We start from the raw sequence: 104,098 nt of genomic DNA on the forward strand, positions 1-104,098 counted from the left end.
ACCGGCGAGAACACCGACGGCCTGATGCAGCGCTATCCGAAGGCGGTTGCCCGCAACTTCGATGGCGATGGCCAGATCACCGAGATGGACGCAGTCATCGCCTATCTCCAGGTGCTCGGCACGCTGGTCGACTTCTCCACCTTCAAGGCTGACATGTCGAGGTGATGGCAATGGAACACTATACTTTCCTGCGCCAATTGGCGGATAGCTGGGGCCTCGTCGTGATGTTCCTGTTCTTCGTCGGCGCCATCCTCTTCGTCTTCCGGCCGGGTTCGAAAGAACAATATGCCGAACTGGCGAAGATCCCCCTGCAGAACGGTTCCGAGGACTGAGAAATGGCACATCACATCGAAAAGGACGAAGTCTCGGGAACCCAGACGACCGGCCACACCTGGGACGGCATCAAGGAACTGAACACGCCGCTGCCCAAGTGGTGGCTCTACACCTTCTACGGCTGCGTGATCTGGGCCATCGGCTACACCGTGCTCTACCCCGCATGGCCGCTGCCGGGTGGCGCCACGCCGGGCATTCTCGGCTGGTCGTCGCGCGGCCAGCTTGCCCAGCAGATGGAAGTGGCCGCCGCGGCGCAGAAGGACACGGTCGACAAGATCGCGGCCATGAGCGTCGATGACATCCTGAAGGATCCCAAGCTCCTCGCCTATGCCCAGGCGGGCGGTGCGGCGGCCTTCAAGGTCAACTGCGTGCAGTGCCACGGCGCGGGCGCTGCGGGTGGTGCGGGCTACCCGAACCTCAACGACGACGACTGGCTGTGGGGTGGCACGCCCGACGCCATCTACACCACGCTCAAGCACGGCATCCGCTACACGGACGATCCCGAAACCCGTGATTCGCAGATGCCCAACTTCGGCATCGACGGCATCCTGACGCCGGAACAGATCGACCAGGTCGCCAACTACGTCGTCTCGCTCTCGGGCGAGCAGGCGGATGCGGGCAAGGCCGAGGCCGGCAAGCAGATCTTCGCCGAGAACTGCGCCTCCTGCCACGGTGACGACGGCAAGGGCAACCGCGACTTCGGTGCGCCGAACCTCACCGACAAGCTGTGGCTCTATGGCGGCTCGATCGAGCAGGTGAAGGCACAGATCAACAAGCCCCGCATGGGCGTCATGCCGGCCTGGACCAAGCGTCTCGACGACGCCGAAATCAAGGAACTGGCGATCTACGTGCACTCCCTGGGCGGCGGCGAAGCGCCGGTCACCCAGTAACGACTTGCCGGGGCCGCGCGCTGTGACAACATGGCACGCGGCCTCTGGCCACTTTGCGGACGGCGGATCTCGGCTCTATTAGTATCTCCTAATGGAGTGCCCGGTTTCCGAGGGGAATGATGGTTCAGATTATCAATACGGTCGACCCGCAAGAGGTCGACAGGGAAAATGCGACGGCCGTCAACAAGGCCGAGAATCGCTCGCTCTACGCCTCGCGCGAGGCGATCCACCCGAAGGCGGCGCATGGCCGCTTCCGCACCTTCAAGTGGACGATGGTGATCGTCCTCCTCGGCATCTATTACATCGCCCCCTGGCTGCGCTGGACCAGGCCCGGCGATGCGCCGGACCAGGCCATCCTCATCGACATGGCCAACCGCCGCTTCTATTTCTTCTTCATCGAGATCTGGCCGCAGGAATTCTATTACATCGCGGGCCTGCTCATCATGGCGGGCGTCGGCCTGTTCCTCGTCACCTCGCTCTTCGGCCGCGCCTGGTGCGGCTATGCCTGCCCGCAGACGGTGTGGACCGACCTCTACATCTGGGTCGAAAGCAAGATCGAGGGCGACCGCAACGCCCGCATCAAGCTCGATGCGGCACCCTGGTCGGTGTCCAAGCTCTCGAAGCGCGCCTTCAAGATGCTGGTCTGGCTGCTGATCGCCATCGCCACCGGTGGCTTCTGGGTCTTCTACTTCGCCGATGCGCCAACCCTGCTGCATGACCTCGTGACGGGCCAGGCGCCGTCGGTCGCCTATTTCACAATCGCCATCCTGACGGCCACCACCTTCACCTTCGCCGGCTTCATGCGCGAGCAGGTCTGCACCTACATGTGCCCCTGGCCGCGCATCCAGGGGGCCATGCTCGACGAGGAGTCGCTCATCGTCACCTACAATGCCTGGCGCGGCGAGCCGCGCATGGCCGGCCGCAAGAAGGCCGAGGCGCAGGGGCTCAAGGTCGGCGACTGCATCGACTGCAACAACTGCGTCGCGGTCTGCCCCATGGGCATCGACATCCGCGACGGCAACCAGCTCGAGTGCATCAACTGCGCGCTCTGCATCGATGCCTGCGATGCGGTGATGGACAAGATCGGCAAGCCGCGCGGCCTCATCAACTACACCACGGCCGACCTCTATGCCGCCAACGTCGCCGGCAAGAACGAGCACTGGAACTGGCGCCATCTCATCCGCCCGCGCACCATCATCTACTTCACGGCATGGGCTGGCGTCGGCCTCGCCATGCTCTTCACCCTCACCCACCGTACCCAGCTCGACGTGAACGTGGTGCCGGACCGGAACCCGCTCTTCGTCACCCTTTCGGACGGCGCCATCCGCAACGGCTACACGGTGAAGATCCTCAACAAGCGCCAGGAGCCGCGCACCTTCCGGCTCACGCTGGACGACCTGCCGGGCGCCACCATGGAAATGGTGGGCGAGTCTGGCGCCAAGGGCACCAGCTTCGACATCGCCGTCGAGCCGGACAAGCTGAAGGCGGTCAAGATCTACGTTTCGACCAACGACCCCGAGATCATCGAGCACGAGCGCACCCGCTTCGAGTTCAAGGTCGAGGAGCTGAACCCCAAGGGCGACGCCCCGGCCGAATCCAGGACCTATGACGCCCTCTTCCACGGGCCTGACGGCAAGGAGTAAGTGATGTCCATGGCAAGCACCCAGAAAGAGATCAAGGGCGGCCACGTGCTGGCCATGCTCCTCGCCTTCTTCGGCGTGATCATCGCCGTCAACCTGGTGATGGCCTGGTTCGCCAACTCCACCTGGTCGGGCCTCGTGGTCGAGAACGGCTATGTGGCCAGCCAGGAGTTCGACAAGAACCTCGCCCGCGCCAGGGCCCAGGAGGCGCTGGGATGGGACGTGGGCTTCTCCTTCGACAGGAGCAGCGTCAAGATCACCTTCACCGATGCCGCCGGCAAGCGCATCGACAGCCTGGACCTCACCGGCAGGCTGCAGCGCACCGTCACCGACAAGGAAGACCAGCAGCTCACCTTCGGCTGGATGGGCTCGGGCACCTATTCCGCCCCCGCCCGCCTGGCACCCGGCCTGTGGGAGGTCGAGGTCGACGGCAAGGGCGACGGCGTTGCCGACTATCACAAGATCTTCCGCTTCGTGGTGAAGGCCGAATGACCCTTCCCTGCTGCACCCTCGACGGCGAGTATTTCCAGCCCTTCAAGCTGGAGGGCGAGGATGCGGCACGCTGGATTTCCTCCGCCGGCCCCGGCCTGAAGCGCATCGAGTTCCTGGTGCCGCAGGCCAACCGGCCGGAAGCCATGGCCCACATCGAGACCGATCTCGGCGCCCTCGGCGGTGTGAAGTCCGCCCGCGTCAACCTCACCGGACGCCGCGTCGCGGTGGTCTATGAGGATGGTGTCATCGCGCCACAGGCGCTGATCGACCGCCTCGGCTTCCTCGGCTACATGGCCCGCCCCTTCGACCCGCGCGAAACGGGCCTCACCAAGGACGACAGGGAGAATGCCCGCCTGCTGCGCGCCCTTGCCGTGGCGGGCTTCGCAGCGGGCAATGTCATGCTGCTCTCGGTCTCGGTCTGGTCCGGGGCGGAGGGCGCGACACGCGACCTGTTCCACTGGCTCTCGGCCATGATCGCGCTTCCCGCCGTGGCCTATGCCGGGCGGCCATTCTTCTATTCGGCGGTGAATGCGCTGCGCCTGGGCCGCGTCAACATGGACGTGCCGATCTCATTGGGCGTTCTGCTCGCCAGCTTCATGAGCCTGTTCGAAACCATCAACGGGGCCGAGCACGCCTATTTCGATGCGTCCGTCACGCTGCTCTTCTTCCTGCTTGCCGGGCGCTACCTCGACCACCTGATGCGCGCCCGCGCCCGCTCGGCCATTGCCCAGCTCATCTCGCTCTCGGCCGAAGGCGCCTCCGTCATCGAGGCCGACGGCACCCGCCGTTACGTTCCGGCGCGCGAGCTGAAGGCCGGCATGCTGGTCGCCGTCGCGGCGGGCGACCGGCTCCCCGCCGATGGCCTGATCCGCGAAGGCACCTCCGACATGGACCGCTCGCTGCTGACGGGCGAGACCGCACCCGAGACGGTGAAGCCCGGTTCCCTCGTCCATGCGGGCGAGATGAACGTCACCGCGCCGATCACGGTGGAGATCACCGCGGCGGGCAACGACACCTTCCTCAGCGAGCTGGTACGGCTCATGGCCTCCGCCGAACAGGGCCAGTCGCGCTACATCCGCATCGCCGACCGGCTGGCGCGCTTCTATTCCCCCGCCGTCCACACGCTGGCCGCCATCACGCTTCTCGGCTGGCTGCTGCTCGGCCATGGCTGGCATGACTCGATCATGGCGGCGATCGCCGTGCTCATCATCACCTGCCCCTGCGCGCTGGGCCTTGCCGTTCCGGCGGTGCAGGTGGTGGCGAGTGGCAGGCTGTTCCGTTCGGGCGTGATGATCAAGGATGGTGCGGCGCTGGAAAAGCTCGCGGGCATCGACACCGTGATCTTCGACAAGACCGGCACGCTCACCAAGGGCGAGCCTGCGCTGGTCTCGCCGCTGATGGTCTCGACCGAGACCCTCGCCCTCGCGGCGGGCCTCGCGCAGGCCTCGAAGCACCCGCTCTCCCGCGCCCTGGTGCGCGAGGTGGCGAAACGCGGCCTCCAGCCCGTCAGCGTCTCCGACATCGCCGAACACCCGGGCCTCGGGCTCTCCGGCCAGTACATGGGTGAGGCCATCAAGCTCGGCAACCGCGCCTGGTGCGGCATGGAGGAGAGCGCCGATGACCACGGCCTCCTCGAATTCGCCTTCCGCCGTGGCGCCAAGGTCCCCGTGCTGTTCCAGTTCGAGGACAGGCTGCGCCCGGACGCCGCCGAAACCGTCGCCGCGCTGAGGCAGATGGGTCTCGCCGTCCACCTGCTCTCGGGCGACCGCGAGGCCGCCGTGGCCCGCGTGGCGCAAGCGGTTGGCATCGATACCGCCGTGTCCCGCGCCAGCCCGCAGGCCAAGCTCGCCTATGTCGATGCCCTGTCCAAGGCTGGCCGGAAAGTCCTGATGGTCGGCGACGGCATCAACGACGCGCCTGCCCTCGCGGCGGGCTACACCTCCATGGCGCCGTCCTCCGCCTCCGACATCGGCCGCACCGCGGCGGAAACCGTGTGGATGGGCGAGTCGGCTGCGGCCGTGGCGCGCGCCGTCAGGGTCGGCCGCCGCAGCCAGCGCATCGCCAAGGAAAACTTCGCGCTTGCGGTGGGCTACAATGTCTTCGCCGTGCCGCTGGCCATGATCGGCTTCGTCTCGCCGCTGGTCGCTGCGGTTGCAATGTCCACCTCTTCCATCATCGTCATTGCCAACGCGCTGCGCGTGGGGCTGGGCCGGACGGCGGATGCCGGTTCTGCCAAGCGTGATGCCGACACCGCACCGGGCACACGCGCCCTGAGGGATGCCGCATGAATGTCCTGATCTATCTGATCCCCATCGCCCTGTTCATGGGCGGCATCGGTCTGGCGGCCTTCATCTGGTCGCTGAAGTCCGGCCAGTACGACGACCTCGAAGGGGCCGCCTGGCGCATCCTGCAGGACGACGACCAGCCGAAGCCGTGACGCGCATCACTGCATTTCCGCCGCAAAGCACATGAAACTGTCACCCGCCTGATTGACAAGCAGGCGGCGGCGGACGGACACTTCCTCCACGCTTCACACGACGCTTGCGGAGGGCACCCATGACGGCGCACGGCGATTTCACCTCCTGTCATTCACCCTCGCGGGGCTCCCTCCCGCGGTCATCATCGCCGGGCTTGTCCCGGCGATCCTTTGCGCTGGCATCGGAAAAGGATGCCCGGGTCAAGCCCGGGCATGATGAGAGGTGGGGGTCGTTGCCACTCCTCACTGCCCTCTTCGCCCTTCTCCTCACCGCCGTCTTCTCCCTCATCGCAGATGCCCCCGCGCACGCCGCCGCCAAGCCCTTCCCCGTCGACCAGTTCAGCTGGTACCTGAGCGACTACGACTTGGACCTCGCCAAGATCGCGAAGGACCTGAAGCGCACCGAGCCCGAGATCCAGGCGGACCTTGCCGCCGCGCGTACCGCCAACAATGCGCGCCTCGCCGCATCCTCGCTCGAGCAGCTGCTGACGAGGCAGCCGACCAACGGAGCGCTGTGGCTCGACCTCGCGCAGGAACTTTCCGTCGCCACCCCCGTCAACGACAGCGACGGCTACACGCTCCCCTCCAAGCTCATCGGCGCGGCGCTCAAGGCCTATACGCAGCTCTCTTCGCCCCAGCAGGAGGGCCAAGCCCTCAACCTCGCTGCCCAGGGCTTCGCCAAGCGCGAGATGTGGCGGCCGGCGCTGACCGCCTACAAGGAAAGCCTGAGGCTCCAGGAAGATCCGGCGATCCGCGAGGCCTTCGAGCAGATGCGCGTCGATCATGGCTTCCGTGTCTCCGACTACAAGGTCGACACCGAGACGGTGCCGCCGCGCGCCTGCTTCGAGATGTCGGAGCCGGTGTCGCGCACGGTGAGCGACTTCACCTCCTACTTCACGCAGGAACCCGGCCCCGTCGCCGCCGTCACGGCGGAAGGCAACCGCCTCTGCGTCGAGGGCCTCAAATACGGCGAGCGCTATTCCATCACCGCGCGCCAGGGCCTGCCCGCCGCCATCGACGACACGCTGGCCAGGGACGTGAGCTTCGATTTCTACGTCCGCGACCGCCAGCCCTCGGTGCGCTTCGCCGGCAATGCCTATGTGCTGCCGCGCACCGGCCAGAACGGCATTCCGCTGATCTCGGTGAACAGCAAGGAAGCGGCCATCGCGCTCTACCGCATCGGCGACCGCAACATGATCGGCAGCGTGCTGGGCTCCGATTTCCGCGGCCAGATCAGCGGCTATTCGGCCGAGGACATCGCCAACAGCAAGGGCCAGCTGGTCTGGGAGGGCACGCTCGAAACCCCCGCCCCGCAGAACCAGGACATCACCACGGCGATCCCCGTGGACGAGGCGATGGGCAAGCTCGCGCCCGGCCTCTATGTCATGACGGCCTCGCCCGCCACGCGCGAGAGCGAGTCCTACGACAATGTCGCCACCCAGTGGTTCGTCGTCTCCGACCTTGGCCTCGCCACCATGTCGGGCAAGGACGGCCTGCACGTGAGCCTGCGCTCCATCGCCACGGCCGAGCCCGTCGCCAACGCGAAGGTCCGCCTCATCGCCCGCAACAATGAGGTGCTGGGCGAGGCGGCGTCCGATGCCGCGGGCAACGTGGTGTTCGACCCCGGCCTGATGAAGGGCGACGGCGGCCAGGCCCCGGCCCTCGTCGTGGCGCAGGCCGAGGGCGGCGACTATTCCTTCCTCGACCTGCAGCAGCCCGCCTTCGACCTCACCGACCGCGGCGTCACCGGCCGCGCCCCCTCGGGCGCCGTCGATGCCTTCGTCTATGCCGAACGCGGCGTCTATCGCCGTGGCGAGACGGTACATGCCACCGTCCTGCTGCGCGACGACAAGGCCAACGCCATCACCAGCCTTCCCGTCACCCTCGTGGTCGAACGCCCTGACGGTGTTGCCTATCTCACCGCCACGCTGAGCGACCAGGGTGCGGGCGGCTTCTCGCGCGATATCCAGATCGCCCAGGGTGCCCAGGGTGGCACCTGGCGCATCCGCGCCTTCACCGACCCCGCGGGCGAGTCCGTTGGCGAAACCTCCTTCCTCGTCGAGGACTACATCCCCGACCGCATCGCGTTCGACCTCGTGTCGAAGACGCCGCGCGTGAGGGACACGCTGCAGATGAAGGTGGACGGCCGCTATCTCTTCGGCGCGCCGGGTGCGGGCCTCGACCTCGAGGCCACCGTCTCGATCACCGCCGACGCCACCCCCTTCCCGGAATGGAAGGACTACAGCTTCGGCCTGATGGACGAACGCCCCGACACGGTCCAGTTCGCCGCCGCCGACCTGCCGCAGACCGACATCAACGGCCATGCCGACATCGACATCGCGCTGCCGGAGCTTCCCGTCACCTCGCAGCCGCTGAAGGCCGATGTCTATGTCCGCATGCGCGAGCCCGGCGGCCGCGCGGTGGAGCGCACCGCCAGCCTGCCCATCGCCTCGCCCCAGCCGATGCTCGCCATCAAGGCGAATTTCGAGGATGGCTCGGCGCCGGAGGGCAAGCCCGCCGCCTTCTCCGTCATCGCGGTGGACCCGGAGGGCAAGCAGGTCGCCGTCACGGGCGCCAACTGGACGCTGAAGCGCATCGTGCGCGACTGGCAGTGGTTCAACTCCGATGGCCAGTGGCGCTGGGAGGCCGTCACGCGCGCCACCAAGCTCGCCAACGGCACGCTCGACATTGCGGGCGACACGCCCACGGCCTTCGCGCAGACGCTCTCCTGGGGCGAATACCGCCTCGAGATCGATGCGCCGGGCATCACCCCGGCCTCGGTCGACTTCTCGTCGGGCTATTACAGCTTCGATTCCGCCAAGGCCAACACGCCGGACACCCTGAAGGTCGCCCTCGACAAGACCGACGTGAAGACGGGTGACACCGTCAACGTCAAGATCGAGGCCCGCTATGCCGGCAAGGCCACGGTGCAGATCGTCGGCGAAGGACTGCTCGCATCGCAGGAGGTGGATGTTCCCGAGGGCGGCCTCACCATTCCCTTCACCGTGGGCGAAGGCTGGGGCACGGGCGCCTATGTGCTGGCCAGCCTCTACAAGCCGATGGACGTGAAGGCCAAGCGCATGCCGTCGCGCGCCATGGGCCTCGCCTGGTTCGGTATCGACCGCGCCCAGCGCACGCTGGAGGTTTCGCTCGCCACGCCGGAGCTGATGAAGCCACGCACCAGGCTCACCGTGCCGGTGAAGCTCGGCAACCTCGCCGCCGGCGAGGAGGCCTTCGTCACGGTCGCTGCCGTCGATGTCGGCATCCTCAACCTCACGCGCTACGACCCGCCGGCGCCCGAGAACTTCTACTATGACCAGAAACAGCTCACCGCGCAGCTGCGCGACATCTATGGCATGCTCATCGACGGCATGCAGGGCGAGCGCGGCAAGCTGCGCTCCGGCGGAGATGGCGGAGCCGCCTTCAACGCCCCGCCTCCCGCACAGAAGCCGCTGGCGCTTTATTCGGGCATCGTCAAGGTGGCGGATGACGGCACGGCTTCGGTCGACTTCGACATTCCCGCCTTCAACGGCACCATCCGTGTGATGGCGGTGGCATGGGGCAAGACCAAGGTCGGCCACGCATCGAAGGACGTGATCGCGCGTGACCCCGTCGTCGTCTCCGGAACGCTGCCGCGCTTCCTCGCCGTGGGCGACAGCTCGCAGCTGCGTTTCGACGTGGTCAATGCCGAGGGCCCGGCGGGCGACTACACGCTCGGCGTCTCGATCGATGGCCCCGTCACGGCGGAGCCCAACACCGCGATCCAGAAGCTCACGCTCGGCGCGGCCGGGGCGCGGTCGACCATCATCGTGCCGGTCAAGGGCACGGGCTACGGCACAGCCAGCATCGTGGCCACGCTGAAGGGCCCGGGTGACATCCTGCTCGACCAGGATTTCGTGCTCGGTGTCGAGCCGGCCAATCCGCTGGTCACGCGGCGCACCACCATGCCGCTGCAGGCCAGGGGCGGCTCGCTCACCATCGGCAAGGACCTGCTGTCCGACATGGTGCCGGGCACCGGCTCGGTGGCGCTCTCCATCAGCCCGTTGCCGCAGCTCGATGCAGCGGGCCTCGTCCGCGACCTCGACAAGTATCCCTATGGCTGCTCCGAGCAGACGGTCAGCCGCGCCCTGCCGCTGCTCTATCTCAGCGACCTCGGCGTCGACCCGAAGGACCTCGATGCCGCGATCCCGGACCGCATGCAAAAGGCGGTGACGCGTCTCATCAACCGCCAGTCCTCATCCGGGTCCTTCGGCCTGTGGTCGGCCTATGGCGATGACTCGAGCCTTTGGCTCACCGCCTATGTGACCGACTTCCTGCTGCGCGCCCGCGAGAAGGGCTTCGACGTGCCGGAGGACGTGCTGGTCGGCGGCCTCGACTACATCCGCAACATGGTGGGCAACGCACCCGACATCGAGGAGGGCGGCGGCCAGGACATGGCCTATGCGCTTTATGTGCTGGCGCGTGCCGGCCGCGCTCCGGTGGGCGACCTCAAGTACCTGGCCGACACCAAGATCAACCAGTTCGGCTCGCCGCTGGCCCGCGCGCAGGTGGCCGCCGCACTCGCCATCCTCGGCGACAAGGAGCGTTCAGACGCTGCCTTCGCCGCCGCCATCGAGGAGCTGGGCGACGAGGTCGATTCCTCCGATCGTGGCGCCTACCGTGCCGACTATGGCTCGGTGCTGCGCGATGCTTCGGCGATCCTGGCACTCGCCACCGACTCGAAGGCCAAGCCCCAGGTCATCAAGACCGCCATGGGCGCCATCGAGGTGGAGCGCGCGCGCACCACCTATGCCTCCACTCAGGACATGGCATGGATGGTGCTCGCCGCCCGTTCGGTGATCAACGAGGCCAAGTCCATCCGGCTCGACGTCAACGGCACGCGCCATGACGGCGGCTTCAACCGCGTCTACTCCGCGGCGGCGCTCGCCACCGACGTGAAGGTGCAGAACACCGGGCCGGACATCGTCAAGGCAGTGGTCGCCGTTTCCGGCTCGCCCACGGTGCCGGAACCCGAGGCCTTCAACGGCCTCGTCATCGAGCGCAAGTATTTCACGCCCGATGGCCAGCCGGCGGATCCGGCGACGGTCAGCCAGAACACCCGCCTCGTCGCGGTGCTGAGCGTGATGAAGCCGGTGGGCGATGCGGAGAATGGCCAGTTCCTGCTGGTCGACAGGCTGCCCGCGGGCTTCGAGATCGAGAACCCGACCCTCGTTTCGTCGGGATCGACTGCCGATCTCGCCTGGCTCTCGGACACCACCTATGCGCCCTACACCGAGTTCCGCGATGACCGTTTCGTGGCGAGCTTCACCAGCTCCACCGCCAAGCTTGCCTACATGGTGCGCGCCGTCTCGCCCGGGTCCTACGTGCATCCCGGCGCCACGGTGGAGGACATGTACCGCCCCGAGCTCAACGCCCGCACGGCGCCCGGCACGGTGACGGTCACGGCACCCTGATGACGACGAAGCCCCGCAGCAGATGGCCCCTACGCCTCTATGCGGGGCTGCTTCTTGGCGTGCTCGCGGTCAACGCCGCGGGCTTCACGCTGAGCGAGACGCTGCGCCGGCTGGGACCTGTGCCTCTCGGCAAGGACATTACCTATTCCACGCTGGTCACCGACCGTGACGGCAGGCTGCTCCGCCCATTCATCACCCGCGACGGCTACTGGCGCCTGCCGGTGACTTCGAAGGACGTGGACCCGCGCTTCCTGGCGATGCTCGTCGCTTATGAGGACAAGCGCTTCTATGAGCATGGCGGTGTCGACCCGAAGGCCCTGCTGCGTGCGGCCTGGCAGGCGGCCACCCATGGCCGCGTCGTCTCCGGCGGCTCGACGCTCACCATGCAGGTCGCCCGCCTGCTCGAGCCGCGCCCCGCCCGCAGCCTCACCGACAAGTTCGCCGAGATGGTCCGCGCCGTGCAGCTGGAGCGCCACCTCTCCAAGGCCGAGATCCTCGATCTCTATCTCGTGCTCGCCCCCTATGGCGGCAACATCGAGGGCACACGGGCCGCCGCACTGGCCTATTTCGGCAAGGAGCCGAAGCGGCTGTCGACCGCCGAAAGCGCCCTGCTCGTGGCGCTCCCGCAGGCGCCCGAAACGCGCCGCCCGGACCGCTTCCCGAAATCCGCTGCCGACGCGCGAAACCGCGTCATCGGCCGCCTCAGCGCCGACGGCATCGTCAATGCCGACCAGGCCGAAGCCGCCGCGTCCGAGGAAGCTCCCAAGGGTCGCCTCGCCTTCCCCATGCTCGCAGCACATGTGGCCGAACGGCTTGCCAGGGCCGTTCCCCCGGGCACCGTGGCCCCCACCACCCTGTCGCGTGACTTGCAGGCTGCCCTCGAGACGCTGGCGCGCGACCGGGCGCTGGCCATCGGCTCCGGTGTCGCCGCCGCCATTCTCGTGGCCGACAACCGCACCGGGGAGGTGCGCGCCCATGTCGGCGGCACCGGCTTCTTCGACACGCTGCGCGCCGGGCAGATGGACCTCGCGCAGGCGCTGCGCTCGCCGGGCTCCACCTTGAAGCCCTTCATCTACGGCCTCGCCTTCGAGGACGGCCTCGTTCACCCCGAAACCCTGATCGATGACCGCGCCGTGCGCTATGGCGCCTATGCGCCGGAGAATTTCGACGACTCGTTCCACGGTACCGTCTCCGTGCGAACCGCACTGCAGCAGTCGCTCAACGTGCCGGCGCTGCAGATCCTCAATGCCATCGGCGCCGACCGCCTCATGGCGCGCCTCACCAATGCGGGCGTGAAGCTCGTGCTGCCGCAGAATGCCGGGCCGGGCCTCGCCGTGGGCCTCGGCGGCGCGGGCGTGCGCCTCACCGACCTCGCCACGCTCTATGTGGCGCTGGCCCGCGGCGGCGAACCGATCCAGCTCAGCTGGCAATTGTCGGAGGAGCGCGGCGCCAAGCCGCTGCGCCGCCTCTTCGAGCCCACGGCAGCCTGGATGATCGGCGACGTGCTGAAGGGTGCTCCCACGCCGCAGAACGCAGTCGGCGGCCAGATCGCCTTCAAGACCGGCACGTCCTATGGCTACCGCGATGCCTGGGCCGTGGGCTATGACGGCGCCAATACCATCGCCGTCTGGGTGGGCCGTCCGGATGGCGCGGCGGTGCCCGGCGTGGTCGGCCGCCTGGCGGCCGCCCCCATCCTGTTCGAGGCCTTCCAGCGCATCGGCGCGGCCCGCGTGGCGCTGGGCCCGGCCCCTCCCGGCACGGTCATCGCGCGCACGGCGGAACTCCCCGCCAACCTCCAGCGCTTCCGCCCCAATGCCCTGCCGGAGGTCGCCACCTCGGTTGAAGGCGCAGCGCCGCCCGCCATCGCCTTCCCGCCCGATGGCGCGCGCATCGACCTCGACGGCGAGGCCGCCCCGGCGCTGAGCCTCAAGGTCTATGGCGGAACGCCGCCCTTCACCTGGCTTGCCGATGGCATTCCCATTGCCGAGCGCGAATTCCGCCGCGACGCCTTCTGGGACCAGCCTTCGCATGGCTTTGCCCGCTTGTCGGTGATCGATGCGAAGGGCAAAACAGCATCGGCGCGCATCCGCGTCGAATGAGTCTCAGGATTTTGCAATGCCCGATAGCAACTGGACTGCCCGCCCCTGGCACCGTGACTGGCTGAAGGACCGGGCCAATGCCCTGTTCGACCTGTTCCAGCATAACGCGGTGAACCCCAAAGGCGGCTTCCATGATCTCGATGCGGCCGGCCGCCCCTTCGGCACCATCCGCCACATCCACCAGACGGCCCGCATGGTGCATTGCTACGCCATCGCGGTGAAGCTTGGCCGGCCGGGGGCGGCGACGATCGTCGACCATGGCATGCGCTATCTCTGGGAGGGCCACCGCGACACGCGCTATGGCGGCTATTGCTGGTCGCTCGACGACGAGGGCTTCAAGGACGATTCGAAACAGGCCTATGGCCATGCCTTCGTGCTGCTGGCGGCGGCCGATGCGGCGATGATCGGCCATCCACTGGCGAAGAAGCTGCTGGCCGACGTGACGGACGTCATCAACATCCGGTTCTGGGACGCGAACTATGGCGCGGTGTCGGAGGAGTACGCCCGCAACTGGGCGAAGATCTCGGACTATCGCGGCCAGAACTCCAACATGCACCTGACCGAAGCCCTGATGGCCGCCTTCGAGGCGACGCATGACGCGGCCTATCTCGACATGGCGAAGAGCATCGCCCGCCTCATCATCGGCCGCCACGCCAAGGACCTCGGCTATGTCGTGGCCGAGCACTTCGACGAGCAATGGAAGATCGACCGGACCTACAAGGGCTCCGACATGTTCCGCCCCGCCGGCACCACGCCGGGCCACTGGCTGGAGTGGTCAAGGCTCATGGCGCAGCTCTGGGTGCTCGACGGCCGCAAGGAAGGCTGGATGATCGAGGCGGCGGAGAAGCTGTTCCGCAGTGCCGTCAGCCATGGCTGGGACAAGACGCAGGGCGGCTTCTACTACACGCTCGACTTTTCCAACCAGCCCGCCCTCACCCACAAGATCTGGTGGCCCGCCACCGAGGCCATCGGCGCTGCCGCCTTCCTCAACGCCCTGAAGCCCGACCGCTTCTACGAGGACTGGTACCGCAAGGTGTGGGACTTCTCGGCCCTCCATTTCATCGACCCCGCGACCGGCGGCTGGTTCCCCGAACTGGGCGAGGACCTGAAGCCCGTGGACCGCTTCTTCACCGGCAAGCCCGACATCTACCACGCGCTCCAGGCCTGCCTGATCCCGCTGTTCCCGGCCACCGGCAGCCTGATGAAGGCAGTGGGGTGAACTAGCCCCGCAGCGCCTCGCCTAAGAGCCGCGCCAGCCGCTCGCCCATCGGCACCTGCGCCGCAGCACAAAGGCCCGCGGCGGACATTTTCCGCGCCGTCTTGGCCAGGATGTCGCGCACCTTCTCGTCATCGTGCCTGGCGATGAAGGGCTCGGCCTCGTAGCGCAGGAAGACCAGGCAGATCACGTCCTCCAGGGTCTGCGCATCGGCATCCTGCTTCAGCCGCTCCTTCTTCAGCAGCGCGGCGGTGCGGGCGATCTCGTCGTCCGAGTAGCCGCATTGCGCCATGATCTCGCCGGCACGCCGCGCGTGCAGCTTCTGCAGGTCCTTGCGCCAGGTGAGATAGGCGATGCGGCCCTCCGGATAGGACGCGCGCGGAATGGTCCAGCGCTCGATGTGCTGGGCGCGCGCCGCGATCTTCAAGGCCTCCGGCGCATCGGGGCGGAACGCCGCGAGCGCCTCGCTCATCCGCCGCCCGTAGGGTTCTGCCTGTCCGGCCGGGTCCCGTGCATTGGCGGCATCGATCAGGGCAAGGGCCCGGGTGAGTCGGTCTGGCGCGGGGTCTGACATGGATCAAAACTGCCCGGGCCGGGCTGACAGCGCAACCGCCGCATTTGCCATGTGTCAGTTTCATGTTACACCTGTCATCATGACACTTCGCTATCCCTTCTCCGCCATCGCGGGCCAGGACGAGTTGCTGCAGGCCCTGCTCCTCACCGCCGTCGACCCGCTGATCGGGGGGCTTCTCGCCTTCGGCGACCGCGGCACGGGAAAATCCACCGCGGTGCGGGCCCTCGCGGCCTTGCTGCCCGAGATCCGCGCCACCTCCTGCGCCTATCACTGCGATCCGGACAGCCCTTCGGCCCAGTGCGACGCCTGCCGCAAATCGGCCACCCACAAGCTCCGCAAGCTGCCGATCCCGGTGGTCGACCTGCCGCTCGGCGCCACCGAGGACCGGGTGCTGGGCGCCCTCAACCTCGAGCGCGCGCTGTCGCATGGCGAGAAGAGCTTCGAGCCGGGCCTGCTCGCCCAGGCCAACCGTGGCTATCTCTATGTCGACGAGGTCAACCTGCTGGAGGACCACATCGTCGACCTGCTCCTCGACGTTGCCGCCTCGGGCGAGAACGTGGTGGAGCGTGATGGCCTTTCGGTGCGCCATCCGGCGCGCATCGTGCTCGTCGGCAGCGGCAACCCGGAAGAGGGCGAACTCCGCCCGCAGCTCCTGGACCGGTTCGGCCTCTCGGTCGAGGTCCGCACGCCCACCGAGGTCAAGACCTGGGTCGAGATCGTCAAGCGCCGCGATGCCTTCGAGCGCGACCCGGAAGGCTTCAGCGCGCAGTGGGCGAAGCAGGAAGACCAGACGCGCCGCCGCATCGTCAAGGCACGGAAGGCCCTGAACGACGTCGAGGTGCCGGACAGCGTGCTCGAACGCGCCGCGGCGCTGTGCATCAACCTCAAGACCGACGGGCTGCGCGGCCAGCTCACGCTGATGCGCGCCGCCCGCGCCCTCGCTGCCTATGAAGGTGCGAAACGCGTCACCGACGATCACCTGAAGCGCATGGCCGCAGCCTCGCTCCGCCACCGCCTGCGGCGCAATCCGCTGGACGAGACCGGCTCCACCACCCGCATCACCCGCGCGGTGGCCGAGGTCCTGGGCGCGTGAGCGAGGCCGCCCTCGCCTGTGCCCTGCTGGCCCTTGACCCCACCGGGCTCAAGGGCGCCGTGCTGAAGGGTGATGCTGCCGCCTTCCTCTCCGCCCTGAAACAGCTTTCGGGGCGGACCTGCCACCGCGTGCCGCCGCATATCGGCATCGACCGCCTCGCCGGCGCGATCGACGTCGCCGCCACTCTGAAGTCCGGCGCTCCCGTCCACGACCACGGCCTGCTCGCCGAAGCGAGGGGCCTGCTGCTCCTCACCTCCGCCGAGCGGCTGCCGCTCGACAGGGCGGCGCTGATCGCTGCCGCCATGGACCATGGCGCGCCCTTCACCGTCATCGCCCATGACGAAGGCATCGACGACGAGCATGCACCGATGATCCTCATCGAGCGCGTCGCCTTCCTGCTCGACGTCAGCACCTATGAACCCCTCGACATCGACATCGGCGCGGCGCGGGCGCTCCTCCCCTCCGTCGTCATTCCGGACCGCATCACCGAAGGCCTGTGCCAGACGGCGCTCGCGCTGGGCCTGTCGTCGATCCGCCCCGCCGTCATGGCGCTGCGCGCCGCCCGCGCCGCCGCCGCGCTCGATGGCCGCCTGGCAGTCGATGACGATGACGCGGGCCTCGCCGCCCGCCTCGTCCTCGCGCCGCGTGCGGTCACCTATCCCGCCGTTGAGGACGAACCCGAACAGCCCGCCCCGCAGGATCAGCCCGACCCGGGCGATACCGAGGATGGCGCCCCGACGCCGCAGGACCTCGCCGACCGCCTGCTCGATGCGGTGAAGGCGTCGCTGCCGGAAGGCCTGCTCGCCGCGCTCGAAAGGAACCTTCGCCAGCCCGCATCCAGATCCGGCGCGGGGGCCGTTTCGCAGAAGGCGGGCCTCAGGCGCGGCCGCCCCGCCGGCACGCGCCAGGGCGAGCCGAAGAACGGGGCGCGCCTCAGCCTCATCGACACGCTGCGCGCCGCAGCCCCGTGGCAGCCGCTCCGCCGCCGCTCGAACCCTGTCCGCAAAGGACTCCAGGTCGAGAAGCCGGACTTCCGCATCCGCCGCTTCAAGGAGAAGCGCGAGACCACCGCGATCTTCGCGGTGGATGCCTCGGGCTCTGCCGCACTGCACCGCATGGCGGAGGCCAAGGGTGCGGTCGAGCTGCTGCTGGCGGATTGCTACGTGCGGCGCGACCGCACGGCCCTGATCGCCTTCCGTGGCAAGCAGGCGGAACTCCTCCTGCCGCCCACCCGCTCGCTGCAGCGTGCCAAGAAGTCGCTGGCCGACCTTCCCGGCGGCGGCGGCACGCCGCTGGCAGCCGGAATCGAACAGTCGATGCTGGTGGCCGATCAGGTGCGCCGCGCCGGCGGCGTGCCGCTCATTGTCTTCCTCACCGACGGCAAGGCCAACATCGCGCGGGATGGAACCGCTGACCGCGCGGCGGCATTGCGCGATGCCGAGGCCGCGGCCAGGGCGCTCCGCATCGCCGGGGTGAGGACACTGATGATCGATCTTTCCGACACGCGCACGGGCCCCGCCCGCAGGCTGGCCGAGGCGATGGGGGCCGACTACCTGCCGCTTCCGCATGCCGATGCCACGAAGATCTCGGCGCGCGTCAACGCCGCCATGCAGGCCTGAGCATGGGTTACTACCTCGACTGGGCAAAGGACGGCCGCGACTGGCCGAACCATGCCGCCAGTCGTTTCGTCGATGCCGCCGGAATGCCGTGGCACGTCCAGATCATGGGCGAAGGCCCGGCGCTGCTGCTCCTCCACGGCACCGGATCCGCCACCCACACCTGGCGCGACGTGATGCCGAAGCTCGCCGCGCACTACACCGTCGTCGCCATGGACCTTCCCGGCCATGCCTTCACCCAGCCGCCGTCGAAGCACAGCCTGTCACTTCCCGGCATGGCCGCCGCCGTCGCGTCTTTGCTCCGCACACTGAAGGTCGAGCCGGTCCGCGCCGTCGGCCACTCGGCCGGGGCGGCGGTGCTGGTGCGCATGGCGGTGGAGCGGCTCTTCGCGCCCGCTGACATCATCAGCTTCAACGGCGCCTTCTTCCCGGTCTCGGGCGTCGCGGGCCAGTTCTTTTCGCCCCTCGCCAAGACCTTTGCCAACGCCACCATCGTGCAGAAGCTCTTCGCCCGCATGGCGGACCGCAAGGCGGTGGAGCGCCTGCTGCGCGACACGGGCTCCCACATCGATGCCGAAGGCATCACCCTCTACCAGAAGCTCTTCTCCAACGAGGGCCACATTGCGGGAACGCTGGGCATGATGGCCGCCTGGGACCTGCACTGGGTGCCGCAGGACCTGAAGAACCTGCCCCTTCCCATCACGCTGGTCTATGCCACAGGCGACCGCACCATTCCGCCCGCCCGCGCCGCGGAAGCCGCCAGGCTCGCGCAGCATGCCGGCCTGATCGAAATCAAGGGTCTCGGCCACCTCGCCCATGAGGAAGACCCGACGGGTGCGGCCGCCATCATCGCGGACCCCGCCGCTCACGCCCTCCGGTAGGACGATCTGACCCCTTGCCAAATCTGAATTGACAGTTTTTATTGTCAACTGATGTTTACAGACATCGACCATCCCCCGCCCAGGGCCGCCGTGGCCGACCGGCGCCCCCACGCCGCCGTCATCGGCAGCGGCCTCGGGGGGCTTGCGGCTGCCATCCGGCTGGGTGCACGCGGATACCGCGTCACCGTCTACGAGAAGCTGGAACAGCCGGGCGGCCGCGCCTCCGTCTTCCGCCAGGACGGCTTCACCTTCGATGCCGGCCCCACTATCATCACTGCGCCCTTCATCCTCGATGAGCTCTGGTCGCTGGCGGGAGAAACCTTCTCCGACGACGTCACACTCAAGGCGCTCGACCCCTTCTACGACATCCGCTTCGACGACGGCACTGTCATGTCCTGCTGCGCGGACCCCGCCCGCATGGCCGAGGAAATCCGCCGCATCTCGCCCTCCGACGTCGCGGGCTACGAGCGCTTCATGACCGAGAGCGAGGCGATCTACCGCATCGGCTTCGAGCAGCTGGGCCATGTGCCCTTCGGTTCCCCCCTCGACATGCTGAAGATCGCACCCGACCTCCTGCGCCTTGGCGCCTGGCGCACCGTGCACCAGCACGTGGCAGCACGCGTGAAGGACCCGAAGATCCGGATGGCGCTCAGCTTCCATCCGCTGTTCATTGGCGGCAACCCGTTCAAGGTCACGGCGATCTACAGCATGATCGCCTATCTCGAGCGGGCGTTCGGCGTGCACTTCGCCATGGGCGGCACGGGTGCCCTCGTGCAGGCCATGGCCAGGCTCGTCCAGCGCCAGGGCAACCGCATTGTCCTCAACACTGCCGTGGACGAAATCACCTGCGAGGGCTCACGCGTCACCGGTCTGCGCCTCGCCGACGGCACGGAGGTTCCCGCCGCCATCGTCGTCTCCAATGCGGAAACCGCCCACACCTATACGAAGCTGCTGCGCAATGCGCCCCGCAGGCGCTGGTCGGATGCAAAGCTCGCGAAGGCGCGCTATTCGATGAGCCTCTTCGTCTGGTACTTCGGCACCAACCGAAAATACGAGGATGTGAAGCACCATACCATCATGATGGGCCCGCGCTACCGCGAGCTGCTGCAGGACATTTTCGAAAGGAAGATCCTGGCGAAGGACTTCAGCCTCTATCTCCACCGCCCCACCGCCACCGATCCCTCGCTCGCGCCGGAAGGCTGCGACTCCTTCTATGTCCTCTCACCCGTGCCGCATCAGGACTCAGGCATCGACTGGGCAACGCAGGCGCAGACTTACAAGGCAGCCATCGCCGAACATCTCGACCACACGCTTCTCCCCGGCTTCCGCGACCACATCGTGACCGAGAAGCTCATGACCCCCATCGATTTTGCAACCCGCCTCTCCTCCGCCAAGGGCGCCGCATTCGGGCTGGAGCCGGTGCTGCTGCAAAGCGCGTGGTTCCGTCCCAACAACAAGGCGGAAGACATCGAGAACCTCTTCCTCGTCGGCGCAGGAACGCACCCCGGTGCGGGCGTTCCCGGCGTCGTCTCCTCCGCCCGCATCCTCGACACGGTGGTTCCCGATGCTGCGGCCTTCGCCTGAGCGCCCGCTCGTCTCGCCCGCCGATCTCGCCCAGTGCCGGCAGATGATCCGCGATGGCTCGAAGACCTTCTACACGGCCTCGCTGCTTCTCCCGCAGCGTGTCTGCGATGCCTCGCGCGCGCTCTATGGCTTCTGCCGCGTGGCGGATGACCTCGTTGACCAGTCCACCGACAGCCGTGCCGCCGTCGATACGTTGCTGGCCCGCCTCGACCGCATCTATCGCGGCGCCCCCGACAATCAGCCGGCCGACCGTGCCTTCGCCGACGTGGCGCTGCGCTTCGCCATCCCGCGCGAGATACCGGAGGCCCTCATCGAAGGCTTCGCCTGGGATGCGAGCGGGCGGCGCTACCACACGCTCGATGACCTCCACGCCTATGCCGTGCGCGTCGCCGGAACGGTGGGCGCCATGATGTCGCTTGTCATGCAGGTGCGAGACCCGTCCGCCATCGCCCGGGCCTGCGACCTCGGCGTTGCCATGCAGCTTACCAACATCGCGCGGGACGTAGGCGAGGATGCCCGCAGCGCGCGGCTCTACCTGCCGCTCGGCTGGCTTGCCCAGGAAGGCCTCGATGCCGAAGGCTTCCTCGCTGCTCCCCACACCTCCGTCCCGCTCTCCAACGTGCTGAGACGGCTGCTCGCCGAGGCTGATCGCCTCTATGCCCGCAGCCTGTCCGGCATCGCCATGTTGCCATCGGGCTGCCGCCCCTCGATCCACGCCGCCCGCCTGCTCTATGCCGAGATCGGCCGGGCGGTGGAAAGGAACGGCCATGACAGCGTCACACGCCGCGCCGTCGTGCCCACCCCGCGCAAGCTTGCCCTCCTGGCACAGGCCGTCATGGCCTCGCTGCAGTCCGCACCGCGCTCCACCGCGCCCGCCATCCCCGCCGCACAGTTCCTCATCGATGCGGTGGCCAGTGCCGGCCAGCCCATCCACCCCCCGCGCACGCTGGACGAACGCGCACAGTGGCTCACCGATCTCTTCACCAGGCTGGAGAAGCAGGGCCAATGAGCGGCAGCAGCCTCGCACTCGCCGAGGGCATCCTCGTCGCCGGCGTCGTCCTCGGCTGGGCCTTCTGGGAATTGTGGAAGCTGAAGCGAGACAAGCGGAAGTGACCGTGCGGCCACAAGCCTCCACACACCCATCATGCCGGGCTCGTCCCGGGCATCCTTTTGCTCAGGCCTTGAAGGATCGCCAGGACGAGCCCGGCGATGATGAAGTTTGGAATGGATGATGAAGTTGGGGGTGACTGTTGCGCCCTCACCCTCTCCGCGGCATCCGGAACGGCAGCATCAGCTGCACGACGGGGTTCCGGAAGCGCGCCAGCGACAAGCTCTCGTGGAAGGCATCCGCCGGCCCCTCCTCCGTGTCCAGCTTCAGCAGCGTGCGCGCATAGAAGGGCGAATCCTCCAGCAGCGAGGCAACTGAAAACCTGCGCGCCGCCCGCATGTGTCGCGCCATGCGCCAGAAGGTCGTCGGCATCTCGCGCCGCGGCGGTACGGCCATGTCCTCCACGTGTCCGTCGGCCCCGATGTGCAGCGCGAAGGCGGAGGTGCCGCCATCCTTCAGCACCGTGTCATAAACGATGGCCGCGCCATCCTTCATCGCCGCGCGAGACCACACCCAGCTCTCGAAACTGTCCTCCAGCGGCACGGCTCCCCAGTTCGAATCGTGATAGCCGATGCCGGACCAGCGCAGCGCAGGCTTCTCGAACACCGCGTCGATGCGGGAGAAGGGCGCGACGGGCCGCCACACATGCAGGCCCTCGTGGTCGAGCCTCACCTCATGCGCGCAGATCGCCGAGGGCGTGAGCCGCACCTGGCCGCGCAGGCGCGACGGGATCGGCACCGTCACCTCGTCGATGTCGACCACCAGCACGCCGTCCTCCCAGCGCATGGCGCTGGGTCCGATGGTGAACCGCGTCGCATCGCGGCTGATCCAGCGCCGTCCACGCTCGGTCATCGCCCAGCGGTGGCCGCCCGCGCCATAGAGCGCCACGTTCAGGGCGCAGAAATTCTCCGGGTCGGCAGCGCCCCTCCGGCGGGCGCGCGCATAATAGGGCGAGAACACGCTGCCCACGAAGCCGATGATGGTGAGGCCGTGGCGGCCATCATCGCTCAGGCCGTCGAGATACCACCAACGGTAGCCCCCCGCCGGGACCGCCGCGTCGAAACCCGTGACGCCAGAAGGCTTTGCGCTGCGAGCCTCCCCGAGAGCATGGCCATCGGCACGCCCGGCCCCGGATGCACGCTGCCCCCCGCGAGGTAGAGCCCCGGAATTTTCGTGCGCGCCGCGGGTCGCTGAAATGATGCCATCCATCCGTGCGAGGCCCTCCCGTAAAGCGCGCCGCCCGTCGCTGGAAACAGCGCATCGAAGCGGGCGGGGTCGGTGATGATTGTGGTGTCGGCGTTGAAGTCGACGCTGAGCCCGCACTGCGCGAGCTTCGCCCGCATGGCAACTTCCACTCGGGCCAAGGGCTGCGGCGCATGATCGCCATTGGCGGGAGAGTTGACGAGCAGCAGCAGCCGTTCCGGTCCGCCCCCGTGTCCCTCGCGGTCCTGCGCGCAGACATAGACGGTGGGCTCGCCAGGGTAACCGGTGCTCAGTGTACGGAACTCTTCTTCATAGTCGCGCGAAAAGAACACGTTGTGCCGCGCCAGCGGAAAGCCCGAGGTCTCCGCTACCGCCGCCCAGGTGATGGCGGAGAGAGAGCGCTGCTCGGCCTGGATCGGCGTCACGGCGGGCTTCACGTCACCGCCCAGCAGCCCCGTGGCCACCGCCTGCGCATCGGCATTGACGATCACGCTGGTGCAATCGAACCGCTCCGTCGCGGTGCTGACCCAGGCCACGCGCCCGCCCTCCGTGCCGATCCCCGTCACCGCCTCGCCATAGCGGAAGCTGACGCCCTTGTGCCGCGCCAGTGCGTCGAGCGCCAGCGCCAGCTCATGCATGCCGCCCCTGACGCTCCATACGCCCGCCTGTTCCACATGGGCGACGAGCATCAGCGTGGCGGGCGCGAGGAAGGGCGAGGAGCCGCAATAGGTGGCATAGCGCCCGAAGAGCTGCTGCAGGCGCGGGTCGCGGAAGTGCCGTGCCAGCCCCTTCCACATTGTCTCGAAGGGGTTGATGCGCGCCACGTCCATCATGCCGGACAAGCCATTCGACATGGCCAGCGACACCGGGTTCGGCCGTTGCGAGCGGAGGAAGGGCTTCTCAAGCGTCTGGTAGATGCGCTTCGCCTCGGCGCTGAAGTCGATGAAGCGCCTTGCCTCGCCTGCCCCGGCGAAGGTGCCGATGGCATCGGCGGAGGCCGCAAGGTCGGCATGGAGGTCCAGTCGCTCCGAAGGGCTCCAGGCATGCCGCGCCAGGACGGCGAGGGGTTCGAGCGTCACATGGTCGGACACGTCGGCCCCGGCTTCGGCGAAAACCTGCTCCAGCACCCAGCGCATGGTGAAAACGGTCGGGCCGCCATCGATTCCCTGTCCGCCGACCGCGAGTCGCCGCATCTTGCCACCGGGCGAGGCCTGGCGCTCGATCACCAGCACCTCCTCGCCCTGGCTTGCAAGGCTCAGCGCAGCGGCCAAACCGCCCATTCCGGCGCCGATGATGATGATGCGATCCCGTGGCATCCCCGTGTCGCGGCTTCCCTGTTGCGGAGCTGCGATTACTATGTCAATGTTCCTTTACAGTCGCAAGTGACGTTTCTTTCTGACGGCCTCGGGAGACACCCATGGATATCGGACTCCGCCTCGAACAGGAACTCGAACAGGCCGTGGGCCATGCCGCCGGCGGCGATTGCCCGCCTCTTCTGAGCCAGGCTCTCCGCCACGCCGTCTTCCCCGGAGGCGCCCGGATCCGTCCCCGCCTGGTGCTCGCGGTGAGCAACGCCTGTGCAACCGGAAACGCGACGGCGACAACGCAAAACGCATCCAGAATCGCGACCGCGACAACCACGCGGGATGCACGCCTGAACGCATCTGATGCACAACCAAATGCAACACAAAATGCAACGGCGACAACGCAAAATGCAACGTTTGCAACGCAAAATGCATCCGCTGCAATCGCGTTTGCGTCCGCCGTGGAGATCCTCCATTGCGCCTCGCTGGTGCATGACGACCTGCCGTGTTTTGACAACTCTGAGTTGCGACGCGGGAAGCCTTCGGTGCATGCGGCGTTTGGGGAGCGGATTGCGGTTCTGACCGGTGATGCGCTGATCGTGCTGGGGTTCGAATGGCTGGCGCTCCGGACGGAGCGGGTGGCGCAGCTTTCGGGGATTCTCGCCCGCTGCGTGGGCGGGCCGACGGGGATTTGCGCGGGCCAGGCCTGGGAATGTGAGCAAGCTATTGATATCGTGAGGTATCAGCGCGCCAAGACGGGGGCGCTGTTTGCGGCCTGCACGATGGGCGGCGCGGCCTCGCAGGGCTATGAGCCCTTTGCCTGGCAGAAACTGGGCTTTGCGATCGGCGAGGCCTTCCAGGTGGCGGATGACCTGCGCGACGTGGCCGGTTCGGCCGAGGCGCTGGGCAAGCCCGTGCACCAGGACGAGGCCAACCACGCGCCGAATTTCGTTGCAGAACTTGGGTTTGACGGCGCCATGGCGCATTTCGAGGAGCTGCTCGCGGCGGCCCGCGCGGCGATCCCCGACTGCCCGGGGCGCGAGGCGCTGGCCAAGCAGATCGAGGGTGTCTCCCGCAGCCTCGTCACCGGCCTCTCGGCGCGCACCGTCGCCGCGTGACATGAGCCTGCTGGGACGTGCCGCGGACCAGTGGCGGAGCTTTCGCAACGGGTTGCTGTCATCCCCCCGCTTCCAGAAATTTGCCGTGGATTTTCCGCCGTTTAGGCCGGTGAGCCGGGCGCGCTCGCGGCAGCTTTTCGACCTCCTCGCCGGCTTCACCTATACCCAGGTGCTCTATTGTACCGTGAAGCTCGGCCTCATCGAGATGCTGCAGGGCCAGCCGCTCTCCTCACAAGCCATCGCGGCGCGCATCGGCTGGCCCACCGACCGCACGGAGCGCCTGCTCAAGGCGGCGATATCGCTCGACATTCTGGAACGCACCAGCACCGGCGAGGTGACGCTGGGCATCCATGGCGCGGCGCTGGCCGGCAACCCCTGGATCGCCCGCTTCATCACCCACCACAGCCTGCTCTATGCCGACCTGACGGACCCGCTGGGCGTCCTGTCCGGCACGAAAAAGCAGAACCAGCTCAAGGATTTCTGGAGCTATTCCGACCAGCGCAACGCGGCCGACTACACCGCCCTCATGGCCGCCTCGCAACAGGCGGTGGCGGCCGAGATCCTCGCCGCCTACGACTTCAGCCGCCACCAGCACGTGATCGACATCGGCGGCTCCAACGGTACCTTTCTCAAGGCCGCGGCGGAGCGCTACCCGCGGCTGAAGCTTAGCCTCTTCGATCTTCCCAAAGTGACCGAGCTTGCCCGCGCAAACCTCGGGAATCGTTTCGAGATCCATGGCGGCAGCTTCCTCGACGGCGAGCTGCCCAAAGGCCCCGACTGCGCCACGCTCATCCGCATCGCCCATGACCATGACGACGCGGCAGTCGCCACGCTGCTCGCCGCCGTCGCCCGCATGCTGCCGCCCGGCGGCACGCTGATCCTGGCCGAGCCCCTCTCCGGCCTCAGGGCCACGGCCCCCGTGGCGGATGCCTATTTCGGCCTCTACTTCGCCGCCATGGGCCAGGGCAGGACCCGCACCCCGGACGAGATCGGCCGCATGGCGAAGGAGGCCGGATTCGCCCGCTGCGAGCTGGTGGCAACTCGCAATCCGGTTGTATCCGGGCTGCTGCGGATGACCATGCCCTAGCCTGCCGGACGGTGTTGCCGGTGGATGCTTTTGCGATGCCTTTCGGTTGCATTTTGCATGCTGTTTGGTTGTTTTTCGGATGCATTTCGGTTGTCGCGGGAGACAACCGGATGTCACCGGTTTTGGTTGCTGCCGGACGCGCCGGACGGGTTGAGCATGGCCGACCTGGGGCGGTTAAGAGGCGGTCTGGGGGCGGTCGCGGGGTGCCCGGGTCATGATGATTGCCTGAGGCGCCACGACCCGCGGCCCCCCACCCACCCCTGCCCCTCACCACGAGGGGGAGGGGATGAGGTTCGGGCGTGCCGGGCCTCCCTTTGCAAGGGTCAGCGAAGACAGCGGGAGAGGTCCGGTAACAGGCGGTTTCCCGGCACCGGAAGTGTCAATTCACCACGGCGGACAGACTGTATCTGTCTATTGACACAATAGAGTGTAAGAGTAAGCTGACAGTCAGGGAGTCTATGGGCTGGCTGCGGGGCTGGCCGGGCTTCCGGGGAGACCGAAGATGGAAACGGTCGCAGTCGTCCTCGAACGCCCAAGCAAACTGGCGCTCAGGACGGTGGCATTGCAGGAGCCGAAGGCGGACGACCTCGTCGTCGATGCCGTGTGGAGCGGAATCTCCTCGGGCACCGAGCGTCTCCTCTGGGCCGGCCGCATGCCGAGCTTCCCCGGCATGGGCTATCCGCTGGTGCCCGGCTACGAAACCGTGGCGCGCGTTTCCCAGGCCGCTGACGGATTTGCCGAGGGCGATCTCGTCTTCGTGCCCGGCGCCAATTGCTACAAGGACGTGAGAGGCCTGTTCGGCGGCGCCGCAAAGCGCATCGTGCTGCCGGCCGCGCGCGCCGTGAAGCTTGACGGTATCGCCGACGAGGAAGGCATTCTCATCGCACTGGCCGCCACCGCTCATCACGCGGTGGCACACGCCCTGCCCCAGCTCATCATCGGCCACGGCCTGCTCGGCCGCCTCATCGCGCGCATCACGCTGGCGCTGGGTGGTGAAGCGCCGACCGTCCTCGAAACGCAAGCCGCGCGCCGCGATGGCGCCGTGGGCTACACCGTCACCTCGCCCGACCAGGACACGCGCCGCGACTATGCGACGATCTGCGATGCCTCGGGTGCCGCGGGCCTGCTCGACCAGATCATCCCCAAGCTCAGGAAGCAGGGCGAGATCACGCTCGCGGGCTTCTACGAGGAGCCGCTCTCCTTCACCTTCCCGCCCGCCTTCATGCGCGAGGCCCGCATCCGCATCGCCGCCGAATTCACGATGGCCGACATGCAGGCCGTGAAGTCGCTCGTTTCCGATGGCCGGCTGAGCCTCAAGGGACTCATCAGCCACCACGCCTCGGCTGCCAGGGCGGCCGAGGCCTATGAACAGGCCTTCACCGACCCTTCCTGCATCAAGATGGCCCTCGACTGGAGCGCGCTCGCATGAACAGCATCGACCTGAACATGGACGTCGAAGCCACTCCGAAGAAGGAGACGCAGATCATCGCGATCTACGGCAAGGGCGGCATCGGCAAGAGCTTCACGCTCGCCAACCTCTCCTACATGATGGCCCAGCAGGGAAAGCGCGTGCTGCTGATCGGCTGCGACCCCAAGAGCGACACGACCTCGCTCCTCTTCGGCGGCAAGGCCTGCCCCACCATCATCGAGACCTCGGCCAAGAAGAAGCTGGCGGGCGAAGAGGTGAAGATCGGCGACGTGTGCTTCAAGCGCGACGGCGTCTTCGCCATGGAACTGGGCGGGCCTGAAGTGGGCCGTGGCTGCGGTGGGCGCGGCATCATCCACGGCTTCGAGCTGCTCGAGAAGCTGGGCTTCCATGAATGGGGCTTCGACTATGTGCTGCTCGACTTCCTGGGCGACGTGGTCTGCGGCGGCTTCGGCCTGCCGATCGCGCGTGACATGTGCCAGAAGGTGATCATCGTCGGCTCGAACGACCTCCAGTCGCTCTATGTCGCCAACAATGTCTGCTCGGCGGTCGAATATTTCCGCAAGCTCGGCGGCAATGTGGGTGTGGCCGGCATTGTCATCAACAAGGATGACGGCACGGGCGAGGCCGCGGCCTTCGCCGAGAAGGTGGGCATCCCCGTGCTCTCCGCCATTCCGGCCAACGAGGACATCCGCCGCAAGAGCGCCAATTACGAGATCATCGGCCGCCCCGGCGGCGAGTGGGCCTCGGTCTTCGAGAACCTCGCCACCAATGTTGCCGAAGCCCCGCCGCAGCGCCCGACGCCGCTGGACCAGGACGGCCTGCTGGGCCTGTTTTCCGGCGACACGGTGGGCCGCAACGTGGTGCTGGAGCCTGCCTCCTTCGAGGACATGTGCGGCGGCACCGTCATCACCAGGCCCTCGCTCGAAGTCATCTACGACGCGGTGTAACGGATCATGGCCACCCTCATCGACAGGACGAACCGACCGGAGGCTGCCAAGGCAGACGTCTCCGGCATGTCCTGCCATGCCGGCAAGGACGAGTTGGCCAAGGCCGCCGCAGCCGCCGGCAAGTCGGAGGTGCTGGAGCAATATGCGCGCGACTATGCGCTGGGCCCGCATGACCAGCCGCAGAGCATGTGCCCGGCCTTCGGCTCGCTGCGCGTAGGTCTTCGCATGCGGCGCACGGCGACGATCCTTTCTGGCTCCGCCTGCTGCGTCTATGGCCTGACCTTCACCTCGCACTTCTATGGCGCGCGGCGCAGCGTGGGCTATGTGCCGTTCAATTCCGAGACGCTGGTGACGGGCAAGCTGTTCGAGGACATCCGCGAGGCGGTGTTCAACCTCGCCAAGCCCGAAGACTACGACACCATCGTCATCACCAATCTCTGCGTTCCCACCGCCTCGGGCGTGCCGCTGCAGCTCCTCCCGAAGGAGATCAACGGCGTGCGCATCATCGGCATCGACGTGCCGGGCTTCGGCGTGCCGACGCACGCGGAAGCGAAGGACGTGCTGTCCGGCGCGATGCTGAAATATGCCGCGGAGGAAATCCGCCAGGGGCCCGTTGCAGCACCCCGCACGGCGCGAGGTGCGCTTCCGTCCGTCACGCTGCTCGGCGAAATGTTCCCGGTCGATCCGGTGAGCATCGGCCGCATGCTGGAGCCGATGGGCCTTTCGGCTGGCCCGGTGGTTCCGGTGCGCGAATGGCGCGAGCTGTTCTCGGCCTTCGACTGTGCCGCCGTCGCCGCAATCCATCCTTTCTACACGGCCTCGGTCCGCGAGTTCGAGCAGGCCGGACGCACGGTTGTGGGCTCCGCCCCCGTCGGCCACGACGGCACCGCCGCCTGGCTGCAGGCGATCGGCGATGCCTGCAATGTCTCGCCCGCCAGGATCGCGGCGGCGCAGAACGCCATCCTGCCCGCCATCAAGGCAGCGCTGGCGGCGAAGCCCATCAAGGGCCGCATCACGGTGTCGGGCTACGAAGGCTCGGAACTGCTGGTGGCGCGGCTCCTCATCGAGAGTGGTGCGGAAGTGCCTTACGTCGGCACCGCCTGCCCGCGCACCCGCTGGTCGGATGCCGACCGCGAGTGGCTGGAGGCGCGCGGTGTTGCCATCCAGTACCGCGCCTCGCTGGAGCAGGACATCGCGGCGATGATGGACGCGAGGCCCGACCTCGCCATCGGCACCACGCCGGTGGTGCAGAAGGCGAAGTCGCTGTCGATCCCGGCCCTCTATTTCACCAACCTGATCTCGGCGCGGCCCCTGATGGGGCCTGCCGGTGCGGGCTCGCTCGCCCAGGTGATCAACGCCGCACTCGGCAACAAGAGCCGCTTCGACGAGATGCGGGACTTCTTCGAGGGTGTGGGCGAAGGCCATGCCGCGGGCGTGTGGGAGGAGACTCCGGTCGACCGCCCGGAGTTCCGCAAGAAATATGCCGGCATGCTGGCGGCCAAGGCCAAGGCGGAAGAGGCGGTGGGGACATGATGATGCGCCGCGCCCTCCCCCACGTCCGTCATCCCGGCGAAAGCCGGAACCCCGCTTTGCCGGCCCCAAGGAAGCTGGGCCCCGGCTTCCGCCGGGGTGACGGCCTTATTAAGGTGATGGAGGCGCCCTCATGTTCGTGATCGATCATGACCGCGCCGGCGGCTATTGGGGCTCCGTCTATGCCTTCACGGCCATCAAGGGCCTGCAGGTGATCATCGACGGGCCGGTGGGCTGCGAGAACCTGCCGGTCACCTCCGTGCTGCATTACACCGACGCGCTGCCGCCGCATGAGCTGCCGATCGTCGTCACCGGCCTGTCGGAAGAGGAACTCGGCCAGCACGGCACCGAAGGCGCCATGCGGCGCGCCCACAGGACGCTCGATCCCTCGATGCCCAGCGTGGTCGTCACCGGCTCCATCGCAGAGATGATCGGCGGCGGCGTCACCCCGCAGGGCACAGGCATCCAGCGCTTCCTGCCGCGCACCATCGACGAGGACCAGTGGCAGTCGGCCGACCGCGCGCTCTACTGGCTGTGGACGGAATTCGGCTCGAAGAAACGCCAAGTTCCGACGCAGAAGCCGCGCAAGGAGGGTGAGAAACCCCGCGTCAACATCATCGGCACCATTTACGGCACCTTCAACTCGGCCTCGGACCTGGCCGAGATCCGCCGCCTCGTCGAGGGGATCGGCGCCGAAGTGAACATGTGCTTCCCGCTCGGCAGCCACCTGGCCGACGTGCCGAAGCTGGTGAATGCCGAAGCCAATATCTGCATGTACCGCGAATTCGGCCGCAAGCTGTGCGAGGCGCTGGACCGGCCCTACCTGCAGGCGCCCATCGGGCTGCATTCGACGACGAAGTTCCTGAGGAAGCTCGGCGAGATCCTCGGCCTCGACCCCGAACCCTTCATCGAGCGCGAGAAGCACACCACCATCAAGCCGCTGTGGGACCTGTGGCGCTCGGTGACGCAGGACTTCTTCGGCACGGCGAGCTTCGGCGTGGTGGCATCGGAAACCTATGCCCGCGGGCTCGAGCATTTCCTGGGCGAGGAGATGGGGCTTCCCTGCAACTTCGCCGTCTCGCGCAAGTCGGGCGAGAAGACGGACAACGAGGCGATCCGCCGGCTGGTGAAGGAAAAGACGCCGCTGATCCTGTTCGGCAGCTACAACGAGCGCATGTATGCGGCGGAAGCAGGCGGCCGCGCCATGTATATCCCCGCCTCCTTCCCCGGCGCCATCATCCGCCGCCACACCGGGACACCCTTCATGGGCTATGCGGGTGCCACCTACCTGATCCAGGAAGTGTGCAACGCGCTGTTCGATGCGCTGTTCAACATCCTGCCGCTGGCCCCCGACATGGACAAGGTCGAGGCCACCCCGGCGCGGCGCGAGCAGGAGATCGCCTGGGACGCCGAGGCCAAGTCCTTCCTCGACGAATGGCTGGAGCGCCAGCCGGTGCTCGTCAGGATTTCCGCTGCCAAGCGGCTGCGCGACGGCGCGGAAGCACAGGCGCGCAAACATGGTTCCGCGTGCGTCGGCGAGGCCGACGTGCGCAATGCAACACGGGAGCTCGCATGATGGCCGGCCCCCGCCTCATTCCATCTGACATCAGGAGATAGCAGCATGTCGATGATCAATGCCCAGCGCCACGATGAAGGCAAGCTCGAGTTCAGCCTCCTGATGTGGCTGGCCTTCGCGGTGTTCCTGGTGGCGATTGCCGCCACCCGCCTCATGCCGCGCTCCATGCGCCCGCGCGTCGGCGGCCATGACGACGGCAAGTCGATCTTCGCCGCGGCCAAGGCCGCCACCTACAACTCCATTCCCTTCGCCTTCATGTGAAGGGTTTGCCATTCGCCTTGCCCCTCGGGGCAAGGCGGGTAACCGGGCCGCGCGGTCATTCAGCGGTGACGGTCCCCTTCGCGGGGGACTTCATGACGGAGGTCAGAAATGGCCGATAACAACGGGTCCACCTCGGGCCTGACCGAAGCCGAAGCCAAGGAATTCCATGGGATGTTCCTCACGAGCTTCATTGCCTTCACGTTGGTGGCGATCGTCGCCCACTTCCTGGCCTGGCAATGGCGCCCGTGGATCCCCGGACCCAATGGCTACGAAACCACCGACCTGAGCCCGGTGCTGCACCAGCTCACGTCGATGTTCACGTAAGGAGGATTGGATATGTGGCGCATCTGGCTGTTGTTCGATCCCCGCAGGACGCTCGTCGCGATGGCGACCTTCCTGTTCGTTCTCGCTCTCGTCATCCACTTCATCCTGCTGTCCACCGACCGGTTCAACTGGCTCGAGGGCGGCGTGGCGAAGAAGGCCGCGAGCCTGGACGTGACGATCAGCGAGATGGTCGGCTGAGGCCGTCCATCACCGCAACTCTTGTGGACGGAACGTGCCTTCATCGTCGCGTTCCGTCCACACACCACAGCTGAACGAAAGGCCGGCAACCGCCGGCAGGAGTGTCCATCATGGCCATGCTGAGCTTCGAGAAGAAATATCGCGTCCGCGGCGGAACGCTGATCGGCGGCGACCTGTTCGATTTCTGGGTCGGGCCCTTCTATGTCGGCTTCTTCGGCGTGCTCACGGCCTTCTTCGCCTCGATCGGAACCGCGCTCATCGTCTATGGCGCGGCGATCGGCGGAACCTGGAACCTCTGGCAGATCAACATCGCCCCGCCGGATCTTTCCTATGGCCTGGCGCTTGCCCCGCTGAAGCAGGGCGGCCTGTGGCAGATCATCACCATCTGCGCCACCGGCGCCTTCGTCTCCTGGGCGCTGCGCGAGGTCGAGATCTGCCGCAAGCTCGGCATCGGGCTTCACGTGCCGGTTGCCTTCTCCTTCGCCATCTTCGCCTATGTGACGCTGGAGGTCATCCGCCCCTTCCTGCTCGGCGCCTGGGGCCATGGCTTCCCCTATGGCATCATCAGCCACCTCGATTGGGTGTCGAACGTCGGCTACCAGTACCTCCACTTCCACTACAATCCGGCGCACATGATCGCCATCACCCTGTTCTTCACCTGCACGCTGGCGCTGGCGATGCATGGCGGCCTGGTGCTCTCGGCCACCAACCCGGCGAAGGGCGAGGCGGTGAAGACCGCGGAACACGAGAACAGCTTCTTCCGCGATCACATCGGCTACTCGATCGGAACCCTCGGCATCCATCGCCTAGGGCTTTTCCTGGCGCTCGGAGCGGTGTTCTTCAGCGCCGTGTGCATCGTGATCTCGGGCCCCTTCTGGACCCGCGGCTGGCCCGAATGGTGGAACTGGTGGCTCGACCTGCCGATCTGGTCTTGAGCGCTGAGGAGAGAGAATCATGATGATCGAATACCAGAACATCTTCACCCGCGTTCAGGTCCATGGCCCGGATGACCTCGGCGTTCCCCTGAAGCCCGGCAACTGGCCGCGCGAGAAGGGCATCACCACCAACTGGCTGCTCGGCATCATCGGCGATGCGCAGCTCGGCCCCATCTATCTCGGCGGCATCGGCATCATGTCGCTGCTCTGCGGCTTCATCGCCATCGAGATCATCGGCCTCAACATGCTGGCCTCGGTGAACTGGAACCCCATCCAGTTCGTGCGCCAGCTGTTCTGGCTCGGGCTTGAGCCGCCGCCGGCGAAATACGGCCTCGGCCTCGCACCCTTGCGCGAGGGCGGCTGGTGGCAGATGGCGGGCTTCTTCCTCACCGCGTCCATCCTGCTGTGGTGGCTCAGGACCTACCGGCGCGCCCGCGCGCTGGGCATGGGCACCCACATCGCCTGGGCCTTCGCCGCGGCGATCTGGCTCTACCTGGTGCTGGGCTTCATCCGCCCGCTGCTGCTCGGCAACTTCTCGGAAGCCGTGCCCTTCGGCATCTTCCCGCACCTCGACTGGACGGCGGCCTTCTCGATCCGCTACGGCAACCTCTTCTACAACCCCTTCCACATGCTCTCGATCGCCTTCCTCTATGGCTCGGCACTTCTTTTCGCGATGCATGGCGCGACCATCCTGGCGGTGTCGCGGCTGGGCGGCGAGCGCGAGATCGAGCAGATCATCGACCGCGGCACGGCCTCGGAGCGCGCGGCCCTGTTCTGGCGCTGGACCATGGGCTTCAACGCCACCATGGAGTCGATCCACCGCTGGGCCTGGTGGATGGCGGTGCTCTGCCCGCTGGTCGGCGGCATCGGCATCCTGCTCACGGGAACGGTCGTGGACAACTGGTACCTGTGGGCGGTGAAGCACCATGTGGCACCCATGTATCCCTTCGACTTGACGGCCCCCATCACCGACCCGGCGACGGCGCAATAGGAGTGCGGGACCCATGAAGAATATCTCGGCAACCACCCTCACCGCCTCGCTGCTCGTCACCGTCATCGGCATCCTGCTGGTCATTCCCATGATGCTGCAGTGGGAACGCCCGCCGATGGACTCGACCCAGCTCGGCTTCCGCGGCCTCGGCATGGAGCAGATCACCAATCCGCGCCTTGCCGAGAAGGTCAAGGCCGCCAACCCGCTGCCCACGCCCGACGATGCCGTTCCCAATGACGGCGTGCTCGTCAAGGACGACAAGGAGAACTACAAGAACGTCCAGGTGCTGGGCGACCTCGACACCGCGCAGTTCGTGCGGCTGATGAACGCCATCTCCACCTGGGTGGCGCCGCAGGAAGGCGACAATGCCGGCTGCGCCTATTGCCACAACCTCGAGAACATGGCTTCCGACGAGCTCTACACCAAGGTCGTCGCCCGCCGCATGATCCAGATGACGCGGGCCATCAACACCCAGCACAAGAGCCACGTCGCGCAGACCGGCGTCACCTGCTACACCTGCCACCGCGGCCAGCCGGTGCCGGCCAATATCTGGGCCACCAACCCGGGCCCCAAGCAGGCGGGCGGCTTTGCCGCCAGCCGCGACGGCCAGAACCTGGCACACCAGTCGGTGCCGGCCTATGCCTCGCTGCCCTATGACCCCTTCACCACGCTGCTGAACACGCCGGCAGAGAGCATCCGCGTGGTGGCAACGACGGCGCTGCCCGGCGGCACAGGTGCTGGCGTGAAGGCAACGGAAAAGACCTATGCGCTGATGATGCACATGTCGACCGGCCTCGGCGTCAACTGCACCTTCTGCCACAACTCGCGCCAGTTCGCGAACTGGGAGCAGAGCCGGCCGCAGCGCGTCACCGCCTGGCACGGCATCCAGATGGTGCGCGACGTCAACGCCACCTACATCGGCTCGCTCACCGACGTCTTCCCCGCCAACCGCAAGGGCCCCGAGGGCGACGTCTACAAGGCCAACTGCGCCACCTGCCACAACGGCGTGAACAAGCCGCTCTACGGCTTCTCGATGGCGAAGGACTATCCCGAACTCTCGGTCCCCAATCCATGAGGACCGCGAGCAACCCGAATCTTGTCGTTGTTGAAATGACGGGAAACCTGCGTGCAGGTCCAGCACGAAACCAACCTCAGTCTGGAGGATAGCAGTATGGACGATCCCAACAGGGTGTGGCCCACCGGCCTCACCATCAAGGAATCAGAGGAGCTGCATAAGCACGTCATCGATGGCGCGCGGGTGTTCTTTGTGATCGCCCTCTTCGCTCATCTCTTGGCGTACATCTACTCGCCGTGGCTGCACTAGGAGGGACATGACATGAACCAAGGTAGAATCTGGTGCGTCGTGAACCCGACGGTCGGCCTGCCGCTGTTCATCGGCGGCGTGGCGGTGACGTCTCTCGTGGTGCATGCGTCAGTGATGTCGCACACCACCTGGATGTCGAACTACTGGCAGGGCGCTGCGGCCAAGACCGCCGCGGTCGACACCACCATCGCTCCGGTGGCGTCGAATGTCACGAAGACCGGCGATGGCTATGTCATCACCGTGAAGGTGACGCCCGATGCCGCACTCGACGGCTCGAAGCTGGCCGCCAAGTAGCATGGCTCGGCCGTTCCGCAACGGACGGCAACGACAGCGCGGGAGGTGCGCGGGGCGCAAAGGCACCGCTCTCCTCCCGCACGACACTCTTCTTCCCCTCAGCGTCAAGACGCCATGAACCGCTTCAGCCAACGCATGATGAGAGCCTGGGCCGGGCTCGGCGCCAAGTATCTGCCCTTCGCGGATGCGGCGTCGGATGACGTGCCCCTCGAGCGGCTGCTGCGGCTTTCCCTGTTCCAGGTCTCGGCCGGCATGACGCTGGTGCTGCTGGTCGGCACGCTGAACCGCGTGATGATCGTGGAACTCGGCGTGCCCGCCTCGCTGGTCGCCGTCATGCTCGCCATGCCGCTGGTGGCTGCGCCCTTCCGCGCCCTGATCGGCTTCAAGTCCGACACCCACCGCTCCGCGCTCGGCTGGAAGCGCGTGCCCTATTTCTACAAGGGCACCATGGTGCAGTTCGGCGGCCTCGCCATCATGCCCTTTGCCCTGCTCGTGCTGGCACGGCAGGGCCACGCAGCCGACATTCCGCCCATCGTCGGCCAGATCGCGGCGGCACTGGCCTTCCTGCTGGTGGGTGCCGGCCTCAATACCACCCAGACGGTCGGGCTGGCGCTCGCCACCGACCTCACGCCGCCGGAAAAGCAGCCCAATGTCGTCGGCCTCATGTATGTGGCGCTGCTTGCCGGCTCGATCGTCAGTGCGCTGATCTTCGGGGCCCTGCTCTATCACTTCACGCCCGGCCGCCTCGTTCAGGTGATCCAGGGTGCCGGTGTGGCCACCATCCTGCTCAACGGCATTGCCGTGTGGAAGCAGGAGGCGCGCGGCACCGCGCGCCCCCGCCACAACGCGACGCCGGACCCGACCTTCCAGCAGTCATGGGCCTCCTTCATGGCGGGCGACAAGGCGCTGGCCCGTCTCGTCGCCGTCGGCGTCGGCACCCTCGCCTTCTCCATGCAGGACGTGATGCTGGAGCCCTATGGCGGCCAGGTGCTGGGCCTCGCCGTGTCACGCACCACGCTGCTGACCGCCGCCATGGCCGCGGGCGGCCTCATCGGCTTCAGCCTCGCATCCTATGTGCTGAGCCGCGGCTTCGATGCCTTCCGCATGGCCTCGTTCGGGGCCATGGTCGGCGTTCCGGCCTTCCTGATGATCATTCTGGCCGCACCGCTGATGTCGCCCCTGCTCTTCGGGCTGGGCACCTTCCTCATCGGCTTCGGCGCCGGGCTGTTCGGCCATGGCACGCTCACCGCAACCATGAACAGCGCGCCGCCGGCGCAGCGCGGCCTGGCGCTGGGGGCCTGGGGCGCGGTTCAGGCCACGGCTGCCGGCCTCGGCGTGGCGCTGGGCGGCGTCATCCGCGACACGCTCTCGGCGCTGGACAGCGGAAGCCTGCTGACACCCTACCTCGCGGTCTATATCCTCGAGGTGATCCTGCTGATTGCCGCCATCGTTACCATGACTGCCCTCATCAAGAGCCCGCGCGGGGCTGCCTCCTCCCACCCGGCCCAGTTGCGATGAGCCGCCCGCCAACCCGAACCGAGACGCGAACCGACACGCGAACCAAGAAGGAGCCGACATGAGCCACGAAATCACCCGCATGTATGCCAATGCCGCCACCGCCGCCAAGGCCGCGGAGGAGCTGCGCGAGGAAGGCTTCGCCGATATCTTCGTGGTCAACCCGCCGGGCTCCGCCGATGTGCCGGTCTCCGCCATCGCCGCGCAGATCGCGCTGGGCCACGTCCACCTGCCGGAGGCGAGGATCTATGCCAAGGGTGTTGCCGCCGGACATGCGCTGGTGACGGTGCATGCGCCCTTCGGCTCCGGCCGGCTGGCGGAAACCATTCTCGCCTCCCACGGCCCCGTCGAGTCCGGCCTGCCCCAGGCGGAGCCGGACCGGATCTGGGATGATGCAGCGCCCCTCTCCAGCGCCATGATGATGCCGCTGCTGATCAATGATCCCGATCCGATGTCGAAGGTCCTCGGCATCCCGGCGGTCACCTCGGGTGAGTGCAGCTTCTCCGAGAAGCTCGGCATGCCGCTGCTGACCAATGGCGAACTGGGCGACAGGGGCCGCCTGGGCCTCCCCTTCCTGTCGAACAACCCCACCCCCCTCTCCTCCGCCCTCGGCCTGCCGGTGCTGAGCAAGCGGCAATAAGGCTGCGCGATCTGGCCAGTCAATGACCGCCGGGCCCTGGGCCCGGCGACCCTTTTTGGCACGAGCCAAAGGGTGCCCGGGACGAGCCCGGGCATGATGAACGGGGGTGGTGTCGCCGGGCATGCACTCCAATAGCTCATCATCGCCGGGCTTGTCCCGGCGACCCTTTTTGGCACCAGCCAAAGGGTGCCCGGGACGAGCCCGGGCATGATGAAAGGGGTAGTGTCGCCGGGCTTGTCTTCCAATAGCTCATCATCGCCGGGCTCATCCTCAAGGTAATGCTCATCATCGCCGGGCTTGTCCCCGCGACCCTTTTCAGCACCAGCCAAAGGTGTCCGGGACGAGCCCGGGCATGATGAAAGGGGGGAAGCGTTGCCGCGTTTGTTCCGGCGAACCTTTTCCCTGCTGCGTAGCCAATGCAAAGTCTTTCATGTTGACGGTTCTGCCGTTGCGACCCCCAAATGCCTCATGGCCAGCGGGTTCTGCTACATCCTCGCACATCGGCGGAATGGCGTGCTCTACGTCGGCGTGACGCGGAATCTGCCGCGGCGGATATACGAGCATCGCATGGGCTTGCTGGGCGGGTTCACCAGCCGGTACGGGGTGACACGGCTCGTGCTCTACGAGGAATACCCTCGCTTCATGGATGCCGTTCAGCGGGAGAAGAACATCAAGCATTGGCCACGGGCGTGGAAGATAAACCTCATCGAAGCCGGCAATCCGGAATGGATCGATCTCTACGATCAGCTGATGTGATGAAGTCTCACGAAGTCATCATCAAGGGGCTCAACTCTCTCAAACTCATCATCGCCGGGCTTGTCCCGGCGACCCTTTTGGCACCAGCCAAAGGGTGCCCGGGACGAGCCCGGGCATGATGAACGGGGGTGGTGTCGCCGCGCTTGCCCTCCAATGCTCATCATCGCCGGGCTTGTCCCGGCGACCCTTTTTGGCACCAGCCAAAGGGTGCCCGGGACGAGCCCGGGCATGATGAACAGGGGTGGTGTCGCGGGGCTCATCCTCAAGGTAATGCTCATCATCGCCGGGCTTGTCCCGGCGACCCTTTTCAGCACCGGCCAAAGGGTGCCCGGGACGAGCCCGGGCATGATGAATGGGGGGTTGGTGTCGCCGGGCTCATCCTCAAGGTAATTCTCATCATCGCCGGGCTTGTCCCGGCGACCCTTTTCAGCACCGGCCAAAGGGTGCCCGGGACGAGCCCGGGCATGATGAATGGGGGGTTGTGTCGCAGGGCTTGCCCTCCAATAGCTCATCATCGCCGGGCTTGTCCCGGCGACCCTTTTTGGCACCAGCCAAAGGGTGCCCGGGACGAGCCCGGGCATGATGAAACATCAGGGCATCAGGGCAGCAGGTCCGCCCCGCGCAGCGTGGCGAGGTCTTTCGAACCCGTGGCGAGGCAGGTGATCCTCAGGGCGTCGGCGAAAGCCTGCACGTGGGCGACCACGGCTTCCGTGCCCTGCATCGCGGCGGGCAGCAGGGAGGCGGCCTGGGCCGCGAGGTTTGCCCCCAGCCGGATGGCCTTGGCGGCATCGAGGCCATGGCGGATGCCGCCCGAGGCGATGAGCGGCACGTCCGGCAGGGCCGCGCGCACCTCGGCGAGGCACTGGGGGGTGGGAATGCCCCAGTCGCGGAAGATCTCGCCCAGGTTCCCGCCATCCGGCGCCCCGAGCCTGGCGCCCTCGACGGCGGCCCAGCTGGTGCCGCCGGCGCCGGCGACGTCGATCGCCGCCACGCCGCAGGACACGAGGCGGCGCGCCACCTCGCCGCTGATGCCGCTGCCAACTTCCTTGGCGATCACCGGAACGGGCAGCTTGCCGGTGAGCTGTTCGATCGCCCTCTGGACGCCAGACCAGTTGCGGTCACCCCCCGGCTGCACCGCCTCCTGCACCGGGTTCAGGTGCAGGATCAGCGCATCGGCCTGAAGCTGGTCGACGGCGCGCCGCGCCTCGTCGATCCCCATGCCGTTGACCAGCTGGATGGCGCCAAGATTGCCGTAGATCGGGATCGAGGGGGCGATGCGGCGCAGTTCCGGCCCGAGGCCGGAGTTGTCACGCGTGGTGAGCGAGATCCGCTGCGAGCCCACGCCCATGGCGAAACCCATTTGCTCCGCCGCTTCGGCAATGGCGCGGTTGATGCGGTCGGAGACATCCGGCCCGCCGGTCATGGAGGAGGCGAGGAAGGGCAGCCGAAGCGGCCGCCCGAGGAAGGAGGTGGAAAGGTTTATCTTGTCATAATCCACTTCCGGCAAGGCATCGTGGCGGAAGCGGACATGGTCGAAGCCGGCGGGCACGCTGTGGCGTGCCCCGCCGGCCAGGACGATGTCGATGTGGTCGCGCTTGCGGCGCTCGATCTCGCTCATCGGGCTAGCCCGCCGAGCCGATCAGGCTTGACGCGATCAGGGATTGGCCTTGAGGAAGGCGATGACGTTGGCCACGTCCTCGGGCTTCTTCAGGCCGCCGAAGGCCATCTTGGTGCCGGGCACGAAGGCCTTGGGGTTGGGCAGGTATTCGGTAAGGGTCGCCTCGTCCCAGACCACACCTTCCTCGCCCTTCTTGATCATGCCGGCGGAATACTTGTAGTCCGGCACCGAGGCGGCCTTGCGGCCGACCACGCCCTTCAGCGTCGGGCCGACCTTGTTCACGCCCTTTTCGTTCTCGTGGCAGGCCTTGCACTGGTTGAACACCTTCTGGCCGGCGGCGGCATCGCCATCGGCGTGGGCCGGCACGGTGAACAGCACGGCGGAAGCGAGCGCGGCGAAGACGGCTTTCTTGATCATCACTTGTTCCTTCACGGTTTGACGAATTCTCAGTCGGTGGAAGGCACGCCCTCGGCATGTCTTGTGGCGGCCAGTCTTAGAACCACATCGGCCAGATGCGCAAGAAGCCCCCCCAGCAGATAGATTGCGACAAAGAGCCATCCCGCCTGCTGCAGCGCGGCGCGCAGCGCCAGCACCAGCGCCGCGCCCGCAAGCCCGTTGGCCACGAAGGACAGGAGCAGGAAAGTCCTCTGTCTCCGCCAAAAGTAGTAGGAGGCGGCGGCGATCTCGATGGCGAGCACGACGAGGATCACCCCCGCGATCTGCCCTGAACTGACGAACTGCTCCATCCCCGGGTCACCGGAAGGGAGCGTTCATCTGCACAATGCGCAGGTTGAGGAATGAGGCGGTGGAGACCCAGGCGAGATAGGGCAGCAGCAGGATCCCCGCCCAGCCGGAAACCGAGCCCAGCGCCACGATCAGCCCGAGGATCGAGAACCACAGCAGCACCACTTCCGCCAGCGCCCAGTCGGGCCGGCGCAGCTTGAAGAAGATGCCGCTCCACGCGATGTTGAGGACGGCGTTGATGGTGAGTGCCCAGAAGATCAGCGGGCGCGCCTCGGTGCCTTCCGCCGCCACCCAGGCCAGCGCTGCGGCGATCACCGTCAGCACGAAGATCGTCGTCCACACCGGGCCGAAGGCCCAGTCCGGGGGCTTCCAGGAGGGCTTCTTCAGGGCGTCGTACCACGCGCCGGTCTCGGTCAGCACCGCGCCGGCAACGGCGACGACGATGGCCACCGCCGAGGCGATGCCGAGCGGCCAGAGGAATTCGGGCGTCCATGTCATGTCGGGCGGACGATACCAAGAAGATGCGCCATGTCCTTGAGGAAAATCCGCAGGTGAGCCATCGGCCCTTTGCGGACCAGCTTCTTCTCGGTGTAGGACTCCCAGGTCAGGCGCTGCACGTCCTTGTCCTCGCACATCTTGACGAAGCTCTCGCGCCGCTTGTCGCTCGAATACCAGAAATACTGCATGATGCCGAGAATGAAGAACACGCGCCCATGTTCCTTCATGAAGCGCTTGCGCGCCGTTGCCAGCTGGCGCGCGTCGCCGGTGCGCAGGAAGGCAATGGCGGCATCGGCCGCCAGCCGGCCGCCCAGCATGGCATAATAGATGCCCTCGCCCGAGGCCGGCGCCACGACGCCCGCGGCATCGCCCGCCAGCACCACGTCACGGCCATTGTCCCAGCGCTTGAGCGGCTTCAGCGGGATGGGGGCGCCCTCGCGGCGCAGCGTCTGGCCGTCGAAGCCCATCTGCTGCCGGAGGTCCGCCACGGCACCTTTGAGCGAGAAGCCCTTGTGGGCGCTGCCGGTGCCGACGCTCATCGTCCGGCCGTGCGGGAACACCCAGGCATAGAAATCCGGCGACAGGCTGCCGCGGTAATAGACGTCGCAGCGGTCTGCCTCATATTGCTCGGAACGGCCCGCGGGGGCCTCGATGATCTCGTGGTAGGCGAAGACGTAAGGCACCTTGTGGGCACCGCGCACCGTGTCCTTGCCGACCTTCGAGAGCGCCCCGTCGGCGCCGATCACGCAGCGCGCGCGCAGCGTGCCGGGGGTGCCGTCCCTGTCCTTGTAGTGCACGGTGGCGGTGCCATAGCCATCGCGCGAGAAGCCCTCGTAGGTGCCGGTGCGGCGCTCGGCCCCGGCCTCGGCGGCACGGTTGCGCAGCCATTCGTCGAAGGGGCCGCGGTCGACCATGCCGACGTAGGAATTGGTCACCGGCATGTCGACCTTGCGGTCCGACGGCGAAATGATGCGGGCGGAGAAGATGCGCGCCACCAGCATGTCGGCCGGGATCTCGAAATCGCGGATGCAGCGCGGCGGAATGGCGCCGCCGCAGGGCTTGATGCGCCCGGCGCGGTCGAGCAGCACCACGGCGAGGCCGGCGCGGGCCGCGTCATGCGCCGCGGTGGCGCCGCTCGGGCCGCCGCCCACCACCACGAGATCGAAGATCGTTTCTGCCAGCATGGTGCTAACTCCCGCTTGCCTGGTGGCGCGCCGCCAGCACCAGCGGGTTCGCCGCCGCGCCGAAGCCGTCCCGGTTGCCGATGGCGGCAGCGAGCAGCGCCGCCGCGATGAAGAAGCAGGCCTCGACCGCGAAGACCGTGGCATAGGCCATGACCGGCGAGCCGAAGGCCAGCCGCGAGACATCCGCCAGCACCGTTCCGGCAAAGCCGCCGATGCCGAAGGCAATGGCCTGCGCGGCGCCGAACAGCCCCATGCGCACGCCCTCGCGCGAGGTGCCGTTGCTGGCCATGTTGAACATCGAGCCGATGGCGGCCACCGCGAAGACGCCGTTGCAGAAGCCGAGCGCGAAGACCGATGGCTTCAGCGGCCAGCCCGGCCCCACCCTGGCCGCCATGACGAGGAGCGCCAGCGCCAGCGCCGAGCCGATGCAGCCCGCCACCGTCCAGCTCCTGAGGCTCATGAGCCGCGGCAGCAGCGTCGAGGCCGCCCCCACCAGCACCATGCCGAGCAGCACCCCGGAATTCTGCACGCCCGACAGCGCCGTGGACTGGCCCGGCGTCAGCCCGAAGACGAGGCCTGCGAAGGGCTCGAGGATCAGGTCCTGCGCCGAATAGGCCAGCATCGAGACGAAGATGAAGATGGCGAAGCGGCGCGCCGTGCGGTCGGCCCAGACCTCGGACAGGGCGGCGCGGAACGGCACCTTCGCCTCGTCCCTGCGCGGCGCGGGGCGCGCCGTCTCCAGCCCCCGCACGGCGAGCAGCGTCAGCGCGAAGGCGCCGGCACAGATGCAGGCCGCCACCGCAAGGAGCCTCCTGGTCGAGAACGGGTCGAGGAAGTGCCCGGCCAGCGCGGCGGTGACGATGAAGCCGGCGATCATCATGATCCACACGATGGTGGCCGCCGCGGGGCGCCGCGCCTCCGCCACCTGGCTGGCCAGCAGCACGAGCAGCGAGGTGCCCGCGGCCCCGACCCCTGCCCCGATCAGCGTGAAGGCGGCAACCGCCACCGCCATGCCCGCCAGCATGTTCAGCGCCATGACATGCACCGACAGCGCCGCGCCGAAGCCGCCGAGCGCCAGCGCCGCCATGCCGGCGATGATCCACGGCGTGCGCCGCCCGCCCTTGTCGGAGCCATGGCCCCAGGAGGGCCTCAGCACCTGCAGCGCGTAATGCCAGGTCACCAGGAGCCCCGGCACCATGGCCGGCAGCGCCAGTTCCACGATCATCACGCGGTTGATGGTCGAGGTGGTCAGCACCACGATGGCGCCCAGCGCCGCCTGCACCAGCCCGAAGCGCGCGATGCCCAGCCACGAGGTCATGCAAGCCCCCTGAGCGCGAAGGCGCTCACCATCATGCCGGAAACATAGAGCGGCACGCCGAAGCCCGAATACCACAGCGCCCGCTGCACCGGCTCGGCCAGGAAGCGCCGCATCATCACCAGCTGCACGAGCAGCAGCACCGACACCGCCGCGGCATGGAGCGGCCTGCCCCAGACGACGAGAAGCCCGATCACCGCCACCTGCGGCAGCGCCATCACCGCGCAGGCCACGCGCGCCGCACCCGCGACGCCGAGCTGCACCGGCAGCGAGCGCACGCCCATCCGCGTATCCCCGGCGATGGCCTTGAAGTCGTTGAGCGTCATGATGCCATGCGCGCCGGCCGAATAGAGCAGCGCCAGCACGAGGATCGCCCAGCCCGGCACCGCGGAGAGCAGCACGGCGGCCCCCGTGAACCACGGCAGCCCCTCGTAGCACAGGCCCACGGCGGCATTGCCCCACCAGCCATTGCCCTTGAGGCGGAACGGCGGCGCCGAATAGGCCCAGGCCATGGCCATGCCGAAACCGGCCGCCCAGAACACCACCGGCCCCAGCGCCAGCGCCACGGCGAGCGACAGCACGGTCCAGATGACGGCGATGAAGAGCCCCCAGCGCCCGGGAATCCGCCCCGAGGGAATCGGCCGCCCCGGCTCGTTGATGGCATCGACATGCCGGTCGAACCAGTCATTCACCGCCTGGCTGGTGCCGCACACCAGGGGCCCCGACAGCGCCATGCCCGCCAGCACCAAGCCCCAGTGATCACTCAGGGAAACCCCGGACGACACTGCCCCGCAGGCAAACGCCCACATGGGCGGAAACCACGTCACCGGCTTCAGCAACTGCACCACCGCCGCAGGCTGCGGCAGCGACGGTGCAGGCCGGGTGGAGGCGAGATTTGCCATGACCCGAAACGCTATAACTGACAGAACTGGTTGTCAATCTATGTTGACAGCCTGTTTCGTCTGTAACACTTTGAAGAATGTGGGCGGCGACATGGAAAGCGCTGAATGACTAGCATTCCGCGGACCGTCCGCAGCCCTCTCCCATCTCGCCTAATGCGTGGACTACTGGATCCGTATCACCTCCGGATCGTAAATTGCAGTCTACACATCCGCACTTTGCCGCGGTTTTCGAACGCCCCTCAACGCCGCTACCATGACCACCACCCTGCCGCGTCTCCGTCGACAGGAATGTCGCACACATTACTTTAGCGTGTTTTTTCCGCCATTATTGTAAAATCACGCTTAACGTGTGCACTTAGAGATGTTAAATTGAAGTGATATGGTACATTTTTGGTTGCGTCAAAACGCATGGAAATCGAATTTGATCTCAAGGACAAGATGTCGGCGGTAGAGTCTTGTCGCGTTTGTCGCTCAACAAACAGTTCACTGTATTTAATAGTCAGGCGCGCCGAAGGCGACCTCAATCTATTCTCGTGTCACGCTTGCGGATCGCTTTACTTTGATGGCCAATCACCCGCATCCGCATATGCCGATATAGCACCCAACAGCGCCTTTTGGCTGGATTACGTTCAGGCCGGGGCTGGCATCAGCAGCATGCTGGAACCTTTGCTGGCCGTAGCACCACATCTCCGTGGATCCCTGATCGACGTGGGATCAGGCTTCGGTTTCGTTGTCGACTTCTGGAGACGGTTAGGAAACACCGCGATCGGCCTCGAACCTTCGAGTTACGGCGAATTGGGTCGTCAGTTGCTGGGAGTAGACAATAGATCCATCGACCTCGAGACCTTCCGCACCGAAAACCCCAAAGAGACATTTGATGTGGTCTTCAGCAGCGAGGTTATCGAGCATACCGCTTCCCCCAAAAACTTTCTGGATGGCCTCGTCTCCCTGGTGGGTGAAAGCGGTACTCTGATCCTCACCACGCCCTCACCATCGGTGGTCTCTTCAACGGCGAACCCGTCGGAGTTGCTGAGCGCTCTCTCTCCCGGCTTTCACTACTGCATCATTTCGCCAACAGCTCTCAAGTCGATGCTTGAGGAACATGGTCTTGAAGTGACGGTTGCGACCCACGGTGTTCAAACATACGTGTGGGCGACTCGAACAAGGGGCCTCACCTTCTCTACCGATCGATTTGATTGGCCCATGTATCTTGCTTATCTCGAGCAGATATCGGACACCCCCGACAGGCATCTTTCCTCCGGCGTCCTCTGCCGACTTTTCAAGGATTCGCTGAATACCCGAGACTTCGAGAGGGCGACTTCGTCATACGCCAAGCTGTCGAAACTGGCCCGCTCTGCATACGGCATTTCACTTGAGAGCCCCGAAATCTCAAGCCTGTTAGAAAACAAGCAACCAATGACGCTGCTGGACCAGTACCCTTCATGGCTCGGCAACGCCCTGCTCTTCGGAGCTCTGCATGTAGGCTTCACCAGAGGCGATTATCGAACGAAAGTCCGAATGCTCGACGCTGCAATAAGGGTGCTGGAGAGACGTGTAGAAGTCGAAAGGCAGTTTGGCCAGGAAGCTGCTCACTTCCTTCCGTTTGCGAGAGAACAGTACATCATCTCACTTCGTGAAAGCTTGGAATCAGACGCCTCTCGACACCAGTAAGGAGCATCTAGCCTGTGGAAGACACATTCGTGCAGGTCAGTCTCTTCTGCGATCTGAACGAATTAGAAAGAATGGTCAATTGCCATGCCACGATCTGAGATCGCACAGCGAACACATTTCTTCATCACCGACCTAAGAAAGCGAGCAGTCTCGACGATTTCCGGAGAGGTACGCAAAAGTGTGGAGGGCATGGATCCCAACAAGGATTCAAACTCATTCTGCATCTACGTGCACTTTGACTCTCGCAACTCAATCCACAGATATGTCAGAGAGCAGTTGGCAACACTCAGCGCCCGTGGATACCGCATCATTTTTGTCTCTCATGCGGTAGGCTCTCCGCCACTGGAAACATTGTCACCGTTCTGTACGATTCAGTTCCATAGACAGAATATCGGGCATGACTTCGGTGCTTATCACTTTGGGCTTCGCTACTTGCAGTCCCGGGGCGCTCATCCAGCCGAAGTTATACTAACCAACGACTCATGTTACGGCTACTTCGGTGACTTGACCAATATCATTGAAGCTTCGAGAAGTTCAGATGCATTGATCTGGTGGCTGACTGATAGTTATGAAATTGCATACCACGTCCAGAGTTATTTTCTGAGACTTAGTGGGGAACTTCTTTCCTCATTACAGTTCTGGCGGTTCTGGGAGCATCTGCCCAACACAACCGACAGGTCTCGGATCATCCGAAAGGGCGAGGTCGGCTTCACCCAGCATATGATCAAGCGAGGCATTACGGTAGATTGCTTCGCGCCCTATGAGCAGCTTGCGCTTGGGTGGCTCAAACTGCACGCAGGCAGGGTGAATGCTAGACCAGGGGAAAAGGCGTTCTTGGACTATGTAGAAAGTCAACTCGTGACGAATGCTCCTGTGAATCCGAGTCACTGCTTTGTTGAGGCTCTGCTCGAACGTGGAGTACCTTTGGTGAAGAGAGATCTTCTGCGCCACAATCCGCTGAAAGTGCCCAATTTGTTGAATATTGCACAAATCATAACGGCCAAGGGAAGCGACTTTTCCGCAACATCTGAGCACCTTAAGATCGCAGTCTGAAGGTTCCACGGCGCGCTGACTACCGATCAGACAATGCGGGCATCGCAATCCCGAACTTCTGACACTCGCTCAGGTCAACGCATTGGCAGTGCACAATTGCTGGCATTTGCAAAGATCTGCGGAGTGGTACAGCGTGCCACAGGCACAGGGTGTTTTGTTTGCACCTCTACGTGCATTAGCATGCCAAAGGCGGCAACCTTTTTGCATCGAAAATGCATCCGCAGAGCAAGTTGGCAGAGCACGGATACATCACCGCGCCTCGCGTCGTCACGTCCAACCCAATAGTGGCCGGGCGTGAGCCGGCCATCCTCTGGGCTGGCGGGGAAAGGATGCGCGGGTCAAGCCCGCGCCTCAGGGAATAGAGAAGCAGGGGAAGTGCGAGTGCTGCGCGGTTCGGCGCCGGACTTGCGCTGGCCTACTCTTCCTCGGGGCCCGACTTGTCCTCGATGCCGTAGCGGTGGAGCTTCACGTAAAGGCTCTGGCGGGAGAGGCCGAGCATGTCGGCGGCGCTGGCGCGGTTGTTGTCGGAGAGCTGCAGGGCGGCCTCGATGCACAAGCGTTCGATGATGTCGGTGGTTTCGCGCACCAGGTCCTTCAGCGGCACCTTGCCGACGAGCTTGGTCATCTCGTCGACCGAGCGCAGCAGGGTGCGGCGGTTCGATTCGGGCTCGGCGGCGCGGCGGCTGGCGCGGCGGATGGAGAAGCCGTAGCAGGTGGGGGCAGCGGGCGGCGAGGCGACGGCCGAGACCTCCACGTCCTCCGTCGTGCCGAACTGGCCGCGCAGCACGGTCTGGAACTGGCGCACCGCGCCGTTCTCCGCGAGGCTGTTGAACAGCACCGAAACATCGACACCGGCACGGCCCATCCAGCGGTCGATCGGCTCGCCGCGCGCCTGCTCCTCGGAGCCCAGCTGGGCGGCGTCGAGGAAGGCGGCATTGGCCGAGATGATGCGGCGCTCGAGGTCGGTCACCACGAAGGCCTCGGGCAGGTCGCGCAGCGCGTTGACCACGGCGGCCTGGCCGCGCGACACCACGATGCCGCTGGCGCCCGCCGCCATGGGCTGCAGGCGCATGAGGTAGAAGCTGGCGTTTTCCTGCCGGAAGATGGTGGCGCCCAGCACCGCCTGCTGCTGGCGGCCCTCCAGCGTGAGGGCCACGTCATCGGCCCGGCCGGTGGCGCGCAGCGCCGTCATCAGCTCTTCCACCTTGGGCGCGTCGGGGCCGTCGAACATCGCGGCGAATTGCGATCCGGCCAGCCGCTTCAGAGGCTTGTTCATCAGGTTGGCGGCGGCGGAATTGGCCTCGACGATGCGGCCGGTGCGCGAATCGACCACCACGATCGCCTCGGAGGACACCTGCATCAGCAGGCGGTAGCGGGTTTCGGCGTGGCGGAGCCTGGCATATTCCTGCTCGATCGACTGCTCGGCGGCGAGCAGCTTCTGCTGCACGGCGGCGACCTGGCGAAGGTCACGCCCGATGGCCACGAACTGGCCGCCGTTGCCCGCCTTCATCACGCAGTAGCGCACCGGAATGTCGGCGCCGTCCGCCTGCTGGTGGTTGATCTGGCGCCAGCGCGGCGGCAGGCCCATGGCGGCCTCCTGCAGCATCTGCTCGATCTTGGGGCGGCTCTCGATGGTCGACACCTCGGCCCAGGCCTTGCCAGGCCAGGTGGCGAAGATCTCCGCCGGGAGCTCGGCGCCGGCGAAGATCCGCTCGCCCAGCGTGCCGTCGGGGTTGATGACCAGCGCAATGTCGGCGGCGGCCGAGAGGAGAAGGGCAGACTCCCCCGCCTCGAGCTGCTGCAGCAACCCGGCGAGGCTGGCCTCCCGATCACGCGGATGAGAGGGCACGCTCTTGAGCGTCACGTCCTTGTCCTTCCATGAGCTGCGGCGGTTTCCACCATACTCACTCCACACCCACCAGGCCGGACCATGCATCGGCCCGGGCCACGGCATCCTGCGCGTCCCTCACGATGGCGTCGGCGTCAACGTCACGCGCCGTGATCGTGCGTCCATCGAACAGGACACCTCCAACGGCGATTCGCACGCCTTGGTTCCGTGAAGACGTTCTCACGCAACGGATAGCCGACCTCAGCGCCGGAAGCAACCGTTCTGAGGTTACAGAAAACCCTACAAAATCATATGGCTCGGCGGCAACGAGGCGTGCAATCTCCGGTTCATCGACCTTCAGGACGCAGGTGACGTTCCAGCCGGCGCGCAGCAGGTGCTCCTCGACGATGCGCAGGCCGAAAGTGTGCTGTTCGGTTGGCACCGGCAACAGTAAGGCATGGCCGCGCAGCTCGCTGCGCGGCACGGCCGGCAACCGGAACTGGCGCACCAGCTGCTGCAGGCGGGCCATGCCCAGCGTCACCTCGACGAAATCGCGCCGGTCCTCGCACCAGCACTCGCCCATCAGCCGCGCGGCGGGCGCAAGCAGTTCCAGCATCAGCGTTTCCGCCGGGACACCAGCACCCAGCAGCTGTTCGATGACCTGGACCGCATCGCCCTCATCGCCATCGCAGATGAAGCCGGTGAAGCTTTCCACCAGTTCGCCGGAAATGCCCGGCACGCGGAATGGAGAGGCGTCGTTCACCCCGATCCTCCTGCAGCGGTGAGACCGTCAAGCGTGCAGCACATAGGTCGCAAAACGCTCCCGGTCCAGACCCTGAATTGGCCGGCCGGCAGTCCGGACGGCGGCACGCACGGCGTGCGGGGCACTACCCCAGCGAGAGATACTATGTACCATTTTTTGGACGTCAACAAGTATTGACACTTTTTTTTATGGGGACTAGCCTCCGCAACAGGGCTGCAATCCTTCACCCCGTCTCCGACGGTGAGTGCAGCGGGCCCGGGAGAAGCAAAGATGCAAGTGCTAGGCGGCCAGCACGAGATCCGGACGGGGCTTTACACCGATGCCCAGCGGAAGCGCCGCGATTCCTCTCCCTGGACGCTCGTGCAGGGCATTCTCGCCCCCCTCCAGTTCATCGTTTTCCTGATCAGCCTCGGCCTCGTCCTGCGGACGCTGCTGACGGGCGACGGCGCCGCGATTGCCAACGCCTCCGTCGTGCTCAAGACGCTGCTGCTCTACACCATCATGGTGACCGGCTCGCTGTGGGAGAAGGACGTCTTCGGCAAGTATCTCTTCGCCCCCGCCTTCTTCTGGGAGGACGTGGTGAGCTTCGGGGTGATCGCGCTGCACACCGCCTACCTCCTGAGCCTGCTGAACGGCTGGATGAGCGAAACCGGCCTGATGTGGCTCGCACTCGTGGCCTATGCGGCCTACGTCACCAACGCGGCACAGTTCGTGCTGAAGCTCAGGGCGGCCCGGCTGCAATCGGCGGGGGCGGCGTCATGAACCTTCCCTTCCGCGCACCGCCCGCCTCCTGCAACGACATTCCGGTGCTGCGCGAGCGCGGCCAGCGGGAAGTGTTCTGCGGGCTGACCGGCATCGTCTGGCTGCACCGCAAGATCCAGGATGCCTTCTTCCTCGTCGTCGGCTCGCGCACCTGTGCCCACCTCATCCAGTCGGCTGCCGGCGTGATGATCTTCGCCGAGCCGCGCTTTGCCACCGCCATCATCGACGAGCGCGACCTTGCCGGTCTGTCCGAAATCGACGCGGAGCTGGACCGCGTGGTGAACCGGCTTCTCGAGCGCCGCCCCGACATCAAGATGCTGTTCCTCGTCGGCTCCTGCCCGTCCGAGGTGATCAAGCTCGACCTGAAGCGCGCCGCTGCGCGCCTGTCGCAGATTCACTCCCCGAAGGTCCGTGTGCTGAATTATTCCGGCAGCGGGATCGAGACGACCTTCACCCAGGGAGAAGACGCCTGTTTAGCCGCGCTGGTACCCTTCTCCCCCCTTCCAGCCAACGGCTATGTGCCCCCGCTCCTTGTGGCGGGGGCACTCTCCGACGTCGCCGAAGACCAGTTCCGCCGGATCTTCGCCGAGATGGGCCTCACCGACGTGGGCTTCCTGCCGGCGCGCAGCGCCGCCGCCATGCCTGCCATAGCACCGGGCACGAAATACCTGCTCGCCCAGCCCTTCCTGAACGACACGGCCCGCGCCCTCGAGGAACGCGGCGCCGTGCATATCCCCGCGCCCTTCCCGCTGGGCGCCGAGGGCACCACCGCCTGGTTCAAGGCCGCGGCCGATGCCTTCGATATTCCCGAAGCGAAGCTGCGCGCCGCCACCGAGGCCGGCCATATCCGCGCCAGGCTGGCGATGGAGCCGCACCGCGCGATGCTCGAGGGCAAGCGCATCTTCTTCTTCCCCGACTCGCAGCTCGAAATTCCGCTTGCCCGCTTCGTGGCACAGGAGCTGGGCATGGAGCCGGTCGAGGTGGGAACACCCTACCTGCAGCGCGCGCATCTCGCCCAGGAGATCGGCCAGCTTCCCGCCGGCACCGTCGTCAGCGAGGGACAGGACGTCGAGAAGCAGCTCGACCGCTGCCGCGCCGCGAAGCCGGATCTCGTGGTCTGCGGACTGGGCCTCGCCAACCCGCTGGAGGCCGAGGGCTTCACCACCAAGTGGTCCATCGAACTCGTGTTCACCCCGATCCATGGCTATGAACAGGCCGGCGACCTTGCCCGCCTGTTCTCCCGCCCCATGGACCGCCGCACCCGGTTGGGGGGTTAGACATGCAGCTCACCCTCTGGACCTATGAAGGCCCGCCGCACATCGGCGCCATGCGCATCGCAACGGCGATGGACGGACTGCATTATGTGCTGCACGCGCCGCAGGGCGACACCTATGCCGACCTGCTCTTCACCATGATCGAGCGCCGCAATGCCCGCCCGCCCGTGACCTACACCACCTTCCAGGCCCGTGACCTTGGCGGGGATACGGCCGAACTGTTCAAGACCGCCGCTGCCGATGCCTATGAGCGCTTCAAGCCGCAGGCCATGATCGTGGGCGCCTCCTGCACGGCGGAACTGATCCAGGACGATCCGGGCGGGCTTGCCAAGGCGCTGGCGCTGCCGGTGCCGGTGATCCCGCTGGAGCTTCCCTCCTACCAGAAGAAGGAGAACTGGGGCGCTTCCGAGACCTTCTACCAGATCGTGCGCGCGCTGTGCGTGCCGCGCCGTGACGCCGCAGCGAACCCGCGCTCGTGCAACATACTCGGGCCGACGGCACTCGGTTTCCGCCACCGTGACGACCTCGCGGAGATTTCCCGGCTGCTTGAAAGGATGGGTGTGACCATCAATGTCGTGGCTCCGCTGGACGCGACACCCGACGACATCCGCCGCATTCCGGAGGCTTCGTTCAATGTCGTGCTCTATCCGGAAACGGCCGAGACGGCAGGCCGCTGGCTGGAACGCAACTGCAAGCAGCCGATGACCAGCATCGTCCCCATCGGGGTTTCCGCCACGCGTGACTTCATCGCCCAGGTGGCATCGCTGGCAGGCCTCGATGCCGATGCCGCGGACAAGGCCGGAGCCTCGCGCCTGCCGTGGTATTCGCGCTCGGTTGACTCGACCTACCTGACGGGCAAGCGCGTCTTCATCTTCGGCGACGCCACGCATGCGCTGGCGGCAGCACGAATCGCCCGGGAGGAACTGGGTTTCGAGGTGGTGGGGCTTGGCACCTACTCGCGCGAGTTCGCGCGCCCGGTTCGCGAGGCGGCCGCCAGGCTGGGCCTCGAGGCGCTGATCACCGACGACTATCTCGAGGTCGAGGCGAAGGTTGCGGAACTCCAGCCGGAACTGGTGCTCGGCACCCAGATGGAACGCCACATCGCCAAGAAGCTGGGCTTCCCCTGTGCCGTGATCTCCGCCCCCGTCCATGTGCAGGATTTCCCCGCCCGCTATTCGCCGCAGATGGGCTTCGAGGGGGCCAATGTCATTTTCGATAGCTGGGTCCATCCGCTGATGATGGGGCTGGAGGAGCATCTTCTCCACATGTTCCGCGGTGACTTCGAATTCAACGACAAGGCGGCCGCCTCGCACCTCGGCGCAGGCGCCACCAAGCCCGCAGAGCCTGCACCGCCCCCGCCCGGCCCGACGCAGGGCGGCTGGGCTGCGGAGGCCGAGAAGGAACTTCAGAAGATCCCGTTCTTCGTGCGTGGCAAGGCGCGCCGCAACACCGAGCGCTTCGCAGCCGAACGCGGGATTGCCCTCATCACCATCGAGACGCTGTATGATGCCAAAGCACACTACAGCCGATAGGGCGAAAGCCCATGTGGTGATCGTCACCCTGGACAACCACATCACGGGTGCGGTGGCGCGCGTGAACGCGCAGCTGGCACGCCAGGTGCCGGGGCTGACGCTCTCCGTCCATGCCGCATCGAACTGGGGCGCAAACCCCGAGATGCTTGCCGCCTGCATCGAGGACATCGGCAAGGGCGACATCGTCATTGCTACGATGCTGTTCATGGAGGATCACATCCAGGCGGTGATGCCGGCGCTTCAGGCGCGGCGCGACGCCTGTGACGCCATGGTGTGCTTCATGTCGGCCGGCGAGGTGATCAAGCTCACCCGCATGGGCCGCTTCAGCATGAACGGCAGCCAGGGCACCATCGTCAACCTTCTGAAGAAACTGCGCGGCGCCAAGACCAACAAGGATACCGAGAAGGCGACGGCCGGCGAGAAGCAACTCGCCATGCTGAAGCGCCTGCCGAAGATCCTGCGCTTCATCCCCGGCTCCGCCCAGGACGTGCGGGCCTATTTCCTCGCCATGCAGTATTGGCTGGCGGGGTCCGAGGAGAACATCGGCCAGCTGGTCCGCTTCCTCATCTCGAAGTTCGCCGACGGCCCGCGCAAGGGCCTGCGTGGCATCGCCTATCGCGAGCCACAGACCTATCCGGAAGTCGGCGTCTATCACCCCCGGCTCGCGCACCGCATGAGTGAGACGGCAGACGACCTGCCCTCGCCTCCCACCGTGCGCAAGGGCACCGTGGGCCTGCTGCTGATGCGCTCCTACGTGCTGTCGGGCGACACTGCGCATTACGACGGCGTGATCGCGGCCTTCGAGTCGCGTGGCCTCAAGGTCATTCCCGCCTTTGCCACGGGTCTCGACCAGCGCCCGGCGATCGAGCGCTTCTTCATGAGGAACGGCAGGCCGGCGATCGACGCGCTGGTCTCGCTCTCCGGCTTCTCGCTGGTGGGCGGCCCCGCCTACAATGATGCGCGGGCGGCGGAAGACATGCTGGTGAAGCTGGATGTGCCCTATCTTGCCGCCCAGCCGGTGGAGTTCCAGACACTCGAGGAGTGGGAGGAGTCCGAACGCGGGCTTCACCCCATCGAGACGACGATGATGATCGCCATTCCGGAGCTCGACGGCGCTGCCGGCGGCGTCGTCTTTGGCGGGCGCTCGGTCGTCGACCAGGGCGAGCGGGGCATGCGCGTTCAGGCCGAACGGGCCTCGATGCTGGCGGCCCGCGTGGCAAGGCAGGTGGCCTTGCGGCAGGCCGCCAAGGCCGAGCGCAAGATCGCCATCGTGCTGTTCAATTTTCCGCCGAATGCCGGCGCCGTTGGCACGGCGGCTTTCCTCTCTGTCTTCGAGTCACTGTTCAACACGCTGGCCGCCATGAAGGCAGACGGATACGACGTAGAGGTTCCCGCCTCCGTCGAGGAACTGCAGGCGCGCATTCTCAAGGGCAATGCCGAGCGTTTCGGATCGGATGCCAACGTCATTCACCGCATCGCCGCGGATGACCATGTGCGGCGCGAGACGCATCTGCGCGAGATCGAGGCGCAGTGGGGACCCGCCCCCGGCCGGCAGCAAGCCGATGGCTCCTCGATCCACGTCCTGGGCGAGCGCTTCGGCAACGTGCTGGTGGGCATCCAGCCTGCCTTCGGATACGAGGGCGACCCGATGCGGCTTCTGTTCGAGAAGAGCTTCACGCCCACCCATGCCTTCTCTGCCTTCTACCGCTATCTGCGCGAGGATTTCGGCGCCCATGCGGTGCTGCATTTCGGAACGCATGGTGCGCTGGAATTCATGCCCGGCAAGCAGTCCGGCCTGTCGGCCCAGTGCTGGCCCGACCGGCTGATCGGCGACCTGCCGAACCTCTACCTCTATGCCGCAAACAATCCCTCGGAAGGCACCATCGCCAAGCGCCGCGCGGGTGCGACGCTGGTGAGCTACCTCACCCCGCCACTGGCGCAGGCAGGCCTTTACCGCGGCCTCGCCGATCTCAAGGCATCGATCGGACGGTGGCGCAGCCTGGAACCGGCAGCGTCGGAACGGCACGATCTCGCCCTGCTGATCCAGGCGCAGGCTGCGACGGTGGACCTGGCGACCGCGGAGCCGGCGTGGAACGACCCCGAGACGCAGGTTCACGCGCTGCAGCAGCAGGTTCTCGAACTCGAATACACGCTGATCCCCCACGGGCTGCACGTCGTCGGCCAGGCCATGGACGCCGACGCCAGGCGCGAAACCCTGGCGAGCGTTGCCGAGGCCGGAACGGCCACCGACCTGGCGGAAATGGACCGGCTGCTGTCGGAGGACCACGAAATCGAAGGCTTGCTGAAGGCCCTCGATGCGCGCTTCATCCGCCCGGTGCCCGGCGGCGACCTGCTTCGCTCGCCCAACATCCTGCCCACCGGCCGCAACCTGCATGGCTTCGACCCGTTCCGCATTCCGTCCGCCTTCGCGGTGAAGGATGGTGCACGGCAGGCACAATTGCTGCTGGACACGCATGTTGCCAGCGGCAAGCCGCTGCCCGAGACGGTGGCGCTGGTGCTGTGGGGTACCGACAACCTCAAGAGCGAGGGCGGCCCGATCGCCCAGGCGCTGGCACTGCTGGGTGCGGCACCGCGCTTCGACAGCTTCGGCCGCCTTTGCGGCGCCAGCCTCCTGCCGCTGGAGGAACTGGGCCGGCCCCGCGTCGACGTGATGCTGACACTGTCCGGCATCTTCCGCGACCTGCTGCCGCTGCAAACCCGGATGCTGGCTGAGGCCTGCTGGCTCGCCGCTTCTGCCGACGAGCCGGAGAGCCGGAACTTCATCCGCAAACATGCGCTGGCACACATGGCGGCAACGGGCTGTGACCTGGAGACAGCGGCGCTGCGCGTCTTCTCCAATGCCGATGGCGCCTACGGATCGAACGTCAACATGCTGGTCGACAGCGGGCGCTGGGAAGACGAGGACGAACTGGGCGACCTCTTTGCCAAGCGCAAGAGCTTTGCCCATGGCCGCTCTGGCCAGGTCGCACAGCAATCGCAGCTCATGGCGGCGGTGCTGTCCGGCGTCGATCTTGCCTATCAGAACCTCGAGAGCGTCGAACTCGGCGTCACCACCATCGATCACTATTTCGACTCGCTGGGCGGCATCAGCCGGGCGGCGGAGAAGCAGCGCGGCAGTGCCGTGCCCGTCTATATCGGCGACCAGACGCGCGGCGCGGGGGTCGTCCGGACCCTCGCCGACCAGGTGGCCCTCGAAAGCCGCACGCGCGTGCTGAACCCCAAGTGGTACGAGGGCATGCTCAAGCACGGCCACGAGGGCGTTCGCCACATCGAATGCCACCTCACCAACACGGTGGGCTGGTCTGCCACCACGGGCCAGGTGGCGCCGTGGGTCTACCAGCAATTCACGCAGACCTATGTCCTCGACGAAAGGATGCGTGACCGGCTCGCCTCGCTGAACCCGAAGGCGGCGATGAAGGTGGTCAACAGATTGCTCGAAGCACAGCGGCGCGACTTCTGGTCGCCCGACGCGGAGACCCTCGCAGCGCTCGAACGCGCCGGGGAAGAACTTGAAGACAGGCTCGAAGGCATTGGGGTGGAGGTAGCGGCATGACATTGGTGATCGATCGCAAGCCGAAATCCCGAAACCCGCGCGAGGATGGCGACGGCAGCGTGCAGGTGCACCTCGACCCCACCGCCAGCATCGGCACGGCGAAGGTCTTCTCGGTCTATGGCAAGGGTGGCATCGGCAAGAGCACGACGTCCTCGAACCTCTCGGTTGCCTTCTCGAAGCTGGGCAAGCGCGTGCTGCAGATCGGCTGCGATCCGAAGCATGACTCGACCTTCACGCTCACCAAGAGCCTCGTCCCAACCGTGATCGACATCCTCGAACAGGTGGATTTCCATTCCGAGGAACTCCGCCCGGAGGATTTCGTATTCGAGGGCTACAATGGCGTGATGTGCGTCGAGGCCGGAGGCCCGCCGGCCGGAACAGGCTGCGGTGGCTATGTCGTCGGGCAGACGGTGAAGCTGCTGAAGGAGCATCACCTGCTGGAAGACACCGATGTCGTGATCTTCGACGTGCTGGGGGACGTCGTCTGCGGCGGCTTCGCTTCGCCCCTGCAGCATGCCGACCGGGCTCTGATCGTGACGGCCAACGACTTCGACTCGATCTTCGCCATGAACCGCATCGTTGCGGCGATCAATGCAAAGGCAAAGAATTACGGCGTCCGGGTGGGCGGCGTCATCGCCAACCGCTCGAAGGATACCGACCAGATCGACCGCTTCGCCGAGGCGACCGGCCTGCGCCGCATCGCGCACCTGCCGGATGTCGACGCCATCCGCCTGAGCCGTCTCAAGAAATCCACGCTGTTCGAGATGCCGTCGTCCCCGGAAGTGGACCACGTCCAGAATGAGTACATGCGCCTCGCCGCCCAGCTTTGGGCGGGATACGAGCCGTGCGACGCGAAGTCCATGAAGGACCGCGACATCTTCGATTTCCTGGGGTTCGACTGATGAGCGACAGCTACCTCGAGCGGCGCGGCGAGATCGAGACCTACTTCGACCGGACGGCCGCGCATGCCTGGCAGAAACTGACCTCGGATGCGCCGGTGTCAGGCATCCGCGCCACCGTGCGCGCGGGCCGCGACCGGATGCGCAGCACCCTCCTCTCCTTCCTGCCCGAAGACCTGCGTGGCGCCCGCATCCTCGATGCCGGCTGCGGCACGGGCGCGCTGGCGGTCGAGGCCGCGAAGCGGGGTGCCGACGTCACGGCCGTCGACATCTCGCCCACATTGATCGGCATCGCCAAGGAGCGCCTGCCGGAGAGGCTGGGGCACGGCCGGATTCACTTCATCGCCGGTGACATGCTGGACAAGAAGCATGGAACATTCGACCACGTGGTGGCGATGGACTCGCTCATTCACTACAGCCTGCCGGACATGGTGGGAATGCTTGCAAGGCTTGCCGAGATGAGCCGCAGCGGCGTGCACTTCACTTACGCACCGAGGACACCGGCACTGGCAGCCATGCACTTCGTCGGCAAGGCCTTCCCGCGCAGCGATCGGTCGCCGCGCATTGTTCCGCATGCGACGTCGTCGCTGTACCGTGGCATCAGCCGCTCGGAACATCTCGGCGACTGGCGGCCCGGCCGCAACGCACGGGTTTCCAGCGGCTTCTATATCTCCCATGCGCAGGAGCTGAAGCGCACATGAGGAGCATCAACCGCAAGATGATATCGGCGCTGCAGCAGATCGGTCCGCGATTCCTGCCCTTCGCCGATGCCGCGACCAGGGAGCTCCCCCTGTCCCGGCTCTTGCGGCTGTCGCTGTTCCAGGTCTCCGTCGGCATGGCCCTGGTGCTGCTGACCGGAACGCTGAACCGCGTGATGATCGTCGAACTCGGCGTGCCGGCCTGGCTCGTCGGGCTGATGGTGTCGATCCCCGTGCTGATCGCGCCCTTCCGCGCATTGATCGGCTTCAAGTCGGACACCCACAAGTCGGTGCTGGGCTGGCGGCGCGTGCCCTATATCTGGTTCGGCACGATGATGCAGTTCGGCGGCTTCGCCATCCTGCCTTTTGCGCTTCTGGTGCTGACGGGCAACGGCCACGGCCCGGCCGTGTGGGGCGAGATCGGCGCCGCACTGGCCTTCCTGCTGATCGGTGCGGGAATCAACACCACGCAGACGGCGGGGCTGGCGCTCGCAAACGACCTCGCCTCGGAGGAAACCCGGCCACGCGTCGTTGCCCTGCTCTATGTCATGCTGCTCGCCGGCATGGTGGTGAGCGCACTCGTGTTCGGCAGCCTGCTGCATGACTTCACCGCGAAGCAGCTGATCCAGATCATCCAGGGTGTTGCCGTGCTGACGGTGGTGCTGAACGGCGTTGCCATGTGGAAGCAGGAGGCACGCAACCCCGCCCTGACATCACGCGACGCAGCGCGCATCAGCTTCAGCGAGGCCTGGCGGCAATTCAGTGGCGCAGGACGTGCAAAGCGCCTGCTGATCGGGGTGGGTCTCGGTTCAGCCGCCTTTTCGATGCAGGATATCCTGCTCGAGCCGTTTGGCGGCCAGGTATTCGGCCTCAATGTCGGGCAGACCACGTGGCTCACGGCCACCATGGCGCTGGGAACCCTGGCAGGCTTCGCCATCTCGGCCCGCCGCCTCGGACATGGCGGCGACCCCTATCGCCTTGCCTCCCTCGGCATCCTGGCGGGGATCTTCGCCTTCGCCGCCGTCATCTTCTCTCCGGTGCTGTCGGTCGTCTCGTTGTTCCAGACGGGCGTCTTCTTCATCGGGCTGGGCGGCGGACTGTTTTCGGTCGGCATGCTGACGGCTGCGATGGATCTTGCCTCCAGTGGATCAGGCACGATGAGCGGCTTCGCACTCGGAGCCTGGGGCGGCGTGCAGGCAACGGCGGCAGGCCTCGGCGTCGGGCTCAGCGGCCTGCTGCGCGACGCCGTGTCAGGCATGGCCATGAACGGCGACCTCGGTTCCGCGACCACCGGCCCGGCCGCGGGCTATGTGGCGGTGTACCAGATCGAAATCGTGCTTTTGTTCGCAACCCTCGCCGTCATCGGACCTCTGGTGCGCGGCTCAAAGCTTTCAACAAGACAGCCGGGTTTCGGCCTGGCGCAATATCCGGGCTGACCGAAGGAGAACAACCATGTCTGCAGCCTTGACCCAGTATGTCGATGTCGCCCAGGTCGTGCTCTACGCCTTCTGGGCGTTCCTCGCCGGGATCATCATCTACCTCCACCGCGAGGACAAGCGCGAGGGCTATCCGCTGGAGTCGGAGCGCTCGGCCAACATCACGGTGCAGGGCTGGCCAGCGGTTCCCGCCCCCAAGACCTATCTTCTCGCCGATGGCACCACGGTGCAGGCGCCGCGCGCCGAGCCCCATGACAGCCGCCCCATCAAGGCGACGCCGATCGGGCCCTGGCCGGGTGCACCGCTGGAGCCGGACGGCGACGCGATGGTGGATGGCGTCGGTCCGGCTGCCTATGCCGAGCGGCAGGACATTCCGGATGCGCTGTTCACCGGCGAGCCGAAGCTGTCGCCCTTGCGCAACAATCCCGCCTGGCACGTCGAGGAGCGCGACCCCGATCCGCGCGGCATGCCGGTGATCGGCTGCGACGGCAAGCAGGGCGGCACGGTGAAGGACGTGTGGGTCGACCGCTCGGAATACATCATGCGCTACCTCGAAGTCGAAGTGAGCGACAAGGAAGGCCATACCCGCAACGTGCTGCTGCCCACGACGCTGGCCCGCATCTGGGGCGGCAAGCGGCGGATCGAGGTGAAGTCCATCACCTCGAAGCAGTTCATCAAGGTGCCGGGACTGCGGAACCCGGATGTCGTCACCCGCCTGGAGGAGGACAAGATCTGCGCCTTCTACGCCGGCGGACACCTTTATGCCATTCCCGATCGCGCCGAGCCGCTGGTATGACCGAGCATCACGACGATTTCGACTTCGAGCCGGTCCGCGGCCTGCCGCAGAACCTGCCAAAGGGCGAGCGCATGCTGTGGCAGGGCGCGCCCCGCTGGCAGGACCTGGCAGTGCATGCCTTTCATGTGCGCAAGGTGATCTGGTATTTTGCCGGTCTCACCCTGCTCGCGGGCGCGTTGAGATATGCCGAGGGCGAAGGCCTTGCCTATGCCGCCCGGCCCTTCCAGTGGCTGATGCCGATGGGGCTGGTGGCGGCAGCATTGCTCTCCGGCCTCGCATACCTGAGCGCCCGGACCACCGTCTACACCATCACGACACGGCGCGTGGTGATGCGGATCGGCATGGCGCTGCCCGTGACGCTGAACCTGCCGTTCAGCCAGGTCGATGGCGCGTCGCTCAGGATCCACGGCAACGGCTCCGGAGATATTCCGCTGAAGGTGACGAAGAAGGAGCGCATCGCCTACCTGCTGCTGTGGCCCCATGCGCGGCCCTTCAAGTTCGCGCATCCGGAGCCCTGCCTGCGCTGCGTGCCGGGCGCCGATGACGTAGCAAGCCTGCTCGCCGCAGCCTTGACGGGAACCGCCACCACGCCCCTTGCAAGGCAGGCGCGCGACCATCGCCCATCCAAGGCCAGCCAGCCGGTGGCCGCATGAGAAGCGTCATGGCCCAGCATCCTGCCCGCAGGCCGCACCCCGCCGCACTGGCGGCGGCCGGCATGGTGGTGGCGGCGCTGCTGGCCGCCTCGGTGGCCCGCGTCGGGGGCTATTCGCCGGTCCAAAGCCTCGGAACGGCGGAGGTCGCCCAGAGCCGCCTGCTGCGGTTTGAAAGCGATGCGCAGGGCGTCGCCGTGATCGATGCCACGACGGGCACCATCATCACGCATACCAGTGGCGAGGGCTTCATTCCCGGCGTGCTGCGCGGGCTCAACCGCATGCGGCAGACCGAGCAGGCCAGCACCGCCGATGCCTATCGTCTCGAGCATTTGAGCAATGGGCGGCTGCTGCTGGTCGATACGGCGTCCGGCGTATCGCTCGACCTCGCTGCCTATGGCCGCGACAACGCGGCCTCCTTCCTCCGCTTCCTTTCACCTTCAGGAGACCAGGGCTGATGCTGAACATCTTCACACCGGACCGGCAGGACGTGATGTGCACCGTGCGCGTGGTGAACACCTTCGAGAGCCTGGGCGCGCATGTGGAACTCGATGATGGCGTGACGGTGGAACCGGGCGACGAGGTGCTCGTCCACGGCAAGCCGATCATCGTGCCCTATGGCGAGAGCGCGACGGAGCGCCGCAAGGCGACGATCACGCGGGCCACCTGGCTGGAGCGCAAGTGGGTGAGGCTCACGGGCGATCTGGAATTCATGGAACTTCTGGAATTCAGCTTTTCGGGGGAGGAGCTTTAAATGACCATCGAGACACTGGGCATCAGGCCCGCCGACACGCTCGCCAAGGCACAGGAATCGACCGTGCTGAGCCCGCGCTTCTACACCACCGACTTCGCCGCCCTCGACAGGCTGGACGTGAGCCCCGTGCGCGAGGAGTGGGACAAGCTCATCGCCGAGATGCAGTCCGACCCCAACAAGGGCCACTTCAAGCGCAACGAGGAATGGGACCACGTCGACCTTGCCGCCCTGCCCGAAGGCCTGCGGCGCGAGCTGGTGGATTTCCTTGTCAGCTCGCTCACCGCGGAATTCTCAGGCTGCGTGCTCTATTCGGAGATGCGCAAGCGCGGCACCAACCCCGACCTCTGCGAGCTCTTCCGCCTGATGGCCCGCGACGAGGGCCGGCACGCGGGCTTCATCAACGACACGCTGAAGGATTTCGGCCTCGGCGTTGACTTAGGGTTCCTGACCAAGACGAAGAAATACACCTTCTTCCGGCCCAAGTTCATCTTCTATGCGACCTATCTCTCCGAGAAGATCGGCTATGCGCGTTACATCACCATCTTCCGTCACCTGCAGGCGCATCCCGGCAAGCGCATCCACCCGATCTTCAAGTGGTTCGAGCAGTGGTGCAATGACGAGTTCCGCCACGGGGAAGCCTTCGCACTGCTGATGCGGGCACATCCGGAGCTGCTCTCCGGCCTCAACAAGCTGTGGGTGAAGTTCTTCCTGATGGCGGTCTTCGCCACCATGTATGTGCGCGACCACCAGCGGCCTCACTTCCATGAGGCGATGGGCATCGACCCCACCGAATATGGCTACAAGGTCTTCAAGGTGACCTCGGAGATCTCCCGCCAGGTCTTCCCGCTGGAGCTCGACATCGACAATCCGGCTTTCTTCGCCGGCCTCGAGAAATTGAGGAAGATCAATGACCGTGCCGCCGTATGGCAGAAGAAAGGTGGCATGACAGCGAAGCTGGGGAAGGCCTGGACGGCAGTGGCGGCGGGCGCGACCCTGATGCGCCTCTACCTGATCCCGGCGAAGTCCAACGACCTGCCCGCCGACATCCGCCTCGCGCCAACCTGGTGACCGGATGGATTACGCGCTGCCCATCGCCTATGCCCTGCTCCTCTGGTGGTTCGCCACCGGCGTGATCTTCTATCTCGATCAGCTGCCGGTCCGGACCTTCAAGTGGAGCATGGCGGGCGGCACGGCGGTGCTCGCGGCCGCACTCTGGGTGATCTGGGCCGAGCGGGACGATCCCTCGCTCCTCTCGGTCTATGCCTCCTTCACCGCCGGCGTGCTGGCCTGGGGCTGGCAGGAGTTGAGCCTTTACACGGGCTACGTGACCGGCCCCCGCAAGCAGTCCTGCCCGGCGGGATGTGCCGGCTGGCGGCATTTCGGCCACGCGCTGGGGGTGAACCTGTGGCACGAGATCGCCATCGTGGCGGTGGCGCTGGCCATCTGGGGGCTCTGTGGAGAAGCTGTGAACAACTGGGGCCTCTGGGCCTATCTCCTGCTGTGGGCCATGCACCTCTCCGCCCGGCTCAACGTGTTCCTGGGCGTGCGCAACGTCTCGGAGGAGTTCGTGCCGGCCCACATGGCGGTGCTGAAGAGCTTCCTCACCCGCAAGTCCATGAATTTGCTGTTCCCTTTTTCGATCACCGCGGCCACCGTCGGGGCCGTGCTGCTGTTCCAGAAGGCCTATGCGGCCGATCTGGCGGCCGAGCGCGCCGGCTGGTCGCTGCTCGCCGCGCTGGCGGCGCTCGCCCTGTTCGAGCACTGGATGCTGATGCTGCCGGTGCCTGTGGAAAAGCTGTGGAAATGGAGCCTGCCCCGCCGCCAGGACGCGGCGAAATCGCGCAATTCCATATCGCCCAGGTTTGACTATACACCCCTCAAAGCCGCCCTCCGGAGTGCCCCCGATGGATTATGAAAGCTTCTTCCAGACCGAACTCGACGCGCTGAAGACCGAAGGCCGTTACCGCGTTTTTGCCGATCTCGAGCGCAAGGCGGGCAATTTTCCCAAGGCCACGCATCATGGGCCCGAGCAGAAGGAGATCACCGTTTGGTGCTCCAACGACTATCTCGGCATGGGCCAGAACCCCTCCGTCATCGCGGCGATGCATGAGGCGCTGGACCGCTGCGGCGCGGGTGCTGGCGGCACGCGCAACATCTCGGGCACCAATCACTACCACGTCGAACTGGAGCGCGAGCTCGCCGACCTTCATGGCAAGGAAGGCGCACTTCTTTTCACGTCGGGCTACGTCTCCAACTGGGCGGCGCTGGGCACGCTGGCCAGCTGCATCCCGGGTTGCATCGTGTTCTCGGATGCGGGCAACCATGCCTCGATGATCGAGGGCATCCGCCACAGCCGGGCCGAGCGCCACGTCTTCAGGCACAATGACCTCCACGACCTCGAGCGCCTGCTGAAGGCCGCCGATCCGTCGCGGCCGAAGCTGATCGCCTTCGAGTCCGTCTATTCGATGGATGGCGACATCGGCCCGATCAAGGAGATCTGCGATCTCGCCGACAAGTATGGCGCCATGACCTATCTCGACGAGGTCCACGCCGTGGGCATGTATGGCCCGCGCGGCGGCGGCATTGCCGAGCGCGAGGGGCTGATGGACCGGATCACCGTCATCGAGGGCACGCTGGGCAAGGCCTTCGGCGTGGTGGGCGGCTATATCACCGGCTCGGCCGCCCTGTGCGACTTCGTGCGCAGCTTCGCCTCGGGCTTCATCTTCACCACCGCCCTGCCGCCCCATTGCGCAGCGGGCGCCGCGGCCTCGATCCGCCACCTCAAGACCTCCCAGTTCGAGCGCATGCGCCACAAGGACCGGGTGGCGAAGCTGCGGAAGAAGCTGGACCAGGCCGGCGTTCCCTACATGGCCAACACCAGCCACATCGTGCCGGTGATGGTGGGCGATGCCAAGAAGTGCAAGTGGATCAGCGACATCCTGCTGGCACAGCACGGCATCTACATCCAGCCGATCAACTATCCCACCGTGCCGCGCGGCACGGAGCGGCTGCGCATCACCCCCACGCCCCTTCACAGCGATGCCGACATCGACCACCTGGTGACGGCACTTTCCGAGCTGTGGTCGCAGTGCGCCCTCGCAAGGGCGGTCGCCTGAGGTGATCTTCCTGACCTGCTGTCCGTAGTAAGCACAAATGGACAGGAGAGCGACTTGACACAGTGGATCATTCTCTGGATCGCCGCGGCGGTCTTGTTCCTCGTGATCGACATGGTCTGGCTCCTGTGGCTGGGCCGCAGCTTCTACGTGACCGAAATCGGCGAGCTGCTGCGCCAGCCGCCCAATTTCGCAGCGGCCGGGGCCTTCTACATCCTGTATGTGACCGGCCTGATGGTGATGGTGGTGTGGCCCGCCGTTCAGGGCGGTTCGGTCAGCCAGGCCGTGCTCTACGGCGCGATCCTCGGGCTGGTGGCCTACGGGACCTATGACCTGACCAATCTGGCGGTGATGAAGGGTTTCACGACGAAGATCGCGGTCATCGACATGATCTGGGGCACGGTGCTGACCGGGGCGGTGTCCGGCCTGACCGCGGCGATCGGGGTGCGGCTTCTGGGCAGGTAAGCTCCCTGCGAATGCAGCTGGGACTCGATGCGAACCGACGTCAACTGGGCTGCGGCCACAGATGCGACGCTTCACTTCTCTTCGAGATACTCGATCAGCAGCGAAATGCTCTCGTCATCCTTCAGGCCCCGGTAGACCTGTGTCGTGCCGATCACCATGGATTTCGGATCCTTGACGAAGCTTCGGAAGTTTTCCGGAGTCCAGACGATACCCGATTGCCGAAGGGCATCAGAGTAGTTGTCGTAGCCGGGGACGGTGCCCGCCTGGCGGCCGATGATGCCGGTCAGCGCAGGGCCAATCCGGTTGCGTGCGCCAGCGCCCGCCTGGTGGCACTTGGCGCATTCCCGAATGAACACCGCCGCGCCCGGCGACACGCCTTGCCCACCCGCTGCAGCGCCTTGCGGACCGGCGAGGATCAGGGCCACCGCGGCAGCGGCAAATGGACCCTTCGTCACGAGAGTGTCTCCTCCAGCCATTCGGCCCCACAACTGGGGCAGCGCCAAGCATATCCCAGAATCTCGTTGTCGCGATCAGAAGCTGTGAACACGATGTCGCACTTTGGGCAGACACTGCCCTGTGGGGATGACTTGAAGTCATACGCCGGCCCAACATAGGCGCAGGGCATGTGATGAAGCACCGGCCACCGTTCGGCATCATGCGCGCCGCATCTGCACGGGGAACTCATTTGCCGGGCCCGAACAACCGACTGGCCATCGCCTCAAGGAGGTCGCTGTAGTTCATGCGCACCGTCACCTGGGCATTGATCGGCAGCTGTCTCTGGCCCGGCATGGGGCGCACGAGCACCACCTGCTGCTGTGGCTTCTCCCGCAGCAAGGACTGGTTGATGCCCGGGGCCTGCTGGGCGATCTGCTGTATTTCATAGACATAGGCGGGAAGGACCTCGGATCCATAATGCACATAGACCTCTTCAGCCACCTGCGGCTCACGCAGGCTGAAGGGCGGAAGGTGCCACAGAATGTAAGCTTCCGAGACATCGTAGATTTCGGCGATGCGGTCTCCCGGCTTGATGACTTCGCCGACATGCACCACGTCCGTTCCGATGATGCCATCGACCTGGGCCTTGACGTGCCCCTCATCGAAGGCAGCCAGCAGCTCATGCTTCCGGATCCTGATGTCGCGGCGGTTGGCTGCGAACAGGTCGAGTTGCTTGCGTACCTCGGCAGCCTCCGCCTCCGCCTGAGCCAGCTGCAGGCCGGCAGCGGAGCGCTCGCGATAGACGTCCATGCGATAGCTGAGGCTGGTTACGCCGGAATTGCCGGGGTCGAGCCGGCTGAAGGCCTCATCTGCAAGCTCGACGTTCTTGCGCAAGAGGTCGACGGTTGCTGCCGACACGCGGAGCCTGATCTTGAGATCGGCCTCCTTCTGGCTCTGCTCCACGAGCAGGCGATCGAGATCATCGACCTCGCGCTCGATCTGCGGAGACTTGAGGGTGGCAATGAGGTCGCCCTTCTCCACGGCCACGCCTGAAGCCACATTCATGTGCACGACCTGTGAAAGATAGGCCGTTGAAACGTCGTAAACGGGCGCCGTGACGGTGCCGGCGCCCTCGAGGAAGAGGAACTCGCGCCCGAAATACCACGCGAAGTAGGACGCGACCGCAAGAACGCCGGCTCCATAGACCAGTCGCACCAGCAAGCCGCTGCGCGCGCGCCGTGCCCGCACGGGATGAGGTGCAAGCGGCAGCGACCTATCCATCGGCATGCGCATAAAGCGCCTCCCGCACCCGCTTCGGCACGAAGTCATCACGCTGCGAAGACGCCAGGAACACTTCCGTCACGAAGGCGTAGAAGCGCACGACCCGCAGGATGATGCCCTGATACACGGGCAGGCCGAACAGGGCCAACCCGTCGAAGGCCGTGAGCCGCACACCGCTGGCAATGACGATGATGGCGATGTTCAGTGCATAGAACCCGAACAGATAGATATAGAGACCAGCCAGGAAATAGAGGGTGTCGCCGCCGAACAGCGACAGCACGTAAACAATATAGAACGGCAGGAGAACCGACGGATAGAATTCGAAGATCATGAAATCCAGCCGCTGCAGCGTGTCACCAAGGCGTTCCGCGGAAAGGCGGCGAGCGCCCTGCCCGTACATGAAGAGACGGATCGACACGGCATCCCTGTCCCACCGCAAACGCTGACGCACCAGTCGGGCCAGGGTGGCCGGCACCCGGGTGGTCGCATTCGCGGCGGGAACGAAGCGAACATCATGGCCGAGGCGGCGCAGCCGCAGGGTTATCTCGAGATCCTCTCCCGGCCCCACGCTCATTCCGCCAGCAGCGAGAAACATGTTCCGGCGAAACAGCGAAAACGCCCCGGAGCAACAGGCGACGGAGTCAAAGATATCGAGAAACGAGCGGCCGACCGTAATGGAGGCGAGGTATTCCAGACCCTGGAAGGCCGTCCAGAGGCTTTCGTCCGCATTGCGGACACGGATGTTTCCGCTCGCTGCGGCGACCCGGGACTCAGAAAACGCAGAAGCGAGCATGGCCAGCGCGTCTGGCCCTTCGAGCACCGTATCGCTGTCGATCACCGCGAGAAGTTCACCAGATGAAAACCGCGCCGCATGATTGATCGCCGCACTCTTTCCAGTTCGCTGCCGGTGATGAATCACCTGGCTCACGAGGCCCCGGTCCATCAGCACGCGCGCCATGCCCAGAGTGCCGTCGGTCGAGCCATCGTCGACCACGATGACTTCCTGCACGCGTGCCGACTGCGTGCGAAGTGACAACACGGTGCTTGCGAGACCACCTTCCCCGTTGAAGACGGGGATCACGACACTGATGGAGACCGTGGTATCCAGCCTGCGCTCGCGTCTCCATCCGAACATTGCGATGGCAAGCGTCGACATCAGATAGCGGGGAACCTCGAAGACGAGAACCGACAGCAGCGCCAGGATCGGCCCACCAAAGTGCACGACGGCGATGCTCTCTTCTATTGCGTTAAAGAGTTCCATGACCCTAGCCGAGACATGCTGGAGTTGTAGCCGATTTCACACAGATAACTATACAAATCCACACTGTAAGTTGCTTTCGCCTGAACCTGCGACCTGTGCGGAGGTTGCTGCTGGCGCTGCAACTATTGGTTGGCGCGCCACATCGGGCAGATTGACGGCGCCCTCACCAAGGGTGTTCTACTCCGGCTTTCAAGGAAGGGCCTCTCGCATGGCTTTGAAGCGGATGATCGTCGAACTCGGCATGGGAACGGACCTGCGCGGTTCCGACTACACCAAGGCCGCGGTACGGGCGCTGAAGGACGCGCTGTGGCACAACTCGCTGACCATCGCCCCGGCGCTCGGCAAGGCGCCGGAAGACATGCATGTGAGGGTTCTGGTCGGCGTGCCGAAGCCGACCCTCGTCGACAGGGCGGCCGTCGCCGCGGTGCTGCCCTATGGCACGCGCGAGGTTGACGTGGTGGAGGGCGGGCTGGAAATCATGAACGATGACGGCACCAACCTCACCGTCATCGCCAACGTGGCAGCGGTGGTCTACCTGAACGTGGAGAATGCCTGATGGCGTTGAAGCGCATCATCCTGGAGATGGGCCATGGCAATGACATGCATGGGGGTGACTATACCAAGGCGGCGCTGCGCGCAGTGGAGGACTGCATCCATCATTCCTCGCTGAGCTTCCTGCAGACCCTGAGGATCGACCCCGCTGCCCTTGAGATCGAGGTCACCATCGGCGTGCAGAAACCGGAGATGGTGGACGCCGCCAGGGTGGCGGCCAGCCTGCCGGCAGGGACGGCACGCGTGCGGGTGGTGAAGGGAGGCCTGGATGTGCCGGATGAGGAGCGCGGCGGCGCGTCCGTCATCGCCGCCGCGGCGGTTGCCGTCCGGCTTGACGAACGCCACTTAAGGGCTTGAAACAATCCGGCAGTCTCCATAAGCCCTTGGGGCATGGAGACTGCCATGACCGCTTCGCCCCTGACGATCGACAGCGCCGAGCTTCGCCTGGTGCGGCTGCCGCTGCTCTCGCCATTCACCATCGCCACCGGCACCATGTACGAGAAGCTGTTTCCGCTGCTCACGCTGCGGGCAAACGGTGTGGAGGGTTACGCGGAGGGGGTGATGGACCCCCTGCCCGACTATCTCGACGAAACCATCGCGGGCTCGATGATGCTGCTGCGCGACGTCCTGATCCCGCAGCTGGTGGGCAGGAGCTTCGAGAACCCTGCGGCGGTGGAAAGCCTGCTCACCCCCTGGCGCGGGCACTACATGGCCCGGGCCATGGTGGAAATGGCATTCTGGGACCTCTTTGCCAAGTCGCTGCGGCTTCCGCTGAAGACGCTGCTGGGTGGCGAGCGCAACGCCATCGACGTGGGCGTGTCACTGGGCATCGGGCCGGTCGGCAACACCATCGAACGCGCGCAGAAGCATCTCGAGCTCGGATACAAGCGGATCAAGCTGAAAATCATGCCCGGGCACGACGTCAAGCTCGTCGAGGCCGTGCGAAAGGCGATGCCGGACGCGCATCTCACCGTCGACGCCAACAGCGCCTATACCCTTGCCGACATGGACATCATGATGGCGCTCGACGACTTCAATCTGGACTATATCGAGCAGCCACTGGCCTGGGACGACATCCATGATCATGCGGCCCTCCAGCCGCGCCTGAAGACGGCGATCTGCCTCGACGAATGCATCCGTTCGGCACAGGACGCCCGCAAGGCCCTGGCCAGCGGCGCGGCGCGGGTCATCAACATCAAGGTCGGGCGTGTGGGCGGTTATCTCGAGTCCCGCCGCATCCATGACATCTGCGCGGCCTGGACCTTGCCCGTGTGGTGCGGCGGCATGCTGGAATCCGGCATCGGCCGCGCCCACAACATTCACCTGTCCACCCTGGCGAATTTCCGCAAGCCCGGCGATACGTCGAGTTCCAGCCGTTACTTCGCCAAGGACATCGTCAACGAGGCGCTGGAAGCCGTGGACGGCCGGATGCCCGTGCCGCAGGGACCCGGCATCGGCGTCACCCTCGACCGGCCATTCCTTGACTCCGTCACGGTGTCCACGGAGCACTTCCCGGCATGATCATTCGCGATCTTTCAGGCATGGCGGAATTCTTCAAGGCCGAGCAGCTGCAGCGCGACGTGTGGGGCGCTGACGACACGGAGGACCCTGCCGACCTGATGATGGTGCTGCAGCACGAGGGCGGCCTCGTCGCGGGCGCCTTCGATGAGGACAGGCTGGTGGGTTACGTCTTCGGCTTTCCGACGCGCGACCCCCATGTGCAGCATTCGCACCGGCTTGCAGTGCACCCGGATGCCCGCGGCCGAAGCCTGGCGCTCCGCCTCAAGCGCTACCAGCGCGAGTGGTGCCTGGCGCGGGGAATCTCCATCGTGAGATGGACCTACGACCCCCTGCGTCACACCAACGCGCACCTCAACATCGCACGGCTGGGCGCGGAGGTCTGCACCTACCATCCCGACTATTATGGGGTGATGAAGGGCATCAATGCCGGCCTCCCCTCGGACCGGCTGCGCGCCGACTGGCACCTCGCATCCGAACGCGCTGCCGCGTGCGCCGCGTGGGAACCCGGCATGCCGAGACTGCCCCTGCCGGCCGGCGCGGAACGTGTCGAGATCCTGCCGGACCTCGATCGCATGCTGGCTGAGGACTATGAAGCCGCCCTCGCCGCGCGCCTGCGCGTGCGCGCGCAACTGACCCGGCTGTTTGGCGAAGGATATGTCATCCGCCACTATGACGCCGCCGCGGCGGCCTATCTGCTCACTCGGCAGGCGGCACCAGCGGAACATTGACGAGATAGTCGTAGATCGCCTGCGCCGCCTCCAGGCGGCGAGCCTCCGGCCACTCTGGCGGCAGGCCCGGCATGGTGGTATCCGGCTTGACGCTGCGGGGTGACAGGACCCATCTCAGGAAGTCCTGCGGCGGCTTCTGTCTCACCACCACGGGCAGGTCGATGGCAAGCTTGTCTCCGCCATAGCCGTTCACCTTGTGGCAGGTGATGCAGTTGACCTGAACGAGCTTGCCGCCTGCGGCGTATCTCCCGTCAAGGCCGCCGGGAAACAGTTGCTCCTCGCCCGCCTCGGCAATTTCCACCTCGCTCACCTGATAGGGCCATATGACCGCTCCATTGTCCCGCAACGAGGGATTCCGGATATTGTCCCACACGAGATACCAGGGCCCGAGCGGAATGTCGGTCTCGTTCTGCAGAGCATTGTCGACTTCGAACGGGCCACCATCGGCCATGGCGAAGGCAAGATAGGCATCCGGCCCCGCGAGCACGGCGGCAGGTATCACCGAGGCATAGCCGTCCAGAGCCTTGAAGCGGATGCTCGTGCCGGGCTGGTTCCAGCCCTCGCCCAGAACCTGTTCCAGCACCAACCGCGCAGGATAGGCGAGGTAGCCGCGTCTGGCGGAGCCGAAGTGCGGTTCGAGCACCGTGACGGTGACGGGTTCGGCAAGCTGCCGCGCCTGCAACTCGGCCGGGGATGGCACCTTGGCAGCAAGTGCCGGCGCAACGAGCAGGAAAAACGACACGAGGGATGCGGCAATCGATATCTTCATGCTGGACTTCCGGGCTGAGGTTTCTCGCCAACATACATCGCAGCACCTCCTCGCCAAAGCCGGTTGCCCGGGCCACTGCGCGCTTCTATGTTGCCGCCATCAACAGCAGGCACTGATGCCACGGCCAGAACGCAGACATGACCGGTTGCCACGGTGGACGATGTTCGCCTCGCTGTTGGCCATGTCGGTTGGACTGGCTCATCCCGCCTCCGCCGAGGTCACGATCTCGCCAGCCGCTTCCGGCTACGACATCGACATCATCGGCCCGGTTTCCTCGACCGAACTCATCGACGTCATTTCCGCCGCCACGGGAGTCGCCGTCAAGAACCGGCCCGAAGACACGACGATCAATACCAACCACCTGCGCAGTACCAGCCTCGACCGTGCCCTGCGCAAGTTGCTGCCCGGAACAGCCTTCACGATTCGCTCTGGCGACGATGGTGCTCCGGCAATGATCATCTTCCTGTCCCCCTCCGCGGCGGCACCCCAGGACGATCCACAAGGTGCGGGAACCGAAGTGCCACCCGACGCCATCTCGCCGGAGCAGGGCGACGTGCCCGACATGGGACAGGAGCCCATCCTCCAGCCGTGAGCATCCGCCGGTGTATGGGGCTTCACCAGCCTCTCAGCGCAAGAATGCGTGTTCGGGCATGGCGAATGTGCCTAGACTGATGCCCAGCCAAGCAGTTCATCCATGGCAGGAGCAACCTCCGGCATGACGGCCGCATCCAGATCCAGCGAACTCCATCTCACCGTCAGCACCAGCCACGGCGAGCTGCTGCGAAGCTTCATTCGTGAGGCGGCGCTCGCGGATGACGTGCCGCCCCCTGCTGCCGGACTGCTTGCCAATGACGGCCTGGAAGTGTGGAACGCCCTCTGTGCCACTGCCACGGGGCACGAGCATGCCCGGGTGAGCCTCTCACTGTCGCTGAGGGAGGCGCGGCTGCGACTGGCTCTTCCCGGCCATGCCCGCTTCGCTGGTTTGGTGTCGTCTCTCGGCAAACGTTTACCAGAGGGATCCGGACTGTCATGCCGCGAGATTGGCATCGATGGCTGGGAGATCTCACTGCATCGAACGCTCGCTGCAACCGGCCCGGCACAAGCAAGTGCTCCGCTTCAGGCTGATGAATCGCCCGGCGTGCCAATGGCGGATGCTCCTGTGATCGACCTCGCCCAGCGCGCCGATGCGCCGGGCATCGCCCGTTGCTTTCTGTCTGTCTACGGTCATCATTACGTGCATTCCGATGTCTTTTCGCCCAAGCGATACTGGGCGCGCGTCGAAGATGGCGAGTTGATCTCCGTGGTCGCACGCGACCGGCAGGGTGAGATCGTCGGCCACCTGGCGCTTGAGCGCCAACCCGGCGGCGTGGTCGCGGAACGTGGCGAGGCGGTCGTCCTTGCCAGCCATCGCGGCCATCACCTGCTCGAACGGATGACCGACCGCCTGTCAGAGGAGGCGCCAAAGCATGGCCTGGTCGGGGTCTATGCGGAACCCCTCACCATTCACACCTTCTCCCAGCGCAATGATGTGCGGTCCGGCATGCCGATCTGCGCAGTGTTGCTGGGAGCCAATCCGGAGGACTTCCGGCCGAAGGACCTCGCCTGCCCCACCGCAGGCCAGCGACAAACCTATCTTCGCACGTTCCAATTCGTGCAGCCACCGGAAACGCGCAGCCTTCAGGATGCAGGGCCCTACCGTGAGGTGTTGCAGAACATTTACAGGAGTCTGGGCGTCACAGCGATACCTGCTGCTTCGGACGCCGCAGTCGCACCGGACTCGCTCACCGGATTGAGCGTCAACGATCGGGGCTACGGGCTGATCAAGTTCGAGCGCGCCGGACGCCGCTGCGCCATCGAACTGGCCCAGTCGCTGCGGGACGTGCTCTCCCTCGGCGCACGTTCCGTGCAACTTCAGATGCTGGCATCTGACCCCGGCGTGCCCCTTCTGATCGCAGCAGCCAGGCGCCTCGGCTTCTTCTTTTGCGGCCTGGGGCCGGCATTTGCGCAGGGCCAGGACCTCTTGCTGCTGCAATATCTGACGGAGCCGCTCGACACATCGAAACTGCAATTGCTCACCGATGAAACGAAGCAACTCGTGGCCTTCATCGAAGCAGATCGCAAGGCGGTTGCCACGGGCGTCTAGAGCGGGACTAGGGGCCGTCGAGACACTTGAGGATGTAACATCTGTTGTCGAGGAACGGACGGCCCGGCACCAGCGTAAACCATTGCGGGTGCTTCAGATAGACGGCCGTCATGATGGCCTGGTCGTCATCCAGGAGATTATTCTCGAAGGACCAGCCGAGTTCCCGCCGAAACGCCTCGCAGAACTTGAGCACGGTTTCGCCGTCACCACCCCAGAGCCCCCCTGCCAGCATGGCATCATGCATCAGGAATATGTTGGCAATATCGCGTCGTTCCGTCACGGACCGGGTCGCGAGAACCATCATCGTCTCGTTCAGCAGATGGTTCTTCTCGGGGTTGGGCCAGGGCCGGTTCATCAGCCCGCGATACAGCAGGCGCCGGTTCATGCCATGTCCGAGCCCGGCATCGATCCAGAAGAAATAGCGCGACTTAAAACGATTGCTGCGTATCGCGCGCGCGACGAACTCGGGCTTGCTGAACATGATCGTGTTGTACAAGGGTTCGCGCAGCTCGATGCGGTCGCTGCGGCGCGCCTTCTCCATGTAGCGCCCTGCGATGATGCGCTGGATGTTGCGGTAATTGGCCGATCGGGAAAGCTCATCCTTCGAGACAGTGATGATCTCCGTCATGTCGCCGAAGCTCTTCCTTGTCTCGCGCACGAAGTCGGCGTTTTCATCTTCGATGAAAACCGTCATGTATTGACGGATGGACAGGATGGACCTCATCCAGTCCCTGTAGCGGTGCGCCGTCCTGCCATCGCCAAAGGCTCCATCGGGCAGCGAAATGAATGCCGTGACGAGAGTGGCCTCGGGATTGACGGGATATCGCCGGGCGTAACCCACCTTGATCGGCCGGAGCGTTTCATGGAGATCCCGGATGCGCATCTTCAAGGTCTCAATGGATCCCGGCATCCGGTCCTGTCCCAAATGGTGGCGCGACGGTCACGACGTCAGCTCCGCGTGTCGAATGCCAGCACGTCGCCCGCACGGGTGACGTGGTGTGAGGGGAAGCCTGCAACGATGCCCGGCAACATGTCGATCGACGTCACGGGTTCCTCATGAAATTCAGTGGGACTCAGGACCGTGATGCGCATCGGCCTGATGCCCTGGCCATAGTGCTTCGGGCTGTCCTGCATCAGGCGTATCAGCGAGCCGTCCGCCTGCCGCCCGATGTAGCCGGCGTTGCGCCCCGTGCCATTCGCCGCATTGCCATACAGCGCCTTCGCATTGACGGGATGCGGCGTGAAACGGCCGGAGAACAGATCATCGGTGAAATGAATCTGCAGATGACGGTTGGGTGAGCCATGGACGGAGGTTATCAGATACCATAGTCCGGCCTCCTGGATGAGCATGCTGTCCACCGCATCAAGTCCGAACAGCAGCCGCCGACGCAGCCGCCAGCGTGCCGGCCAGCTTTCGCAGACAAAGAGGTCGACCGCAAAGCGCTTGTGCGTCTCGGGGATCATGTGGGCCTCGCCCTCGAGATCAAAGACGCATGGAAACGAGGCATGGCTGTCGAGAGCGGCATAGCCCGGGCCCAGCTGCACGGGAGCCTGCGACACCAGCTTCATGCCGTCATCGATTTCAGCGACGGTCAGAAAGCCGCGGTCCTCGCGATAGGTGAACTCCTCCATGAAGAGCCAGAAACGCCCGTGGCGGCGCGTGATGAAGGGGTCCGCAAGGAATCCTCCGCGCGGTCCTGGAACAGGTACCTCGGTGCCATCGCAGACGTTCCGGAGTTTCACGGTGTAATGATCGCCGAACACCGCCCCCTTCCAGCCGTCGATGCGGGTGTCATTGAACAGCCTGGCCTGGTGCCGGAACCGGTGCATGCTTTTCCGCGTGGCAGCGACAAGCCGCTCGGACGGGTCCGTCCATAGCGGACGCCAGTTGGGCACCATGGATCGCGTGTGAAGCATCGGGCTGGGGCGTGCCGATCCGATGTCGACATCCTCTCCCGCCGGTTCAAGTGATCCCGTGAAGACGGCCCTTGCGAGAAGGCCGTTCAGCAGGGCTTCGCAATGTGCCGGGGTGGAGGAGGCCGCTCCGGCGCCAGCCTCGCTCGCCCAGTCCGCCACCAGTTGCCGCCCCACGGGTGAGGCCATGTCGAAGCCCACGGCGTCAGCGGACCAGGCACGCAGGTGGCGGGTCTCGAGCGGCACGTCGAGGCCATCCAGCAGGCCGGCGCTGCAGGTCCGCGCGATCGGCGCCTGTCTGCGCAACCCCCAGAAGCCTTGCTGCGCGGCCGCTTGCACAGCCGGGTCAATGCCGGTCCGGAACAGTGTTCCGCAGTCAAACCAGAACAGCACGTCCGAATGCCCGGCAGCGGCATCCTGCAGCAAGGCAGGCGGCGATGTGCCGTCCCGCGGTGGCGTGCGCAGCACCGCCCAGCCGAAGCGCCGCGAAAGCAGGGCCCTGTCATCCGCTGAAAGACCCAGATCATAAACCGCCCAGTTGGCACGCTTGTCGATCCCGTGGCGGGCCGCAGACAGCAGGAACTGCATGAGCGTCCGGGCCTGAAGATGGTTCGCCGCAGTGACGACGAGCGGGTGAGGGAGCCGCGCCGTCATTCTATCGTCACCGGGCTGGTGAGGGATCTGATCACGCGGTGAACTGCTGGTCCTGAGGGCGCATCGGCTGGGTCTAACAAGGGCCGCCCGAGCTGACAAGCACGGGCCACGGCCCTCGCCCGGCGGCAGGGTGGTGGGCCCACCAGGACTCGAACCTGGAACCAGACGGTTATGAGCCGTCAGCTCTAACCATTGAGCTATGGGCCCCCACGCGAGGGGATGGCTACAGCAATTCGCGCCGCCATGCTATAGGCTGCGGCGATGGAACATGACCTCACGCCGGAAGCCGCTGTCGAGCAGCTCATTCACCTCTACCGCCAGTCGACCACCCGCCTCAAGGACTGCCTTGAGCGCTATTTCGACACCCGCGAGCCCCCCACACTCGAGGAGCGCCGGAGCTTCACCTACCCCGAGCTTCGGGTCGAATACCGCTCCGGCGGGGTCCAGCCGCGAATCGCCCGCGCCTATGCCAAGTTCCAGGGGCCGGGCACCTACGCGACGACCGTCACCCATCCGGAGCATTTCAGCCGCTACCTCATTGAACAGCTGCGCTACCTGGTGAAGGATTACGGCGCCGCGATCTCCGTCCACCCCTCCGATCAGGAGATCCCCTACCCCTATGTGCTGGACCAGGGCGACGACCTTGGACGCAATGGCGTGACCGCCGCCGAGCTGACGCTCCACTTCCCTGCGCCGAAGCTCGCCCAGGTGGGCGACGAGGTGCCGGACGGCGACTGGGCACACAAGCCGGGCCACCCGCTGCCGCTCGCACTGTTCGATGCCGTGCGCGTCGACTATTCCCTGAAGCGGCTGCAGCACTACACCGGCACCAACTGGCGCGCCGTGCAGCCATGGATCCTGCTCACCAACTACCACCGCTATGTCGACCAGTTCGTGAAGTGGGGGTTGGAGCAACTGTCGCGTGACAGCCCGTGGTCGGTGCTCTACCTGCCGGGCGGGGGAAAGATCACCCGCGGCATGGCGCCGGCGGAGGCGGAGGCGATCATTGCCGGCTCGCAGTGGCACCGTTTCCAGATGCCGGCCTATCACCTGTCACGCGGCGACGGGCATGGTGGCGTGACGCTGGTCAACATCGGCGTTGGCCCGTCGAACGCCAAGAACATCACCGATCATCTCGCGGTGCTGAGGCCCCATTGCTGGCTGATGGTCGGCCACTGCGGCGGCCTGCGCCAGAGCCAGCGCATCGGCGACTATGTTCTGGCCCATGGCTATCTCCGCCAGGACCATATTCTGGATGAGCTGGTGCCGCCGGAAATCCCCATTCCGGCCCTGGCCGAAGTCCAGGTGGCGCTGCAGGAGGCAGCCGCACGCGTCACCGGAGAACGTGGCGACGCGCTGAAGGAGCGGCTCCGCACCGGCACGGTCGTCACCAATGACGACCGCAACTGGGAGCTCCGCTGGACCCAGGAGCTCCGCCGCATCAACCTGTCCCGTGCCATCGCGGTCGACATGGAATCCGGCACGCTTGCGGCACAGGGCTATCGCTTCCGGGTTCCCTACGGCACGCTGCTCTGCGTTTCGGACAAGCCGCTGCATGGTGAAATCAAGCTGCCGGGAGCCGCCAATGCCTTCTATGACCGGGCGGTGGGCGAGCACCTGCTCATCGGGCTGGAGACCATCGAGCAGCTGCGTGGCAATGTCGGCCAGCTCCACTCCCGCAAGCTCCGCAGCTTCGACGAACCGCCCTTCCGGTGATGCCCCACTGGCGCCGCAATCTGTGCCCATCCAGTTGCCACCTGAAGGAGAGCATCATGAAGCGCATGAGTTTCGCCACCGCCGCCATCCTGGGCATGCTTGCCGCCGCATCCCCCGCCCTTGCCGAAGGAGGTAAATTGCCCCGCATCATCTCGCTCACCGGCCATGGGGAGGTGCGCAGCGCGCCGGATCTCGCCTATGTCACCTCCGGCGTCGTCAGCCAGGGGGCGACCGCAGCCGAGGCACTGGCCGCCAACACGCAGGCGATGAATGACCTCTTCGCTGCGCTCAAGTCCTCAGGCATCGAGGACAGGGACATCCAGACCTCCAATTTCTCGGTCCAGCCGCGCTACGACTTCCAGAATGGCCAGGCGCCGAAGCTGATGGGATATGACGTCACCAACAACGTCACCGTGACGCTCCGCAAGATTGAGGGCCTTGGCCCCCTGCTCGACAAGCTGGTGCAGAATGGCTCCAACCAGATCAGCGGCATCAGCTTCGATGTCGCCAAGCCCCAGGATGCCATGGACGAAGCCCGCAAGCTTGCCACGGCGGATGCGACCCGCAAGGCCAAGGTCTATGCCGCGGCCATGGGCATCGAACTCGGCCCCGTCATGCAGGTGAGCGAAGGAAGTGCCGCCCAGCCGCCCATGCCAATGGTACGAGGCGCCATGATGAAAGCCGACATGGCTGCGGCGGCTCCCGTGCCGGTAGCAGCCGGCGAGCAGACGATTGCAGTCGACGTCAACGTGATCTGGGAAATCAAGTAACCGACATTGCGGGCCGGCATGGGCATGATAATCTCGGTTCATGCCGGTTCTCGAACGTGACCCGTGGCGCTTGCAGTATTTCGAGCATGTTCCGTGTCCGGAGCATGTCGTCATTCCCACGGATGATCCGGATTGCTGGCTGCTTTCTCCCGCGCATCGCTGGATCTACGACAAGCTGAAGGTGGCGGAAACCCAGGCCCTCTCCGCCGGTCCGCATGGCGTGATGCCGGCATCATTTCCCGTGTTCTCGAAGCCCGTCACCAACCTCAAGGGCATGGGGATCGGCAGCCGCGTGATCCGCTCCGCTGCCGAGATGGAGCACGGCTATGCGCCGGGCCACATGTGGATGCCTTTGCTCGAGGGTGAACACGTCTCCACCGACTGTGCCGTCGAGAATGGCCGTGTTGCCTGGCTTCGGCACGCCACCGGCCTTGCCTGGGACGGTGGCATGTTCCGCTACTGGACGATCCACGCGCAGGCATTTCCCGGTCTCGCGGCGCATCTCGCCGGCTGGGTGGATGCGCATATGGCCGGCTACACCGGCATGATGAATTTCGAGACCATCGGGGGCACCATCATCGAGGCACACCTGCGCTTCGCCGACCAGTGGTGTGACCTCTATGGCGCAGGCTGGGTCGAGGCGCTGGTGCGACTCTATGCCGAGGGCCGGTGGACGTTCGACGACAGCGCCCGCCGTGACGGCTTCTCCATGCCGCTCTTCGCCCACCACGGGCATGGCTTTGCCCACCCGCCAGCCGCGGTTCAGACAGAGATCCGCACCATGCCCGGCGTGAAAAGCCTGCAGGTGACCTTCCATGAGGGAAAGCCGCCGCAGGACCATGCCATGCCGCCGGGTGGCTTCCGCCTTGCGGTGATCAATGCCACGTCGCTCGACGCGGCCCGCGCGGCGCGGCGAAGGCTGGCTGCCGCCTTCGACCCGAGGCTGGTCCTGTCGCAGGACTAGCGCTTGCGGCGGGGCGGGTCGGCGTCCTGCTCGTCGACGTGGAAGCGGTGCAGGATGCGGTGGAACACCGGCGCCAGCATCAGCGACGAGATGCCGATCAGCAGCAGGCCGGAAAAGATCGCATAAAACGACGCGAAGATCTTGCCGCCATCGGTCATCAGCGGCGTGAGCGGGCCCATGCTGGCGAGGATCATCGAGGCATTGGCGAAGGCATCCACCGTCCGCATGTTCTCGAAATAAGTGTAGCCGCAGGTGCCGACGAACAGCGAAACGGATACGAGGCCGAGCGAATAGAGCGCGTTGCGCGTGAGGCGCCCGTAGAATACCGACCGGCTGGCCACCGGCTGGCGTCTGGATTCGAAGCTCAGGAGCTTCCGCATGTGATGTCCTCCACCTGGGGCCTGTGTCGCCTGATTTTTGATCTTCCGCAAGGCGGGAACCCGGGGGCGGGTGTCAGCTTGATCAAGTTCAAGGAGGTGCCGACATGAAACGCCTGAACCACAATGCCCGCGTGCTGGTCACCGATGGGGGCCGCGCCACCGTGTTCCGCAACGCCGGCCAGGTCGGCCAGCCCGACCTCGTGCCCCTCAAGGCCTATCACCAGGACAATCCGCCGAACCGCGAGCAGGCCACCGACAAGCCCTCGCGCGTCATGGAGAGCGTGGGCTCCAGCCGCTCCTCGGCCGAGCAGCCGGATTATCACCAGATGACCGAGGACCGCTTCGTCAAGGGCATCGCCGCCGACATGGCGAAGGACCTCACCGCCGGCGAATTCACCGACATCGTGGTCGTCGCCCCGCCCGTCGCCATGGGCGTCTGGCGCAAGGCCGTGGCGCCAGCGCTGGCCAGGGCGACCCTCGGAGAGATCACCAAGGACCTCACCAAGCACACCGCGCCCGCGATTGCCGAGATCGTGGTCAAGGCGCTTGAAGGCAGTTGAACCCTCGGCTAACGGGACGGCATGACACAGACCAAGGCACCCGCTGCGAAAACCCACGATCTTTTCGTCACCCGGCTTTACCGGGCCGAGAAGATCGTGCCCCAGAAGCTCACCAACGCGATCGAGGCGCTCGCCATGTCGCTCGCGATGGATGATGGCGCGGGGCAGAAATGGGCGGAGAAATATGGCTATGCGGGTTACACCTCCTATGCCTCGCTGAACGACCTGCCCTGGCGCTTCCCGGAATTCGCCCGGCTGGTGAAGGTGATCGACAAGCACTGCCTCGCCTATGCCAAGGAACTGCACTGGGATCTGCGCGGCACCAGGCCGCGCTGCGACTCGCTGTGGGTGAACGTGCTGCCCGAGGGCGGGCACCACACCTCGCACATCCATCCCAACTCGGTGATCAGCGGCACCTTCTACGTCGCGGTGCCCGCAGGTGCCGGTCCCATCGTCTATGAGGACCCGCGCCTTCCCTTCATGATGGCCGCCCCGCCCAAGCAGGCGAAGCTGCCGCAGGACATGAAGCAGCATGTGTCCTTCCGGCCGGAGGTGGGCACGCTGATGCTGTGGGAGAGCTGGCTCCGCCACGAGGTGCCGGTGAACCGGGCGGATGGCAACCGCATCAGCGTCAGCTTCAATTACGTGCTGGCGTAGGTTTCTTCACTTTTCCAAACCTCATCATGGCCGGGCGTGTCCCGGCCATCTTTTTTTCCGGCAGCCAAAGGATGGCCGGGTCAAGCCCGGCCATGATGAGAGGAGAAAATCAGATGGGGGTGGGGCGCGTGACCGGACGGAGCCAAGTTACCGGAACACCTGCTCGCCCAGCTGGTCGACGATCTGCTGGCCCTTGAGGATGGCGTGGTACGCCGCGGCCTCCTCATCACTGAAGCGGTCGGCGCGGATGAAGCGGTGTTCCTTCACCTCGCTGCCGATGGTCTTGGTCACCGTGCCGCAGGTCTGCCACTGGCCGCCTTCCTTGTAGGGCGTGGCCGCGATCACGAAGCCATTGTACTCGAGCGTGCGCTTCGGCGCCGAGGGCGCTGCATCCGATGACGATCCGCCGCCGAACAGCTTCTTCAGGAATGACATGCGAACAGACCTCCGTGTGTTTCGGTCGTGAAGCTAATGGCGGGACGCCGCGAGATCAACCTCAGGCCGGAACCCGGCCCTTCACCGCATTGGCCGTGGCCTTGAGCGTGACGGGCCTGCCCTCCTCGGCGCCAAGCCTGTCCTTCAGCGTCTGACGCATCTCGGCCTTCACCTCGGGCGCGAGCGCGGCGGCAAGTGTGGCGACGCGCGGGCCGGTGAGGGTGATGGCCCAGAGCGTTTCGAAATCGGGGAATGTGCGCTCGACGGTGATGGTGCGGCTCTCGATGCCGGCAAGGCCCGCCCCCTGCCAGAGCTCCGCCAGACGCTCGCGGCGCGAGGCCTCCCAGGAGGGCGGCGCGATGGCGGGGAGCCCGCGCTCCTCGATGATCTTGTGCGAATGGTGGAAGGGAAAGCCCTCCGGCCAGTCCCACATATAGGCCGCGACGAGACCGCCCGGCTTCACCACGCGGGCGAGTTCGGCGACACCCTTGGCGGGATCCGGCACGAAGGCGATGACGAGGGCCATCACCGCGGCATCGACACTAGCATCGGCGGCGGGCAGCTCCATCGCATGGCCCTCGGCGAAGCGCGCACCCGGAACGTCCGTCCGCTTGCGGGCATAGTCGAGCTGGGCAGGCGACGGGTCGATGCCGAGGATGGAGGCGGGGCGCACGCGCTCCGCCAGCAGCGCGGTGAAGGCGCCATTGCCGGCGCCGACATCGAGCTAGGCGAGGCTCGGCGCGGGGGCGAGCCAGGCGAGGAAGTCCTCGCCCACCTTGCGGCTCCAGACGCCCATATAGGTCTCATAGGCGGCACCGTCTTCGAAGCGGATCTGCGGCTGTTCGGACATGGCGGACCTCCTGCGATGGGGGAAGACTAGCACGCAGGGCACGTCCGGGCACGGGGCATCCTTTGCGGGGCCGGCAAAAAGGATACGCGGGACAAGCCCGCGTATGGTGAGCATGTGTGCAGGCGCCGCCCCCTCTCCCTGCCGTCACCCCGGCGAAGGCCGGGGTCCAGCTTCGGGCGGCGGAACCCGTGGAAAGCTGGATCCCTGCCTTCGCCGGGATGATGGCGCGAGGGGAGATGGTGATCCCGTCCCGGAGGGATGGGAGAAGGACTCATGGGTCCCGCCTGAAACAAAACACCCGGCGCTGGGCCGGGTGTGATGGTGGTCAGAGATCGCAAGACGATCAGTTGTCGAGGAAGCTCCGGAGCTTGCGGCTCCTGCTCGGGTGCTTGAGCTTGCGCAGCGCCTTGGCTTCGATCTGGCGGATGCGTTCGCGGGTGACCGAGAATTGCTGGCCGACTTCTTCCAGCGTGTGGTCGGTGTTCATGCCGATGCCGAAGCGCATGCGGAGCACGCGTTCCTCGCGCGGGGTGAGCGAGGCCAGCACGCGGGTGGTGGTTTCGCGCAGGTTGGCCTGGATGGCGGCGTCGATGGGGAGGATGGCGTTCTTGTCCTCGATGAAGTCGCCGAGGTGTGAATCCTCCTCGTCGCCCACGGGGGTTTCGAGCGAGATCGGTTCCTTGGCGATCTTCATCACCTTGCGGACCTTCTCGAGCGGCATCGAGAGCTTGTCGGCCAGTTCCTCCGGCGTGGGCTCGCGGCCGATCTCGTGCATCATCTGGCGCGAGGTGCGGACGATCTTGTTGATCGTCTCGATCATGTGCACCGGGATGCGGATGGTGCGCGCCTGGTCGGCGATGGAGCGGGTGATGGCCTGCCTGATCCACCAGGTGGCGTAGGTCGAGAACTTGTAGCCGCGGCGATACTCGAACTTGTCGACCGCCTTCATCAGGCCGATGTTGCCTTCCTGGATGAGGTCCAGGAACTGCAGGCCGCGGTTGGTGTATTTCTTGGCAATCGAGATCACCAGGCGGAGGTTGGCCTCGACCATTTCCTTCTTGGCGATGCGCGCTTCGCGCTCGCCCTTCTGCACCATCGCGACGATGCGGCGGAACTCCGGGATCTGCAGGCCGGTGGCGGTGGCGAGTTCGAAGATCTCGTCACGGATGACCTTGATCGAGTCCTTCTCGTCGTTCACGAACTTCTTCCAGCCGAACTTGGCAAGCCGGCCGACGCGCTTCAGCCAGTCGGGGTCGAGCTCGTTCGACTGGTATTCCTTCAGGAACTCGGGGCGCGGCACCTTGTAGGTTTCGGCAAGCCGCATCAGGCGGCCTTCAAGCGCGTTCAGGCGCTTGTTGATGTCGTAGAGCTGCTCCACCAGCGCCTCGATACGGGCGTTGTTGAGGGAGAGCGACTTGACCTCGGCCACGATCTCCTCGCGCAGCTTCTTGTAGCGGCGCTCCTGGGAGGGCGAGAGCTCGGTGCCTTCGGCCACTTCCTGGTCCTGCAGCTTGCGCAGCGACTTGTAGCTCTTGGCGATGTTGTCGAAGATCTCGAGGACCTTGGGCTTCAACTCCGCTTCCATTGCGGAGAGCGACACGCCGAGGTCATCACCCTCGTCGTCATCCTCCTCCTCGACCTGCGGCTTGTCGAAATCCTCCGGGCTCAGCACGTCGCCGAACTCGTCATCCGCCGAGGGGCGGCGGACGGCGGCGGCGGCACGCTTGGCTTCGGCGCGCTTGGCCTCGGCCTTCTTCTTCACCTCTTCCTTGGGCGGCACGTAGGGAGCGGGCGTCTGCACCGGGCCCTGCTTCTTGGCATCGGGGCCGGCATAGGTCGCTTCGAGGTCGATGATGTCGCGCAGCAGGATCTTGGCTTCGTTGAGCTCGTCGCGCCAGATGATGATGGCCTGGAAGGTGAGCGGGCTTTCGCAGAGCCCTGCGATCATCGCCTCGCGGCCGGCCTCGATGCGCTTGGCGATGGCGATTTCGCCTTCGCGGGAGAGCAGCTCCACCTGCCCCATCTCGCGGAGATACATGCGGACGGGATCGTCCGTGCGGTCGGCAGGGGTCTTGGCGGCCTCGACCTTGATGAGGGCCGTTTCGGTCGACTCGCCCTCGGCCTCGGCCTCGACCTTGGCGGCGAGGTTCTCCGACTCCTCCTCGGACTCGACGACATTGATGCCCATCTCGTTGAGCATCGCCATGATGTCTTCGATCTGCTCCGGGCTCGTCTCCTCCGACGGCAGCACGGCATTGAGCTCGTCCAGCGTGACGAAGCCGCGCGCCTTGGCGAGCTTGATCATCCGCTTGACGGCGGCATCCGACAGATCGAGGATCGGCGAGTCCGAGCTGTCGCCCGCGGCCTCCGGGGCCTCGTTGTCGGCGCCGTCGGCCTGCTGGTCCTGGTCGTCCGGGGCGGGTGCGCGCACTTGGGCTCGGGCCATGAAAAAGTCCTTGGAATTCAGGCGGGGAGACCCGCCATAGCAGCGTTGTGATTCGGGGTCAAAAGCTAGGAAGGACGCGTTAAGCGGCGCTTAACCCAGAAATTGCAACCGAACCCGGTTTCAGGAACCCTCAGGTGATGGCGTCAACCGCACGGCCCGAGGCGGCGCCGAAACCCTGGATCTGGGCTTCCGACCCCGCATGGGACGACAATTGCTCACGCACCGCCTTCAGGGCGTTCAGCTTCTCCTCCGTCGGGTCGGCAGCAAAGGCGGCTTCCGCCGCCCGGAGCTCCCGCTCGAGGGTAATGGTTTTCCGGTGCAAGGCGATCATCTGACGAAGGCCTGTGCGGGCGTCATCTTGCGCAGCCCCGCTCCCAAGGAACCATTCGTTCAGCCGTTTCGCCTGGGTTTCCAAGCGGTCCAGCAAAGGACCCGAACCCATGTTGATCAGGTGGGCCTTGAGGTCCGTTCCGTCAAGTCCGGAGCCCAGGGCCGCGCTATCTATGATCTGGGTACGGAGCGAGTCAAGCTCGGGCACCACCATTTCAAGGCCCGCGAACTCGTCCAGCACCTCATGCACCAGCTCCGGGTGGTTGATGAGTGTCAGCACGATCATCCGCTCCCGGCGCTCGGCCCCCGATTGCGGCGTGGCCTGGGCGGCCAGCCGCCGCAAGCCGGCAGTGGGCGGCTGCTGGATGTCCCAGGGCCGCATGTTGGGCTTGAAGGGGCGGTTTCCGGCTGTCTTTCCAAAGGCTTGGCGACGGGTGTTGGGGCCCCTGTTGCCGCCCATGGGGGCAAAGAGGGCGCGCATGCGCTCGCCGCACTCGGCGAGATAATGCTTTTTCACAACATCGTCGGCGATCGTATTGAGAAGACTCCGCAATTCCTTCTCGAACTGAGCGCGGCGTTCGGGCGTGGACCGGTCATTCTGGTCGAGCGCGCGCTGCCAGAGCATGTCCGCCAGGGGCTGGGCACCGTCCACCACCTCGCGCACGGCTTCGGGCCCCTGGGCCTTCAGGAGGTCGTCCGGGTCCTGGCCTTCGGGGAGGAGGGCAAAGCGCAGGGAATGGCCGGGCTCGAGCAGCGGGAGTGCGAGGTCGAGCGCCCGGTAGGCGGCCTTGATCCCTGCCCCGTCGCCGTCGAAGCACAGGATGGGCTCGGCCGCCTGCTTCCACAGCATCCGGAGCTGGTCCTCGGTGAGGGCCGTGCCGAGCGGGGCCACCGCATGCGGCAATCCGGCGCGGTGCATGGCGATGACGTCGACATAGCCCTCGACCGCGATGATCGCCCGCTTCTCGTGGGCGGGGGCGCGGGCCTTGTCGAGGTTGTAGAGGACCTGGCCCTTGTGGAAGAGCGGGGTCTCCGGCGAGTTCAGGTATTTGGCCGGCACGTCCTTCGACATGGCCCGGCCGCCGAAGGCGATGACCCGGCCGCGCGGGTCGCGGATCGGGAACATCACCCGGTCGCGGAAACGGTCATAGGCGACGGGGATGTCGTCACCCGCAATGACGAGGCCGGCTTCCGCCATCTGCTCGACCGGGACACCCTTGTCGGCGAGGTGGCTCCTGAGCGCCGAACGGTCGTCCGGGGCATAGCCGAGGCGGAATTCCTTCTGGATGGCGGGCGAGAGCTGGCGGTCGGCGAGGTAGCCGCGGGCGCGGGAGCCGCGGGCGGCCTGGAGTTCCGCCTCGAAGAATTTGGCGGCCATCTCCATCACGTCATAGAGGCTGGCGCGCTGGGTTTCCCGCTCGCGCTCGGCTTCCGACATCACGGGCATCTGGAGGCCGGCCTCCTGGGCGAGGCGCTCCACCGCTTCCGGAAAGCTCAATCCCTCCTTCTCGACCAGGAAGGTGAAGATGTCGCCGGACGCCTTGCAGCCGAAGCAATGGTAGCGGCCCTTGCGGTCATCGACGTGGAAAGACGGCGACTTCTCGCCATGGAAGGGGCAGCAAGCCCAGTAATCTCCCTTGCCCGGGTTCGACTTCCGCCGGTCCCAGGCCACCTTGCGGCCGACCACGGCGGAAATGGACACCCGGCCTCGGATGTCCTCCAGGAATGAGGGGGGCACGCGCATGGTTTTCATCTGCGCCTTTCGGCAGGCGACTTCAAGGTTGGCTTACGAAAAGCTTGGGCGAAAGCAGTGGCTAGGCTCAGGGCCTGCCGCACCGTAGGGCAGCGTGCTGTTCATAAGGTCTCAAGCCCGGATTGAGTAAGAGCCATGTATGCCGTTTTTCAGCACCTCATCGACCACATGCGCTTTCCATACGACCCCTAACTGTGCATCGTCCTGCGAAGCGGCTCCCATTCGGCCGGAATACACACCGATGAACTTTGTAAAAACTCCCCCCATTCCCGTATTGCCGGACGTGTCAATATAGCTCCCGACGCTCCTTGCTATTACTGGCGAACCGGACATGCCGGGGCGAGAAGCGGTGTCCACCAAGAAAAAAGGCTTTCCGGCAATGTCCAGTCCGGGCTCGGTCGCAATCGACGCTCGCTTCCAAACAGGAAACATTTCATTAAGAGACATTCCGCTCGGATAGCCAAGGATATAAACATCTTGAGAAACTTGCACCCTCATGCTTGCAGTCTGACCAAGCATCGGCAGGCTATATGCAGCGATGTTTTTGGGTAGGAAGGGCAACGCAATTGCAGCTACATCAATCTCTTGTCCGGTCGGATGCATAATCCACTTTGCGTTTTCGTCCTCATCATGCAGCTGAACCTGACAATCGATAACCGCGCCAAACGGCTCACGCACATGGAGGTTAAATCGAACGGCATCCGGGATGGCGTGAGATATGTTTAGGGGCTGTCCTGTATGTGCGTTACGTCCGGAAAAGACATGCCAATTGGAGATCAAGAAAACTCTATCATCGACGATCGCCGCGAACCCGGTAGCTGTGCCAATTTGTTTCCCATTGCTCATCAAACATAAAAGGCAAGACGACAGGGAATACTCGTCAATTTCAACGGCCATGATGATCCTCGGACGCCATACACTAGTTTAACACAATTAAAACGTGCAGAATCCGAATGAGCAATTCTTTCTTTTCTGGTCGCATGCATTCCGCCTTTCGGACGGTGCCCCTATGGTCACGCCGATGACCGCCCACAAACCGCTCTGGCTGCTCGCCGCTCCCGTGATTTTCCTGCTCCTGTGGTCGGGCGGATTCTCGGTGGCGAAGCTGGGCATCAGCCATGCGGAGCCCCTGAGCTTCCTGTCGCTGCGCTATGCCTGCGTCTGCGCACTGCTGGCGCCCTTCGTCATCATCCTGCGCCCGCCGCTGCCGCAGAAGCCGATGGACTGGGTGCACATGGCAATCGTCGGCTTCCTCATCCAGACGATCTATTTCGGGCTCAGCTACATCAGCTTCAAGGCGGGGGTCTCGGCCGGGGGCGTGGCCATCATCGTCTGCCTGCAGCCCATCCTGGTGGGCCTGATCGCGCCCCGCTTCACCGGCGAGACGGTGAGCCTGATGCGCTGGCTGGGCTTGGCCCTGGGCATGGCGGGGGCGGCCACCGTCATCATGTCGCGGTCAGGCGTCGAGCTTCAGCACCCGCTCGGCGTCGCCGCCGCCGTGGGCGCGCTGTTCGCCATCACCGCGGGCACCTTGTGGGAAAAGCGCTTCGGCAAGAGCCACCACCCGGTCGTCTCGAACGCCGTGCAATATCTGGCGGGGCTCGCCGGCGTGCTGCCGCTGGCGATGATCTTCGAGACCTTCCAGTTCACCTGGAACCTGCCCTTCCTGGGTGCCCTTGCCTATCTCGTCATCGGCAATTCGCTGGTCGCCATGTCGCTGCTGCTCGCCATGATCCGGGCGGGCGAGGTGAGCCGCGTCTCGTCGCTGTTCTACCTCGTGCCGCCGATCTCGGCGCTGATCGCCTGGCCGCTCCTCGGCGAGGCCATGCCGCCGCTCGGCTGGGTGGGATTTGCGCTTGCAGCCGCCGGCGTCATGCTCGCACGGCGATAGCGCTTGATTGCCTTGCCCATCGCATCCAAACTGGCGCGGGGAACGTAGACAACCGGCTTTCAAGGAGACTTCCATGCCCATCGCCTATACTGCCCACGCCACCTCCACCGGCGGCCGCGACGGCCACGGCCGCACCGATGACGGCAAGCTCGACGTCAAGCTCTCGCTGCCCAAGGAAATGGGCGGTGACGGCAAGGGCACCAATCCGGAACAGCTTTTCGCCGTCGGCTATTCGGCCTGCTATCTCGGCGCCGTGCGCTTCGTTGCGGGCAAGGAGAAGGTGCCGGTCACGCCGGAGGCCTCCGTCACCGCCAATGTGGGCGTCGGCATGCGCGAGGACGGCGGCGGCTTCGGCCTCGAGGTGGCGCTCGACGTGCACCTGCCCGGCGTCGACAAGGCCGTGGCCGAGGACATCGCGGCCAAGGCCCATGTGGTGTGCCCCTATTCGCACGCCACCCGCGGCAACATCAAGGTGACAACCCGGATCGTGTGAGTGCGCAACTCTACGGACACCGAATGCGGGGCTGCATGGCGGCCCCGCATTTTTCTTGGGGTGACGGCCCCGCGACCCCGACCTAGCCTCGGCCCATGATGGAGTGCATGCCATGGCCCTGACCGACCGCAAAGTGATGACATTCGACGTCGTTGGCACCCTCATCGACTTCGAGACCGGCATCCTCGACTACGTGCAGGCACGCGCACAGGCGGCCGGTGTCACCCTCACCGACAAGGCCATCCTCGAGGCCTATGCGGTGGCCGAGGACCGCCAGCACCACCAGACGCCCCGCCTGCCCTTCCCCTCGATGATGGCGCCCATGTACCACGAGATGGCGGAGGTGCTGGGGCTGCCTGACTCGAATTCCGACGCCGAGGAGTTCCGCCTCTCGATCCCGCACTGGCCGGCCTTCGCGGATTCGGTTCCCGCCATGAAGCGGCTGAAGCGGCGCTTCCACCTCGTCGCCATGACCAACTCGGACGACTGGGCGCTTTCCCATTTCGCGAAGACGCTCGACAATGTCTTCGACGACCTCGTCACCGCAGAGATGGTGGGCTGGAACAAGCCCGACCCGCAGGTCTTCGCCTTCACCCGCGGACGGCTCTCGACCAAAGGCTACGCCTTCGGCGACATCCTGCACGTGGCGCAGAGCCAGTACCACGACATCGCGGTGGCCTGCCGCCTTGGCTACCAAACCTGCTGGATCGAGCGCCGCAAGGGCAAGCAGGGCACGGGCGCCACGCCGACCGTGCAGAAAGTGGCGATCCCGGATTACCATTTCGGCAGCCTGGTGGAGCTGGCGGACGCGGTGGATGCGGGGAAGTAATTCTCCGCGACGCGCGTTCGTCTCTATTGGTACGCCGACACTCTTTCAGCACGTCATCCCGGCGTAAGCCGGGACCCCGCTTTGGGCGGCAAACCAGCTGAAAGCTGGGCCCCGGCTTTCGCCGGGGTGACGGAACGAGGGGAAATTGCGCTGGCCAATCAGCCCAGCAGCGCCTTCACGATGCCGCCGGCCTTGCCCATGTCCATCTGGCCCGCATATTTGGCCTTGAGCTCGGCCATGACCTTGCCCATGTCCTTGACGCTCGTGGCGCCCACTGCGGCGATGACGGCGGCGACGGCGGCCTTCGCTTCATCCTCGTTCATCTGCTTGGGCATGAAGGACTGGATGACGGCGATCTCGTCGCGCTCGTTCTGTGCGAGTTCGGGGCGGCCGCCCTGCTCATAGGCGGCGACCGAGTCCTGGCGCTGCTTCACCATTTTGGCGAAGAGCTCGGCCAGCCCGGCGTCGGATGTGAGTGCGGAGTCGTGGCCCTCGGTGCGGCTGTTGATGTCCTTGTCCTTGATGGCGGCCTGCATGAGGCGCAGCGTGCCGAGGCGCTTCTTGTCGCCGGATTTCATCGCATCCTTGACGGCTGCCATAATGTCGTCGCGCAGGGCCATGCTTTTCTCCTTTGGATGGCGGACACATAGCGCCTTGGGAGACCCGAGACAAATTTTTCGGAGGTTTGTCGAAATGCCCCTGCCTCGCGGCTCGTTGGCTTGCAGGGCGGAATGGACCGCCCCGCCGCAGTCATCATAAGCTTCAAACCGAAAGGACACCCGACCACCATGAAATACATGCTCGTATTCGTCGAAACCGCCGAGGACCTGGCCAAGCGGGAGAGCGCCGAGGCGCCGGCCTACTGGGCGAGCTGGCAGGCCTATGTGCAGGCCGTGGAACAGGCCGGCATCGTCGTCTCCGGCGCGGGCCTGATGCCACCCGCCATGGCCACGACCGTCCGGATCCGCGACGGCAAGCGGCATGTGCAGGACGGGCCCTATTCCGACACCAAGGAACAGCTGGGCGGCTTCTACGTGATCGACGTGCCGGACCTCGATACCGCCCTTGACTGGGCGGCGAAGTGCCCGGCCGCGTCCTATGCCTCGGTCGAGGTGCGCCCCGTCATGCACATGGGCGAATGACGGCGGAGGCCGCTGCGCGCGCGGCGGATCGGGCGGCCCGCCAGAGCTATGGCCGGCTGGTCGCCTCTCTCTCCATGCGCTCGCGCAACATCGCTGCCGCCGAGGACGCGCTGGGCGAGGCATTCCGCGCCGCGCTGGAGCACTGGCCGGTCTCGGGCATTCCCGATGTGCCCGAGGCCTGGCTGCTCACCGCCGCGCGCCGCGTGCTGGGCAAGGCGGAACGCCGCAGGCAGGTGTCGGCAATGGCAGAGCCCGAGCTGCTGCGGCAGGTGGAGGAGACCCTTGCCATGCTGGAAACGGAACCGGACCGCTTTCACGACGAGCGACTGAAGCTGATGTTCGTCTGCGCCCATCCGGCGATCGACGCGGCAGCGCAGACGCCGCTGATGCTGCAGACGGTGCTGGGGCTCGATGCAGCGCGCATTGCCGCGGCCTTCCTCGAGCAGCCCGCGACCATGGGCCAGCGGCTGGTGCGGGCCAAGGCGCGGATCCGGGATACCGGCCTGCGTTTCGCGGTGCCGGAGGCCGACGAGCTGCCGGAACGGCTCGAGGCCGTGCTGCAGGCGATCTATGCGGCCTTCACCGCGGGCTGGGACGACGGCGGCCCGCTGTCGGGGGAGGCGATCTGGCTGGGCCGCACGCTTCTGGCGCTGATGCCGCAGGAACCCGAGGTCCAGGGGCTCGTGGCACTCATGCTCTATTGCGAGGCGCGGAAGGGCGCGCGGCGAGCCGCCGGCTTCGTGCCGCTCGACCGGCAGGACCCGGGCCTGTGGGATGGTGCCATGATGGCAGAGGGGGACGGGCTGCTGCGGGCAGCGGGGGCGGCGAACCGCTTCGGCCGGTTCCAGTGCGAGGCGGCGATCCAGTCGGTCCATGCCGCACGGCGGCTGACCGGGGAGACCGACCGGCGGGCGCTGCGCATGCTCTATGCCGCGCTGGTGCGCATGTCACCGGCAATCGGCGCACGGGTCGGCCAGGCGGCGGTGGCAGAACCGGAGGATGGCCTGGCGCTGCTGGCGGCGGTCCCGGAAAAGCTGGCCGCAGGCTACCAGCCCTTTCATGCGGTCAGGGCAGAGCTTCTGCGCCGCCTCGGCCGGGCAGCGGAAGCCAGGGCCGCCTATGTCCGCGCGGTTGAGCTTTCCCCCGACCCCGAATTGCGGCAATTCCTGTGGACGCGCATGGCCGAGCTCGCTTGACGGCCCGCCCCCCTTCCCCTAACCAGCGTCAAATCCCCGGGAGTCACCCATGCCGAGCCCCAAAAAGCCTGCCAAGGCCAAGAAACCCGCACGCCCCCAGTTCGGCGACTGGGACCAGCCCCGCGTGACGGCGCTCCTGGTGCTGGCGGACGGCACGGTGATCGAGGGCTTCGGCATCGGGGCCGAGGGCGAGGCGGTGGGCGAAGTCTGCTTCAACACCGCCATGACGGGCTACCAGGAGGTGCTGACCGACCCCTCCTATGCCGGGCAGATCGTGACCTTCACCTTCCCGCATGTCGGCAATGTCGGCACCAATGACGAGGACATCGAGACGACGAACCTCGCGGCGCACGCCGGCGTCGTTGGCTGCGTCATCAAGGAAGCCATCACCGAGCCCGCCAACTACCGCTCGGCTAGGCATTTCGACAAGTGGCTGAAGGCGCGCGGCATCATCGGCCTCTCGGGCATCGACACCCGCGCGCTGACCGCGCGCATCCGCGAGCACGGCATGCCCAACGGCGTGATCGCGCACAATGCCAAGGGCAAGTTCGATGTGAAGAAGCTGAAGAAGATGGCGGCCGACTGGCCGGGCCTCGTGGGCCTCGACCTCGCCAAGGAGGTCTCCCTCACCCAGCGCATGCACTGGGACGAGATGCTGTGGGACTGGAAGGACGGCTACCAGACGGCCAAGTCTTCGCCGTGGAAGGTGGTCGCCGTCGACTATGGCCTGAAGCGCAACATCCTGCGCTGCCTCACCTCAGCGGGCTGCGACGTGACGGTGGTGCCCGCCACCACCAAGGCCGAGGACATCCTCGCGATGAAGCCCGACGGCGTGTTCCTGTCCAACGGCCCGGGCGACCCGGCAGCCACCGGCGAATATGCTGTTCCCGAGATCAAGAAGCTGGTCGCATCCGGCAAGCCTGTCTTCGGAATCTGCCTCGGCCACCAGATGCTTGGCATCGCGCTCGGCGCCAAGACCGTGAAGATGCACCAGGGCCACCACGGCGCCAACCACCCGGTGAAGGACTTCACCACCAACAAGGTGGAGATCGTGTCGATGAACCACGGCTTCGCGGTGGACCGTGACTCGCTGCCGGCGGGCGTGGTGGAGACGCATGTCTCGCTGTTCGACGGGTCCAATGCCGGGATCGCGCTGAAGGACAGGCCGGTGTTCTCGGTGCAGCACCACCCGGAAGCCTCGCCGGGCCCGCAGGACTCGCATTACCTGTTCAGGCGCTTCGTTTCCTACATGGAAAAGGCCAAGCGCTGAGAAGGCTTGTGGGCGGGCCGACCGCACCATAAATCAGGGTCTCGATTCCTGCTGGAAAGAGCACCCATGTCGTTTGCCGAACTCGACCACCTGTGCCGCCGCCTCGAAGCCATTGGCCATGCCCAGGCCATGCTGGGGGTGGACGAGGCCGTGAACATGCCGGAGGGTGGCGGCGAGAAGCGCGCCGAAGCCATGGGCGTGCTGGCCTCCATGGCCCATGAAATGGCCACCGCCCCGCACATCGCCGACTGGATCGCCAAGGCCGAGACGGAAGAACTCGATGACGCGCAGAAGGCCGCGGTGGCGGAGTTCAAGCGCAGCTACATCAACCGCACCTGCCTGTCCTCCGACTTCGTGGCGCGCCAGGTGAATGCGGCGATGCGCTGCGAGCAGCTGTGGCGAAGCTTGCGCGCCAAGAACGACTGGAACGACTTCCTCCCCTCCTTCGAGAACATCGTGGCGCTGGCGCAGGAGGAGGCTGAACGGCGCGCCGAGGTGCTGAAGCTTTCGCCCTATGATGCGCTGGTGGAGCAGTATGACCCCGGCAGCCGGTCGGCCGAGATCGCGCGCGTGTTTGCGGACCTCAAGGGCTTCCTCAAGGGCTTCATCCCGGAGGCTCTGGAGGCGCAGGCGCGACGGCGGGCGAAACATCCGCCGAAGGCCCTCGCCGGGCCCTTCCCCATCGAGAAGCAGAAGGCGCTGGGCCTGGAGCTGATGAAGGCGGTGGGCTTCGACTTCCACCATGGCAGGCTCGACGTCTCGCACCATCCGTTCTGCGGTGGCGTGCCGAGCGACGTGCGCATGACGACGCGCTACCGCACGGACGAATTCCTGTCGTCCCTCATGGGCATCCTGCACGAAACCGGACATGGGCTCTACGAGCAGAACCTGCCGCATGACCTCTCCCACTGGCCCTCGATGAAGGCGCGCGGCATGGCGATGCACGAGAGCCAGAGCCTGTTCCAGGAGATGCAACTCTCCCGCCGCCCCGAGTTCTGGGTCTTTGCCCTGCCCAGGGCGCGCGAGATCCTCGGGCTTGAAGACGTGAGCGTCGATGACCTGCTCGCCCATGTGCACCGCGTGGAGCGTGGCTTCATCCGGGTGGATGCCGACGAGGCCACCTACCCGCTGCATGTGATCCTGCGTTTCGAGATCGAGCAGGAACTGGTGACGGGCAGGCTGGCGGCGAAGGACGTGCCCGAGGCCTGGAACGCCAAGATGACGGAGTATCTTGGGCTCTCCACCGCGGGCAATTACAAGGATGGGCCGATGCAGGACGTGCACTGGCCCTCAGGCGCCTTCGGCTATTTCCCGAGCTATACGCTGGGCGCCATGATGGCAGCCCAGCAATGGGCGGCGGTGGAACGCGCCGCGCCGGATGCGGCGGCCCAGATTGCGCGCGGCGACTTCTCGGCGATCAATGCCTGGCGCAGGGAGAACATCTGGTCGAAGGCCTCGATGCTGTCGACGCCCGAGATCATGCGGCAGGCGACGGGCGAACCGCTGAATGCCAGGTATTTCGAGGAGCACCTGAAGAACCGATACCTCACCACCTAAAGCCGTCGTCCCGGCGAAGGCCGGGATCCAGCTTTCCACGCGGTTGATGCCCAAAGCTGGACCCCGGCTTTCGCCGGGGTGACGGCTTATGGGGGAGTGGTCCTCTCACCCCGCCGCAGCACCGCCTGCGCGATGATCAGCAGCACGAAGCTCGTCAGCAGCACCACCGAGCCCACGGCGTTGATCTCCGGCGTGACGCCACGGCGGATGGACGAGAAGATGTAGATCGGCAGCGTCGTGTCCGGCCCCGACACGAAGTAGGCGATGATGAAGTCCTCGAAGGAGAAGGTGAAGGACAGCAGGAAGCCGGCGAGGATCGAGGGTGCAAGGAGCGGCAGCACCACCTGGCGGAAGGTGCCAAGCGGCGTGGCGTAGAGATCCTCCGAGGCATCGACGAGGCTTCTGTCCATTCCCTGAAGGCGGGCGCGCACGAGGAGTGCCACCACCGCGATGTTGAACAGCACATGCGCCGCGATGACCGCCCAGGTGCCCATCTGCAGCTTGATGCCCATGGAGGCGAGCGAGGGGTTCACCACGTCGAACAGCGAGACGAAGGCGATCAGGGTCGAGATTCCGATGACGATGCCCGGCACCATGATGGCGATGTAGATCAGCGCATCGAAGGTGACGCGCAGCCAGCCCCTGACGCGCTCGAGCCCCAGTGCGGTGAGCGTGCCGATGATGGCGGAGAGGACGGCCGTCGACAGCGCGATGATGACGGAGGTCTTGAGCGCCCCCATGATCAGCGGGTTGGAGAAGGCCTTGCCATACCAGAAGAGCGAGAAGCCTTCCCATGACATGGCATATTTGCCGGCGTTGAAGGAGAAGAACACGATCAGCGAGATCGGCAGGTAGAGGAAGATGTAGATGCAGATGGCATAGGCGCGGAGCATCACGTCACCTCATACCAGCGCCGCGCGCCGCGTGTCGGTTTTCGACAGCACGAACCGCATGTAGACATAGATGGTGACGAACATGATGGCGACGAGGGCAACCGAAACGGCGGCCCCGAAAGGCCAGTTGCGCGACTGCAGGAACAGGTCCACCAGCGCATTGCCGATGAAGAACACCTTACCGCCGCCAAGGAACTGCGGCAGGATGTAGTCGCCCATCAGCAGGATGAAGACCAGCATCGAGCCGGTGGCGACACCGGGAAGCGCCAGCGGCAGCGTGACCTGCCAGAAGGTGCGGGCGGGCGTGGCGCCGAGGTCGGCGGAGGCTTCGAGCAGGCGCTTGTCGAGCTTCTCGAGCGAGACATAGATCGGCGGCACCATGAGCGGCAGGAAGCCGTAGACGGCGCCGATGAGCACGGCCCAGGGCGTGTTGATGATGCGGACATCGAGGCCGACCATGGCGAGCCAGCCGGGGATGCCCTTGTTGCCGAGGATCATCATCCACGCATAGTAACGCAGGAGCTGGCTGGTCCAGAACGGTGCCATGACGAGGATCAGCAGCGTCACGCGCCACTTGGGGCTCACCTTCACCGCCAGGAAATAGGCCATGGGGAAGGCGAAGAGCGCGGTGAGCAGCGTGCCCAGCGGCGCGAGCGTCAGCGTGTTGAAGAAGGCCTTCCCGCGCGCCGGAAGATCCATGTAGTTCTGCAGCGTGAAGGCCGGCATGTAGCCGCCCGCCGGAGCCCGCTCGCCGAAGGAGAAGATCAGCACCACCGCCAGCGGCACCAGCAGCAGGAACACGAAGAACAGCCCTGCGGGCAAGAGCAGGAGCGTGGTCACGAGCTTGGGGCGAGACGTCGATGCCATCGAAAGGTTCATCATGCCCGGGCGTGACCCGCGCATCCTTCTCCCGCGCGTGAAAAGGATGGCCGGGACACGCCCGGCCATGATGCATGTGTAAGGGAGACGTGCCTCACGCCGACTTGAAGCGCGCCATGAGTTCGGCGCGGTCCGGGTTGGTGAGCGTCTCGGCAGCGCCGTACTCCAGCGCGGTCAGCTGGTCGGCCGCCGGGTAGAGGATCGGGTTCTTCAGGATGCTCTCGGGCAGCAGCTTGAGCACCCGCGAGTCGGTGGTCGGCGTGCCGTGGGCCTCGATCTCCTTGGCATTGATGTCGGGCGTCAGGATGAAGTCGAGGAAGGCATAGGCGGCTTCCCGGTTCGGGGCCCCCTTGATGACGGCGTAGTGATCGACCCAGATCTCGCCGCCGTCCTTGCCGAGGCGGTAGCTCATCTCGGGCATGTCGCGGTTGAGCTGGGCGGCGTCATTGGTCCAGCACATGGCCATGGCGGCATCGCCATTGCGCATGGCGGGCTGGTAGTCGGAGGTGACGGCGAAAAGATGCGGCTTGGTGGCCACCAGCAGCTTCTCGATCTCGGCCAGCTCGTTCTTGTCCACCGTGTTGAAGCCGTAGCCCAGCGCCTTGGCGGCACTGCCGATGGTGGTGAGCTGATAGTCATGCACCGTCGCCTTGCCCGAGAGCGGGCCCTGGGCGAGCGCGAAGAACTCCTTCCAGCTGGTGGGGTTCTCGGTCGTCGCCTTGGTGTTGACGATGAAGCCGGTGGTGCCCCAGTCCTTCGGCACGGCATAGGTGACGCCGTCGATGGTGCCCGGGCCGAGGAAGCGCGGATCCTGGGCCGCCGGATCGTAGCTGGGGAAGAGCTTGAGATCGAGCGGCTCGATCAGGTCGAGGTTCTTGTAGGTCGAGATCGTGTAGTTGGTGGGCACCAGCACGTCCCAGCCGGTGGAGCCGGCCTGCAGCTTGGCCAGCATCTCCTCGTTCGAGCCGAAGACATTGACGTTGATCGGCACGCCGGTCTGCTTGGTGAAGTTGTCGTAGTTCTCCTGGCTGAAGTAATTGGGCCAGGTCGTCACGTTCAGCGTGCCCGACAGGCCGGCCCAGGCCTTGCGCGGCCTGAGCCCCGGCACGGCGGTGCTCAGCACCGCGGTGGCGAGGCCGAGGCCGGTGACACCGAGGAAGTGGCGGCGGCTGACGCTGCCCTTCTGGTAACGGCGCAGCTCGTCGATGAACTTGCTGGCCGAGATGTGGTCCGGATGCTTGGTCATGTGTTTGCTCCCTGTGATTATGTTCTGTCGTCAGTTGTTCGGCAGGATACGCTCTGCCTCGGCGCGCCAGCCTGCGGCGATCATGTCGCCGATGTCATAGATTCCCGCGTCGCGCTCCGACTTCCGCGGGGCCATCACCATGAACGCGCCCAACTGCTCGCTTGCCACCACATATTCGGTGTGCTCGCCGAGGAAGATGCGGTTCAGGACCTTCACCGGCAGGCGCGCTGCAAGTCCCTCCGGCAAATGCGTGAGGCTGGCCGCGATCTCGATCTGCTCCGGCCGGACGCTCAGCACTTCCGCCTGCGACGGGCCCGCAAAGAAATTGGTCTTGCCGACGAAGTCCGCCACGTAGCGGTTCACCGGCTGGTCATAGAGCTCGCGCGGGGAGCCCGTCTGCACGATGCGGCCCTCGCGCATGACGCAGACGCGGTCCGACATGGAGAGCGCCTCCTCCTGGTCATGCGTGACGAGAAGGAAGGTGATTCCGACGTCGCGCTGCAGGTTCTGCAGCTCGATCTGCATGTCGCGGCGGAGCTTGCGGTCGAGTGCGGCGAGCGGCTCGTCGAGCAGCAGCACGGCGGGGCGGTTGATCAGCGCGCGGGCCAGCGCCACGCGCTGCTGCTGGCCGCCGGAGAGTTCATAGCTCCGCCGCTTGCCGTAGCCCGAGAGCCGCACCATGGCGAGCGCCTCGTCCACCGCGCGGTCGATCTGGGCCTTCGACGGCTTCGGGTTGCGCTGGCGCAGGCCATAGGAGACGTTGTCGGCGACCGAGAGATGCGGGAACAGCGCATAGTGCTGGAACACCATGTTCACCGGCCGGCGATAGGCGGGAACACCGGTGACATTCTCGCCGCGGATGAAGACCTCGCCCTCCGTCGGCTGCTCGAAGCCCGCCATCATGCGCAGCGACGTGGTCTTGCCGCAGCCGGACGGGCCGAGGATGGAGAGGAATTCGCCGGCCTTCACCGCGAGGTCGTTGTCCGCCACGGCGGCGACATCACCGAAGCGCTTGGTGACCTTGCGGAATTCGATGACGTTCGGAGGAGCGTTCACGACACCCAGAGGAAAATGAGTTTCCGCAAGGTTCTGTCAGCGCAGGGGAATTGTCAACCTGACGCCGCGTGATGGAAAGCCGGATGCGGGCGCAACCCGCTGGCGGTGATTTGGGCACTCACCCCTCTTCCGCCATCAGCCTGCGGGCGATGTCGAAGCCGCCATCGACATGGCCCGAGGCACCCTCGTCGAAGGCGAGGTAGCCATAGATGTGGCGATTGTCGAAATACTGCGCGATCCCCGCCTTGCGCGCGCTGTGCGAGAAGATCACGTATTCATGGCGGTCGGTCTCGTCGAGATAGGTGAGCTTGTCGATCACGTCGCGGCGGATCAGGTAGGTGCAGTGCACCACCGGCAGCTCGAACAGGCCGCGCACCCAGCGGTTCAGGATCCAGAAATACTGGTCGCAGTCGCGGTAATAGCCGTTGGCATCGATTTCCGCATGGTAGTTCGAGTAGGGATCATTTGCCGAAACCGAGCGCAGCAAGGGCGCCACGATCGGCAGGTTGACGTTGACCAGTTCGCTGAGCGTGCAGGGCCGGATGAAATTGTCGACGTCGCAGACGAAGTAGAAGTCGCAGTCGTGCTCATGCGTCTTCTTGAGACTGATGTTGCGGATGTTGCCCAGCACCTTGAAGCGCGTGGCATTCCACTCATGAACGCCGAAGCTCTCGACGCGCTGGGCCACGTCCTCGGCGTCGAACTCCACCGCGGCATAATGCTTGCCGACGCGCGCCACCCAGTCGCGCAGGATCTGCTCCGTGCGGTCCTTGTTGTTGTTGGTGCGGATGTAGAGCACGATCGACGACTTGGGATAATCCAGCTTCTCGAGGCACTCGAGATAGAGCGGCAGGGCCGGCTCCTTCTGCTTGGCGAGAATGGCGATGAGCACGCGCGGCGCCCTCGCCTTCGGGTCCCGCCGCGGCGGCGCTGCATCGAGCGCATGGGCGGCGACGTAGTTGCTGTTGCCCAGGCTGCCGAGATTGGGGGCCTTGCCCTGGTTCCCCAGCTTCTCGCGCGCGAAGCGGGCGTTGGCGGCCACCCGCGGCACCTCGGCGCCGGACAGCTTGCCGCCTTCCAGCAGCTTCAGGCAGGCATCGAGGCTTTCGGCATAGTGACCGGTCCAATAGGCATTGACGGCAAACTCGTCGAGAAGACCCGTCTCGTAGACTGACGGTTCGGCAAACAGGGCTTCCTCCGGCGCCGTCATCCCGAGGCCCGCCTGGGCGATCTCATAGCCCTGCCGATAGAGCTGCTTCACGCGGCAGAAGCGCGCGGCGGCGTGGATCGCCTCGGCGCGCTGCGGCAGTGCCGCGGTGGCTGCCTGGTAGGCCGCGATCACCTCCTGGTCCGGGTAGCCCTGCTGTTCCTTGAGCTTGGCGGCCTGGTAGAGGCTGACGAAGACCTCCTGCTGCCAGCCGCCCAGCGTCGAGCGCTCCAGATAATGCTTGATCGCCTTCTCCCGTTCGCCGCAGTCGCGGTAGCTCTGCGCGAGATAGAAGGTGTAGCGCGTGCGCAGGAACGGGTCGGGCTCGGACTTCAGCGCATGATCGAGGATCCTGGCGTCACGGCGATAGGTTTCGGGGTCACGCCGGCGCGCCCCATCATGGTTGCGCCGCATGATGATGCCGAGATGCCCGGTGTTGTGCGGGCCGTCGGTGTCGATGAATTCATGCAGCACGCCGCGGTAGAACCAGCGCAGACGATTGCTGACCAACTGCTTGCGCTGGTAGAGCAGCGCCCCGTCGCGGATGTCGACGGTGTAGCAGTCCTCGCTCAACAGCGGCAGGCGCAGGCCGGGCTGCAGCTCCAGCACGTCATCGGCATCGATGATCAGGGAATAGTCGCCATGCGGCCGGGCCAGTTCGAGCGCTTCGGACCGGTTGTGGGCGAAGTCCTGCCAGGGCCGCTCATGCAGCTTGCCGGGCAGGTCCGCCAGCTCGCGGCGGATGATGTCCTGCGTGCCGTCGGTGGAGCCCGTGTCGACGATCACCCAGTGCGAGATCAGCGGCCGCACGCTTTCGAGGCAGCGCGCGATCACCGGCGCCTCGTTCTTCACGATCATGCACAGGCAGATGGTCTGCCGCACCGGGCCGGCATTGCGGATCGTCTCAGCCATTGGAATCCCCCACGCGCAACTGATGAGATGTATTCAATTGTAAACACGGCACGCAAGCCGTGTGCCATGACCAAGGTCAACAAGTTCTGAATGCAACGGGCCCCCGCCGGTGAAGGCGGGGGCCTGTCAGATCGTCAGCCGAAACCCGTCAGGGCGTCATCAGCACGAAGGACACGTCATTGATCGTGCAGGTCCGAGAGTTCGCACTCGATGCACTCTTGTAGTAGAGCGCGAAACTCGCCGACGCCGATGTCAGTCCGGTCAGGTAGAATGTGCGGTTGACCGACACAGCGGTGTTGGAGTTGGTCTGGCCGGTAGACACCGTATAGGTCGGCGTCGAGGTCGTCGGGTCTTGCCCCCCGCCCTGGAAAGCCAGGGTGCAGGTGTTGGCATTGGTTGTACTTGCACCCGTCTGTACGTTGGCCGAAATGATGAGCACCGCAGAGGTTGCACCCGCCGGCTTGGTGACGCTGACACCCGTCACCACGGCATAGTTGGTGCTGTTGCCACCCAGCGTCGTGCCGCTGTCTCCAACGAGGCCCGCCATGCCGGTCGCACCCGTGGCACCAGTGGCACCCGTGGCTCCGGCTGCACCCGTCGCTCCGGCGGCACCCGTGTCGCCCTTGGCTCCAGCGGCTCCCGTGTCGCCCTTGGCTCCAGCGGCTCCCGTGTCGCCCTTGGCTCCAGCGGCTCCCGTGTCGCCCTTGGCGCCGGTTTCACCCTGAGCACCCGTGTCGCCCTTGGCGCCAGTTTCACCCTGCGCACCGGTCTCACCGACTGCGCCAGTGTCACCCTTGGCGCCCGTGTCACCCTGCGCACCGGTCTCACCGACAGCGCCGGTCTCACCGTGAGCACCCGTGGCACCGACGGCACCGGTTTCACCCTGGGCACCAGTGTCACCCTTGGCGCCAGTTTCACCCTGCGCACCGGTCTCACCGACTGCGCCGGTCTCACCGACAGCGCCAGTGTCACCCTTGGCACCGGTTTCACCC

The 104,098-nt window shown here is 65.7% G+C and carries 98 protein-coding genes, 1 tRNA gene and 2 pseudogenes (1 of these 101 only partly in view); 67 read left to right on the forward strand and 34 right to left on the reverse strand.

Annotation, left to right across the window (positions count from 1 at the left end; translation table 11 throughout):
- The 10 genes from ccoO to DK847_RS15480 form a co-directional block, all read left to right on the forward strand.
- Positions 1-165 carry the 3' end of a cytochrome-c oxidase, cbb3-type subunit II gene (gene ccoO / locus DK847_RS15435; RefSeq protein ID WP_111199420.1) on the forward strand. 561 nt of this gene lie to the left of the window's left edge, so only the last 165 of its 726 coding nucleotides appear in the window; its start codon lies beyond the left edge, outside the window; it ends in the stop codon at positions 163-165.
- 5 nt (positions 166-170) lie between these two features.
- Positions 171-332, forward strand: a complete 162-nt coding sequence (locus DK847_RS15440) for a cbb3-type cytochrome c oxidase subunit 3 (protein ID WP_111199421.1) — start codon at positions 171-173, stop codon at positions 330-332.
- Between the two features lie 3 nt (positions 333-335).
- Positions 336-1,223, forward strand: a complete 888-nt coding sequence (ccoP, locus tag DK847_RS15445) for a cytochrome-c oxidase, cbb3-type subunit III (protein ID WP_111199422.1) — start codon at positions 336-338, stop codon at positions 1,221-1,223.
- Between the two features lie 116 nt (positions 1,224-1,339).
- Positions 1,340-2,866: a cytochrome c oxidase accessory protein CcoG gene (gene ccoG / locus DK847_RS15450; RefSeq protein ID WP_245414631.1), complete on the forward strand. Its 1,527-nt coding sequence runs from the start codon at positions 1,340-1,342 to the stop codon at positions 2,864-2,866.
- Between the two features lie 3 nt (positions 2,867-2,869).
- Positions 2,870-3,355 (forward strand): FixH family protein, encoded by a 486-nt coding sequence (locus DK847_RS15455; RefSeq protein WP_146256150.1) that lies wholly within the window; start codon positions 2,870-2,872, stop codon positions 3,353-3,355.
- Positions 3,352-5,643, forward strand: coding sequence for a heavy metal translocating P-type ATPase (locus tag DK847_RS15460; RefSeq protein ID WP_204508349.1), 2,292 nt, complete (start codon positions 3,352-3,354; stop codon positions 5,641-5,643). The genes DK847_RS15455 and DK847_RS15460 overlap by 4 nt, the downstream gene beginning before the upstream one ends.
- On the forward strand, positions 5,640-5,792 hold the full coding sequence (gene ccoS, locus DK847_RS15465) for a cbb3-type cytochrome oxidase assembly protein CcoS (RefSeq protein WP_111199423.1): 153 nt from the start codon (positions 5,640-5,642) through the stop codon (positions 5,790-5,792). Before DK847_RS15460 ends, ccoS begins: the two co-directional genes overlap by 4 nt.
- A 272-nt stretch (positions 5,793-6,064) precedes the next feature.
- Entirely contained in the window at positions 6,065-11,284 is a 5,220-nt protein-coding gene (locus tag DK847_RS15470; protein ID WP_111199424.1) for an alpha-2-macroglobulin family protein, read from the forward strand.
- The gene (gene pbpC, locus DK847_RS15475; RefSeq protein WP_111199425.1) at positions 11,284-13,383 is read left to right on the forward strand and encodes a penicillin-binding protein 1C; all 2,100 of its coding nucleotides are present in this window, start codon (positions 11,284-11,286) and stop codon (positions 13,381-13,383) included. Before DK847_RS15470 ends, pbpC begins: the two co-directional genes overlap by 1 nt.
- 16 nt (positions 13,384-13,399) lie before the next feature.
- Positions 13,400-14,602, forward strand: a complete 1,203-nt coding sequence (locus tag DK847_RS15480; protein WP_111199426.1) for an AGE family epimerase/isomerase — start codon at positions 13,400-13,402, stop codon at positions 14,600-14,602.
- A gap of 1 nt (position 14,603) precedes the next feature.
- Here the strand turns inward: DK847_RS15480 and DK847_RS15485 are convergent, their stop codons facing one another.
- Complete coding sequence (locus DK847_RS15485) at positions 14,604-15,173, reverse strand: DUF4202 domain-containing protein (RefSeq protein WP_111199427.1); 570 nt, start codon at positions 15,171-15,173, stop codon at positions 14,604-14,606.
- Positions 15,174-15,252: 79 nt separating this feature from the next.
- Between DK847_RS15485 and bchI the strand changes: the two genes are divergently transcribed.
- Genes bchI through DK847_RS15510 form a run of 5 tightly spaced genes read left to right on the forward strand, consistent with a single transcriptional unit; the run spans position 15,253 to position 21,356 of the window.
- Positions 15,253-16,266 carry a magnesium chelatase ATPase subunit I gene (bchI, locus tag DK847_RS15490; RefSeq protein ID WP_111199428.1) on the forward strand — a complete coding sequence of 338 codons (1,014 nt, stop codon included), beginning with the start codon at positions 15,253-15,255 and terminating at the stop codon, positions 16,264-16,266.
- A complete protein-coding gene (locus DK847_RS15495) occupies positions 16,263-17,885 on the forward strand; it encodes a magnesium chelatase subunit D (RefSeq protein ID WP_111199429.1) in 1,623 nt (540 codons plus the stop codon). Before bchI ends, DK847_RS15495 begins: the two co-directional genes overlap by 4 nt.
- Before the next feature lie 2 nt (positions 17,886-17,887).
- Positions 17,888-18,763 carry an alpha/beta fold hydrolase BchO gene (bchO, locus tag DK847_RS15500; protein WP_111199430.1) on the forward strand — a complete coding sequence of 292 codons (876 nt, stop codon included), beginning with the start codon at positions 17,888-17,890 and terminating at the stop codon, positions 18,761-18,763.
- A 51-nt stretch (positions 18,764-18,814) separates the two neighbouring features.
- The gene (locus DK847_RS15505; RefSeq protein ID WP_111199431.1) at positions 18,815-20,347 is read left to right on the forward strand and encodes a phytoene desaturase; all 1,533 of its coding nucleotides are present in this window, start codon (positions 18,815-18,817) and stop codon (positions 20,345-20,347) included.
- Complete coding sequence (locus DK847_RS15510) at positions 20,328-21,356, forward strand: phytoene/squalene synthase family protein (protein ID WP_111199432.1); 1,029 nt, start codon at positions 20,328-20,330, stop codon at positions 21,354-21,356. The genes DK847_RS15505 and DK847_RS15510 overlap by 20 nt, the downstream gene beginning before the upstream one ends.
- Before the next feature lie 249 nt (positions 21,357-21,605).
- Here DK847_RS15510 and DK847_RS15515 read toward each other — a convergent pair whose 3' ends face one another.
- Together DK847_RS15515 and crtD are read right to left on the reverse strand one after the other, a co-directional pair.
- Positions 21,606-22,424, reverse strand: a complete 819-nt coding sequence (locus DK847_RS15515; RefSeq protein WP_245414632.1) for a hydratase — start codon at positions 22,422-22,424, stop codon at positions 21,606-21,608.
- 38 nt (positions 22,425-22,462) lie between these two features.
- A complete protein-coding gene (crtD, locus tag DK847_RS15520; protein ID WP_111199433.1) occupies positions 22,463-23,974 on the reverse strand; it encodes a 1-hydroxycarotenoid 3,4-desaturase CrtD in 1,512 nt (503 codons plus the stop codon).
- 101 nt (positions 23,975-24,075) lie between these two features.
- Here crtD and DK847_RS15525 point away from each other — a divergent pair, with 101 nt between their 5' ends.
- From DK847_RS15525 to DK847_RS15605, 17 genes are all read left to right on the forward strand, one after another.
- Positions 24,076-25,080, forward strand: coding sequence for a polyprenyl synthetase family protein (locus DK847_RS15525; RefSeq protein ID WP_111199434.1), 1,005 nt, complete (start codon positions 24,076-24,078; stop codon positions 25,078-25,080).
- A 1-nt stretch (position 25,081) separates the two neighbouring features.
- Entirely contained in the window at positions 25,082-26,167 is a 1,086-nt protein-coding gene (locus DK847_RS15530; RefSeq protein WP_111199435.1) for a methyltransferase, read from the forward strand.
- A 502-nt stretch (positions 26,168-26,669) separates the two neighbouring features.
- Entirely contained in the window at positions 26,670-27,596 is a 927-nt protein-coding gene (gene bchC / locus DK847_RS15535; RefSeq protein WP_111199436.1) for a chlorophyll synthesis pathway protein BchC, read from the forward strand.
- Positions 27,593-28,543, forward strand: coding sequence for a chlorophyllide a reductase iron protein subunit X (locus tag DK847_RS15540; protein ID WP_111199437.1), 951 nt, complete (start codon positions 27,593-27,595; stop codon positions 28,541-28,543). Before bchC ends, DK847_RS15540 begins: the two co-directional genes overlap by 4 nt.
- Positions 28,544-28,549: 6 nt before the next feature.
- The gene (gene bchY, locus DK847_RS15545; RefSeq protein ID WP_111199438.1) at positions 28,550-30,076 is read left to right on the forward strand and encodes a chlorophyllide a reductase subunit Y; all 1,527 of its coding nucleotides are present in this window, start codon (positions 28,550-28,552) and stop codon (positions 30,074-30,076) included.
- A gap of 130 nt (positions 30,077-30,206) precedes the next feature.
- On the forward strand, positions 30,207-31,649 hold the full coding sequence (bchZ, locus tag DK847_RS15550) for a chlorophyllide a reductase subunit Z (protein WP_111199439.1): 1,443 nt from the start codon (positions 30,207-30,209) through the stop codon (positions 31,647-31,649).
- A 45-nt stretch (positions 31,650-31,694) separates the two neighbouring features.
- Positions 31,695-31,910: a hypothetical protein gene (locus DK847_RS15555; protein ID WP_111199440.1), complete on the forward strand. Its 216-nt coding sequence runs from the start codon at positions 31,695-31,697 to the stop codon at positions 31,908-31,910.
- A 108-nt stretch (positions 31,911-32,018) separates the two neighbouring features.
- The gene (gene pufB / locus DK847_RS15560; RefSeq protein WP_111199441.1) at positions 32,019-32,234 is read left to right on the forward strand and encodes a light-harvesting antenna LH1, beta subunit; all 216 of its coding nucleotides are present in this window, start codon (positions 32,019-32,021) and stop codon (positions 32,232-32,234) included.
- A gap of 12 nt (positions 32,235-32,246) precedes the next feature.
- Complete coding sequence (gene pufA, locus DK847_RS15565; RefSeq protein WP_111199442.1) at positions 32,247-32,432, forward strand: light-harvesting antenna LH1, alpha subunit; 186 nt, start codon at positions 32,247-32,249, stop codon at positions 32,430-32,432.
- Positions 32,433-32,542: 110 nt separating this feature from the next.
- Complete coding sequence (pufL, locus tag DK847_RS15570) at positions 32,543-33,367, forward strand: photosynthetic reaction center subunit L (protein ID WP_111199518.1); 825 nt, start codon at positions 32,543-32,545, stop codon at positions 33,365-33,367.
- Positions 33,368-33,389: 22 nt separating this feature from the next.
- Positions 33,390-34,358, forward strand: a complete 969-nt coding sequence (gene pufM, locus DK847_RS15575) for a photosynthetic reaction center subunit M (protein ID WP_111199519.1) — start codon at positions 33,390-33,392, stop codon at positions 34,356-34,358.
- Between the two features lie 13 nt (positions 34,359-34,371).
- Positions 34,372-35,433 carry a photosynthetic reaction center cytochrome PufC gene (gene pufC / locus DK847_RS15580; RefSeq protein ID WP_193548204.1) on the forward strand — a complete coding sequence of 354 codons (1,062 nt, stop codon included), beginning with the start codon at positions 34,372-34,374 and terminating at the stop codon, positions 35,431-35,433.
- 96 nt (positions 35,434-35,529) lie between these two features.
- The gene (gene pufB, locus DK847_RS15585) at positions 35,530-35,682 is read left to right on the forward strand and encodes a light-harvesting antenna LH1, beta subunit (RefSeq protein WP_111199521.1); all 153 of its coding nucleotides are present in this window, start codon (positions 35,530-35,532) and stop codon (positions 35,680-35,682) included.
- Between the two features lie 12 nt (positions 35,683-35,694).
- Positions 35,695-35,976 carry a light-harvesting protein gene (locus DK847_RS21145; RefSeq protein WP_111199443.1) on the forward strand — a complete coding sequence of 94 codons (282 nt, stop codon included), beginning with the start codon at positions 35,695-35,697 and terminating at the stop codon, positions 35,974-35,976.
- A gap of 114 nt (positions 35,977-36,090) precedes the next feature.
- The gene (locus DK847_RS15595) at positions 36,091-37,494 is read left to right on the forward strand and encodes a PucC family protein (protein ID WP_111199444.1); all 1,404 of its coding nucleotides are present in this window, start codon (positions 36,091-36,093) and stop codon (positions 37,492-37,494) included.
- A 58-nt stretch (positions 37,495-37,552) separates the two neighbouring features.
- A complete protein-coding gene (locus DK847_RS15600) occupies positions 37,553-38,131 on the forward strand; it encodes a hypothetical protein (RefSeq protein WP_146256151.1) in 579 nt (192 codons plus the stop codon).
- 468 nt (positions 38,132-38,599) lie between these two features.
- The gene (locus tag DK847_RS15605; protein ID WP_111199446.1) at positions 38,600-38,887 is read left to right on the forward strand and encodes a GIY-YIG nuclease family protein; all 288 of its coding nucleotides are present in this window, start codon (positions 38,600-38,602) and stop codon (positions 38,885-38,887) included.
- A gap of 598 nt (positions 38,888-39,485) precedes the next feature.
- Here DK847_RS15605 and fni read toward each other — a convergent pair.
- From fni to chlG, 7 genes are read right to left on the reverse strand one after another with little or no spacing between them, the layout of a single operon-like run.
- Positions 39,486-40,505, reverse strand: a complete 1,020-nt coding sequence (fni, locus tag DK847_RS15615) for a type 2 isopentenyl-diphosphate Delta-isomerase (protein ID WP_111199448.1) — start codon at positions 40,503-40,505, stop codon at positions 39,486-39,488.
- Positions 40,506-40,541: 36 nt separating this feature from the next.
- A complete protein-coding gene (locus DK847_RS15620; protein ID WP_111199449.1) occupies positions 40,542-40,922 on the reverse strand; it encodes a c-type cytochrome in 381 nt (126 codons plus the stop codon).
- 29 nt (positions 40,923-40,951) lie between these two features.
- Entirely contained in the window at positions 40,952-41,251 is a 300-nt protein-coding gene (locus DK847_RS15625) for a hypothetical protein (protein WP_111199450.1), read from the reverse strand.
- A 7-nt stretch (positions 41,252-41,258) separates the two neighbouring features.
- Positions 41,259-41,747 (reverse strand): TspO/MBR family protein, encoded by a 489-nt coding sequence (locus DK847_RS15630; RefSeq protein WP_111199451.1) that lies wholly within the window; start codon positions 41,745-41,747, stop codon positions 41,259-41,261.
- Positions 41,744-42,931: a geranylgeranyl diphosphate reductase gene (locus tag DK847_RS15635; RefSeq protein WP_111199452.1), complete on the reverse strand. Its 1,188-nt coding sequence runs from the start codon at positions 42,929-42,931 to the stop codon at positions 41,744-41,746. The genes DK847_RS15630 and DK847_RS15635 overlap by 4 nt, the downstream gene beginning before the upstream one ends.
- A gap of 4 nt (positions 42,932-42,935) precedes the next feature.
- Positions 42,936-44,249 carry a BCD family MFS transporter gene (locus DK847_RS15640; RefSeq protein WP_111199453.1) on the reverse strand — a complete coding sequence of 438 codons (1,314 nt, stop codon included), beginning with the start codon at positions 44,247-44,249 and terminating at the stop codon, positions 42,936-42,938.
- Positions 44,246-45,148 (reverse strand): chlorophyll synthase ChlG, encoded by a 903-nt coding sequence (gene chlG / locus DK847_RS15645; protein WP_111199454.1) that lies wholly within the window; start codon positions 45,146-45,148, stop codon positions 44,246-44,248. Before chlG ends, DK847_RS15640 begins: the two co-directional genes overlap by 4 nt.
- 408 nt (positions 45,149-45,556) lie before the next feature.
- Between chlG and DK847_RS15650 the strand changes: the two genes are divergently transcribed.
- Positions 45,557-46,819, forward strand: a complete 1,263-nt coding sequence (locus tag DK847_RS15650; RefSeq protein WP_111199455.1) for a class I SAM-dependent methyltransferase — start codon at positions 45,557-45,559, stop codon at positions 46,817-46,819.
- A gap of 189 nt (positions 46,820-47,008) precedes the next feature.
- Positions 47,009-47,872, forward strand: coding sequence for a rhamnan synthesis F family protein (locus tag DK847_RS15655; protein ID WP_161957311.1), 864 nt, complete (start codon positions 47,009-47,011; stop codon positions 47,870-47,872).
- 415 nt (positions 47,873-48,287) lie between these two features.
- On the opposite strand, the gene ppsR is transcribed toward DK847_RS15655, so the two are convergent.
- Both ppsR and DK847_RS15665 read right to left on the reverse strand, forming a co-directional pair.
- On the reverse strand, positions 48,288-49,736 hold the full coding sequence (gene ppsR / locus DK847_RS15660; protein ID WP_161957312.1) for a transcriptional regulator PpsR: 1,449 nt from the start codon (positions 49,734-49,736) through the stop codon (positions 48,288-48,290).
- Positions 49,737-49,776: 40 nt separating this feature from the next.
- Positions 49,777-50,463 carry a cobalamin B12-binding domain-containing protein gene (locus DK847_RS15665; protein WP_111199458.1) on the reverse strand — a complete coding sequence of 229 codons (687 nt, stop codon included), beginning with the start codon at positions 50,461-50,463 and terminating at the stop codon, positions 49,777-49,779.
- Positions 50,464-50,733: 270 nt separating this feature from the next.
- On the opposite strand from DK847_RS15665, the gene bchF reads away from it, so the two are divergent.
- From bchF to DK847_RS15740, 15 genes are read left to right on the forward strand one after another with little or no spacing between them, the layout of a single operon-like run.
- Positions 50,734-51,225, forward strand: a complete 492-nt coding sequence (gene bchF, locus DK847_RS15670; RefSeq protein WP_111199459.1) for a 2-vinyl bacteriochlorophyllide hydratase — start codon at positions 50,734-50,736, stop codon at positions 51,223-51,225.
- A complete protein-coding gene (locus DK847_RS15675) occupies positions 51,222-52,502 on the forward strand; it encodes a ferredoxin:protochlorophyllide reductase (ATP-dependent) subunit N (protein WP_111199460.1) in 1,281 nt (426 codons plus the stop codon). The genes bchF and DK847_RS15675 overlap by 4 nt, the downstream gene beginning before the upstream one ends.
- Before the next feature lie 2 nt (positions 52,503-52,504).
- Complete coding sequence (bchB, locus tag DK847_RS15680; protein WP_111199461.1) at positions 52,505-54,031, forward strand: ferredoxin:protochlorophyllide reductase (ATP-dependent) subunit B; 1,527 nt, start codon at positions 52,505-52,507, stop codon at positions 54,029-54,031.
- Complete coding sequence (locus DK847_RS15685) at positions 54,006-57,605, forward strand: magnesium chelatase subunit H (RefSeq protein ID WP_111199522.1); 3,600 nt, start codon at positions 54,006-54,008, stop codon at positions 57,603-57,605. Before bchB ends, DK847_RS15685 begins: the two co-directional genes overlap by 26 nt.
- Complete coding sequence (gene bchL, locus DK847_RS15690; protein WP_111199462.1) at positions 57,602-58,507, forward strand: ferredoxin:protochlorophyllide reductase (ATP-dependent) iron-sulfur ATP-binding protein; 906 nt, start codon at positions 57,602-57,604, stop codon at positions 58,505-58,507. Before DK847_RS15685 ends, bchL begins: the two co-directional genes overlap by 4 nt.
- Positions 58,504-59,205, forward strand: a complete 702-nt coding sequence (gene bchM, locus DK847_RS15695) for a magnesium protoporphyrin IX methyltransferase (RefSeq protein WP_111199523.1) — start codon at positions 58,504-58,506, stop codon at positions 59,203-59,205. The genes bchL and bchM overlap by 4 nt, the downstream gene beginning before the upstream one ends.
- Positions 59,202-60,638, forward strand: a complete 1,437-nt coding sequence (locus DK847_RS15700) for a PucC family protein (RefSeq protein WP_111199463.1) — start codon at positions 59,202-59,204, stop codon at positions 60,636-60,638. Before bchM ends, DK847_RS15700 begins: the two co-directional genes overlap by 4 nt.
- 16 nt (positions 60,639-60,654) lie before the next feature.
- Positions 60,655-61,434 carry a photosynthetic reaction center subunit H gene (gene puhA / locus DK847_RS15705; RefSeq protein WP_111199464.1) on the forward strand — a complete coding sequence of 260 codons (780 nt, stop codon included), beginning with the start codon at positions 60,655-60,657 and terminating at the stop codon, positions 61,432-61,434.
- Positions 61,431-62,087, forward strand: a complete 657-nt coding sequence (puhB, locus tag DK847_RS15710; protein ID WP_111199465.1) for a photosynthetic complex putative assembly protein PuhB — start codon at positions 61,431-61,433, stop codon at positions 62,085-62,087. The genes puhA and puhB overlap by 4 nt, the downstream gene beginning before the upstream one ends.
- 8 nt (positions 62,088-62,095) lie before the next feature.
- Positions 62,096-62,542 carry a photosynthetic complex assembly protein PuhC gene (puhC, locus tag DK847_RS15715; protein WP_161957313.1) on the forward strand — a complete coding sequence of 149 codons (447 nt, stop codon included), beginning with the start codon at positions 62,096-62,098 and terminating at the stop codon, positions 62,540-62,542.
- Complete coding sequence (locus DK847_RS15720) at positions 62,542-62,838, forward strand: hypothetical protein (RefSeq protein WP_111199467.1); 297 nt, start codon at positions 62,542-62,544, stop codon at positions 62,836-62,838. Before puhC ends, DK847_RS15720 begins: the two co-directional genes overlap by 1 nt.
- Positions 62,839-63,906 (forward strand): magnesium-protoporphyrin IX monomethyl ester (oxidative) cyclase, encoded by a 1,068-nt coding sequence (gene acsF / locus DK847_RS15725; RefSeq protein WP_111199468.1) that lies wholly within the window; start codon positions 62,839-62,841, stop codon positions 63,904-63,906.
- A 4-nt stretch (positions 63,907-63,910) separates the two neighbouring features.
- Positions 63,911-64,753: a putative photosynthetic complex assembly protein PuhE gene (gene puhE / locus DK847_RS15730; RefSeq protein WP_111199469.1), complete on the forward strand. Its 843-nt coding sequence runs from the start codon at positions 63,911-63,913 to the stop codon at positions 64,751-64,753.
- Positions 64,743-65,954 carry a 5-aminolevulinate synthase gene (hemA, locus tag DK847_RS15735; protein ID WP_111199470.1) on the forward strand — a complete coding sequence of 404 codons (1,212 nt, stop codon included), beginning with the start codon at positions 64,743-64,745 and terminating at the stop codon, positions 65,952-65,954. Before puhE ends, hemA begins: the two co-directional genes overlap by 11 nt.
- Before the next feature lie 54 nt (positions 65,955-66,008).
- Positions 66,009-66,416 (forward strand): DUF2177 family protein, encoded by a 408-nt coding sequence (locus DK847_RS15740; protein ID WP_161957314.1) that lies wholly within the window; start codon positions 66,009-66,011, stop codon positions 66,414-66,416.
- A gap of 71 nt (positions 66,417-66,487) precedes the next feature.
- Here the strand turns inward: DK847_RS15740 and DK847_RS15745 are convergent, their stop codons facing one another.
- Genes DK847_RS15745 through DK847_RS15755 form a run of 4 tightly spaced genes read right to left on the reverse strand, consistent with a single transcriptional unit; the run spans position 66,488 to position 69,393 of the window.
- Complete coding sequence (locus DK847_RS15745) at positions 66,488-66,871, reverse strand: c-type cytochrome (protein WP_161957315.1); 384 nt, start codon at positions 66,869-66,871, stop codon at positions 66,488-66,490.
- Entirely contained in the window at positions 66,868-67,101 is a 234-nt protein-coding gene (locus DK847_RS21150; RefSeq protein ID WP_425358696.1) for a TackOD1 domain-containing metal-binding protein, read from the reverse strand. The genes DK847_RS15745 and DK847_RS21150 overlap by 4 nt, the downstream gene beginning before the upstream one ends.
- On the reverse strand, positions 67,098-68,144 hold the full coding sequence (locus DK847_RS15750) for an HlyD family secretion protein (protein WP_161957317.1): 1,047 nt from the start codon (positions 68,142-68,144) through the stop codon (positions 67,098-67,100). Before DK847_RS15750 ends, DK847_RS21150 begins: the two co-directional genes overlap by 4 nt.
- Complete coding sequence (locus tag DK847_RS15755) at positions 68,125-69,393, reverse strand: glycosyltransferase family 2 protein (RefSeq protein ID WP_111199474.1); 1,269 nt, start codon at positions 69,391-69,393, stop codon at positions 68,125-68,127. The genes DK847_RS15750 and DK847_RS15755 overlap by 20 nt, the downstream gene beginning before the upstream one ends.
- A gap of 208 nt (positions 69,394-69,601) precedes the next feature.
- Here DK847_RS15755 and DK847_RS15760 point away from each other — a divergent pair, with 208 nt between their 5' ends.
- The 4 genes from DK847_RS15760 to DK847_RS15775 are packed head-to-tail and all read left to right on the forward strand — an operon-like array spanning position 69,602 to position 72,194.
- The gene (locus DK847_RS15760; RefSeq protein WP_111199475.1) at positions 69,602-69,949 is read left to right on the forward strand and encodes a Lin0512 family protein; all 348 of its coding nucleotides are present in this window, start codon (positions 69,602-69,604) and stop codon (positions 69,947-69,949) included.
- Positions 69,949-70,302, forward strand: a complete 354-nt coding sequence (locus DK847_RS15765) for a Lin0512 family protein (RefSeq protein ID WP_111199476.1) — start codon at positions 69,949-69,951, stop codon at positions 70,300-70,302. The genes DK847_RS15760 and DK847_RS15765 overlap by 1 nt, the downstream gene beginning before the upstream one ends.
- Positions 70,303-70,347: 45 nt before the next feature.
- A complete protein-coding gene (gene menC / locus DK847_RS15770) occupies positions 70,348-71,466 on the forward strand; it encodes an o-succinylbenzoate synthase (protein WP_245414633.1) in 1,119 nt (372 codons plus the stop codon).
- The gene (locus DK847_RS15775; RefSeq protein WP_111199478.1) at positions 71,463-72,194 is read left to right on the forward strand and encodes a GNAT family N-acetyltransferase; all 732 of its coding nucleotides are present in this window, start codon (positions 71,463-71,465) and stop codon (positions 72,192-72,194) included. Before menC ends, DK847_RS15775 begins: the two co-directional genes overlap by 4 nt.
- Here the strand turns inward: DK847_RS15775 and DK847_RS15780 are convergent.
- Positions 72,163-72,963 carry a cytochrome c gene (locus DK847_RS15780; protein ID WP_111199479.1) on the reverse strand — a complete coding sequence of 267 codons (801 nt, stop codon included), beginning with the start codon at positions 72,961-72,963 and terminating at the stop codon, positions 72,163-72,165. The genes DK847_RS15775 and DK847_RS15780 overlap by 32 nt on opposite strands.
- 160 nt (positions 72,964-73,123) lie before the next feature.
- Between DK847_RS15780 and DK847_RS15785 the strand changes: the two genes are divergently transcribed.
- Positions 73,124-73,555: a hypothetical protein gene (locus DK847_RS15785; RefSeq protein ID WP_111199480.1), complete on the forward strand. Its 432-nt coding sequence runs from the start codon at positions 73,124-73,126 to the stop codon at positions 73,553-73,555.
- A 123-nt stretch (positions 73,556-73,678) separates the two neighbouring features.
- Positions 73,679-75,106, forward strand: coding sequence for a GNAT family N-acetyltransferase (locus DK847_RS15790; RefSeq protein ID WP_111199481.1), 1,428 nt, complete (start codon positions 73,679-73,681; stop codon positions 75,104-75,106).
- 7 nt (positions 75,107-75,113) lie between these two features.
- Here the strand turns inward: DK847_RS15790 and DK847_RS15795 are convergent, their stop codons facing one another.
- The 3 genes from DK847_RS15795 to DK847_RS15805 form a co-directional block, all read right to left on the reverse strand.
- Positions 75,114-75,989 carry a WlaTC/HtrL family glycosyltransferase gene (locus DK847_RS15795; protein ID WP_245414638.1) on the reverse strand — a complete coding sequence of 292 codons (876 nt, stop codon included), beginning with the start codon at positions 75,987-75,989 and terminating at the stop codon, positions 75,114-75,116.
- 65 nt (positions 75,990-76,054) lie between these two features.
- On the reverse strand, positions 76,055-77,674 hold the full coding sequence (locus DK847_RS15800) for a glucosamine inositolphosphorylceramide transferase family protein (protein WP_146256153.1): 1,620 nt from the start codon (positions 77,672-77,674) through the stop codon (positions 76,055-76,057).
- A gap of 131 nt (positions 77,675-77,805) precedes the next feature.
- A tRNA-Ile gene (locus tag DK847_RS15805) sits at positions 77,806-77,881 on the reverse strand.
- Between the two features lie 54 nt (positions 77,882-77,935).
- On the opposite strand from DK847_RS15805, the gene DK847_RS15810 reads away from it, so the two are divergent.
- Genes DK847_RS15810 through DK847_RS15820 form a run of 3 tightly spaced genes read left to right on the forward strand, consistent with a single transcriptional unit; the run spans position 77,936 to position 81,124 of the window.
- Positions 77,936-79,390: an AMP nucleosidase gene (locus DK847_RS15810; protein WP_111199484.1), complete on the forward strand. Its 1,455-nt coding sequence runs from the start codon at positions 77,936-77,938 to the stop codon at positions 79,388-79,390.
- Positions 79,391-79,446: 56 nt separating this feature from the next.
- Positions 79,447-80,160 carry an SIMPL domain-containing protein gene (locus tag DK847_RS15815; protein ID WP_161957319.1) on the forward strand — a complete coding sequence of 238 codons (714 nt, stop codon included), beginning with the start codon at positions 79,447-79,449 and terminating at the stop codon, positions 80,158-80,160.
- 40 nt (positions 80,161-80,200) lie between these two features.
- Positions 80,201-81,124: a hypothetical protein gene (locus DK847_RS15820; protein WP_111199486.1), complete on the forward strand. Its 924-nt coding sequence runs from the start codon at positions 80,201-80,203 to the stop codon at positions 81,122-81,124.
- Here DK847_RS15820 and DK847_RS15825 read toward each other — a convergent pair.
- The gene (locus DK847_RS15825) at positions 81,121-81,504 is read right to left on the reverse strand and encodes a hypothetical protein (RefSeq protein WP_111199487.1); all 384 of its coding nucleotides are present in this window, start codon (positions 81,502-81,504) and stop codon (positions 81,121-81,123) included. The two genes, DK847_RS15820 and DK847_RS15825, sit on opposite strands and share 4 nt — an antisense overlap.
- A gap of 104 nt (positions 81,505-81,608) precedes the next feature.
- On the opposite strand from DK847_RS15825, the gene DK847_RS15830 reads away from it, so the two are divergent.
- Both DK847_RS15830 and DK847_RS15835 read left to right on the forward strand, forming a co-directional pair.
- Positions 81,609-82,064 (forward strand): host attachment protein, encoded by a 456-nt coding sequence (locus DK847_RS15830; protein WP_111199488.1) that lies wholly within the window; start codon positions 81,609-81,611, stop codon positions 82,062-82,064.
- A 21-nt stretch (positions 82,065-82,085) separates the two neighbouring features.
- Positions 82,086-82,721, forward strand: a complete 636-nt coding sequence (locus DK847_RS15835) for a TIGR02466 family protein (RefSeq protein WP_111199489.1) — start codon at positions 82,086-82,088, stop codon at positions 82,719-82,721.
- Between the two features lie 147 nt (positions 82,722-82,868).
- On the opposite strand, the gene DK847_RS15840 is transcribed toward DK847_RS15835, so the two are convergent.
- From DK847_RS15840 to DK847_RS15860, 6 genes and pseudogenes are all read right to left on the reverse strand, one after another.
- A complete protein-coding gene (locus DK847_RS15840) occupies positions 82,869-83,156 on the reverse strand; it encodes an HlyU family transcriptional regulator (protein ID WP_111199490.1) in 288 nt (95 codons plus the stop codon).
- A 61-nt stretch (positions 83,157-83,217) separates the two neighbouring features.
- A pseudogene (locus tag DK847_RS15845) lies at positions 83,218-83,868 on the reverse strand (class I SAM-dependent methyltransferase); the annotation flags it as partial.
- Between the two features lie 12 nt (positions 83,869-83,880).
- Entirely contained in the window at positions 83,881-84,006 is a 126-nt protein-coding gene (locus DK847_RS21040; RefSeq protein WP_280956412.1) for a hypothetical protein, read from the reverse strand.
- 343 nt (positions 84,007-84,349) lie between these two features.
- Positions 84,350-86,452 carry an RNA polymerase sigma factor RpoD gene (rpoD, locus tag DK847_RS15850; RefSeq protein WP_111199491.1) on the reverse strand — a complete coding sequence of 701 codons (2,103 nt, stop codon included), beginning with the start codon at positions 86,450-86,452 and terminating at the stop codon, positions 84,350-84,352.
- Positions 86,453-86,582: 130 nt separating this feature from the next.
- The gene (gene dnaG, locus DK847_RS15855; protein WP_111199524.1) at positions 86,583-88,526 is read right to left on the reverse strand and encodes a DNA primase; all 1,944 of its coding nucleotides are present in this window, start codon (positions 88,524-88,526) and stop codon (positions 86,583-86,585) included.
- A gap of 120 nt (positions 88,527-88,646) precedes the next feature.
- Positions 88,647-89,432: a S1 family peptidase gene (locus tag DK847_RS15860; protein ID WP_111199492.1), complete on the reverse strand. Its 786-nt coding sequence runs from the start codon at positions 89,430-89,432 to the stop codon at positions 88,647-88,649.
- Between the two features lie 124 nt (positions 89,433-89,556).
- Between DK847_RS15860 and DK847_RS15865 the strand changes: the two genes are divergently transcribed.
- From DK847_RS15865 to DK847_RS15875, 3 genes are all read left to right on the forward strand, one after another.
- A complete protein-coding gene (locus tag DK847_RS15865) occupies positions 89,557-90,426 on the forward strand; it encodes a DMT family transporter (RefSeq protein WP_111199525.1) in 870 nt (289 codons plus the stop codon).
- Positions 90,427-90,499: 73 nt separating this feature from the next.
- On the forward strand, positions 90,500-90,919 hold the full coding sequence (locus tag DK847_RS15870; protein WP_111199493.1) for an organic hydroperoxide resistance protein: 420 nt from the start codon (positions 90,500-90,502) through the stop codon (positions 90,917-90,919).
- Between the two features lie 112 nt (positions 90,920-91,031).
- Complete coding sequence (locus DK847_RS15875; protein WP_111199494.1) at positions 91,032-91,748, forward strand: HAD-IA family hydrolase; 717 nt, start codon at positions 91,032-91,034, stop codon at positions 91,746-91,748.
- Positions 91,749-91,906: 158 nt separating this feature from the next.
- Here the strand turns inward: DK847_RS15875 and DK847_RS15880 are convergent, their stop codons facing one another.
- On the reverse strand, positions 91,907-92,368 hold the full coding sequence (locus DK847_RS15880; protein ID WP_111199495.1) for a GatB/YqeY domain-containing protein: 462 nt from the start codon (positions 92,366-92,368) through the stop codon (positions 91,907-91,909).
- A 168-nt stretch (positions 92,369-92,536) separates the two neighbouring features.
- On the opposite strand from DK847_RS15880, the gene DK847_RS15885 reads away from it, so the two are divergent.
- The 4 genes from DK847_RS15885 (at position 92,537) to DK847_RS15900 (ending at position 96,913) form a co-directional block, all read left to right on the forward strand.
- Positions 92,537-92,890 carry a YciI family protein gene (locus DK847_RS15885; protein ID WP_111199526.1) on the forward strand — a complete coding sequence of 118 codons (354 nt, stop codon included), beginning with the start codon at positions 92,537-92,539 and terminating at the stop codon, positions 92,888-92,890.
- Positions 92,887-94,086 carry an RNA polymerase sigma factor gene (locus DK847_RS15890; protein WP_111199496.1) on the forward strand — a complete coding sequence of 400 codons (1,200 nt, stop codon included), beginning with the start codon at positions 92,887-92,889 and terminating at the stop codon, positions 94,084-94,086. The genes DK847_RS15885 and DK847_RS15890 overlap by 4 nt, the downstream gene beginning before the upstream one ends.
- A gap of 49 nt (positions 94,087-94,135) precedes the next feature.
- Complete coding sequence (carA, locus tag DK847_RS15895) at positions 94,136-95,356, forward strand: glutamine-hydrolyzing carbamoyl-phosphate synthase small subunit (RefSeq protein WP_111199497.1); 1,221 nt, start codon at positions 94,136-94,138, stop codon at positions 95,354-95,356.
- A 66-nt stretch (positions 95,357-95,422) separates the two neighbouring features.
- Positions 95,423-96,913, forward strand: coding sequence for a carboxypeptidase M32 (locus DK847_RS15900; protein ID WP_111199498.1), 1,491 nt, complete (start codon positions 95,423-95,425; stop codon positions 96,911-96,913).
- Positions 96,914-96,999: 86 nt separating this feature from the next.
- On the opposite strand, the gene DK847_RS15905 is transcribed toward DK847_RS15900, so the two are convergent.
- The 6 genes and pseudogenes from DK847_RS15905 to DK847_RS15930 form a co-directional block, all read right to left on the reverse strand.
- Positions 97,000-97,806, reverse strand: a complete 807-nt coding sequence (locus DK847_RS15905) for an ABC transporter permease (RefSeq protein WP_111199499.1) — start codon at positions 97,804-97,806, stop codon at positions 97,000-97,002.
- A gap of 9 nt (positions 97,807-97,815) precedes the next feature.
- Complete coding sequence (locus DK847_RS15910; RefSeq protein WP_111199527.1) at positions 97,816-98,673, reverse strand: ABC transporter permease; 858 nt, start codon at positions 98,671-98,673, stop codon at positions 97,816-97,818.
- A 106-nt stretch (positions 98,674-98,779) separates the two neighbouring features.
- Positions 98,780-99,931: an ABC transporter substrate-binding protein gene (locus DK847_RS15915; RefSeq protein WP_111199500.1), complete on the reverse strand. Its 1,152-nt coding sequence runs from the start codon at positions 99,929-99,931 to the stop codon at positions 98,780-98,782.
- Between the two features lie 30 nt (positions 99,932-99,961).
- Entirely contained in the window at positions 99,962-100,987 is a 1,026-nt protein-coding gene (locus tag DK847_RS15920) for an ABC transporter ATP-binding protein (RefSeq protein ID WP_111199501.1), read from the reverse strand.
- 118 nt (positions 100,988-101,105) lie between these two features.
- Positions 101,106-103,106: a glycosyltransferase gene (locus tag DK847_RS15925; RefSeq protein WP_204508352.1), complete on the reverse strand. Its 2,001-nt coding sequence runs from the start codon at positions 103,104-103,106 to the stop codon at positions 101,106-101,108.
- A 148-nt stretch (positions 103,107-103,254) separates the two neighbouring features.
- Positions 103,255-104,098, reverse strand: a pseudogene (locus DK847_RS15930) (collagen-like protein); the annotation flags it as partial.

Source organism: Aestuariivirga litoralis, assembly GCF_003234965.1.
In the GTDB taxonomy this organism is placed as follows: Bacteria; Pseudomonadota; Alphaproteobacteria; order Rhizobiales; family Aestuariivirgaceae; genus Aestuariivirga; species Aestuariivirga litoralis.

Bases quoted from the DNA above. Each gene is read 5' to 3' on its own strand.
- DK847_RS15440 (WP_111199421.1), top strand. From the start codon at position 171: ATGGAACACTATACTTTCCTGCGCCAATTGGCGGATAGCTGGGGCCTC.
- ccoP (WP_111199422.1), top strand. From the start codon at position 336: ATGGCACATCACATCGAAAAGGACGAAGTCTCGGGAACCCAGACGACC.
- ccoG (WP_245414631.1), top strand. From the start codon at position 1,340: ATGATGGTTCAGATTATCAATACGGTCGACCCGCAAGAGGTCGACAGG.
- DK847_RS15455 (WP_146256150.1), top strand. From the start codon at position 2,870: ATGTCCATGGCAAGCACCCAGAAAGAGATCAAGGGCGGCCACGTGCTG.
- DK847_RS15460 (WP_204508349.1), top strand. From the start codon at position 3,352: ATGACCCTTCCCTGCTGCACCCTCGACGGCGAGTATTTCCAGCCCTTC.
- ccoS (WP_111199423.1), top strand. From the start codon at position 5,640: ATGAATGTCCTGATCTATCTGATCCCCATCGCCCTGTTCATGGGCGGC.
- pbpC (WP_111199425.1), top strand. From the start codon at position 11,284: ATGACGACGAAGCCCCGCAGCAGATGGCCCCTACGCCTCTATGCGGGG.
- DK847_RS15480 (WP_111199426.1), top strand. From the start codon at position 13,400: ATGCCCGATAGCAACTGGACTGCCCGCCCCTGGCACCGTGACTGGCTG.
- DK847_RS15485 (WP_111199427.1), bottom strand. From the start codon at position 15,173: ATGTCAGACCCCGCGCCAGACCGACTCACCCGGGCCCTTGCCCTGATC.
- bchI (WP_111199428.1), top strand. From the start codon at position 15,253: ATGACACTTCGCTATCCCTTCTCCGCCATCGCGGGCCAGGACGAGTTG.
- bchO (WP_111199430.1), top strand. From the start codon at position 17,888: ATGGGTTACTACCTCGACTGGGCAAAGGACGGCCGCGACTGGCCGAAC.
- DK847_RS15505 (WP_111199431.1), top strand. From the start codon at position 18,815: ATGTTTACAGACATCGACCATCCCCCGCCCAGGGCCGCCGTGGCCGAC.
- DK847_RS15510 (WP_111199432.1), top strand. From the start codon at position 20,328: ATGCTGCGGCCTTCGCCTGAGCGCCCGCTCGTCTCGCCCGCCGATCTC.
- crtD (WP_111199433.1), bottom strand. From the start codon at position 23,974: ATGCCACGGGATCGCATCATCATCATCGGCGCCGGAATGGGCGGTTTG.
- DK847_RS15525 (WP_111199434.1), top strand. From the start codon at position 24,076: ATGGATATCGGACTCCGCCTCGAACAGGAACTCGAACAGGCCGTGGGC.
- DK847_RS15530 (WP_111199435.1), top strand. From the start codon at position 25,082: ATGAGCCTGCTGGGACGTGCCGCGGACCAGTGGCGGAGCTTTCGCAAC.
- bchC (WP_111199436.1), top strand. From the start codon at position 26,670: ATGGAAACGGTCGCAGTCGTCCTCGAACGCCCAAGCAAACTGGCGCTC.
- DK847_RS15540 (WP_111199437.1), top strand. From the start codon at position 27,593: ATGAACAGCATCGACCTGAACATGGACGTCGAAGCCACTCCGAAGAAG.
- bchY (WP_111199438.1), top strand. From the start codon at position 28,550: ATGGCCACCCTCATCGACAGGACGAACCGACCGGAGGCTGCCAAGGCA.
- bchZ (WP_111199439.1), top strand. From the start codon at position 30,207: ATGTTCGTGATCGATCATGACCGCGCCGGCGGCTATTGGGGCTCCGTC.
- DK847_RS15555 (WP_111199440.1), top strand. From the start codon at position 31,695: ATGTCGATGATCAATGCCCAGCGCCACGATGAAGGCAAGCTCGAGTTC.
- pufB (WP_111199441.1), top strand. From the start codon at position 32,019: ATGGCCGATAACAACGGGTCCACCTCGGGCCTGACCGAAGCCGAAGCC.
- pufA (WP_111199442.1), top strand. From the start codon at position 32,247: ATGTGGCGCATCTGGCTGTTGTTCGATCCCCGCAGGACGCTCGTCGCG.
- pufL (WP_111199518.1), top strand. From the start codon at position 32,543: ATGGCCATGCTGAGCTTCGAGAAGAAATATCGCGTCCGCGGCGGAACG.
- pufM (WP_111199519.1), top strand. From the start codon at position 33,390: ATGATCGAATACCAGAACATCTTCACCCGCGTTCAGGTCCATGGCCCG.
- pufC (WP_193548204.1), top strand. From the start codon at position 34,372: ATGAAGAATATCTCGGCAACCACCCTCACCGCCTCGCTGCTCGTCACC.
- pufB (WP_111199521.1), top strand. From the start codon at position 35,530: ATGGACGATCCCAACAGGGTGTGGCCCACCGGCCTCACCATCAAGGAA.
- DK847_RS21145 (WP_111199443.1), top strand. From the start codon at position 35,695: ATGAACCAAGGTAGAATCTGGTGCGTCGTGAACCCGACGGTCGGCCTG.
- DK847_RS15595 (WP_111199444.1), top strand. From the start codon at position 36,091: ATGAACCGCTTCAGCCAACGCATGATGAGAGCCTGGGCCGGGCTCGGC.
- DK847_RS15600 (WP_146256151.1), top strand. From the start codon at position 37,553: ATGAGCCACGAAATCACCCGCATGTATGCCAATGCCGCCACCGCCGCC.
- DK847_RS15605 (WP_111199446.1), top strand. From the start codon at position 38,600: ATGGCCAGCGGGTTCTGCTACATCCTCGCACATCGGCGGAATGGCGTG.
- fni (WP_111199448.1), bottom strand. From the start codon at position 40,505: ATGAGCGAGATCGAGCGCCGCAAGCGCGACCACATCGACATCGTCCTG.
- DK847_RS15620 (WP_111199449.1), bottom strand. From the start codon at position 40,922: ATGATCAAGAAAGCCGTCTTCGCCGCGCTCGCTTCCGCCGTGCTGTTC.
- DK847_RS15625 (WP_111199450.1), bottom strand. From the start codon at position 41,251: ATGGAGCAGTTCGTCAGTTCAGGGCAGATCGCGGGGGTGATCCTCGTC.
- DK847_RS15630 (WP_111199451.1), bottom strand. From the start codon at position 41,747: ATGACATGGACGCCCGAATTCCTCTGGCCGCTCGGCATCGCCTCGGCG.
- DK847_RS15635 (WP_111199452.1), bottom strand. From the start codon at position 42,931: ATGCTGGCAGAAACGATCTTCGATCTCGTGGTGGTGGGCGGCGGCCCG.
- DK847_RS15640 (WP_111199453.1), bottom strand. From the start codon at position 44,249: ATGACCTCGTGGCTGGGCATCGCGCGCTTCGGGCTGGTGCAGGCGGCG.
- chlG (WP_111199454.1), bottom strand. From the start codon at position 45,148: ATGGCAAATCTCGCCTCCACCCGGCCTGCACCGTCGCTGCCGCAGCCT.
- DK847_RS15650 (WP_111199455.1), top strand. From the start codon at position 45,557: ATGGAAATCGAATTTGATCTCAAGGACAAGATGTCGGCGGTAGAGTCT.
- DK847_RS15655 (WP_161957311.1), top strand. From the start codon at position 47,009: ATGGATCCCAACAAGGATTCAAACTCATTCTGCATCTACGTGCACTTT.
- bchF (WP_111199459.1), top strand. From the start codon at position 50,734: ATGCAAGTGCTAGGCGGCCAGCACGAGATCCGGACGGGGCTTTACACC.
- DK847_RS15675 (WP_111199460.1), top strand. From the start codon at position 51,222: ATGAACCTTCCCTTCCGCGCACCGCCCGCCTCCTGCAACGACATTCCG.
- bchB (WP_111199461.1), top strand. From the start codon at position 52,505: ATGCAGCTCACCCTCTGGACCTATGAAGGCCCGCCGCACATCGGCGCC.
- DK847_RS15685 (WP_111199522.1), top strand. From the start codon at position 54,006: ATGCCAAAGCACACTACAGCCGATAGGGCGAAAGCCCATGTGGTGATC.
- bchL (WP_111199462.1), top strand. From the start codon at position 57,602: ATGACATTGGTGATCGATCGCAAGCCGAAATCCCGAAACCCGCGCGAG.
- DK847_RS15700 (WP_111199463.1), top strand. From the start codon at position 59,202: ATGAGGAGCATCAACCGCAAGATGATATCGGCGCTGCAGCAGATCGGT.
- puhA (WP_111199464.1), top strand. From the start codon at position 60,655: ATGTCTGCAGCCTTGACCCAGTATGTCGATGTCGCCCAGGTCGTGCTC.
- puhB (WP_111199465.1), top strand. From the start codon at position 61,431: ATGACCGAGCATCACGACGATTTCGACTTCGAGCCGGTCCGCGGCCTG.
- puhC (WP_161957313.1), top strand. From the start codon at position 62,096: ATGGCCCAGCATCCTGCCCGCAGGCCGCACCCCGCCGCACTGGCGGCG.
- DK847_RS15720 (WP_111199467.1), top strand. From the start codon at position 62,542: ATGCTGAACATCTTCACACCGGACCGGCAGGACGTGATGTGCACCGTG.
- acsF (WP_111199468.1), top strand. From the start codon at position 62,839: ATGACCATCGAGACACTGGGCATCAGGCCCGCCGACACGCTCGCCAAG.
- puhE (WP_111199469.1), top strand. From the start codon at position 63,911: ATGGATTACGCGCTGCCCATCGCCTATGCCCTGCTCCTCTGGTGGTTC.
- hemA (WP_111199470.1), top strand. From the start codon at position 64,743: ATGGATTATGAAAGCTTCTTCCAGACCGAACTCGACGCGCTGAAGACC.
- DK847_RS21150 (WP_425358696.1), bottom strand. From the start codon at position 67,101: ATGAGTTCCCCGTGCAGATGCGGCGCGCATGATGCCGAACGGTGGCCG.
- DK847_RS15750 (WP_161957317.1), bottom strand. From the start codon at position 68,144: ATGCGCATGCCGATGGATAGGTCGCTGCCGCTTGCACCTCATCCCGTG.
- DK847_RS15755 (WP_111199474.1), bottom strand. From the start codon at position 69,393: ATGGAACTCTTTAACGCAATAGAAGAGAGCATCGCCGTCGTGCACTTT.
- DK847_RS15760 (WP_111199475.1), top strand. From the start codon at position 69,602: ATGGCTTTGAAGCGGATGATCGTCGAACTCGGCATGGGAACGGACCTG.
- DK847_RS15765 (WP_111199476.1), top strand. From the start codon at position 69,949: ATGGCGTTGAAGCGCATCATCCTGGAGATGGGCCATGGCAATGACATG.
- menC (WP_245414633.1), top strand. From the start codon at position 70,348: ATGACCGCTTCGCCCCTGACGATCGACAGCGCCGAGCTTCGCCTGGTG.
- DK847_RS15775 (WP_111199478.1), top strand. From the start codon at position 71,463: ATGATCATTCGCGATCTTTCAGGCATGGCGGAATTCTTCAAGGCCGAG.
- DK847_RS15780 (WP_111199479.1), bottom strand. From the start codon at position 72,963: ATGAAGATATCGATTGCCGCATCCCTCGTGTCGTTTTTCCTGCTCGTT.
- DK847_RS15785 (WP_111199480.1), top strand. From the start codon at position 73,124: ATGTTCGCCTCGCTGTTGGCCATGTCGGTTGGACTGGCTCATCCCGCC.
- DK847_RS15790 (WP_111199481.1), top strand. From the start codon at position 73,679: ATGACGGCCGCATCCAGATCCAGCGAACTCCATCTCACCGTCAGCACC.
- DK847_RS15795 (WP_245414638.1), bottom strand. From the start codon at position 75,989: ATGCGCATCCGGGATCTCCATGAAACGCTCCGGCCGATCAAGGTGGGT.
- DK847_RS15800 (WP_146256153.1), bottom strand. From the start codon at position 77,674: ATGACGGCGCGGCTCCCTCACCCGCTCGTCGTCACTGCGGCGAACCAT.
- DK847_RS15810 (WP_111199484.1), top strand. From the start codon at position 77,936: ATGGAACATGACCTCACGCCGGAAGCCGCTGTCGAGCAGCTCATTCAC.
- DK847_RS15815 (WP_161957319.1), top strand. From the start codon at position 79,447: ATGAAGCGCATGAGTTTCGCCACCGCCGCCATCCTGGGCATGCTTGCC.
- DK847_RS15820 (WP_111199486.1), top strand. From the start codon at position 80,201: ATGCCGGTTCTCGAACGTGACCCGTGGCGCTTGCAGTATTTCGAGCAT.
- DK847_RS15825 (WP_111199487.1), bottom strand. From the start codon at position 81,504: ATGCGGAAGCTCCTGAGCTTCGAATCCAGACGCCAGCCGGTGGCCAGC.
- DK847_RS15830 (WP_111199488.1), top strand. From the start codon at position 81,609: ATGAAACGCCTGAACCACAATGCCCGCGTGCTGGTCACCGATGGGGGC.
- DK847_RS15835 (WP_111199489.1), top strand. From the start codon at position 82,086: ATGACACAGACCAAGGCACCCGCTGCGAAAACCCACGATCTTTTCGTC.
- DK847_RS15840 (WP_111199490.1), bottom strand. From the start codon at position 83,156: ATGTCATTCCTGAAGAAGCTGTTCGGCGGCGGATCGTCATCGGATGCA.
- DK847_RS21040 (WP_280956412.1), bottom strand. From the start codon at position 84,006: ATGTCCGAACAGCCGCAGATCCGCTTCGAAGACGGTGCCGCCTATGAG.
- rpoD (WP_111199491.1), bottom strand. From the start codon at position 86,452: ATGGCCCGAGCCCAAGTGCGCGCACCCGCCCCGGACGACCAGGACCAG.
- dnaG (WP_111199524.1), bottom strand. From the start codon at position 88,526: ATGCGCGTGCCCCCCTCATTCCTGGAGGACATCCGAGGCCGGGTGTCC.
- DK847_RS15860 (WP_111199492.1), bottom strand. From the start codon at position 89,432: ATGGCCGTTGAAATTGACGAGTATTCCCTGTCGTCTTGCCTTTTATGT.
- DK847_RS15865 (WP_111199525.1), top strand. From the start codon at position 89,557: ATGACCGCCCACAAACCGCTCTGGCTGCTCGCCGCTCCCGTGATTTTC.
- DK847_RS15870 (WP_111199493.1), top strand. From the start codon at position 90,500: ATGCCCATCGCCTATACTGCCCACGCCACCTCCACCGGCGGCCGCGAC.
- DK847_RS15875 (WP_111199494.1), top strand. From the start codon at position 91,032: ATGGCCCTGACCGACCGCAAAGTGATGACATTCGACGTCGTTGGCACC.
- DK847_RS15880 (WP_111199495.1), bottom strand. From the start codon at position 92,368: ATGGCCCTGCGCGACGACATTATGGCAGCCGTCAAGGATGCGATGAAA.
- DK847_RS15885 (WP_111199526.1), top strand. From the start codon at position 92,537: ATGAAATACATGCTCGTATTCGTCGAAACCGCCGAGGACCTGGCCAAG.
- DK847_RS15890 (WP_111199496.1), top strand. From the start codon at position 92,887: ATGACGGCGGAGGCCGCTGCGCGCGCGGCGGATCGGGCGGCCCGCCAG.
- carA (WP_111199497.1), top strand. From the start codon at position 94,136: ATGCCGAGCCCCAAAAAGCCTGCCAAGGCCAAGAAACCCGCACGCCCC.
- DK847_RS15900 (WP_111199498.1), top strand. From the start codon at position 95,423: ATGTCGTTTGCCGAACTCGACCACCTGTGCCGCCGCCTCGAAGCCATT.
- DK847_RS15905 (WP_111199499.1), bottom strand. From the start codon at position 97,806: ATGCTCCGCGCCTATGCCATCTGCATCTACATCTTCCTCTACCTGCCG.
- DK847_RS15910 (WP_111199527.1), bottom strand. From the start codon at position 98,673: ATGGCATCGACGTCTCGCCCCAAGCTCGTGACCACGCTCCTGCTCTTG.
- DK847_RS15915 (WP_111199500.1), bottom strand. From the start codon at position 99,931: ATGACCAAGCATCCGGACCACATCTCGGCCAGCAAGTTCATCGACGAG.
- DK847_RS15925 (WP_204508352.1), bottom strand. From the start codon at position 103,106: ATGGCTGAGACGATCCGCAATGCCGGCCCGGTGCGGCAGACCATCTGC.